Source organism: Fusobacterium ulcerans ATCC 49185, from assembly GCF_900683735.1.
In the GTDB taxonomy this organism is placed as follows: domain Bacteria; phylum Fusobacteriota; class Fusobacteriia; order Fusobacteriales; family Fusobacteriaceae; genus Fusobacterium_A; species Fusobacterium_A ulcerans_A.
Genome location: NZ_LR215979.1, coordinates 3,748,648 through 3,839,419, shown reverse-complemented (window position 1 = coordinate 3,839,419; position 90,772 = coordinate 3,748,648). Strand labels below are relative to the sequence as shown.

Below are 90,772 nucleotides of genomic sequence, written 5' to 3'. Positions count from 1 at the left end.
AATAACTACTACTGCATCAAATAAAGTAGACTCTGATACTGGTTTAGCAGTTTCATCTTCTAATTCTTCAATTGACATTCCTGCTTCTTCTAAGTTAGGTTTTAAATTATATTTTTCTTTAAGTCTTTTAGCAATAGGACCTCCAATTAGACATCCTGCAATTAATCCATAAGTTGCAGCAGCTATTGAAACAGAAAGTCCTCCTGTAGCTCCAAATTCTTCAAGAACTGGTCCAAATGCTCCAGAAGTTCCATGTCCCCCTGTTAATGGTATAGAACCTACAGCAAGTCCAAGTAATGGATTAAGTCCAAATACTTTAGCTAATGATACTCCTACTATATCTTGAATTATTACAAGAACAGTAGCAGTTATCAGGAATATAGCAACTCCAACTCCACCTTTTTTCAATAGTTTTCCACTTGCAGTAAATCCTATTGTAGTGAAGAATATCAACATTAGAAAATCTTTCAAAACACCATCAAAATTAAAGCTGAAAGCACCAGTATTATGTCCAATCAATAGAAGTATAGAAAATATAACTCCACCTACTACTGGAGCAGGGATAAAGAATCTTTCAAGAAAAGCAACTCTTTTCTTAACCTCTCTACCAAGTAAAAGTACAACTATTGCAACTGCCAGTGTTTCTGCCATATTAAAATTTAGTGTCAACATAATTTTCCCTCCATATAATATTTTATTGTTTTTAATAAAAAATATATGGATTTTCTAATTTCGAAGTACCCGTTCTTTATAACGAGATAATATTGTATAAATAGGTCTTAACCTAATCACTTTTTCCATTAATTCAGTTTTCATTTCTGGAAGAGAATATACTTCAATTTTCAGCTTATCTTCCAAATATACAATTTCATCTTTATGAACAATCCCTTTTTCCATATCAATTTTTTTGATTGTAAAGAGCGGATAATTTTTTTCATTATTTTTTTGTATATCTTCAAATATTCTATTAGTTGTAACTTCTCTAAAAATAGGAAGGGAAGTATTTTGAGTTGCACTAGATGTAGTTACAATTGCAAATACACAAGCAATCATAAAATATAAAAATTTTCTTTTCAACTTGCTCCCCTCCTTATTTAAATAATCTTTTATAATTAAAATTTTATAATTATCTTATACCATTTTTAAACATAATTGTCAATAAAAACTCTTTTTAAATGAAAATCAACTCATCATTATTTCAAAAAATAAAAGTTTTTTTTGATTTTCATTCATTTTATATATTATTCAATTTTATTGTTCACTTATTTTAATGAAAGTTATAAAAATTAACTATATTTTCATTGTTTTTATACATGAAGAGCTGCCTCATCAGCTGCTATTTCCTCTTTCGTCTTTAATCTTACTTTTGGTTCCCTAGGAAGAGCAAATTTAGGTATAAATCTGTCCCAACCAGTTAATGTCAAAATAAGCATACTAAAAACAGCTATGTATGCAATAAAATTATATTTTATTATGTCTATAGGTACAAATTCATGCAATGGATAAACTGTAGCTGCTATACCAATATAGAACCCTATGTATACATGCCATGGAATCAATTGAGATCCAAACACTCCCATTGCATCACTGAATGTTGCATTTCTCAATTTTAGTGTATACATATCTTCTTCACTGGCAACTACATTTTTTTCCACAAGATTCTTGATAATTGGACCAATAGTTACTATTTGAGCCATTTCATCTGCAAGTGCCATATTTCCAAATATTGAAAGAACAGCATTCCAGAACATAAGCTGTCTTACATTTCTTGATATTCTTCCAAGAAGATCTGACAATGGCTTAAAGGCATCCATCATTTTCATTATTCCACCAAATGCTGCTACCCACATCATCATTACTACAACCCATGATCCTGCATCTGCAAATCCTGACATAATTAAATCATTGAAGAAAGAATTTGTATCAGTTACAGTTCCTGCAAATTTACCAAGCACATATGCAGAAGCTATTCCTAAAAACAAACATATAAATGTTTGGTATCCCATAAATGCTGTGATAAGAACTAATATTAATGGAATTATCATATAATAAGGAACTCCATCTCTTACCTGATTCAATAATGTAACTGCTGATTCTCTTTCTTCAGCTAGTTTTGCCCATACCTCTGCTGGTATTTGATTGATAGCTTCTGCTCCATTTCCAGCTACTGATGAAGGTACCATTATCATTCCTGCTATACCAAAAGATACTATTCCACATAATAATACTAATCCAGACCATACACCTTGATGTTTTACTCTTCTAACAACTTCTACTCCTTGTATTCCAGAACTTACTATTGTAGTATCTGAAATAAGACCAATATTATCTCCAAAGCATGCTCCTCCTGCTATAGCTCCCACAGTCAGCAGAATATTTCCTCCTACTATGTGATTAAGCCATAAGAAAATAGGTGCACAGGCTGCAAATGTTCCCCAGCTTGTTCCAGTAGCTATTGATAGTACAGATGTTACTATCGCTCCTACAAGTGCAACAGTTTTCCCTGTAATCCCAAGAGTCAATGCCATGTTGATGATTGATGCTCCAACTCCTGTTGACATGAATACTTCAGCCATAGCATATGCAGCCATCAAAATAAACAATGCAATTGTTATCTCTCTTACATTTGTTATTGCTGCATCTAAAACATGAGAAAAGTTTTTCTTCTCAGTCCACATTGCTACTGCTGCTGCAACCATTGTTGCTAGAGGTGCTGCTATTAAAGCATCAAATCCACTCATCATAAGTGCTGCCAAAACCAATACTGGTACTAATTTAATTATTGCTGTTATTCCCATCTTTGCCTCCGGTTAATTTATTTAATTTTAATTATCTGAGAGATGGGTAAAATTAAATCCGGAGCACTCGACTCTTATAGCGATATAAAATTGTATAATATGGTAAAGTCTTATCAGGTATTTCTTTTTCTTTTTTATTTCTATTAATTTCTTTGCTTATTTCTGTATTAAAAACATTTTCATAAAAAACATCAAATTTTCCTTTTATTCTATTAGTAAAATTACTTTCTGGTTCTATTTTATTAACAAGGATTGGAGTATAATTTTTAATTTTATTTTCTTGCATCTCCAATAGGAGTATATTTTCTCCTTTTTCTTTAAATTGAAAATGGACTGTATCTATTTTATTATTTGTTGAAGTAACTACAGCAAATATACACGAAATTATAAAGTAAAATAATTTTGCTTTCATTATTAAGTCCATCCTCCCTCAATTTAATTTTAAAGACGTTCATTAACTATACTACTACCACTTTTTATATTTTTTGTCAATGATTATAAAAATATTTTTCCACACAAATATTTTTTTAAAAAATTTTTATTTTTTAAAAAAATGAGGGACAGTTAAACAATTCTGCCCCCATATTATTTAATTTTTAATTATTATGCACGAATTCCTGCTTCATCAGCTTTTTTCTCTTCAGCAGTTTTTAATCTTACTTGAGGTTCTCTAGGCAGAGCAAATTTAGGTATAAATCTATCAAAACCTGTTAAAGTTAAGAACAACATACTAAATACAGCTATGAATGCTATAAAGTTATATTTTATAATATCTATTGCTATGAACTCATGTAATGGATATACTGTTGAAGCTATCCCTATATAGAATCCAATGTAAACGTGCCATGGAATCAATTGAGATCCAAATACTCCCATTGCATCACTGAATGTTGCATTTCTAAGTTTAAGAGTATATATATCCTCTTCACTTCCAACTACATTCTTTTCAACAAGGTTTCTTATAATAGGTCCAATAGTTACTATTTGAGCCATTTCATCTGCAAGTGCCATATTTCCAAATATTGAAAGAACGGCATTCCAGAACATAAGCTGTCTTACATTTCTAGAAATTTTTCCAACTAAATCTGATACAGGTTTGAAAGCATCCATTACCTTCATTATTCCACCAAATGCTGCTACCCACATCATCATTACTACAACCCATGATCCTGCATCTGCAAATCCTGTCATAACAAGATCATTTAAATAATCTGTAGTACTAGTTACAGTTCCTGCAAATTTACCAAGTACATATGCAGCTGCTATTCCTAAGAATAAACAGATAAATGTCTGATATCCCATAAATGCTGCAACAAGAACTAATATCAAAGGAATTACCATATAATAAGGAACTCCATCTCTTACCTGATTCAATAATGTAACTGCTGATTCTCTTTCTTCAGCTAGTTTTGTCCATACTTCTGCTGGTATTTGATTGATAGCTTCTGCTCCATTTCCAGTTACTGATGGAAGACCCATCATCATTCCTGCTACTCCAAAAGCTATTACTCCAGTTAATAATACAAGACCTGACCAAACACCTTGGTGTCTGATTCTTCTAACAACTTCTACTCCTTGTATTCCAGAACTTACTATTGTAGTATCTGAAATAAGACCAATATTATCTCCAAAACATGCTCCACCAGCTATTGCTGCAGTAGTCAGAAGAATATTTCCTCCTACTATATGGTTAAGCCATAAGAAGATAGGCGCACAAGCTGCAAATGTTCCCCAGCTTGTTCCAGTAGCTATTGATAGTACAGATGTTACTATTGCCCCTGTAAGTGCAACAGTTTTCCCTGTTATCCCCAAGTTCAATGCCATATTGATGATTGATGCTCCAACTCCAGTTGACATAAATGTTTCTGCTAGAGCATAAGCTGCCATCAAGATGAACAATGCAATTGTTATCTCTCTTACATTTGTTATCGCTGCATCTAGTATGTATGCGAAATTTTTCTTTTCTGTCCACATAGCTATCAATGCTGCAACTATTGTTGCTAAAGGTGCTGCGATTAAAGCATCAAATCCACTTATCATAAGTGCTGCTAGCACAAAAACTGGACTTAACTTAAGTACTGCTATCATATTTTTACCTCCAAAATATTATTAAGTTTAAACAAGAATAACTCATAGCAGCAGTATCTATAAGTTTTATTTTATATTCTTTCAAAAAAAATAAAAAAATACATCCCTAACCTATACTTTCTTTTTTCCTCTGTTAGAATAATTTATAAAAATAAACCTTCCTAGGTATACTCATTCTGCTTTTATTCCTGTTTCCTATTACTTTTTTACCATCTTTTCGTTTAGTTGTCAAGCTATATATTTCAAAACTAAACATATTACACTTGTTTTTTAATATTTATATCCCATCTTTTACTAAGAGAAATGTATAAAAATTGCCCTTTTCCTAATTCTTATTTTTTAAATCATTTATCTTAAAAAATTTTTCAATTTTTTTATTCATTTAAAATTTTTTTAATCAAACAAAAAAGGTATCTGTTTTAAAAACAGGTACCTTTTTAAGAAATGTTATAAATTATTTTATTTTACTAATAATGATTTTCCATTCATTTCTTCTGGTTTGTTTATACCCAAAATTTCAAGCATAGTTGGAGCTATATCAGATAATTTTCCATCTTCAAGCTTATAATTCTTATATTTATTTGAAACCATTATAAATGGAACTTTGTTTGTTGTATGAGCAGTAAATGGTATTTTTGTAACAGGATCTTCCATAAGCTCAACATTTCCATGATCTGCTGTCACTAAAAGTGTTCCACCAAGTTCAAGTACTTTCTGAGAAACCTTTCCTAAACAGAAATCTATTTTCTTCACAGCAGCTACAGCAGCTTCAAATACCCCTGTGTGACCTACCATATCAGGGTTAGCATAGTTAACTATAATAACATCAAATTTACCTGAATCCAGAGCTTCTATAAGTCCTTCTGTAACTCCGCAGGCTGACATCTCAGGCTGAAGATCATATGTAGCTACTTTAGGAGATGCTACAAGTTTTCTCTCTTCTCCTTCATACTGCGCTTCCTTTCCTCCATTAAAGAAGAAAGTTACATGAGCATATTTTTCTGTTTCAGCTGTTCTTAATTGTTTTAATCCTGCTTTTGATATAACTTCTCCAAGAGTATTAGTTATATCTTTTTCTCCATAAATTACTGGTGCATCTATAGTAGAATCATATTGACGCATACAATAATATTTAAGTCCTAAATATTCTCTTTCAAATCCAGAAAATTCTTTATCATTTAAAGCTCTTGTTATTTCTCTTGCTCTGTCAGGCCTGAAATTGAAGTTTATGAATACATCACCTTTTTTGATAGTTCCTTCTGGACATACTACAGTAGGAATTACAAACTCATCACTTACTTTTTCAGCATAAGATTTTTCTATGGCTTCAATAGCTGAAGAAGCATGATTTCCTACTCCATATACCATTGCATCATAAGCTTTTTTTACTCTGTCCCAGTTTTTATCTCTATCCATAGCATAATATCTACCAGATATAGTTGCTATTTTACCTTCACCTATTTCTTTTATCTTAACTTCAAGATCTTTCAAAAATCCCTCTCCAGATTCAGGAGCTGTATCTCTTCCATCAAGAAAAGCATGGATATAAGCTTTCACACCATATTTTTTAGCCATCATTAAAAGTCCATAAAGATGGTCAGTATGTGAATGCACTCCTCCTGGAGATACTAAACCTCCAAAATGTACAGGTTTTCCTTCTTTTACTGCATATTCAAAAGCTTCTTTTAAAACTTCATTATTAAAAAAAGTTCCTTCTCTAATATCTTTAGATATCTCTACCAATGGCTGATAAACTACTCTTCCTGATCCTATATTTAAATGTCCTACTTCTGAATTTCCCATTTGTCCATCTGGAAGTCCGACAGCTTCACCAGAAGCTTCCAGTTCAGAATGAGGATACTCTTTTTCAAGTCTATAAAAATTTTCAGGATTTGCAGCTACTATTGCATTTTTTTGTTCTGGATGTTTATTAATACCCCATCCATCTAATATCATAAGCATTAATGGTTTTTTGTTCATTCGATTTTCCACCTCTTTTATTTTCCTGCTACAACTATTTTAGCAAATGAAGAAGCTTTTAAAGATGCTCCTCCTATAAGTCCACCATCAATATCCTTTTGTGCTAATAATTCAACAGCATTATCAGGTTTCATTGATCCTCCATATTGGATTATCATCTCTTCAGCAGTTTCATTTCCAAACATAGACACAAGTACATCTCTTACTTGTCTGTGTGTTTCTTGTGCCATTTCAGGTGTAGCAGTTTTTCCTGTTCCTATTGCCCATACTGGTTCATAGGCAACTATTACTTTTTTAGCTTCTTCAGCAGTAAGATCTTTCAATCCACCTCTGATTTGAGTTTCAGTAACTTCACCAGTTTTTCCTGATTCTCTTTCTTCTAATTTTTCCCCAATACATAGTATTGGCAACATTCCAGCAGCTAGTACAGCTTTTACTTTTTCATTTATAAATTCATCACATTCTTTAAAATATTCTCTTCTTTCTGAATGCCCTAAAATAACATATTCTACTCCTATAGCTTTAAGCATAGATGGAGAAACTTCCCCTGTATATGCTCCTGAATCTTTTGGATAAACATTTTCTGCTGCTATTGCTATATTGCTTCCTTTTACAGCCTTTACAGCATCTGACAGAGCTGTAAAGGGAGCTCCTATTATTATTCCAACATTATCTATTCCTTTTACAAGCTCCTTTAATTCAGTAAGCATTTCCACCGCTTCTGCATTAGTTTTATTCATTTTCCAGTTCCCAGCTATAACTTTTTTTCTCATCCTAAATAACCTCCATTTTTATATTTACTTTTCAATAAATATTATCACAGTAATCATTATTTTTCAAATGTATCATTGGTCATATAATAACTATTAATTGAGCAATCTTTTACGATTTTCTTCTTCAGCAATATCATTGTAATAATCTTCTACATTATCATAAAATTCTACCAGAAGATCTCCTATCGAGAACTCAAGTATATCTATAAATCCAATGAGATCTCTTGCTTCATATGCCTTCTCTGCAACTTCCAGTTCTTTCCTGAAATCTTCTATATATTCATCAAAGTCTTCATATATAAAATCAAGTATATGATTTTCCTTTATTAAAAGAAGAAGATTATAAAACCATCTCAAAAAAATCACCATTTCTATGAGCTGTATTTCATCTTCATCATTAAGGCTTTCCTGTCCGCTTTCTTCCATATCATCAAATATATCAAAATATCTGTCTATAGATTCTTTAGCAGTAAGAATTGATTCTAATATCATAGCTCCATGAGTTTTTGTTATTACTTCAATAACTTTAAGATCCTTTCCTCCTATAATACTGTTATCTCTTAAAGTACTCCCATTCACATATATTTCATGGGGTATTTTATTTTCTTTCATAAGTTTTTTATTGATTGCAGAAATTGCATTTCCCAAACTTTTAAAATTTTTCTGTTTCATCTCCATTTTTACATTATCTACATATACTTCCATCATAACCTCTGTTTTTATTTATTTTTTAAAGAATTTTGACATCGCTACAGAAAAAATATATATCTCTTTTGGAGAACTTTTTTCACTTATCTCTTTCACTACTTCTCTTATTGTACTTCCTGTAGTTACTATATCATCTATTATGAGTATATTTTTTCCATCTGCATTTACCTCATTATTTTTAAAGGCTTTTTTAATGTTTTCTTCTCTTCTTTTCTCTTCTAATATAGAATACATATGTTCTGTATCTTTTATTCTATCTATTGTTTTATAACCTATATCCAATTCTTTCAATATTTCTTCAACCTGATTAAAACCTCTTTCTCTCATTCTGTTTCTACTTATTGGAACTGGTATCACTATATTTATTCTTTTTTCACTTATCAGTTCCTTTAAAGGTTTTTTTATTAAAATAGAAATTTCTTTCGAAAGTCCCTTTCTATTCTTAAGTTTGTAATCTGTTATAACTTTTTTTATATCTTCTTCATAATAGTATAAGAAGTAATAATTATCTATATTTTTTATTTCACCTTTTCTTCTCAATATTTTGAAACACTCATGACATATGTAATGATTTTCAGAATCCACAATTTTTCCACATATTGAACATTTTACTGAAAAGAAAAGTTTTCTAAAATTCTGGCTTAAGCTCTTCATCTTTTTCCATATCCACTATTTTTGCAGAATATATTTCTGTATATCCACAGTTTAAGCATGTCTTTATATAATAAGTACTCAATTCCAGCCTCAATCCTGGACTTTTTTCTGGTAAAATCGAAGTTTTTACCTGATATTTATCACATCCGCATTTTACACACTTAAAATCCAATTTCATCACCCCATAAAATATTTTTAAGCCATTCTTGATTTTCTCCTAAATAGCTTATACAGTCAAATCTAATATTATGATCTTCCATATGATTTTTTATAAGATACTCCTCTGCAGTCTTATATATTCTCACAGCTTTTCTTTTATCTACAGCTTCTACACCATAACCATACTTAGATGTTTCTCTATATTTTACCTCGATAAATATGATTTGTCCATCCTTTAATGCTATTAAATCTATCTCTCCATGTTTACCATGGTAATTTTTTTCTAAAATTTCATATGAATTTTTTTCTAAAAACTCTGCTGCTCTCTCTTCATAAATGCTTCCTTTTTTTCTTTTATTCATAAGAAACTCCAGTCTTTTATTTTAATATTTTAGTAAGAAAACTTTTTCTGTGTATATCTAATACTCCATGCTCTTCTATTGCATCTCTATGTTGTTTCGTTCCATAACCTTTATGCTTTTCAAAACCATATAGAGGATATTTAAGAGCTTCTTCTCTCATCATTCTATCTCTTGTTACTTTTGCTATTATTGAAGCTGCTGCTATGGAAAGGCTTTTTCCATCACCTTTAATTACAGGTTCCTGTCTTCCTTTGTACTCTCTTATCTTAAAATTTCCATCTACTAATACAAGATATTCTCCATCACACTCTTTCTTCAAATTCTCTAAAGCTCTTCTCATCGCTAAAAATGTAGCATTGAGTATATTTATTTCATCTATCTCTTTAGAATCTGCTACTCCAACACCTACATAAAAATGTTCCTTTATAACATCATAAAGCTTTTCTCTCTTTTTTTCTGATAATTGCTTTGAGTCATTTATTTCATCTAACTTACTGTTGTAGTCTTTTATTTTTACAGCAGCAGCTACTACAGCTCCTGCCAGAGGTCCTCTCCCTGCTTCATCTACTCCTATGATTTCTTCTCCTATGTTAATATCGAAATCACGAAGTGATATATCTTCCTCTTCTTGATTTAAAATTTCTTTTTTCTTTCTTCCTCTTGTTACTTTTTTCTCTTCTACAGAAAAAAGTCCTAGTTGATTTTCTGGTCTTTCATCATTCTTTTTATTTTTCATGATCAGTCCTTTTTTAGAAATTTATTTTATCTATATCTACTCCAGCAAATTTTGCTGCTCTCTTAAAATCTTCTGGTATATCTGCTGTAACTACCATTTCTTTTTTAGTTATAGGATGGATAAATTTTAACTTGTATGCATGAAGCATTTGCCTCTTTACTCCCTCGCTACTGTTCCCATATACTGAATCCCCCAATATTGGATGATTAAGATACTTCATATGAACTCTTATCTGATGAGTTCTTCCTGTTTCTATTCTCACTTTTACAAGGGAGAAATTTTTCCCTTCATCTAATACTTCATAATTAGAAATAGCATTTTTTCCATTTATATCTACTACAGTCATCTTTTTTCTGTCTTTTGAATCTCTTCCTATAAGAGTTTCTACTCTTCCAGATTTATCCTTAAATATCCCTTTAGCTATGCAGACATATATTTTTTCCAAAGTCTTTTCCTTAAACATATCTGAAAGAGTTGAATGAGCTTCATCATTTTTAGCCACTACTATAACACCACTTGTGTCCTTATCCAGCCTGTGAACAATCCCAGGTCTTATTACTCCATTGATAGTAGAAAGATCCTTTATATGATAAAGCAGAGCATTTACAAGAGTTCCACTATAGTTTCCATGAGCCGGATGAACTACCATATCAGGTGCTTTATTTAGGACAACTATATCCTTATCTTCATATATTATATTAAGAGGAATATTTTCTGGTATCACATCAAGAATTTCATCTTCTGGAATATTTACTACTATTGTTTCTGTTCCTTTAAGTTTGTTCCCACTTTTGGTAACTTTTTTCCCAGTTATTTCCACATATCCATTATCAATTATTTTTTGGATGTATGATCTTGTTGCATCATCTATTACTTCATTCAAAAAACTATCTATTCTTTTTCCCTTATCATTTTCATTAGCAGATACAGTTATTGTTTCTTTAATATTTTCCATAATTTCTCCACATTTTTTATTTTTTTTAATTATAGCATTTATTGGAAAAAAAAGAAATGAGTCCATTTTTTTAAATGATGAACTCATTTCCCCAAATACTTTATTTTCTTATATTAGATGTGAAGTATATGCCCCATTTTTTCTTTTTTAGTTTTCATATATCTTTCATTAGATGGATTAAATCCTGTTTCAATAGCTTCTCTTCCAGTTACTTTTATTCCATACTCTTCAAGCCCTTTAATTTTTTCTGGGTTGTTAGTCATTACCCTTACTGATTTTATTCCAAGAGCTTTTATCATTTGAGCTGCTATAGAATAATCTCTCATATCTGGATCAAATCCAAGTTTTACATTTGCTTCTACAGTATCTGCCCCATTATCCTGAAGAGTATAAGCTCTAAGTTTATTAAGAAGTCCAATTCCTCTTCCTTCCTGTCTTAAATAAAGAACTGCTCCCTCTCCCTCTTCATCTACTCTCTTCATAGCTCTTTTTAATTGAGAACCACAATCACATCTTAATGATCCTAAAATATCTCCAGTGAAACATTCTGAATGGATTCTTATAAGAACATCTTCTTTTCCTTCCAAATCTCCTTTTATAAGGGCAATATGCTCTTTGTCATCAAGTTTATTATCAAAACCAACAATTTCAAATTCTCCTTGAGCAGTTGGCATTTTTGCTTTTACAGATATTTCCATAAGTTTTTCATTTTTTCTTCTGTATTTTTGAAGATCTTCTATAGATATCATTTTAAGATTAAATTTTTTAGCAAATTCCTGAAGGTCATCCATTCTTGCCATCATTCCATCTTCTTTCATTATTTCGCAACATAATCCTACTGGTTTAAGCCCTGCAAGTACCATAAGATCTACAGTTGCTTCTGTATGCCCATTTCTTACAAGAACTCCTCCTTCTTTTGCTCTAAGAGGGAACATGTGTCCTGGTCTTCTAAAATCTTTTGGTTTTGCACCTTCCTCTACTACTTTCATAGCTGTAATTCCACGCTCGTATGCTGAAATTCCAGTTGTTGTATCCACATGATCAATAGACACTGTAAAAGCTGTACAATGATTATCAGTATTATCACTACACATTTGAGGTAGATCTAATTTTTCTATATATTCTTGTGACATAGGCATACAGATAAGTCCTCTTGCATGGGCAGCCATAAGATTTACATTTTCTAATGTTGCAAACTCTGCTGCACAGATTATATCTCCTTCATTCTCACGATTTTCATCATCTACTACAATTATTGATTTTCCAGCTCTTAAATCTTCCAGAGCGTCTTCTATTCTATCTAACATTATTAATTCACTCTCCTTTAAAATCCATTTTCCAAGAGAAACTCTCTTGTAAGTAATCCTTCTTTTTTATCTTCACCAGAAAAACTAAGCAGTCTTTCTACATATTTTCCTATGAGATCAGTTTCTACATTTATATGATCTCCTATATTTTTACTTCCTAATGTTACCATTTCCTGAGTATGTGGTATAAGAGATACACTTAAACTATTATCTGTCATTCTCATAACTGTCAAACTTGCTCCATCTAAAGTTACTCTTCCTTTTTCCACTACATATTTCATATATTGTCTGTCTATCTCTATCTCATATATCTTAGCTATTCCTTCAGAAGTTATTGAAGCAATAGTTCCTTCACAGTCCACATCTCCTGTTACAAGATGTCCTCCAAGAGGAGTTGCCAATGTGATAGATTTTTCAAGATTTACCTTATCTCCTGCTTTAAGTCTTTTTAGATTAGTTCTTTTTACTGTTTCATACATGCAGTCAGCAGTGAAATAGTTCTCCCCTATCTCAACAGCAGTAAGACAAGTTCCATTTGTTGCTATACTATCTCCAATCTTACTTTTATCTAAGACTTTTTTACATTTTATTTTTATCTTAAGAGATTTCTCACCATTTTCAATAGCAAGGACTTCTCCCATCTCTTCTACAAGTCCTGTAAAAATAGAACTCACTCTCCTCTCTATCTGTAAAATTCCATCGATACATTATTCCCATAATTATTTATTTTAACATTTTCCAGCTGAAATCCATCAGAAATATTTTCACAATTAAATCCCTTTATAAAAGGCATTGCCTCCCCATCTCCCAATATTTTTGGAGCAATAAATATCTCTCCGCCATCTATAGCATTTTCAGCAAAAGCCCTTGATATAAGGAAGCTTCCTCCTTCTAAAAGGACTCCATCTATTCCTATTTCTCCAACTTTTTTCAATATATCACATATTTTAAAATCTGTTCCCTCTAAAAAAATCACATTTATATTTCTATTTTTTAAAAAAGAGATTTTTTCTTTTTCTCCATTATCATATGAAGTAACCAGAATACTTTTTCCATCTTCAAAATTTACAAATTTTGAATCTATAGGAATATCTAAAAATGGATCTATCACTATTCTATATGGATTTCTTCCATTTTTTATTCTAGCTGTAAGACTTGGGTCATCTGCAAGAACTGTATTTATTCCTACCATTATTCCCATATATTTATTTCTCAGTTTTTGTACTTTTTCTCTTGCCAATTCATTAGTTATCCATTTTGAATTACCTGTTCTGCTGGCTATCTTCCCATCTAATGTTATTCCACATTTCAAAAAAAGATATGGTGTCTTTGTTGATATATATTTCATAAAAACTCTGTTGAGTTCTAAAGCTTCTTTTTCCATGATGCCAGTAATTACTTCAATACCAGCGTCTGTCATCATTTTTATACCTCTTCCAGATACTAGTGGATTAGGGTCTAAAGATGCGATAACGCATCTTTTTATCCCCATATCTATTATTTTTTTAGCACATGGAGGAGTTTTTCCATAATGAGAACAAGGTTCTAAAGTAACATAGATAGTTGCTCCTTTTGCTTTTTCTCCAGCTTCTTCCAGAGCAAAAACTTCTGCATGAGGTCCACCATATTTTTTATGATATCCTTCCCCTAGAATTTTTCCATCTTTTACTACTACTGCCCCTACCATAGGATTTGGATTTACACTTCCTTCTCCCAAAGCAGCAAGTTTCAATGCTCTCTCCATGTACTTCTTATCCATGATTACATCCCCTTTAGCAAGTTTACCATTTCAATAGCTGTAACTCCAGCATCAAATCCTTTATTTCCTGCTTTTGTTCCAGCTCTTTGGATAGCTTCTTCTATAGTATTTGTAGTAAGTACACCAAATATTACAGGTATATTACTTTGAAGACTTACAGTAGCCACTCCTTTAGAAACTTCTGCACAAACGTAATCAAAATGCGGTGTCGATCCTTTAATTACTGCTCCTAGAGTAATTACAGCATCATATCTCCCTGATTCTGCCATTTTCTTTGCTGCTAAAGGAATTTCAAATGCTCCAGGTACCCAAGCTAATTCAATATCATCTTTTGCAACTTCATGTCTAACAAGTGCATCCTCTGCTCCACCTATTAACTTAGATGTGATGAACTCATTAAATCTTGCTGCTACAATTCCAACTCTTAACCCTCTACCTGCATAATTTCCTTCTAATACTTTCATTTTTCCTCCTTGTGATTCAGGACAAATAAAAAAACCCAGATAAACTCCGGGCTATAAAGCATAAAAAAGACAATCAAAAAAGATTTCTTTTCTCTTCTTCCATCCAGACTATACTGTCGGTTTTGGAATTACACCAAATCAAGACCAAAGGTCTTCGCGGACTTTTACCGCCGGTCGGGAATTACAAAATGCTCACCCTGCCCTGAAGATAATTTTTTATTTAATTTCTCTACATAAATAGTATAAAGCTGCTTTCTATTTTTGTCAACTACATATTTTTCTATATTTTTAAAATTTCCTCTTAAATCCTATTGAATTTTTTCATTTATAGTGTATGATATATATTGTTTATATAAATTTTATTAATATTAAAAAGGGGGAAAAATGAAACAAAATTTGAATTTAGAGACAGGAAAAATATCAAAGCTTTTTTTTAGTTTTGCTGTTCCTTCAACTATCAGTATGATAGTAACATCTCTTTATACTATTGCTGATGGTGTCTTTATTACAAGAGGAGTAGGAAGTGATGGAATTGCTGCTGTAAATATTGGATATCCCATCATTAATTTTACTGTTGCTCTTAGTTTAATGTTTGGAATAGGAGGGGCTACCCTTATTGCATTCAAAAAAGATGACATTAAATATCAAAATAAATGTTTCTCCCATATAATTCTTCTCAATATTTTTGTATATATAATAGTAGCAAGTATGATATTTTTATTTACCAAACCTTTAATGATGGCTATGGGAGCAAACGAAAAACTGTTACCAATGATAAAAGGTTATATGTATCCATGTACAGTATCTACTTTTTTTCTTATGATATCTATGTCATTAAATGCAGTAGTAAGAAATGATAATGCCCCAAGAAGAGCAATGGTATCTACTCTTTTAGGAGCTGGATTGAATATCATATTAGATTACTTATTCATCTTTAAATTTAATTTAGGAATAGAAGGTGGTGCTTATGCTACTGCCATCAGCCAAATAATATCTGCTGTATATTTATGCAGACATTTTATTGGCTCTACCTTTAAGCTTGATCTTTCTTTAAAAAAAATAGATTTCTTTCTTTTAAAGAAACTTTTATCTATTGGATTTCCTTCATTTGTACTGGAATTTGCAGTAGCTGTTATTACAGTTCTTCTTAATATCGCATTTATGAATGCTGTCGGAGTTTTTGGAGCTTCTGCCTATGGAATAATATCTTATAGTTTTATGTTCTTTAGAATGCTTTTCACTGGACTTTCACAAGGAATTCAGCCAATAGTAAGTTTTAATTATGGTAGAAAAAATTTAGATAGAGTTAAAAAAATGCTTATTTTTGCTCATAAAGTAACTTTTGGAACTTCCATAATTTCTCTTATAATAATATTTTTTCTTGCTACCCCAGTAGTAAGAATCTTTACTCATGATGCACCACTTGTTGTGGAATCTGCTAAAGGATTTATTCTTTATTCCATAGCTCTTTCATTTCTTGGATTCAATTTTGTAAATATTGCTTATCTTCAAGCAGTTGACAGACCTATGTTTTCTAATGTAATATGTATGTCTAGGAGTTTTCTTTTTGTATTTATAGGACTGGTTATTCTTCCAAAATTAATAGGAGTAAATGGTATCTGGCTTGCTCTGCCTTTTGCAGACTTTGTGACAGCTATCCTCACTATTCCATTTATGAAGAAAATCACTGTTAATTATATAAAAGCCTCTGCTTAAAAATAACTAATAAGGAGAAATAAATGAAAAAATTAATATTACTGATATTTTTTACTTTAACTATTTCAATTTTTGCATTAGAAGATATAAAATTTTCAGGTAATGAAGTTAAACAAGGTGGATTTTTCTATATTGAATATCCTGCTGATAAAGACTATAAAATTACTTTTAAAAACTCTTATATAAAAATAAGAAGTTTTAATGAAAATAATAGAAAAATTGCCCTTATTCCTGTACATTATTCTACTCCTGAAGGTGTATATACTGTAAAAATATCTGAAGGTGACAATGAAGTTCTTTCTAGAACTGTAAAAATCCTTGATGGAAATTTTAAAAAGAGCTATATAACAGTTTCTAAAACTATGTCAGAAAAACGTTCTGAAAAAAATATGAAGGCTATGACTAATTTTGTAGCTGAAGCTAAAAAAAGTCCAGCTGAAAAAAAGCTTTGGGACAGTAACTTTATACTTCCTGTACAGAGTAAAATCAGCAGCCCTTTTGGAGCCATGAGATTTGTAAATAATAAGGTGGTAGGATACCATTCAGGTATTGATTTCCCTGTTCCTGTTGGAACTACTTTAAAAGCATCAAATTCTGGAAAAGTAGTTCTTGCCAGAGAGTTGACTACTACAGGAAATACTATTGTTATTGATCATGGAATGAATGTATTCTCAAGCTATGCTCACATGAGTTCTTTAAATGTAAAAGAAGGGGATATAATAAAAAAAGGGGATACAATTGGAAAAAGTGGAAATACAGGTTTTACCACTGGACCTCATCTCCATTTCACAATCAGTATTGGAACTACTTTTGTAAATCCGCATATTTTTCTTGATTCTCCAGTATTGGAAAAGTAAAAAATAAACTTCCTTTATAATAAACAGATTTCTCATTTTTTCTGCCTATTATAAAGGAAGTTTTTACATATTCTCCCAAGGAACTATTCTTATCTCTGCTCCCTTTGAATTTTCTATTATTTTATTTATAACTGATCCTTTAAAAAAAGTAGTTAATCTGCCTCTCTTACTGTGTCCTAGAACAATCTGAGTTATTCTTTTCTCTGAAGAAAATTTTAATATCTCTTTGACAATATCCTTTCCTTTTAGTCTTATAACTTCTGCTCCTAAAGTTTTAGCCAGATTTTCATGATCCTCTATCACTTTCCATTCTTCTTCTGTAAATCCTTTTTTTAAAATTCCAGTAGTTTCTATTGATATGACATAAAATTCACATTTATATCTTTGAGCTATTCTTGCACCATATCTAATTATTCTTCCAGCTTTAGGACTAGAGGATATTGAAACTAAAACTCTTTCTGTTGTATACCAATTAGTATTTATTTTTTTATTTTCCATATACTCAACAAGATTATTATCAACTTCCTGAGCTATTTGTCTTAGAGCTATTTCCCTTAATGCATTAAGATTTCCTTGTCTAAAAAAATTTTTAAGGGCATTTGGAACAGTTTGAAGATTATATATTTCTCCTCGTTTAAGTCTTTCCTCAAGTCCAGTAGCTGATATATCAATAACTTCCACTTCATCAGCTATATTTATTATTTTGTCAGGAATGGTTTCTCTCACTATTATTCCTGTTATTATACGAATTGTGTCATTTAAACTTTCAAGATGCTGAATATTCATAGTTGTATGGACATTTATCCCTGCTTCTAATATTTCCAAGATATCTTCATATCTTTTTTTATTTTTACTCCCTTTTATATTAGTATGAGCAAGTTCATCTATAAGAACTGTTTCTGGTTTTCTTCTTTTAATTCCTTCTATATCCACTTCTTTATATTTTTTGCCACAATATTCTATCTCTAAAGGTAAAATTTCTTCTAATATTCCTATTTGCTCTGTTGTAGCTTTCCTATCATGAGGCTCAATATATCCAATACATATATCTTCACCTCTTTTTAATCTTATGTTAGCCTCTCTCAACATTGTATAAGTTTTTCCTACTCCTGGTGAATACCCAAGGTATATTTTTAATTTTCCCTTTTTTTCTTTATTATATATTTTTAATGCCTCTTCTGGAGTCAATCTTTTTTCTTCTTCCATAATTTAAGATTCCTTTTTAATTTTTTTCATTTATAAATTTAAAATCTTTTATTATTTTCAAAATAGAATAAAAAATAACAATAAATTCTAATCTTCCTAAAAACATAGCTATTATTTCAGTTACTAATACCATATTAGGAGCCTCTGGAGAAGTTATCCCCATAGATAAACCTACTGTACTTAGACAAGATGCAATTTCAAACATGCTTTCTTTCAATCCATAGCCATGAGCCATTAAAATAATTACAAATATTAAAAAACTAATAATATATACAGTTGTTACTGAACATATTTCTATAATATGTTTATCACTTACATAAAATCTTCCATCAGGCCTTTTAACAGAATATTCCTTAACAATATTTCTTGGAAGAATATAACTTTTAATATTCCACCATAATGATTTTAAAAGAACATATACTCTATATTGTTTTATTCCTCCAGCAGTGGATCCTGTTCCTCCACCTACAATCATCATTAAAATAAGTATGAATATTCCAAAATCATTCCAATTATTATATGAAACAGTAGAGAAGCCAGTAGTTGAAATTCCTGATACTATTTCAAAAAATGCTACTCTTACACTTTTAGATAAATCAGAAAACATATTAAATGTTGTAAAGTACAAAATTAAAGGGATAAAAAATGAAAGCATAAATATCATCATCTTAAATTCCCCAATACTAAAAAATTCTTTTATTTTTCCTTTCCATAAAATAGCATGTGCTGCAAAATTTATTGTTCCTGCAATCATTAAAATAATTGTAATCAATTCTATTGCAGGGCTATTATAGTAACCAATACTTTCTGCCTTAGTTGAAAATCCTCCAGTAGATACTGCTGCAATGGAATGGTTTATAGCATCAAAAATTCCCATTCCAGCTATTATATACAAAAGAATTCCAGCAAATATATAGCTTAAATATATTATTATTATCATAACTGCAGTTTTTTTTATATTTGGAACAATTTTATCTGATCTTGCCTCAGCATTATATAACCCAACTCCATGTGGACCAATAATAGCAGAAAGCATTATAACAATTAGCCCAACTCCTCCTAAAAGTTGCATTATGCTTCTCCACAACAAAAACATTGGTGAAATTACAGAAACATTTACAACAGATAGTCCAGTTGTTGTATAACCACTGACCACTTCAAAAACTGATTGAATAAAGTTTAATTCCCCAGCAATTAAAAATGGAAGTGCTGAGATAAAAATAGTTCCTATCCATGAAAATAAAACTATTATTCCACCCTCTTGAATTGAAATAGTTATATTCTCTTGTTTACTTGTGAATCTTCTTAATTTTAATCCTATTAAAATTGTTATAGTAGCTGTTATCAAAAAAGAAAAAACCTCTCTAAAGGAATACTGGAAAAAAAATATAGTTATTAATGGTGTCAATAAAGCAAATCCTATTCCCATAATAATAGTTCCTGTGTAACCTAAAATAACTTTATATCTTTTTATTAATATATCCACTCCAGTCAATGTCATCATTCTCCTAATAGTATATTAAATAGTTGAGATTGTTCATGTGGCAAAGACAAAACAATTAGTTTATCTTCATAATAAATAACAGTATCTCCCCTGGGAATAACTACTTCTTCCTTTCTTAAAATACATCCAATAACTGCACTATTTGGAACTTTTATTTCACATAATTTTTTTCCTATTATTGGACTGTTTACAGGTATTTTTATTTCAAAAATAGATAGTTTACCTTCATCTAATGAAATTAGATTAGTTATATCTTCAATAGAAATTTTTTGTTCTATCAAAGAAGAAATCATATTAGCAGTACTTATAATATTTTTTACTCCTAATTTTTTAAAGATTTGAATATTTTTAGGATCATTTACAACTGTAAAAGTTTTAGAAATTCCATATAATTTTTGAGCTATTTGACAAATGATTAAATTATCTGGATCATGGGGAGTGAGAACAATTAAAATATCTGAAAATATAGCTCTTGCATCTTCTAAAATTGCTGGTTTTGTTGCATCACCATATATAACATCTATCTTCTCATATTCTCTTGAAAATTTTCTGCATATTTCTTTATTATTTATTACTAAAGTAATACTATGCCCTTTAGAAATAAATGATTTTATAAGAAAATCAATTTCTTTTCCTTCTCCTACAATAGTAATATTCATTTATTCATTCTCCTCTATAATTAAATTTTTAAATTCTTTCATTGATAATAGAGTAGGACTTATAGTCTTTATTTCAAATTTTTCATAAATTTCATGTTTACTTGGATCAAATATTCTAACAATAACATTTGGAACATTATAAATTTTCTTAGCTATTTGTGCTATCATAATATTAGTATTATCATCATTAGTTGTAGCTAGTAAAACACCTGCTTTTTCAATATTTGCTGCAATAAGTATATCTTCATCAGTTCCATCAGCTTCTATTGTGAACCCACTAAAATTTTCTGATAAAGAACTAAATTTATCTTCATTTTTATCAATTATAACAATACTTTTTCTTTTTTTTGAGAGATATTCTGCTACACTTGAACCAAATCTCCCACATCCCACAATTATTACATAATCTTTTTCTATCTTATTCATATCTTCTATCCTAATTTTATGTCTTCACTGGAATAATCCATTTCAGTTATTCTTTCTAAATTCCTTGCAGCAGGCTCATAAGAGGAATCCAAAGCTAGAGCAGCACGATATTGCTTTTGGGCCTCTCCTATTTTTCCTTTACATTCAGCAATCACTCCCAGTAAATTATGAGCTTCTGGAGAGTTAATGCTTTTTCCAATTGCTATTTTTAAAAGATTTTCTCCTTTTTCAAAATTTTTTCCAATTATATTCAGTTTTGCATATTCTATATAGTCTTCATATGTTTCAAGCTTTTCTTCTTTTAATTCTTCTCTTGAAAATACTTTTTTTACTAATACTCTTATTTGTTCTGGAGTAAACGGTTTACTTATGAAATCAATAGCATTTAACTTCATTGCTTCTACAGCTTCTTTTATAGTTCCATATGCAGTCATCATAATAATATTAGTTTTATTATCTGATGATCTTAACTTCCTCAAAACTTCCATTCCATCCATATCTGGCATTTTAATATCCAACAATATCAAGTCATAATTCTTTTTTTGCTCTAAAATCATATTTAATGCTTCCGTTCCATTAACTGCAGTTTCTATTTCGAAACCTTCAGCAGCTAAACAACAATTTAAAGTAGTTCTAATATTTTTTTCATCATCTGTAATTAATATCTTTTTTTTCATTTTTCCCCCTTGTTTATATTTCTCTCAATAACCTCTAATATTTCTTTTTTACTAAAAGGTTTTAATATATAGTCATCACCACCTGCATCAAAAGCTTCTTCTATATCATTTTCTCCATGTTTTGAACTCATAAATATTATTGGAATTTCTTTAAGATCAACATCACATCTTAGAGATCTGCATACAGAATATCCATCTGCCTTTGGTAAACATATATCCAATAATATTAAATCTGGCCTCAGCTCTCCTGCTTTTCTTACACCTTCTAAACTGTCAAAAGCAACAAAAACGTCATATCCCTCATTTTTTAATATCAAATTTAAAGTTAGTAGAATATTTTTTTCATCATCTATAATAAGAATTTTTTTTGACATTTTTCTCCTGTTCCCAATTTTAATCTATACTTTTTAATGAAAAATAAAAAGTACTTCCTTTTCCCAAAACACTATTAACCCATATTTCTCCACCATGAGCTTTTATAATTTCTTTACATATAGAAAGACCTAACCCAGTTCCTTCTATTTTTCCATCATTAGAAACTTTAACTTGTATAAATTTATTGAATATTTTTTCTAAATATTCTTCTGGTATTCCTTTCCCATTATCTTCTACAGAAACAACTATATTTTTTTCTCTTTTAAAAGCTTCTATTATTATATGTCCTTCTCTTTCTTCACTTCGATACTTTATTGCATTTGTTATGAGATTGGTTAATACTAATATAATTTTATTTATATCAGCTAAAACAAAAAGTGAATCTTTCATATTTTTAATTTCAATTTTTACATTCTTATTTCCAGAAAGATTTTTCAAAGAATTTACTGCTGTTTCTATAATTACTTTAATATTATTTTTTTCAAATTTCATATGAGTTTTCCCAGATTCCAATCTTGAAAGATCTAAAAGATCCTTAATAAGAAAATTTAATCTTTCACTATCTTCCTTTATTACTTTCAAAAGTTCTTTCTGCATTTCATTTATATCTCCCATGGAACCATCTGCTAAAAGCTCTACAGCCATCCCCATAGATGTGAGAGGAGTTCTAAATTCATGAGAAACTGTTGATACAAAATCTGATTTCATCTGATCTATTTCTTTCATCTTTGTTATATCCTGCAATAAAGTTACTATTCCTAAATTTTCTTTATTTTTTCCAATTATAGAATTTATAAAAACTCTACAATAAGTATTTTTTTCCAAATCAGAGTTTAAAGATAATTCCAATTGTTTAAAAGTAGATTTTATTTCCCTGTTAGTTAGAACTTCATTAATACTTTCATATATTTTTTTATTTGGAATTGCTGTAAAAAATGGTTTATCTAATAATTCTGATTCTTTTACATTCAAAAGTTTTTCAGCAGCATTATTAACAAGAAGTATCTTGTTTTCTCTATCAGTTACAATTATTCCATCATTTATACTTTCAACAATAGCTTCTGCTTTACTTTTTTCTGTCATTATTTTTTTTATATTTATGTTTTTATAATTATTCAATTTTTCTGCCATTTGATTAAATGCAATTCCTAATTCATTAAATTCCTTATCTAAATCTGCTGGTATTCTTTGTGAATAGTTTTCTTTAGATACTCCTTCTATCTTTTCAATAAAAATTTGAAATTGACTCAAAATCTTTTTAATAAGATAAGTAATTATCAGCATTCCTAAAAATATTGTAACTGCTGCTACCATTATTGTGAAAAATGTAGCTTTCTCTGCTATTTTTCCAGCTTCATATCTTTTTGCCACCATAGAATCCTGATTGATTTCTAATAATTTCTTGGAAATATTCTTTATCTTTTCAAATTTAGGAAAGACCTCTTTAAAATAAAAATTTCTTTGTTCTCCTATATCTTCAATTTTCATAAAATTATAAAATGATTTTATGTATTCTTCATAGGAATCACCAAGATTGATTACTATTTCCCTTTCACCAGTTTCTGTTATATTGTCCTGAGCATTTTTTAAAAAATCATAAAATTGTGATTCATTTTTCATGAAATCTATTATATATTTTTCATCTCTTGTAAAAATATAAGATAACTGTAGGCTATCTTGTCTTTCTACTGCTGTTGTCATACTTTGGGCTGCAACTATACTTTTATAATTAGAATCCAGTATTCTTTCAATTGAGTTATTTAAAATATTAAAATTGAAAACAGCCCATAAACTGTTTAAAGTTAAAATTACCAAGACTGTTATAAAAATTAAAAAAACTCTCATTTTAACACTTTTAATACTTATTTTCATTTTCTTTCACCATTTGCCTCTTTGTTATTTAAAATTAAAAAACACCACAACAAAAAAAGTCATGGTGTTCTAATAAACAAACCCAGGCTCTTTTCAACGCTGACGAGGTTAGCTGACGGGCTCGGATTGAAAAGTATCCTATTCCTAAATGGAAATACGCCCCAAAATAATGGTTCCCCCGCTTTATTCAATAAAATAAACTAAGCGATTTGGTATTATTCAATTTTTTTTTAATAATACTCCTAAAAAAAGTAAAAGTCAAGTTTTTTTACATAAAAAAAATTTTATATCTCTTTTTATAGTATAGCAAAAAATAATTAATTAAATTTTAAAAAATATATATTGACTTTTATGAGAGGTTAGTGATAATATTCATAGCTATGAAACCTCTTTGTTAATAGAAATAATTTTTTCACCATTATTATTTTTATTTTAATTTTTTAATTGGAGGCGTTTAATAACATGAGAAAATTATTTTCTTTACTACCAGCTGCTCTTTTTGTCTTAATATTTTTTTATATTTTGAGATTTTTAGTTTTTTAAATCTCAAATATTTTTAAGCATTAACAGCAGTTTTTGTTTTGTCTATTTTTGTCAAAAAAATAGTATTTTCATATATAAAAATACTATTTTTAAAATATTTTTATATATTTATAAATATTAAGGAGGAATGGAAAATGATAATTTTAGGTGTCATTATATTTTTTTTGTTTTGTTATTTATTTTATGCTTTATTTAAACCAGAAAAATTTTAGGGAGGGATTTTAGATGTCTTTATTAAATGTATTTATTTTTCTTATTGTTTTTATTTTATTGATAATTCCTATTGGAAAACATATATCAAAATTGATTCTGCACGAGAAAACAATTTATGATTCTTTATTTTCTAAAATGGAAAAAGTTATATTTAAAGTTACAGGAAATGAAAATATGAGTCTTAGAACTTATATTGCAGCCTTTTTAGGAACTAACTTAATTATGCTTATTTTAACATATATTATTCTAGCTTTGGATGGTTCTTCTCCTTCATTGGCTTTTAATACAGCAGTAAGTTTTGTTACTAATACAAATTTGCAGCATTATTCTGGTGAATGGTTAAATGGAACAATGTCAAGATTAGCTTTAATAAACTTAATGTTCACATCTGCAGCAAGTGGTCTTGCTATATCTATGGCAATTATTAGAGGAATATTGAAAATCAGATTAGGTAATTTCTTTGAAGATTTAACAAAGTCAATAACTAGACTTTTACTTCCCTTATCAATAATTGTTGGAATTTCCTTAGTTATTTTAGGCACTCCTCAAACTTTTGATACTCAAACAATAGTAAAAACACTAGAAGGACAGTATCAAGTAGTTACTTTAGGACCTTCGGCTGCTTGGGAAGCTATAAAACATTTGGGTACAAATGGTGGTGGAATTTTTTCAGCTAATTCATCACATCCTTTTGAAAATATTTCACTATATACAAATTATATTGAGATGATGTGTATGATGATTATTCCAGGGGCTATTATTATAGGATTTGGAATGGCTGCTAAAAATAAAAAACAAGGTTGGTTTATATTTTTACCAATATTTGCTTTATTTCTTTTTTCTTTTTTCATGTTATATCACTTTGAAAAACAAGGAGTTCCATTGTTTTCACAATATGGTATAAATGGTATCAATATGGAAGGTAAAGAAATGAGATTTGGGCTTATTGCTTCAATTTTATTTACAGATATAACAACATCCTTTACTACAGGAAGTGTTAATAATATGCATGACTCTTTAACTCCAATAGGAGGAATGATGCCTCTATGGAATATGATGCTAAATTGTATATTTGGAGGAAAAGGTGTTGGATTCATGAATATCATCATGTATATGATGTTTGGAGTTTTCTTATGCGGACTTATGGTTGGAAGAACTCCTGAATTCTTTGGAAAAAAACTTGAAGCTAAAGAAATGCAGATAATAACATTTTTAATATTAATTCATCCAATTATAATATTAGTTCCAAGTGCTTTATCCCTTATTAATGATTTAGGTACTTCTGGAATCACAAATTCTGGATTCCATGGAATATCTCAAGTACTGTATGAATATACTTCAAGTGCTGCTAATAATGGTTCTGGATTTGAAGGTCTTGGAGATGGAACTACATTTTGGAATATAATGACAGGAATAGTAATGCTTTTAGGAAGATATATAAGTATGATATTAATGGTAATAGTCGGATATTCACTTTATAAAAAACAACCTGTCCCTGTTAATGCATCAACATTTAAAACAGATAATCTGACTTTTTCTTTTATTTTATTTTTTATAATTTTGATAATTGGTGCTCTTACATTTTTACCTGCTTTGGCTTTGGGACCTATTGCAGAGCATTTGAGCATCTGGGGGTAATTAACTATGAGTAAAAAACAAATTAAATCTTTTTCTAAAGATATAATAAATAAAGCTTTAATTGATTCTTTTAAAAAATTTAATCCTAGAATTTTAATTAAAAATCCTGTTATATTTGTTGTTGAAATAGGTTTTTTTCTAACATTAATTTTAACTGTTAGTCCTACATTATTTACAGAAAATGAAGCTGATTTGAGAGTATTCAATGGAATTATTTCATTTATTCTTTTTATCACTGTAATATTTGCGAATTTTGCTGAATCTATTGCTGAAGGAAGAGGAAAAGCACAAGCTGACAGTTTGAAAAAAACCAGAAAAGAAACATCTGCCAATCTTTTAAAGGATGATAATAGTATAGAAAAGGTTGATGCTGGCTCTCTGAAAAAAGGAGATATTGTTATTGTAAATACTGGAGAACTTATTCCAAATGATGGAGTTGTTATTGAAGGAATAGCATCTGTAGATGAATCAGCCATAACAGGGGAATCTGCCCCTGTTATCAAAGAAGCTGGCGGAGATTTTTCATCAGTTACTGGGGGAACTCGTGTAGTTAGTGATAAAATCAAGGTTCAAATATCTGTTTCTAGTGGAGAATCTTTTCTTGATAAAATGATTAGCCTTGTTGAAGGCGCTGAGAGAAAGAAAACTCCTAATGAAATTGCTCTAAATACTGTATTGGTAGGTTTGACTCTTATATTTTTAGTAGTTATTGTAACTTTATTTCCAATGGGATTATATGCTGGAGTTCATCTTCCTTTATCTACACTTATTGCTTTACTTGTCTGTTTAATTCCAACTACAATTGGAGGGCTGCTTTCAGCCATAGGTATAGCTGGTATGGATAGAGTAAATAAATTTAATGTCATTGCTATGTCTGGTAAAGCCGTTGAAACTTGTGGTGATATTAATACAATTATTTTAGATAAAACTGGAACTATTACATTTGGTAATAGACTTGCTGATGAATTTTTCCCTGTGAAAGGAATTCTTAAAGACGAAATGATAAAATATTCTGCTATTTCTTCATTAAAAGACTTAACTCCAGAAGGAAGGTCTATTGTAGAATTAAGTAAAAAATTTGGTGTCATCTTAACTGAAAAAGATTTTGATAAAGCTGAATTTATTGATTTTAGTGCTCAAACAAAAACCAGTGGAATAAATCTGGAAAATGGCCAAAAAATTAGAAAAGGTTCAGGATCTTCAATTAAAAAATTCGTTCAGGAACAAAATGGAACCATTCCTAAAGATCTTGATAGTATAATTGATAAAATTTCAAGACTTGGCGGAACTCCTTTGGTACTTGCTGTTGACAGTAAAATTTATGGTGTTATTTATTTAAAGGATACAGTTAAGCCAGGACTTAAAGAAAGATTTAATAATATAAGAAAAATGGGAATCAAAACTATCATGTGTACTGGGGACAATCCTTTAACTGCTGAAACAATAGCTAAAGAAGCTGGAATAGATGAATTTGTGGCTGAATGTACACCAGAAGAAAAAATTGAAGTTATAAAAAGAGAACAATCTCAAGGTAAATTAGTAGCTATGACAGGAGATGGAACTAATGATGCCCCTGCACTTGCACAAGCTGATGTAGGTATTGCAATGAACAGTGGTACTATTGCTGCCAAAGAAGCTGCTAATATGGTAGATTTAGATTCTAATCCTACAAAAATTCTTGAAGTTGTAGAAATAGGTAAGCAATTATTAATAACTCGTGGAGCACTTACTACATTCAGTATAGCCAATGATGTAGCTAAATATTTTGCTATTATCCCTGCTATGTTTATAACTGCTATTCCACAGATGGAAAAACTTAATGTTATGCACCTTTCCTCTCCTATAAGTGCAATAATTTCAGCATTAATATTTAATGCAATTATTATTCCACTCCTAGTTCCAATTGCATTAAAAGGAGTTAAATATAAACCTATGAATGTACAAATAATGCTGCTTAAAAACTTAGGTATATATGGACTTGGTGGAATTATAGTTCCATTTATTGGAATAAAATTAATTGATTTAATAGTTACTCCATTCCTTTCAATTTTAGGAATGTAATTATAGGAGGAAATAAAATGAACTTAATAAAAAAAGGTATTCATGTTACTATTGTTCTATTTATAATTGCTGCTGTTTATACTGTTATAATAAATGTCTTTGCTCAAACATTCTTTAAAGATAGTGCAAATGGAAGTATTATTTATAAAAATGGACAAGCCATAGGAAGTAAATATATAGGTCAGCTTTTTACAAGTGAAAAATATTTTCATGGAAGACCATCAGCTTACAACTATAATACATATAACTCTAAAGAAGAAGCTGAAACACTACCTGCTTCTGGAGGTTCAAACTTAGCAGTAAGTAATCCTGCATATTCTGAAAATTTAAAAAATAGAATTGAAAAACTTTTAAATGATAATCCAGAATTAAAAACGAAAGAAATTCCTGTTGATATGGTAACAGCTTCTGGTTCAGGAGTAGATCCTAACATATCAATTCAAGGTGCAATGATACAAACTAAAAGAATTGCTAAAGCTAATAATATTTCTGAGGAAAAAATCATAGAATTAATAAAAAATAATATAAATAATAATATGGTTAATGTTTTAGAATTAAACTTAGCTTTAAATGAATTAACAAAATAGTCTAAACCTTATTAATCTATGATAATAATTTTTAAAGTTATTATCATAGATTATACTTTAACATTTTTTATTAAGGAAGGTATTAATGATAGAATTTAAAAATGTATATAAGTCTTATAAAAATAAACCTGTACTTATAGATATAAATTTAAAAATTAAATCTGGTGAGTTTTTCATATTAATTGGATCAAGTGGTTGTGGAAAAACAACTCTTTTAAAAACTATCAACAAATTACAAACAATAAATGATGGTTTTATTTTAATAGATGGTATTTCTATATCTAATATAAAAAATACTGCTCTAAGAAAAAAAATAGGATATGTTGTCCAAGAAGGAGGTCTCTTTCCTCATTTGACTGTTGCAGAAAATATTTCAATTATATTGGATAATAAAAACTTAGAAAAAGAAAAATTAAATAGGCATATTGATAACTTATTAAGAATGGTCAATCTTGATCCTATTACTTTTAGAGACTCCTATCCTATCCAACTTAGTGGTGGACAAAAACAAAGGGTCGGAGTTGCAAGAGCCTTTGCCAACGATCCTGATATTATTCTTATGGATGAACCTTTTTCAGCTCTTGACCCAGTTACCAGAGCTGAACTTCAGGATGAAATATATAAATTACAAAAAAATGAAAAAAAAACAATAATTTTTGTAACCCATGATATGGATGAAGCCATAAAACTAGCTGACAGAATCTGTATAATTCAAAATGGAAAAATAGTACAATGTGATACTCCTGAATATATTTTAAAAAATCCTGTCAATTCCTATGTAGAAGATTTTATTGGAAAAAATAAACTATGGAGTAATCCAGAATTTATTAAAGCAATAGATATTATGAAAAAAAATCCATTTAAAATTTCTAAAGAACGAACTACTTTCCAGGCTGTACAAATAATGAAGCATAATACTGTTGATAGCATTTTAGTTACAGATGAAAATAAACTTATAGGAATAATCTATCTTAAAGATATTTTAAATTTCAATGACTATAGTATTCCATTAGAACAGTATATTTCTCAAGATTATGTATCTGTTTATGAGAATACAAGCCTTCATAAAATATTGAATACTATTGACTATGATATCTCTGGAGTTATTCCTGTTATTAATCATGAAAATGTTCTAACTGGTTTTCTTACTAAAAGCATTCTTTTAGCTACTTTAAGTAAACAATATACAAAGATTAATGAAAAAAATGATATAGTAGAGAGAGGCGAAACAATATGAATGATTTCTTTAACTTGTTTATGATTAGGAGAGCAGATGTTATTGAAAGACTTTTAGAACATATATCTATGACAACAATGTCTGTATTGATTTCTTTACTTATAGGTATACCACTTGGTATAATTATAACTAAAAATAAACTTTTAGCTAGCATAATCATTGGAATAGCCAATTTATTACAATCTATTCCTTGTATTGCTCTCTTAGCTTTTTCTGTTCCGTTTGTTGGTATTGGAGAAAAACCAGCTATTTTAATGGTTATCATTTATGCTTTACTTCCAATCATAAAAAATACATATACAGGTTTAAAAAGCATTGATTCAAAAACATTAGAATCTGCTTATGGAATTGGTCTATCTTCATTAGAGATATTATTTAAGATAGAACTCCCAATAGCAGCCTCATTTATCATGGCTGGAATAAGGATATCTGCTGTTGCAGCTGTTGGAACTATGACTATAGCAGCATTTGCTGGAGCTGGGGGCTTGGGATGGTTTATCAATATGGGACTAATAGGCTTAAATATAAATATGGTTCTTTTAGGTGCTATTCCAGCTTCTATCTTAGCTCTTTTAATAGATTATATATTAGCTAATCTTGAAGCGATAATAACTCCAGAAGGTCTAAAACCAGTCGAAGAAATAAACAAACTTACTAAACATCAATTGTTCATAAAAAAAATTATTATTTGTTCTATCTCTTTTATTATATTTTTTATTCCTCTAAGTATAAATTTAAATAAATATTTTGAAAAAGATGAAAGAATAATAACAATAGGAACAACTAATTTTACTGAAGTATTTACTTTAGGATATATTTATAGTGAATTGATAGAAAAAAATACTGATATAAAAGTCATCAAAAGATTTAATCTAAATGGAGCCGATTTTGCTTTTGCTGCACTTAAAAATGATGAAATTGATATTTTTGTAGAATATACTGGAACTATTTTAGCTAACTTTCTTAAAAAACCTATTGTTTCTGATCCAGAAACAGTATACCAAACAGCATATGATGGTCTTTTGAAAAATTTTAATGTTCTTATTTCAAAACCTATTGGATTTAATAATACTTATGTGATGAGTACAACTGAAAACACTGCTAGAAAATATAAATTAAAAAATCTTTCTGATCTTGTAAATATTTCAAATATATTGACTTTAGGTTGCACTTCTGAATTTATTCAACGAGAAGATGGGTTGTTAGGCATGGAAAAAAAATTAGGAATAAATTTTAAAGAAGTGAAAAATCTTGGTGCAACAGTTAGATATCAGGCAATTGCTAATGATGAAGTAGATGTTATTGATGCTTTTTCTACTGATGCTCTTTTGAAAAAATTATCATTAGTTCCTTTAAAGGATGATCTCGGATTTTTTCCTCCTTTCTATGCTGTAAATTTAATGAAAATTGATCTTTTTAAAAAATATCCTGAATTAAAACTTTTGTTTTCAAAATTAGATGGTTTAATTAGTGATGAGGATATGCGAGCTATGAATTATATGGTAGATGTTGAAGGAAAAGATCCTAAAGATGTAGCTCATGAATTTTTATTAAAAAATAATCTTATTCCTTAAAATAAAAATCTCTTCTGATTTTATAAAAGATATTATCAGAAGAGATTTTCTCTTTATTTTTATACTTTTTTTCCTGTAATCTTCTTTGCTCCTTCACAATTTATGAGAACATTTTCCATTATTTTTATCCCTGTTTCAATCTCTTCCATAGTTGTAGATAAAAAACTTATTCTTATCTTACAGGAATTTCTTTTATTATAATAAAATATACTTCCTGGTAATATAGAAAGTCCTCTCAATTTACATTTATAATAAAATTTTTCTCCATCAATATAGTCCGCCAGCTCTACCCAAATAAAAAAACCACCTCTTGGTATATTCAATATTTTTATATGTGGTATTTTTAAAAGTAAAGAAAGCATTTTTTGAAATTTAGCTGCCAGTATTTTTTTAGATTCTTCTAAATGCCTGTCAAGATGACCTTCTGTTATAAAATATTCTAATATTTTCTGATTTAATCCTGGTGTATTGGGATCAAGTCCATATTTTATCAACACAAACTTCTCCATAAATTTTCTTGGAGGAATCATAAAAGCTAAAGCTATTCCAGGCATAAACATCTTTGAATATGTTCTTATGTATATAACTCTTTCCTCTCCACTTTTATCCATACTTTTTATTGAATATACTTTATTATCATCATAATAAAATTCGCAAAAACAATCATCCTCTATTATATAAAAATCATATTCTTCTGCTAGTTGAATAAGTCTTTTTTTCTTCTCATCTGACCATACTATTCCTGTTGGATTTTGAAAATTGGATATTACATAAACCATATGTATCTTTTCTTTTTTTATCATCTCTTCAAATTTTTCCATATCCCATCCATCATTTTCAATATCCATTGTCTTGATGTTACATACATCACCTAAAAAATTTATTGCATTTGGATAGGTAGGATTGGATATAACTATTGTTTTTACAGGATGACATCCAAAAGCTTTAACCACTATATCTAAAGACTGTTGTGTTCCAGATGTTATAATTATATCTTCTCTCTCTACAAAAATATCATCTTTTTCAAGATAATCAGCCAAAGCATCCCTTAAACTAGTTAATCCCTGTACATTTTGATACCCAAACAGCTCCTTTCCACAATCTCTTATTGCTTTTTCAGAAAGTTTCTGATACACTTCTACTGGAAAGAAATCTTTTGATGGAGTTCCATTGGAAAAAATTATTTCAGGAAGTTCATTCTGTTGTCCATATCTGAAGCTTTCCATAATAGGAATGACTTTATCACTAATAGTAAAATCTGAATGCTCTTTTACAAAGCATCCCTTTCCTTTTATTGAGTATATATATCCATTTTCTTCAAGCATTCTGTAAACCCTTAAAACTGTATTGATATTCACATCAAACTTGATAACTGTCTGTCTTACAGAATAAAATTTTGAATCAGGTTTCATTTTTTTTGTAATTATTTCAGCTTTTAATAATTCATACAGTTGAGTATAAAAATTAGTTCCTATATTCCTAATTATTTTCTCATTCATAATAATATTTTCCTCCCATTTTGAGGTATTCTAAAAGTATTTTATTCAAAGTGTCATAAGACACTTTTGAAGTCAAATGTTTGATTTTTCTTATATTATATAATAAAATCGTATTATAACAAAGCGTTTTATTCTTATATTATATATTTAAAACATATACTTAACGTTTTTAAGGAGGAATTATTATGGAAAACAAAAAAGCTGGATTTGGAACTGTAAGTATTCATGGAGGTAGCTGTAAAAATCCTTATGGTACATTAGCTGTACCTATATTTCAAACTTCTACTTTCGTATTTGACTCAGCAGAACAAGGTGGGAAAAGATTTGCATTAGAAGAACCAGGATACATCTATTCAAGACTTGGAAACCCTACTACTACTGTATTAGAAGATAAAATAGCACAATTAGAGCATGGAGAAGCAGCTGTTGCTACATCTTCTGGTATGGGAGCTATTTCTTCTGTTATGTGGACTATATTAAAAGCTGGAGATCATATTATCTCTGACAAAACACTTTATGGATGTACTTTTGCATTCTTTAATCATGGATTATCAAGATTTGGAATTGAAGTAAGTTTTGTTGATACTGCAGATGCTGAAGCTGTTAAAAAAGCTATGAAGCCTAACACTAGAGCTGTTTATTTAGAAACTCCAGCAAATCCTAACTTGAAAATAGTTGATATAAAAGCAATAGCTGAGGTAGCTCATACTAATCCAAATACACTAGTTATTGTTGATAATACATTCTCTACTCCTTACTGCCAAAGACCTATTGAATTAGGAGCTGATATAGTTGTTCACTCAGCTACAAAATATTTAAATGGACATGGAGATGTTATTGCAGGTATTGTTATTTCTAGAAAAGATTTAATTGATCAAATAAGATTAGTTGGGATAAAAGATATGACAGGATCAGTTTTAGGACCTATGGAAGCATATTTAATAATCAGAGGAATGAAAACTCTTGAAGTAAGAATGAAAAAACATTGTGAAAATGCTATGAAAGTTGCTGAATTCCTAGCAGCTCATAATAAAGTTGCTGAAGTTTACTTCCCTGGACTAAAATCTCATCCAGGTCATGAAATTGCAGCAAAACAAATGGACGCTTTTGGTGGAATCATGTCTTTTGAACTAAAAGGTGGATTTGAAGCTGGAAAGATTCTTCTAAATAATTTAAAACTATGTTCTTTGGCTGTATCTCTTGGAGACACTGAAACTCTAATTCAACATCCTGCTTCTATGACTCACTCTCCTTATACTAAAGAAGAAAGAATGGAAGCTGGAATAACTGATGGATTAGTAAGATTATCTGTTGGTCTTGAAAATATTGAAGACATTATTGCAGATTTGGAATACGGTCTCAGCAAAATATAGAGATATAATGGGAGGTCTATATGGAGAACAAATCTAAACCAAGTTTTATAGGATTAATTCCCCTTCTAATATTTGTTGTCATCTATCTTGGAACAGGTATTGTGCTTCAAATGAAGGGTGTAGCAATGGCATTCTATCAATTACCTTCACCAGTTGCTGTTTTTGTAGGTATTATCTTTGCCTTCATATTATTTAAAGGAACTATCACAGAAAAATTTGATACTTTTCTTGAAGGATGTGGACATCAAGATATAATTACAATGTGTATAATTTATTTACTTGCAGGAGCATTTGCAGGTGTATCTAAAGCCATGGGTGGAGTAGATGCTACTGTAAATATGGGACTTACATATATCCCTGCTCATTATATTGCAGCAGGATTATTCATAATAGCTTCTTTTATATCTACTGCTACTGGTACTTCTGTAGGAGCTATAGTTTCTATCACTCCTATTGCAGTCGGACTAGCTGAAAAAAGTGGAGTTCCACTTCCTTTGATTTTAGCTGCTGTTATGGGTGGAGCTATGTTTGGAGATAATCTTTCTGTTATATCAGATACAACTATTGCAGCTACAAAAACTCAAGGTGTAGAAATGAGAGATAAATTTAGAGTTAACTTATATATAGCTGCTCCAGCTGCTATTATTACAATTATTCTTCTCTTAATATTTGGAAAGCCAGATCATATTCCTCACATAGAAGTTCTTACATATAATTTCTTGAAAGTACTTCCATATCTTGTAGTCCTTATTTTAGCTATTACAGGACTAAATGTTTTTGTTGTTCTTACTAGTGGTATATTCCTTTCAGGAATAATTGGATTGGCTCATGGAGATTTTACTTTACTTTCTTTAACAAATGAAATATACAGTGGTTTTCTAGGTATGAATGAAATATTCCTTCTTTCATTGCTAACTGGAGGTCTGGCTGCTATGTCTACAAAGGCTGGCGGTATCCAATGGCTGATTGAACAGATACAAAAAATAATAGTTGGCAAGAAAAGTGCTAAAATTGGTGTTGGCCTATTAGTTGCAGTAACAGATATGGCAGTTGCTAATAATACTGTTGCTATAATTATAAATGGTTCTATTGCTAAAAGAATATGTCAAAAATATAATGTTGATCTTAGAGAAAGTGCTGCTATATTGGATATCTTCTCTTGTATATTCCAGGGACTTATCCCTTATGGAGCTCAAATGCTTATTCTTCTAGGATTTACAGCTGGTAAAGTTTCTCCACTAGATGTGATTCCTTTATTATGGTATCAACTTCTGTTATTTATATTCACAGCTATATTTATATTCTTCTCTATCAATGAAAAAATTATTGCTAGATTAGATAAAAATAAAGTAAAAGCTAATTAAATATCAATATGTATAAATGGGGTGAAATTAATTTCACCCCATTGTATCATATGTATATCAATGAAGGTTTAATGTCATACTGTTTTTAATACTGTGGTTCAGTTGGCACCCCAAATGCTTCTATTTATTTTCTAATTTTTACTGATAACCAACAAATATATTATGGTATTTTATATTTTTTATTCTTCTACAGTTAAATTAATATCTTTTCCATCTAGTGACAAAATACCTTCTTTTCCTTTAAAATGTACTTCTATCTCGTTATTTTTTGAAACAAGTCTAACTCCTGAACCACTTACAGCTTCTACCATTTCTATTTTCTTATTTCCAATTGTCAATATTCCTGTTTCAAAATAGTTTGAAGATTCTAAAGTTACTATTTCTTTATTATCTTCTCTTTTAAAAGTTACTAATTCTTTTTCATTTGCTGGAATATTCTGTTCGATTTTAATTTTTTCTTCTTTTTTTTCAACCTCTTTTCCACATCCTACAATAACTAATATCATTCCTAAAATTATAAAACTTTTTTTCATACTATCCTCCTAAAATCAGTTATATAAGTATTTATTATATAACATATTTACATAAAATTTTCAATATATAAAATTAAAATAATTTTTATAATATTTTATATACTTTTTTTATTATTACGAATATATTTTTATGAAATTATCATCTATATTTAAATAATGATTATACAGATACAAAGTTGAAATTCTATTTATATGAATAATTTTTATTTAATAAATCTAATATTTTATTAATAATTTAGAATTTTTAATGAATATTATTTATTTAAATTTGATTGCTATATTTATCTTTTATTTTAATATAAAATTAAATAAAGTTAACAAAAATACTTTAAAAGGAGATTTTTTATGAGAGTAGTATTAAAGTATGGTGGTTCAAGTGTAGCAACAATAGAAAAGATAAAAGCGATTTCTGGGTATATCAGTAAGTTGAAGAAGGAAAAGTATGATGAAATCGTTGTTGTTGCTTCAGCAATGGGAAAGACAACAGATGCTTTAATAAAGATGGCTAATGAAATTTCTTCAAATCCTGATCAGAGAGAGCTTGATTCTCTCTTGTCAACTGGGGAACAACAAACAGTGACGCTTCTAGCTATAGCATTGAATGCTGAAGGAGAAAAGGCAGTATCACTTACAGGTTCTCAAGCAAATGTAAAAACTATGGGGATACATACAAAGAGTAAGATAAAAAGTATAGATGTAGAGAGAATAGAGAGTCACCTGAAAGATGGGAAAGTAGTCATAGTAACTGGATTTCAGGGAGTTAATGAAGATGGAGATATAACAACTCTGGGAAGAGGGGGATCAGACACAAGTGCAGTGGCTCTGGCAGCTGCTTTAGGATGTGAATGCAAAATATATACAGATGTGGAAGGGATATACAGTGTAGACCCTAGAAGATATAAAGATGCAAAATTACTGGATAAGATTTCATATGAGGAGATGATGGAGATGGCGCACCTTGGTGCAGGAGTAATGGAAACAAGAGCAGTGGAATTAGGAAAAAAGTTTAATATACCAATTTTTGTGGGAAGAAGTTTAAGCGAAACAGGAGGAACATATATCATGGAAAAAGATAGTGCTTTAGAAGAAAAATTAGTAACTGGACTTAGTATAGCAAATGAAATAATTGTAACAACAATCTCAAATATAGATTATTCAGCAGAGAAGATAGCAGAGATATTTTCAACAATAAATAATTGCGGACTGAATATAAATATGATTACTCAAAATATAAGCAGAGACAGAAAGACAGATATATCATTCAGCTGTACTTTAGGAGAAAAATATCTGCTGGATCAGGTAGTGAAACAGATAAGAAGCAGATATCCAGAAATTGAGATAGAATATCAGGATAATCTAGGAATGATATCAGTGGTAGGAATTGGAATGATAAATAATTCTGAAATTGCAGGAAGATTTTTTTCAGCATTGAGCAGTGCTGGAGTAGAGTTCTATCAAGTAACTACTTCTGAAATAAGTATATCATGCAGTATAGACAGAAATTTAATAAACAGAGCTGTAGAATCAGCTGCTATAGAATTTGGACTTTAGGAGGAAACAAATGGAATTGTTCACAGGATCGGGAGTTGCCCTCATAACTCCCTTTGATGAAAATGGTGAGGTAAATTACTCAAGACTTAGAGAAATACTTGAATTTCATGTTATAAATCATACAGATGCAATAATAGTAACTGGGACTACTGGGGAAGGAAGTACTCTCAATGACGAAGAAAAAATTTCAGTAATAGAATTTACAGTCAATATAATAAATAATAGAATACCTGTAATAGCAGGAACAGGGTCAAATGATACCAGACATGCTGCAGAATTTAGCAAAAGAGTAGAAAGATTAGGAGTAGATGGACTTTTAGTAGTTACTCCTTACTATAACAAAGGAAATGAAAACGGAATATATGAACACTACAAAGCAATAGCAGAAGGAGTTAAAATTCCTATAATAATGTATAATGTTCCTTCAAGAACAGGGGTAAATTTATCTATACAGCTTTTGAAAAGACTGGCACAGATAGAAAATATTACAGCTCTGAAAGAAGCCAGTGGAAATATATCATATGTTGCAGAGGTAGCAAGAGAAGTTCCAGAGCTTGATATCTATTCTGGAAATGATGACATGGTAGTACCAGTTCTTTCCTTAGGAGGAAAGGGAGTCATTTCTGTATCAGCTAATATAATTCCTGATATAAGTCATGATATGACAGTTTCATTTCTAAAGGGAGATGTAAAAAAAGCTAGAGAATTACAACTGAAATATAATGATCTTGTAAATGCTCTCTTTCTTGAAACAAATCCAGCTCCAATAAAAGAAGCTATGAACTTTCTTGGATATGAAGTGGGGAACTGCAGACTTCCTCTAGGAGTAATGGAGGAGGCAAATAGAAGAAAACTTACAGATATTTTAATAGCTCATGAGGTGACAGGATGGAAATAATAATACATGGAACTGGAGCAATGGGAAGACTCCTTAAAGAAATAGCAGAAGGTTATGAAGATATAAAGATAACTGGTTTTGCAGATGAATTAACTGATGAAACAGGAGATATAATAATAGACTTTTCTCATTATTCAAGGTTGGATGCTCTTTTAGATTATTCAAAGAATAAAAGAATTCCTCTGATTGTAGCTACTACTGGATATTCAAATGAAACAATGAGGAAAATAGAAGAAACTGTAAAGGAAATACCTGTACTTCTATCTTCAAATATGTCTTTAGGAGTAAATCTTTTAAACGATATTCTTGAAAGAATAGTTCCAGTACTCTATGAAAATTATGATATAGAAGTAATAGAAAAACATCATAATAAAAAAGTAGATTCTCCAAGTGGCACAGCTAAAACTTTAGTTGAAACCATAGAAAGGAGCTGTACTGAAGAGATGAGAGAACAGTATGGTAGAGAAGGAAACAGTAAAAGAGAGAGAAATGAGATAGGAATTCATTCTTTGAGAGGGGGAACTATTGTTGGAGAACATTCAGTTCTTTTCTGTGGAGAAGATGAAATTATAGAGATAAAACATACAGCAATGTCTAAAAAGATATTTGCCATGGGAGCTTTAAAAGCAGCTAGGTTTCTTGTTGGAAAAGAAGCTGGGCTATATACTATGAAAGATATTTTTAAAAATCAGGAGGAAAGATGACAAATTTAAATACAGCAGAAGAGATAATAGCCTTTATAAGAAATTCACAGAAAAGGACCCCAGTAAAAGCATATATAAATGGAAATATAGAGAATTTAGAAACTACAGCGCAAGTCTTTAGAGGAAATGGTTCATATATTTTGATTGGAGAATCAGATGAAATAAATAGAGTCTTAGAAGTATATACAGCTGATATAACAGATTATTATATTGAAAATGACAGAAGAAATTCAGGAGTGCCAACTTTAGACTATAGAAATATAAATGCAAGAATAGAGCCAGGAGCAGTAATAAGAGATAAAGTAGCTATAGGAAATAATGCAGTTATCATGATGGGAGCAGTAATAAATATAGGAGCTATTATTGGAGATGGAACTATGATAGATATGGGAGCAGTTCTTGGTGGAAGAGCAACAGTTGGAAAAAACTGCCATATAGGAGCAGGAGCAGTTCTTGCAGGAGTAGTAGAACCTCCTTCAGCTAAACCTGTAGTGATAGAAGATGGTGTTCTTGTAGGAGCTAATGCTGTAATCATAGAAGGAGTAAGAATAGGAACAGGAGCAGTTGTTGGAGCAGGGGCAGTAGTCCTTGAAGATGTACCAGCTGGAGCAGTAGTTACAGGGAACCCAGCCAGAATAATAAAAAATGTAGATGAAAAAACATTAAGAAAGACACAGTTAGTAGATGATTTGAGAAAATAGGAGGAAAGGATAGAGAAGAATTTATAGAGAACTCCAAATTATGTATGAAGATCATTTTTGGGAATAAATGAGATTAAGAATATGAAAAGAACACTCTCTTTGAGAGTGTCCTTGACAAAGAAAAAAATCTGTTTTATACTATTTCAATTACAAAATATTAATACTTTAAAATTTTCCATCATATAAAGTTATGATTTATAGTTTTTTCACACTCTCCTTGTTTTCTTCAATCATAGTATTGTTTTTTATTTTATTGCCTCAAATATACTAATTATTTCTTCCTGTTTTTTCATATCTGCTTCTAGTTCTTTTTTAGCCTGTCCATATTTTTTTGCTAATTCTTGATATTGTGCTTTATAAAATCTATTCTCTTTTACACTTTGAATTATTTTTTCCTTTTCTACTATTTCTGAATATACTTTTCTTTGTGAAGCTAGTGTTCTCTCTGCTTCTTCTGCTTCAGCTTTTCTTTGATTGTACATTGCTTTTTCTTCTGCCTCTAATTTTTGAAGATTGAGTTCAAGCTGTTCCAGTGTTGACATTACATCTGTTGCTGAATATGATATTGCTGATACTGCTAATATACATCCTATTAACATCTTTTTCATTTTCTTTCCCCCTTATTTGTTCTCTTCTTTTTTCTTTGGATCTTCTACCTTTATATATTCTTTTAAAGTATCATTTATTTTATATTTTTCTACTAATTCATTTATTACTTTTACCTTTTCTTCACCTAGTTTTTGATTAAATAATGCCTGTTGAAGTTGTGGATATACTTCTACTGTATTCTTATCTTTTAATATTTCTGTATTATTTTTATATACTTCTAATAACTCGTAATCATATATTTTTACTGTTTTCTGCGCTATTGAATTAAGATAGAATTCTATCTCCATATTAAGTTTCATTTCCTCAAGATACTTTTTTTCCTCTTCTGTATATTCTTTCTTTTCCATTTCTGCAAGGATGGCCTTTCTTACTAAAAGCTGTGCAATAGCATCCTTATTTTCTCCTAAAGTTTCCAATTCTTTTTTTGTTAATTTAATCATTGTTATCTCCTCCAATATGTTATATTTTTATTTTCTTATTTTTTAATTTATTTTTCTTCTGTTATTTCATCATTCTCTACCAATGTATATGGAATATTTTCTAGTACTTCTTTTAATTGTTCATTATTTAACTTTAGTCTTTTTAAAATAACTTTTGAATTTTTCATATAAATGCTTATAAGTCCAGTACTGTTTTCTAAAACTTTTTCCAGTAGAATTACTACATTTGCTTCTTCTTTACTTTCAACTGAATTTAAATATTTTAATTCTAAATATCTTTTATTTAATATTTCTCCTCTTAACCAGTAAATATTTCCTAAAAATTTATAATAAAATTTTATTCCTTTCTGTTTTTTTAATTTCCTTACTGAGATATAGTTTCTTATAAAATTTAAAAGGCAAATAAGGAAAATGAGGAAAAATAAAACTACTGCTATCAAGTAAGTTCTGTTGCATGTCATTAAAAATTCTATAATCTTCTCTTTATCCATAGTATTTATTTCCCCTTTTTGTTATTTTTAAGTATGAGACCATTTTTCAATGATCTCATACTATTTTAATTACTAGAATTTGTAATTGAATCTTACTCCATATTTTACTGATGAATCTTCTCTGTTTCCTTCATCTGCTGCCTCTACTTCAAATGTTACTCCCATATAGTTGGCTTTCTCCACTGTTAGTCCTACTTTTCCTATCAGTTTTCCTTCTCTTTCATCTGGAGTAATCAAGCTGTAGTATCCTTCTCCTCCATTTTTTAGTCTTGCTTTGTTTCCATCATAGTTATCTCCAAGTTCATATGCATACTTTACATCTGCTGTTACTTTTACTGATACATCATTTCCTGCATAGATTCTTTGGGATGCTTTCACTCCTGCTCCCAGTTGTGCGCTTAAGTAGTCATTATCTTTAATCTGTACTTCAAGTCCGCCATTGCTTCCTGCGCTTTCTGTAAAACCATCTACTTTTCCATACTCTAAATCTAAATCTGCATATATATCCAATTCCCTTGATAAATCTGTATAGATAACTTTTGTTATTCTGTTATCAAGTGCTACAGAGTAAGTATTGTACTCTCCCTTATTCTCAAATGTTTCATGAAGGTTAAGCTTTCTCTCAGCTATATGTCTGTTATATCCTAGTTCTATTCTTGACAGCCATGATACTTTATGTTCTTCACTTAGATTTTTAACTCTATGTACTCCTGCTCTCAATGAATACACATCCTCTTTTGAATCATTTTCAAATTCAAATTTCGATCCTGTAAATCCTAGTGTATATCCGTATTTGCTTCCATACTCTGTTCCTTCTTTTTCTTTCATGTAAAGAAGACCCATTATCTTGTAATCATAATCTTCTATTCCTAAAGTTGGATCTTTGTAGTCTCCATCAGTATAGATTACACTATACTTACTGCTGTCTTTAGTTAGATTGTATGATGATTCAAGCTCATAGAAAGAGTTATCAAATGCTCTGTTGATATCCTGCATTCTTCCTTGAATAGTTGAATAGATGTCTCCTCTTGTTTCTGCAAGTTTTCTAGATGTTTCTCCTTCAAATTGATCTGCAGAAAGTCCTTCCAAGTATGCATTCAATCCTTTTAATATCTCTGCATCTTTTCCTATTCCTCCACTGTTAGCAAGAATATTATCAAGTCCTTTATCCAGTGCATCAAACTGCTCTCCTATTGTCAAATCAGCATATGGTCTTTTTGCAATAACAAGATCTCCTTTATCTGTAACTTTTGCAATAAATAGAGGTGATGTTACTGGTGTAAGTTTTGTTCCTGTTATTGTTCCCATTGCTGTATTTACAAAACCTTCAATTTTATATGTAATTCCATTTCCTGTCAGCGCAAAGTTTGGAAGGATATTTACTTCTCCACTTACACTTTGAGCATTAAATAAAGGTACTCCTGTTGTTACATCTACATATGCTCCATTTACTTCTATAGCACCTGCTGTTGTAAGTGTTCCTCCAATACCTACATATTTATCATTAATAATTACATCTCCATTTGATTCTATTTTGATACTTCCTACTTCTGCACTTCCTACACCTGTGTTTCCAACATCTGTTCCTGTTCCTGTAACCTTGATAGTTCCTTGATTTATAATATGTCCTGCACCCTCTATTCCTATTCCATTTGTTACATTTATAACTCCATTATTTGTAAGAGTTGCACCTACTCCTACTACCATTCCTGAACCTATCCCTACATTAATGATTCCTGTGCTGCCATTAATTATTGATGCTCCTGAGTATGCTGCCATTCCTACTGTTGTTGCTCCATAAATACCAGCTGTACTTCCTAAATTTATAGTACCTTCATTCTCAGCTACAGCTTCATTTTGTACAAGAATTCCTACTCCACCTTTATCAACAGAGATAGTTGCTCCAAGCACATTTGTAATCTTTGTTCCAATTCCGCTTCCATAAATACCTACTGAAAAATCATGCTCTACATTTATATCTCCAGTATTATTTACTGTAGTTCCATTTGTTACATATATCCCTACTGAATTTAGATGGTTTTTAGTATTATTTGGATCTCCTTTTGTATCTGTTTCTCCTACAGTTATTGTTCCATCATTATTTACTGTATTTGCTCCACTTGAATAGATTCCTACTGCTGACATTCCTAATGTCATATCTGCTTTATTGTTAATTGTTACTGACTGTACTACTTTCTGTTCTGTATTTTGCTTTACAAAGATTCCATATCCATTATTTCCTACAGTCCAGTTATTTCCTATTGTAGTTGTTATAGTTCCTGTTCCATTCAGTTTATAGATTCCTACTGAACCTGTGTCTTTTTCTCCAGTTCCTTTCCCTGTTATAGTCATAGCTCCATCATATGTTACATTTCCATTTCCTTCGCTTACAATACCTATACTTGTATTTGCGCCAACACTCATGTTTCCTGTTACATCTGTATTCATTCCTTTGGCATATACTCCTATAGAATTATTATTTCCAAGACCTATTGTTGTCATTGATAAAATGATATTCCCAGTTCCAGAACCATAGATACCTACTCCATTATCTCCTACAGTCATAGCTGTTCCACTTTGACTAATATTTCCAGTCATATTTGTTCCATAGATTCCTATACTGTTATTTCCTACTGCAAGATCCCCAGTAATTCCTGTATATGAACCTCCTTTTAAAGAAACTCCTATTGATGAATCTGTAAGTGAACTAGCTGTACCAACTGATATATCTCCAGCTACATTAATTGTACTATTTTCTCCATATATACCAATATTGCTGTCTCCATCTGCTGCTGTAATTCCTCCTGATGTTACAGAACCTCCTTTTACCATCACTCCTACTTGATTACTTCCAGAAGTTCCAATATTAATTCCAGCAGTTGTAGTTCCTGTTGTTCTGTCTAATACTGTTCCTATTGAATAACTTCCTGCTTGTGTTACTGTTGGCAATGATGCTATTGCTCCTGCATCCTCATAATAGACTCCCACAGAATATTTTGCTGGATCAGTACCTGTTTCTGCAATTCCACTTTGAACTATAATATTTGTTCCTGTAAATTGTGAACCTGTTCCTTTTACATATGCTCCTATTCCACCATTCTTAGCTGTTATTGTTGAACCTGTACCACTTACACTTCCTCCTACTACTATTCCTATTTGATTATCTGCTGTGATATTTCCTGTGAAACTTATTGAAGTACCTACAGAAGAATACATATATATTCCATCTGTTCCTACTATGATTTTAGAGGCATCTACATTCGATACTTGACTTGTTCCCTCTGCATATATTCCAATTCCACCTTTTCCAGCTGTAATTTTTGTTATTCCTGTTAAATTTAAGTTAGAATTTTTGGCTACTATTCCTATTGCACTCTTACCTGTACTTGAATCTCCCACTGTAATACTTCCAGATATTGTAGAAGCTGTTCCTGTTGCCATTACTCCTATGCTTTCATCTCCTAGAGTAATAGTTCCTGCATTTATATTTGAAGCAACTCCCTCAAGAACTAATCCTGTATTTCCTTTTCCTCCTGTTGAAGTTATGTTATTTGCAGTAAGTCCACCTGTTGCTCCTTTGATATATACTCCTATTCCATTATCTCCTGTCATAGTCATATTATCATTCTTCACTGCTTTTCCACTGTCAGCAGCATATATTCCTATTCCATCTGTTCCTACTTCAACAGTTCCTGTACTATTTATCTCTGCTATATTTGTATATATTCCTATAGAAGAGTCCCCTCCACTTGATTTTCCACTAACTGTAATAGTTCCAGCATTATTTATTGTTATGACTCCTGATGGAGTACTACTTCCTTTTATAGCTGCAATTCCTTTTCCTCCTGATTCAGCTTTAATGTTTCCTATGTTAGTTATACTTTTATTTGTTGTAGTTGTATTATCATATGAACCAAGAAGTGCTGTTCCTCCTTCACCTATAGTTAAATTTCCAGATGAAGTTAAATCTCCATTTACAGTTGCTGCCAGTGATCCTGAACCTGTTACAGTTATGTTATTTCCTAATGTAAGGGTTCCTCCATCGTTATATACTCCTGTTCCTCCACCAGTTCCAAAATTAAATGTAAGATTCCCTGTTGTTCCAAGGTTAGCTGTTCCTCCACTTGTTACATACACTCCTACTGCTCCGTTGCTTATATTAAATGATGAATTATTACTATCTAAAGTAGTTCCAGTTGTTACATATATTCCTACTGCTCCTGTTCCTGCAGTTGTTATAGTTCCACCAAAGTTAAGAGTTGTTCCTGATGTTCCTTGTAGATATATACCTACTCCATCTTTTGCATTTACAGTTACATTATTTACATTATATGTACCTTGTTTTGAACTATCAAATAGTATTCCTACTGATGTTCCTCCATTTTTATTGCCAGTTGTTATGTCAGCACCTGCAAAAGTTACATCATTATCCAGTATGTATACTCCAACTGAATCCTGTCCTGTTTTGATATTTCCTGAAATTACTGAAGTACCTTCAGCTACAACTCCTATTGCCCCTTCAGAAGTTGATGTATCTACTTCAAAATCTATTTGAGCATTTTCTCCAAATACTCCTACTCCTCCTGAAGCTATCTCTAAAGTTCCTGTATTAGTTACAGTTCCAGCTGTTGTATCTTTCAGATATATTCCAACTTTATCTGATTTGATAGTTCCTCCAGTTCCATCAAAACTATTTCCTGAATCTTCTATATATACTCCTGTTCCTGTTGTTGCAGTAATTTTTCCTTTATTTATTCCCTTACTTGTTCCTGTACCTGCTATATACATTCCAAGATTAGCTCCAACTTTTATTTCTTTTCCTGTTGCATTTTCTATTGTTGCTGTTTCTCCTGTAACAGCTTGAGCTACCATTCCTACTGATGTTCCTGATGCTCCAGTTAAATCTATAGTTCCAGCATTTGTTCCTGTTCCTTTTCCAGCATATATTCCTATATTATTAACACCACTCATTGTAATAGTTCCATTTGAAGTTAGAGTTGATTCTCCTCCTACATATGAGGCTATATTATCAGAAGTTGCTGATGTTATATTTTTACTATTTTCAAGAATTATTCCATCTGCTGCATATATTCCTACACCATTTTTTCCTGTAAGCTCAATCTCAGATCCATTTGTTACAGGTCCAGAGGCAATTCCGTTACTGTAATACACTCCTATATTATTATCATCTGAAGAATTATTTACAGTAATTAATCCTCCAGTTGCATATGCACCATCTGTAAGGTACATTCCTGTTCCTTTTTTTCTTGTATTAGCATCACCCATATTTAGAGTAAGTCCTGTATCATTATCTATAAATACAGCCCCTCCACTTCCATATACTCCTATTGCTCCTGATGTTGTACTTCCTGTCGCTGTAACAGTTCCTTTTATTGTAGAACCTCCATCAATAAATACCCCTGTAGTTTTATCTCCTTCTGCTTTTACTTTTACAGTTAAATCATTATTTCCTTTAGAATAAATTCCTATTGCTCCATTTAAAACTGCAAGATTTCCTACTCCATTAAATGTACTTCCTGCTCCAGCATTTTCTAGATATATTCCTACTGTTTTATTTCCAAGTGTTGTTGGAGTTCCCATTCCATTTACTGTTACTGTTTTACCATCAGTAATTTCTACAGCAGAATCTTTTCCATATACATAGATATTTTTATTTTCATTATTATTTTCAAAATTTACATCACTCTTAAAGTTTACTTTTGCACCTTCTGCATAAACTCCTATACTTGAGTTATGAGTAGAGAAATTTATATTATCTCCAGTTATTTCAGCTGTTGCTTCAGATTTAACATAGATTCCTGTAGCTCCATTTACATCCAGATTAATTGTTCCTGTATTCGATACTTTACCTTTAGCTCCATCTGCATACATTCCTATTTGAGAAGAATGGTTAATATTAATTATTCCATTACCTGTTTCATTGGCAATAGATGTATCTTTACCATACATTCCTATTGCATTTTCTTTTGCTCCAAGTTCAATTGTTCCTTTGTTTGTTCCTGTTCTGCTTTCTGCTGCTCCTTCATCTGTCTTTGCAACAAAAATACCTATTCCTTCTGTTCCAACTGTTAAAGTTCCAGAAGAAGTAACATCCATATCTTGTACATATATAGCTGTTCCTTTTACAAAATTTGAGGCATTTATATCTAAGTCTATATCTTGGCTGTCACTTCCAGTTGATGAACCTTTATAGAAAATACCTGTTTTCCCATTAATATCCACTGTATTTTCTTTGCTTTCTAAAGTAACAGTAGAAGCTGCAATAGTTGATGTTCCATCAACCATTACTCCTATTCCATCTGAACCAAGATTTAATGTCCCAAGTTTTGTAACATTACTTCCTTCTGTTGCATAGATAGCTACTCCGCCACTTCCTACTGTTATATTTCCTTTATTTGCAATTGTAGCTTTCTTTCCATAGATTCCTATAGCTGCAGTAAAATTATCTGAATCTCCTACTGTTATTGTTCCTAAAGTATCATTAGTTACTACATTATCTGCAGCTGCTCTGCCAGTGTTGTTATTGTTAGCATAGATTCCTATTGTTCCTATTCCATCAAGAGCAATATTTCCTGTATTTGTAATAGTTACTTTTCCTTGTCCTATTGCATCATCACCATACTCAGCTCCTACTACTGTTGTTCCTGTTTCACTAGAAGTTTCTCTATATGCCATTCCTAGAATACCTATAGACTGACTTCCTCCTACTTCAATAGTTCCTCTATTTGTTACTTCACTTCCATTTACTGCATAGACTCCTACTGCTCCAGCATTTTCTGCATTACTAGTTTCTTTTTCAACTTTTATTGAACTACTTCCATCTACTTCTACAATTCCATAGTTTATATAGGCACCTATTGCTCCTGAGCCTTCTCCAATTCTATCAGCAGTAATAGTTGAACTAACTAATTTTATTGCTGCTTCTGTATTAGTAACTGCATTGCTGCTTGAATTCATTTCCAATCCAACTACTTGGTCATTATATTTTCCTGCCTGTTCATTATTAAGAACTGCAGAAATTCTACTTCCTGTTGCAGTTGCTACAAGTCTTTGTCCTAAGAATCTATTATAGTAGAAGTTTCCATCTTTTTTATCTTGAGATTCTCCTTCTGCTCCTGTTCCTGTTTTATCCAAATCTCCAATGGCAATCGTTCCTCCATCTACTGCTGCTGTCTTATATTTATCAAATGGTTTATTATTTTCATCTCTTTCAACAACTATAAGATCATCAAGATTTACTCCTCCTAAAGCTCCTCCAAGAGATGTAGTTATACTAGCTTCCAAATTATTTGTATTTAATCCTGTTGCATTTTTTAAATTAAATACAACAACATCATTAGATTCTACACATATTCTTGAATTCTGATCTAATTTGATTGGAGAGGTTGCTCCCAGATTAAGATCAAATGCTGTGGAACTTCCACCAAGTATTACTGTTGCACCTCTTAAATCTATTTTTCCATTCCCATCTGAATAAACTGCATATCCTGAGCCATTAAATTCTACTTTTCCACCTGATAAATCTATATTAGAGTTTAGTCCTATAGAGGCTACTGCTGTTGAACCATCAGTTACTTTTATATAGTTATTTTCAGCATTAATAACTCCACCATCTGCTGCCATTAATCCAAATCCAACATATCTCACTGCATCATCTAATTTTGATCCTGTTATATTTATATTGGCTTCACCAGGTAATGAACCTCTATCTATTGTAATAGTCGTTCCAGCTCCTTTTGCAAAGGCAGCTCCTGTATCTTTTCCATTTAAAGTTGTTGGATTTGCTCCTACTTTTGAAATAACATTTAATTCATTTGCTATAATCTTAGCTCCGCTTTCTCCATAAATAACTACTGAATCTATTGTATTTGCTGTTATATTATCTACATTTATTGTATGAGAATTCTTTCCATAAACCGCTTTATTTTTTTCTCCTTCAACTCGTATTTCTCCAGTTATACTAGTAGAGCTAGCAGTATCCCCATAAACCCCTATATTATTTGTTCCTTCTTTTGATAATACTATATTTCCTGTATGAGTAACTGCCCCTGTTGATTGATTTGCTATTCCAATGTTATCATTTCCACCAGATATATTAATTGCTCCATTAGAGGCTAAAGTTTCTACTTTATTTACAAGACCAAAATTTGTAATTCCAGCAGATATATTCAGTTCTAATCCATTTAAAATAAGAGCATTATTGCTAATTACTCCTATATTATTTGTCCCACCTGTTATATTATAAATATTTGTATTTATGGTTTGAGAAGAATAATTCCCTACATACCCTACATTTTTACTTCCAGATGATATATCAACTTTAATTACTGAATTTACATTTAAATTATTATTAGCTCCATTATTTTGATAAACTCCTATATTTTCTGTTCCATTAGATGATATTATTATAGGATTTTGTAAATCTAAATACCCATTATTTATCCCTTGTTTTCCAAAGAAACCTATATTATTATTACCTGATTTTATCTCTATTTTTCCACTATTTTCAAAGTTATGTACATGTGCATAGGAATTAGATGCACTAGTATTTTTAACATTTTTTTCAGCTAACATTACAAAGTTATTATTACCATTTATTTCTATTTTCCCAGTTCCATAATTTGTAGCAATATATAATCTATTCATGGCATCTCCATCATTTGGATAAGCAAATACAGCATTTTTATTTCCATTTATAACTGTTGTTCCTGTATGTAAAATCATTGGATTTCTTCCATTAATTGAGTGACCTTGCAGCCCTACACCAACCATTGTATTTCCATTTATAGTTAATTCACCGTTCAAAGCTAACATCTGATATCCTTTATCCTCAAACCATGGATGTGCCCCTTTATATTTATTCACTAATTTTTGAGCTTGATCTTTTTCTGCTTGTGAAGCCTCTGTTATCGCACTAATAGATGCAGCTGCATTATCTCCATGAGGATCAAAATGAATAAATTGTCTCAAAGCATTTCCGCTATCTGGACGAGCTGTAGCATTAATTGTTATCTTGGTCTCCTTTCCAAAACTTGAATATCTGCTACCTACAATTCTATACATTCCAGCTTTACCACTTCCAACATTTGTGGTTCCATATGTGACATCATCTACACTTACAGTATAACCACTTGCAGCAGTTGCTGTATATCCAGTAACTGATGCTGTAAAAGAGTCTGTTGAACTTGAACCTCCAGTTGTAAATATAAAATTTCCCTTTGTAGTTATCATTTGAGATATAAGTCCATTACTTCCATTAGTATTCCAAGCCCATGAACCATCACCATTTCCACTAGATGGAGAGGTTAAATTGGGGATAATTATAGTAGGCACAGTAATCCCTGCTACTGTTGGCGCTTCTGGTGCTATAGGTGCTGTTATTGCTGTTGGAATGAAACCTCCAGGTGTTGCTGGTGCACTTACTGTTATATTTTTCTCTGTTGGTTCTACTGGTGTTTCTGCTTTTGGTGGTGTTACTTCTATCTTACCAACTGCTCCAGGTGTAGCCACTGATACTGTCACTCCTGGTGGTGCTGTTATTGTCACTCCTGGTGGTGCTGTTATTGATCCTCCTCCACTTACTGTTGGACCAACTGTTGATGGTAATCCTCCTAGTGTTATTGTTGGTGCTGATACATTTACTGATACATTTGGATTAATTTCTGGAAGTACTGGTTCCACTGGTTTAATATTTGCTCCTACTTCTATTGTTTCTCTAAATACCTCAGTATCTACAGCCACTCCATTTCCTGCCATCAATTTATCTTTTCCTATGTTTCCTGTAGATTTTAATATACTTCTTCCACTTCTTGTTCCATAATGCTTGTTTATTGCATCTATTGTTTCTGAAAACTCTTTTTCTGTTACATCTTTCATTTTTCCACTATCTAAATGCTGATAGCTGAAAAAAACTTGCGTACTGTTGAATAAAGGCTTAGAGTAAAAATCTCCCTTTCTCACTAATTCCACAAAGTTTGAATTATATTCTTTTATTAATCTCTCATTTTCTGCTATTTTTCTCTTTATTTCTTCCCGCTCTGTTTGTATTCTGCTTAAAAGATCTCCCTTACTTTCCTGTATCTCCTCTGCTGTTATTTCTGCTCCTAATGATATTCCTCCTGTTATCATGAAAGCTATCAAAAGAGCAAGAGAATAACTCACTTTTCTTTTTAGAAATCTTTTTAGAGATTTTTCAATATCGCCTTTTCTCATATATCTTTCCCCCTTAGTTTCCTATTCTTATTTTTTGTTCCATCTTATCTAGTCTGCTCAAGTATTCATTAAGCTTCTCATTTTCATGTAATAGAAGTTCAATCTCACTGTTATTAGAATCAAATTCATCATATACTTCATCATATTTCTGACTTAAGAATACTCTTTTTTCATTTGGATTTATTCCTATTGCTTCTTCTAATTTCATGATTTCTTCTTCCTCTTCCCTTAAGAATGCCATTCTGTCTTTACCTATTTTTAGCGCTTCTTTTGCTGATGCCATTCTTGCTTCAGGTGTATTCTCACTTCTAAATACTTTTTCCTCAAGTGATTCATTCTGATTTCTTCTTATATCTTCAATTATTTTTTTCCCTTTTCTCTCTTCTTCCTTTGCAGCAGCAATTCTTGCTTTCTCAGCTTCTTCCTCTGCCTTCTTTGCATCTTCAATAGCTTTCTGTTTTGCCCTTTCCTCTGCCTTTATCTCTCTTCTTATCTCTTCCAAAACTTTCATTCCTTCTTTTGCGCTTATTTCCTGCGCATAAAGACTTGTTCCTAATATAGACAAAAGAAAAATGCCTGCAATTATTTTTTTCATAAATCCTCCCTCTGTTTCTTTATTATTGATTAGTTTTTTATAAAGCTTTTATAAAAAATAAAGGCATTGTGAAATAAGAGCACAATACCTTTTCAATACTTAATGTTTATCTTAAACTTTTTAATTGGTTAAATTCGAATACTTTTCTCTCTTCTATTTTTACCTGTTTATCTATATCGCTTACAAATACTTGGTATTGTTTTAATATTTTTTTTACTTCTTCATTGTAAATACTTTTTCCTTCCATATTCATAAGCATTTGAGTTCTTTCATTACTCTTCCCTTTTAATGTCGTTAATAAATTCAAATTCTCCTGTGCTGTTTTTGCTATCATTTCTTCCTGCTTGAATCTCTCATTTTCCTTCTGCTCCAACATCTTCAGTTCTGCCTCAAGTTGTGAGAATTTACTGTCTAATGTCATATCTGCTGCTGCTAGATTTGCTGATATTAATATTGCGCCTAATCCCAATAATATACTTTTTTTAATTTGCATAATTCTTTCTCCTTTGATTTAAAATATTTTTTTATTTACTTTTATTTGTTTTTAATGCTTCTAATTGTCTAAATCTATTAATTATATTTTCTTGCTCTTTCATTTGTGCTTCTAAATCTTTTAAAGCTGCTTGATATTTTGATACAAGCTCTCCATATTGCTCTTTATAGAATTTCACATCTTTCATTTGATTTAATTTTGCTACTTTTTCTGATAATTGATTGTATATTTCTCTTTGTTTAGCCAAAGTTGATTGTGCTGCTTCTGCTATCTTTTTCTCTGTATTAAATTTTTCCTGCTCTTTTTGTATCAATAGATTGTATTCCTGTTCCAAACCTTTGAAACGCTTCAAGATTATCCACTTCTGCTCCCATCATTGATGCTGATAATACAATTGTTCCTAGTACTAATAGTTTTTCATAAATCCCTCAAAGTTTATTTTTATTAAGTTCTTCTAGTAAATTTAATTTCTCTATTATTTCTTTTCTTCTCTCTTCCCCTATATTCTTATTTCCAAGTTCTTTATTCATTTTATTCAACTCTTCAAACAATTCTTCTTTTGTCATTTTTTTAAGTCTTGCTTCCTCTTTCAGCTTCGCTTCTTCTCTCAATCTTTTTTCTTCTTTTATTCTTTCTTGTTCCCTTAATTTCTCCTGCTCTTTTAGCTTCTCTTGTGCTCTTATTTTTTCTTGTTCCTTTAACTTTTCTTCTTCCCTTGCTTTTTCTTGGGCTTTTAGTCTTTCCTGCTCTTTTATTTTTTCTTGTTCTCTTAACTTCTCTTGTTCTTTTAATTTATTCTTTTCCATTGCCAGGTTTAGTAATCTCTGCCTATTTTGATCCATATTTTCTGCACTTGCCCTGCTGTTTTGATTTGAACATCCTATCAATATTAAAGAAAGTAATAAAGAAGCTAACACTGCTTTTTTCATAGACATTTCCTCCATTTGCTAATTACTTTTATTTTCTTCTTCTACTTTTTCACTTTTTATTTTTTCTTCTTTTACTTCTTCTTTCATTATTTTTTCATCTTTTATGATTCCTTCTGCTTTTAAAATATCATTGAGTTTATATTTTTCAATCACAGAATTATAGTAATCTACTTGAGCTTTTGTAAATTTTTCATTTGCTAAATTCTGATACAAAAGTGGAAGTGTCTCTTCTAATGTCTTGCTGTTATATCTTTCTTTATTTTTCTCATAATAATCTTGTACTTCTTTATCTGTTACAGCAGTTTTTGATTTCAGTTCTCTCTCTACAAAGTAATTAACCTTTAGATTTTCCTGAGCCTTTTTATACTCTCTCTCTCTTCTGGTGTATATTGCGCATTATCAGCCTCTATCACTAATGCTTTATACACTAGTATTTTCATATTTCATCTTTATCCAGTTGTTTTTCTTTATCTGTTAAAGTTATTTTTCTTTTTTTTCACTGAAGTATCCTTAGTTGAATCACATCCCACCATTATCACTCCAAGTATAAAAACGCAAATAATTCTCTTAAATATTTTCATTGACATTTTCTATTTTTCTCCTTTTATGTGTACTTATTAATCTATCTTTCCTCTTATTTCATTCATTAGTTGTTCATTTTTTTTTGATATGTCATAGTTTTTGCCTCTTTCTCTTTAGATGTTTCCATATAGGCTTTTCTTCTCTGCTCTAGTATATATCTGGGATCATCTTTATTTATATTTTGACTTGAGCAACTTACAAAAAAATACAGCATGGTATAACTGACAAAATAAATTTCTTCATATTTCTTTCTCCTTTAATTAAAATTATTTAGACATTTCATTTATTTTCTTTATTATATTTTTAGCTATAACAAATTTTACTGTTTTAGGTGGAGTTATTGTCATTCTTTCTCTAGTTGCTGGATTACTTATTACTCTCTCCTTTTTTTTTGCAGTATTTTAAATTTTCCCTTTTTGTAATTTTACTTCTCCATCTTTTAATAGACCAATTTTAAAGTTTCAAAAAAACTTCTAAATCCATTCTAGCTTCTTTTAAATTTTTATTTCTCCATTGTGAGAAGTTTTTTTATATTCATTAACAAAACTTTTTTTTATTCATTAGCTTTCACATTCCTTTTCATTAAGCAGCTTTTTAAATCATCTCCAGCAGCAAATTTTATTATTTTTTTTTTTTTGTATCATTTTCTTTTCAAGCATATAACTGCTTTCCCCTTTCTTTTTAAATGGAAGAACAACTCTTCTTGGGTTAGTTTCTCTTAATTCAAACTTTCCAATTCCCTTAAAAATTACTTTTTTCTCTTTTAAAAGCGATTCTATAAGGGTTTCCCATATAGAATCTATTCTTCCTTTTGCTGCTTTCATTGATGAAATTTTTTCACCTTTTTCTCTATATAAATCTACATAGAGTCTTAAAAAATCTTTCTCCCTCATTTTTCACCCTCTCCATTATTATCTTTATTCCATGTTTTTAAAAGTGTTCTTCTTTATGTATAAATGCGAACCTTTTTAAGAAAAATTTCAAATTTTTAAATTAAAAGAACATTTATTTTCCTAATAAAAAATTTATTTTAATGAGTTATTTTTTTCTTAAAAATCTTAATGTTCATTATTTTTTGAAAAAAATACTGGTATAAAGAAAATTTTTTTAAAATAAACGTTATAGTTAATTTTGTATTTGAAAAATATTTTTGTAAGTGTTCGCATTTATACATAAAGAAGAACTATAAGAAAATCCCTCTTTATTTTTGTCATTCTTTATTTTATTTACCAAGTAAAATTTTTTGTAATATAAAAAAATACAGAGATTTTACTCTCTGCATTTTATTTTTTCTTTCAGCTTCTATTCTGTTTTATCAACTGCTCCTCTATCCTTGTCATTCTCTCTTCTATCCTGTTTATTCCATCTGCAAGGGTTTTTATATTTTCCTTTCTGAATTTCTCAGCAAAGATTCTTTCTTTCTCGCAGTCTGTTTTATCCACTTTCTTTTCAAAGAGTGAAAGGATATATTTGTGATAGGCCAGAAGAAATGTTATGATGGTTGTTACTATCTTGAAATATATTTCTCCATTCTCATTCACTTTTCTCCCCTTCCAGTTTTCCAAATACAGCTTCGTATATCTTGTCATCTATCTTGCTTTCAGTTCTTTCCACAAGTTCTCCCATAGCAGTTATCAAGATATTTTCCACTGTTTTAGTCCCCAGCCATTTGCAGATAAAGTATTTTAAGAATTTAAGTACTAGTGTTTTTATACTTGCTCCTCCTTTCCTGATTCCTAGCTTCTACTATGCTTCTGGTGTATTATTTTTTACATAGAAGCTGTATGCTGCAAGTAAACTTCTGTACTTCTCTATTGTTCCCAGTGAAGTTTTGTAAGACTTGATTTCTTTCTCTGCGCTTTCCTGCCAGTCAGTATATGATTCATATGCTGAATTTTCTGGGAATGCTGTTCCCGCCTCCACTAATTCTCCTATATGCTCAAGTGTTGCTGTAATGTCGTCTATATTTTTCAATATAGCTTTTTCTCTCTTGATTGCATTTTCTACCTTTACAATTTCCTTTTGTACCACTGTTAAAATTACTTGATTTTCTTCTGATGCCATTTTGTTACCTCCTATGTTTTTTGTTGTTTCCATAGGTATATGATACTCTGGATGACAGCAATTAACCAGTGACGAATTGTTACAATTTGTTACAAATTGTGAAGCTCTCAAAATTATTCCATCAAAAAGATCAAGCTCCTTGTATAAATTAAAATTTTATTTCCAATTCTTCTATTGAGAACTTCTCCTCCTTCCACTTTGTCATAAATAGTATTTTTATGTCTTTTAAAATACTTGGCTGCTTCCTCTATTGTTGCCCATTCTCCAAGTTGCTCCACCATTTTCTCTACCAGCAGTTTATCAAAATTTGAAAGACTTCCTAATTTTTGACACATATAATCTTCTCTAGTCATTTTGCACTTCTCCTTTTAGGTTTATATCCCTTTGTTTTTCTTTTGTATACTCTCTTCCCATTTTTCCTCTTGAATTTTTTAAGATATAAATTCTGCAAATCTCTTCTGGGTCATTCCCCTTCTGCTCTTCCCTGTTACTTCTACTGGAAAACACATATCTATTATTCTGTCCCTTATCCTGTTCTGCCCTTGTGTAGAGAATTTCTCGCTTAACTCACATTTTCTCTCATCTGCGCTGAAATTCAAATTTGTTGAAATTATAAGAGGCTTCTCGCTTCTGTATCTCCCATCAATGAGATTGTATATCTTTTCAGCCCTCCATCCTGTTTGATTTCTATCTAGTCCTTTTTCACTGCCGAAATCATCAATAATCATCAAGTCACATTTCTCTGTCTGTTCCAGAACTACTTTCTCAGCTTCTCCCCACTCCATAGTCAGTTTGTTAAAATACAGTCCTAGATTAATTACCAATACAGTCTTCCCTCTTTCCATGAGGTAATTAGCTATACAGGCGCTTGCAAATGTCTTTCCTGTTCCTACTCCTCCATACAGGAGCATTCCCTCTTTTTTGTCCTTGCTCATAAAGCTCTCTGCATATCTTTTTGACAGCTGCATATAATCACTTTTCATATCAGCCCTTTCAAATCTGCTTCTTGCGAATTTTTCATCCATCACAGAAATATCCTTACACTTTTTCATCCTGTTTTTCATACATTCCTGCACTCTCTTCTTTTCCAGTTCTTCCAGCTCCCTTATCTTGTTTTCTTCCAGACAATTACAGGCTGGTATATATTCCAGATTCTTTTTAAAAATCTCTGGAAGGGAATCCATATACTTATATGGATTTTTCATATACTCTTTCCCACAAAATTGACATTTTATCATCTTATTTTCCTCCATTTGCTCCATTGAGCAAGTCTTTTATAAAGTCCCCTGTAGTATTCTCATATGCTGGTCTTTCAAACTCTTTCTTGTTCTCATAGGTATTCTTTGTTCTATTTGCTTTATCTTTAAAATTTCCATTGAGGGCTTTTTTAAGATTTTCAATTTTAAATATTGCATTTATACTCATATTGTTTTTTACAAATTCAGATTGAGCCATCAATGTCAGTGCTTCATACAGTTTGGCAATTCCTAGCTCTCTATACACCCTCAAGATAATATGGTTCTCTGGAGGATATTTAAAATCTGGCAGTCCTAAATCTCTGTATTTTTTTAATATGTCCTGTATCTCCATAGGAGTATCACTTAATTTATCTTTTTCAAGTTCTTCTTCCTGTTTTAGTTTATCATGAACTTTTTTATCTTCCCCTGTGTGTGTATTATTTATATCTTCTATTCTTTTATTATCTTCTAAATAAAGACTATCTTCTGATGGCTCTAAAAATTCAGGAACGGTTTTATCAGTAATGGTATTCTCGTCACTGATTTTTTGTTCATTGGTAAATTTTTCCATTTCTTCTATATTTTCAGGAGTGAATATTAATCTTTTTCCTTTAAATTTCCCCTTGTTTCTCTCTTCCACAAGCTGTATCACTTTTAGGTTTTCAAATATTTTTAGTCCTTTGGGTATCCACTCTTTGCTTAAACTGCTGTATTTAATTATTGTCTGAGTGTAGTATTTGATATCTTTCCCATTAAAATCACTGTAGATTTCTGTAAGAGTTAAATACAAATTTCTAAGTTTGTCATGTTCCTTTCCCTCATACCGACACCTTAACAACCGCAGTATTTTTTTCTCCTGCCAGCAGAATGGCTGGTTCTTTGTGCTTCTTTTGTTATCCATCTTTCACTCCTTCAAGTTTATATTAATATCTACTAATTTTTTTATAACTAATACTTTTTTATAATCTTTTTACATTTTTTAAACTTTTTGCAAATGTTACGATTCATATATTAGCATAACATTCTATTCTTGTATATAGCAGAATCAAGTCTTAAAATAAAGAACATAATAAAATATATTATATTTATTTATGATATTTCTCTTAATCAATTTTATCTTATTGATATTTTTAAAGCATTTTTTAATGATTTTTTTTTTTTTTTATTTTAAAAATTCGCTATTTTCGTCACAATTTCAAAAATCCTATGATTTATTTTAATATTAAAGTTATCTTTTTATTAAAAATCATCTGCCATAACAAAAAAATCACCCACAAGGTGAATTTCCCTCATGGGTGACGATTTTTTTACTAAAATATTTTTTTATTTATGTGGATTTAATTCATAATTATTCTAAATTAAAAAAGGGCTAGGTCGTAACTCCTAACCCATTTTATTTTACTTGCAGATAATTATTGTTCTAATAATTTTAATTCTACAATTACAGGAATATGGTCACTTACTTTATTCCATTGAATTCCATCTTTTTCATTTTCTTTGTTAGGTACATATGTTTGTGCTTCCCATACTTGCGCTTTATTTAAATATATTTGGTCGATTGCAACTTCTGGATTTACTGCTGGCCATGTTCTATGATCTATCTTATCATCAAACACTGATACCCAATATCTTTCCATTTCTTTTCCTACTACTGAATTAACAGTATCATTAAAATCTCCTGCTAATATTTTTATTCCTCTCATATCAAGAGTTATTTCATTTATAGTTCTTACTTGCTGTAAACGAACTGTTGGATCTTCATGCCAGTCTAAGTGAGTATTAATAAATGTTATTGGCACTTCAAATCCTGGAACTTCTATTTGAGTAACTAAAGCTATTCTTTGTTCATACCCAGGACTTGTTGTATCTCCATTTGGGAAAGAAGGCAAAACAAGACTTTGTTGACTTAAAATAGGATATTTAGATAAAATTGCTATTCCATAATCCCCACCATCATGATCTATAGTCTTTCCAAATACCATATTATATCCAGTAAGATCTGCAAGAATTTGAGCTTGATCTATCTTTCCACTACGATTAGTATTCCTATCCACCTCTTGTACAGCTATAATATCTGGATTTACCTTTTTTATTGTTTCTGCTGTTACCTTTAAATCTACTTTGAAATTATTCGCCCCTGCTGCAATGTTGTAAGTCATGATTTTCATCTTTGGATTGTTTTTGGCTATTTTTTTATTGTATAAAACTTTTGTTTCTGCAAAAGATACAACAGAAAAAATTACAAATAACAATGCTAATATTTTTTTCATTTCGAACCCCCTTATTATTAAATTTTTAATAAGATATTTTGTATTCAATATCCAACTTCATAGTAACACTTAGGAATTAAAATTTCAACTGTTTTCTTATTTTTATTATTAAAAAATCAGAAAATATTATTTTATTTTAATATAATTCATTCTATTTTAATGTTAAGAATAACAAAAATGAGAATAGCTAGAAATAGATTAAATTTTAGAAACTTAGAAGTTGAAAAAGACTTCTCTATTCTCTTATTCTAAAATTATTTTTATCTCTATAAGCCATTCTCATTTTTTATAAGTAATTATTTTTTATAATTTTTCAATTTCTTTAACAATATTTACAGCAATAGGTGTGAATAATTCTCCTATTCCCTCTTCTTTTCCCTTTGTTAATCCAGCTATTCCTCTAGTCATAGGAAGCTCTCCCAGTAGAGTAAGCCCCATTTCATTTAAGAAATCATTAGTTCCATTTTCCTCATTAAAGCTTATTTTAGTTTCACATCCTGGGCAAATTATATAACTCATATTTTCTACTACACCTAATACAGGTATATTCATTTTCTTAGTCATATTTACAGCTTTTGCAACTATCATAGATACCATATCCTGAGGAACAGATACCATTACTACTCCATTAACTGGTGTAGACTGCATAACTGTCAAAGCTACATCTCCTGTTCCTGGAGGCATATCTATTAGTAAGAAGTCAAGATCTCCCCAGATTACATCTTCCCAGAACTGTTTTACAGCTCCACCTACTACAGGTCCTCTCCAGATTACTGGTTCATTTTCATCATCTATCAACAAATTAAGAGAAATAACTTTTATTCCTTCTTTAGACACTACAGGATATATATTTTCTCCATCTCCCATAGCTTTTTCATCTTTCATTCCCATTAATCTTGGAATGCTTGGTCCAGTTATATCTGCATCCATTATTCCAACTTTGTATCCCAATTTACTCAGTTCTTTTGCAAATAAAGTTGTTACTGTTGATTTTCCAACTCCACCTTTTCCACTCATTACTCCAATTACTTTTTTTATGTTATTATGTGGATTATTTACTATTCCACAGCTCTCTTTATCTTTTGTACAACTACTTCCTGATGGACAAGTATTACAATCTGACATTTGATTCCCTCCCTAAATTTTTCTATCAAACTACCTATTATAATACTACTTCCATTGTTTTTTGTCAATCAGTATCAAACACTTGTCAAGATATAAAAATATTTTTCCAAATAAAAAAGTCTTAGAATTTTTTCATTAGGATCCTCCTAACTTAAAAACTCTAAAACTTAATTTTATTTTATCCTGCTGCCCTCATTTGTTCTTTTTCTATCTTAGAATTGTATATTTTAGCAAGTTCTGATTCAGTTATCTTCTTACTCTCTACATCAAGGATAACTCTTCCTTTATCCAACATAATTATTCTGTCAGCATACTGCACTGCATTTCTTAAATTATGAGATATCATCATAGCTGTAATATGCTGCTTATCAATAAGCTGTTTTGTCTTTTCCATTATTACCTTTGATGTCTTAGGATCAAGAGCTGCTGTATGCTCATCTAAAAGGAGAAGTTTTGGCTTCTTAAGAGTTGCCATAATAAGAGATAGAGCCTGTCTTTGTCCTCCTGAAAGAAATTTTACCTGAGTATCCAGTTTATTTTCAAGTCCTAAATCCACTTCTTTTAAAATCTCTACAAATCTTTTTATTTTATCTTTTTTTATAAGATTTCTCAAAGAGAACTTTTCACATTTTTTATCTGCCAGAGAAAGATTTTCTAATATAGTAAGAGAAGGAGATACTCCCTTAGATGGATCTTGATGAACTTTTCCTATCCCCCATGCTCTCTCTTCCTCTTTTAAATTATTTATTGATGTTTCATCAAGAGTTATACTTCCAGCATCCTCCCTCAATGAACCGCTTATAAGGTTAAAAAGAGTACTCTTTCCACATCCATTTGATCCTAATATTGCTACAAACTCACTTTCTTCTATATTAAGATTAAAATTTTCAAATATATTTAATTCATTTTCAGTTCCACCATTAAAGCTCTTTGACAAGTTCTTTATTTTTAGCATTTTCTTCTCCTCCCTTCTTTTTTAAACTAAAGAATGATGCATTATTATATCCTATAAATATTATCACTATTATTGCACTGATAGCTTTCAAATCTGTTGGAGCAAGACCTAAATCTATTGCTATTCCCCCTATTATTTTATAGCTTATAGAACCTAGTATTGCTCTTGTTGTTCCTTTTAACTTTGTTGATTTTTTAAGAATTGTATCTCCTATTATTATAGAAGCAAGTGCAGAAACTATTATAGAAGTTCCCATATTTATATCTGCGAATCCCTGCCTTTGTCCCATAAGAGCTCCACTTACAGCTACCAGTCCATTTGAAAGCATAAGACCTAAAAGTTTAAATTTATCACAACTCACACCTAAAGATTTTACAAGAGTTTCATTATCTCCAGTTGCTATAAGAAGATATCCTATTTCTGTTTTAAGGAACATATCCATCAATATTTTTATAATCATGACTATTATCACAAGAACTACTATCTTATTTCCTAATGAGAAAACAGATGGACTGTTATATAGAGGAATATTAGCTTTTCCATTTATTCTCAAATTTACAGAATAAAGAATAGTCATTGTAAGGATTCCAGCTAATATAGGAGCTATTTTCATTTTTATATGCAGAAAATATGTTATCACCCCAGCTAATGATCCAAATACAAATGCTAAAATTGTACTTGTTATTGGATCAAGACCTAAAGTTGCAAATCTTGCGAAGATAAATGCTCCAAATGGAAATGTTCCTTCAACTGACAAATCAGGAAAATCCAAAATCTTATATGTTATAAATACTCCCATTGCTAATACTGCAAATATGAGTCCCTGTTCTATTGATATAGTCATTAACGAATTCATTTTTTACCCCTTTTTCCTATTGTTCTATAAATTCTGCTCCTTCAAAAACTGGAAGCTCTTTATTTAATTTAAGATTTTTCATTGTTTTTTCATTTACTACTTTAGTAGTGTTAGCTAATGTTTCCACTGGCATATCTTCTGGTTTCTTTCCATCAACAAGTATTTCTTTAGCCATACGACCAGTTTGTCTTCCTAATTCATAGTAACTAAGTCCATCTGTTAAAAGTATTCCACCATTTACATGAGCTTCCTCTGCTCCAACTGTTACCATTCCTCTTTCATTAGCTGCCATAGAAATAAGATTTATAGCAGAAGCAACTATATTATCTGTGATAGTATAGAATCCATCTACTTTAGATATCATAGAATTTACAGCCTGAGGTATATCATTAATATTATTTACTCCAACAGCTCTTATTTCAAGCCCTAACTTTGCTCCTATTTCTTTTGCATTGGCTACTTGTATTTCTGAGTTTGACTCACTTGTATTATATATTATTCCAACTTTTTTAATTTTAGGATTAATTTTTTGAAATAGCCCTAATTGTTTTTCCATAGGAGTTGCATCAGTTGTTCCTGTTACATTTCCTCCTACTTTATCCATTGTTTTTACTAATTGAGAATTTACTGGATCTGTCACTGCGCTGAAAAGAACTGGTATATTATCAGTTGACTGTTTAGCAGCCTGGGCTGATACAGTTGCTATTCCAAATATAAGGTCTGATTTATCTGATACAAATTTCTGTGCTATTACTCCTGCTACTCCAGTATCTCCCTGTGAATTTTTATATGTTATGTCTGCATTTACCCCTAAAGATTTTAACTCATCTTCAAAACCTTTTCTAACATCATCTAATGCTGGATGCTCTGCAAACTGTGAAATACCTATTTTAAATTTTTTTCCTTCTTGTGCATTAGTTTTTACTCCTGCTACAACTAAAAACATCAATACCATCATTATTAATCTCTGTCCTACTTTTATTTTCATTCTCTCCTCCTGATTACCATTGATGAGGAAATAAAAAAACCTTTTTACATAAAATTGTAAAAAGGTAATATAAACATAATACAACAAATCCCCCTTAAAAATAAGGTGATTCTGCTACAAAGTATTAAATTCTCCTACTATTCTACAATTCTACTCTACTGTTTTTCATTTCTTCTTCAATTTCTACTATTCTACATACTTCATTAATGATGATTATATAAAAAATCTCTGATTTTGTCAACTGTTATTTTATTCTTGATCTATTGGCACTGCCCTATGTCCCAGACCTATTACCACTTCATCCAATCTGAACATCCCTATTGTAAGGAAAATACATACTGAAAGATGTTCATGACATCTTGCAATCCCTATTTTTCCTCCCACATTAAATCCCACTGCTTTATCCATTATCTGTGCTATAGCTTCTCTAGTTGCTCCTGTTAAAGCTCCTTCATATATATGTGATTCTGATATTATTCCATTTCTTTTTGATGCTACTAAAGCTCTTTCTAATATTTTAGAGATAGAATCTACTACATTTCCACCTATATCCACAGCAGCTGTTTTTATTCCTGAATTAAGATATTTTATTTTAAGTTCTGCTTCTTCCTCTCTAGAACTCATTGCCATTATAACTGAAGCTTTAGCTATATCTTTACTTTTATACTGCATTTTTACACCTCTCAATTTTCATATATACAAATATAGCATACCATAAAAAAAGAAGGAAGTACAAAAGAATTTGTACTTCCTTTCAATATTTTACCATTCACCTTTAAAGTTATCTACATTTTCTTTATTTACTTCTACTTGAATCATAGGAGTTACTGGTTCAAGTTTTTCTTCTCTTAACAATTTTCCAGCTGCTTCTATAGTTTTTGCTCCTTCTTCTACAGCTGACATATATGTAGTTCCATCAATAAGTCCATCTTTTATAGCTGCAAGTCCCTCTTTACTTCCTCCAAGTCCAATTACATATATTTTATCTTTTAACCCTGCTTCTTGTAATGCCATTCCTGCACCCATAGCTGAGTTATCATCTTGAGTTATTATTATATCCATCTTTTGATTTTTTTGAATAAGGTCCTCAACTATTTTCATAGCTCTTTCCTTTTCCCATCTACTTGTTTGGTTATATACAATTTCCATTTTTGTTCCAGATATTTCTTCAGTAAGACCTTTTTTTCTGTTTCTTTGAGGAGGTGTTCCTGGAACTCCTTCTATAAGAACTATTTTTGCATCATCTTTTTTCAATAAATTCTTAGCTATTTTACCTGTTAAAGCTCCTGTTTTCACTTCGTTTTGTCCAACATAAGTAACTACACCCTCATATTTGCCATCTTCATCACTACCAATTGCATTTGTAAATGCTATAACTGGTATTTTTGCCTCATTAGCTATTGCTATTGCTCCTTTAATAGCTTCTGAATCTGCTGCTGCTACTGCTATTACATCTACTTTTTTAGCTACTAGATCTTCTATCTGTGATAATTGTTTAATTGGATCCCAGTTAGCATCAGTATATTCCAACTTTAACCCCTCTTTTTTAGCCTGTGTATCCATCCCATCTCTTACAGCTATAAAATATCCCACTGGTCCTGGTAAAGATACTCCAACAACTTTTTCTGCTGCAAAAGCAGTCGCTCCAAGTACTAGACATAAAGCTCCTAATAATAACTTTTTCATCTTATTCCTCCCTTTTATTATATTGAAATCTATTTTTTCTTAAAACTTCCAAATCCTACTGCTGCTAGTATTATTATTCCTTTAAATACATATTGGAAATATATACTCACACCTATAAGATTGAAACTATTGCTTATAACACTCATGAGAAGAACCCCTATTATTGTTCTCATAACATTTCCTTCTCCACCATTTACACTTGTTCCCCCAATAACTACTGAAGCTATTGCATCCATATCATACCCTTCTCCTGCTGTAGGAGTAGCTGTACTCAATCTCGAAACAAGAATAAGTCCCCCTATTATAGAGGCCATACCATTTATCATGAATACCATTATTTTGTATTTCATGGTATCTATACCTGACAGTCTGCTGGAATCTTCATTCCCACCTACTGCATATATTCTTCTTCCCATTACTGTCTTTCTTAAAACTACATTAGCCAGTATCACCCCAAGGAAAAAGATTATAACAGGTACAGGTATTCCTAAGATATAGCCTCTTCCAATAAGAGAAAGAACTGGATTAGTTCCTGAAATTGGATAGCCCCCTGTATATATAAAAATGAGCCCCTGTAAAATTACGACCATTCCCATAGTTGCTATAAGAGATGGTATTTTAATGACTGCGACTGCAAATCCATTAATTAATCCAATAACTGCTCCTGCCAAAAGTGCAGCTAGAAGGGCGACAATAAAACTATGACCATTTGAAATCATGCTCATTATTATAGTTCCTCCTAAAGCAGCTATTTTTCCTACTGATATATCAAAATTTCCAGATATTATTACAAAAGTCATTCCTGTTGCAATAACACCAATTATAGATGATTGTCTCAATAGATTAAGTATATTGTTTCTAGTAAGAAAATTAGGTGTTGCAAAACTTATTATTGTACATAGTACTAAAAACCCAATTATTATCCCATAATTTTTTAGAAGATTCTCTCTTCTAAAAGAATTTTTTAACTGTTCTAACATATATCCTCCATCCTAGCCATTCAATGCCAAATAGTTTATTTTTTCTATATTTATATCATTTCCTCTAAGTTCACTAATAAAATTTCCTCTTTTCAAAACAAGAACTCTATCAGCTACTCTTTCTACTTCTTCAAGATCAGAAGATATAAAAATTATTCCCACTCCTTTAGCTGCATAGTCTTCTATTACTTTAAAAATATCTTCTTTGGCATTTACATCTATTCCCTTTGTAGGTTCATCAAATATCAATATCTTCAGATCCATATCTTTCCATTTAGATATAACTATTTTCTGCTGATTTCCACCACTAAGGCTTGAAACTTTTAAATTGTAATCTGAAACTTTTATTGAAAGTTCTTTTATAGCTTCCTCAATATGTTCATTCTCTTTTTTATTACTTAAAAGAAATCCTGATAACATTTTCTTTATCTGTATCAACGTTGAGTTATCCTTTATTGTATGTTTCAATATAAGTCCAAAATTCTTTCTGTCTTCTGGTATCAGCCCTACTCCATTTTTGATAGCATCTTTAGGATGTGAAAATTTCTTCTTTTGTCCTTCTAAATAAATATCTCCTTTATTTATCTCTCTTGCTCCAAATATGCATTCTGCCAGTTCACTTCTTCCAGAACCAACCAATCCTGCTATTCCCACTACTTCTCCTCTTTTCACCTGAAAAGATACATCTTTTAATATATTTTTATATTCCAGCCCTTTCACCTCAAGAACTGTTTCATTTTTATTATCTCTCTTTTCTCTTATACTTCCTCTTTTAACTGCTTTTCCTGTCATCAATTCCACTACTTTATCTTTTGTAAGTTCCAAAACATTCTTAGTAGCTATAAATTCCCCATCTCTCAATATACTTATCCTGTCACACACTGAAAACACTTCTTCCAACATATGAGAAATATATATAACTGTTTTTCCAGCTTCTTTCAATTTTCTTATTATATCAAATAAAGACTTCTTTTCTTTTTCAGATAATGAAGTTGTTGGTTCATCCATTATTATAATATCGGAATCATTTGCTACTACTTTAAGTATCTCTATCATCTGCTGTTTTGATATACTCATATTTCTTGTCATTTCCATAGGATCTATATCAAAATTCAACCTCTTGCATAATTCCCTAAATCTTCTGATCATTTCTGTATCATCAGTAAATATTCCATATTTTTTTATTTCATTTCCTACAAAAAGATTTTCATAGTTTTTAAGTGTAGATACAAGACTCAATTCCTGATATATTATACTTATTCCTTTCTCCTGTGCTTCAAGAGGAGTTTTGAATTTCTCTATTTTTCCTTTATATATCAGTTCCCCACTATTAGCTTCATGCACTCCACAAATTATTTTCATCAAAGTAGATTTTCCAGCACCATTTGCACCTATTATGGCATGGACTTCTCCCTTTTTTATTTCAATATTTATATTTTTTAAAACTTCTACTTTGGAAAAAGATTTGCTTATATTTTTACAATTTAAAATTACATCTCCTATTCGCATTTCTCCTCCTTTTCCAAAAATATTCTCAGATGTTCTTCAGGTATACTCATTAAATCCCAGGAAAGAACTATCCCCTCTGAATTTCCATCTTCTAAAATATCAAATACCTCTTTTATATATTCTACATCACTTAATGCTATATTTTCCTTTTTATTAAAGTCTATCCCTAGGTATATACCCTTTACATTTTCAGTTAAATATTTTATTTCCCTTGTCATCTGTTTTTTTCCTATATTATCTTTTAAATCCTCTTCTCCTATTGTATTTAAAAGAAATTCTCCAGCTTTTTTATTATACAGCTCCCCATAAGTTTGTATCTCAAAAGGGATTCCTGCTGGAGCATAAGTTTTTCTGTAATACATAGGTTTAATAAAATCTGCTTTCTCACTGAGTCTGATTATATCTTGTCCAAATAAATAAGAAATATCAGGAGCATATGTATCCAGTCCAACTTCCAATCCCTTAACTTTAAAAAAATCTATAAGTTCGCTTACTTTTTCAGTTATTGAATCATTTTTAAATTGAAAATACTGATTCATTTCTTTGTTTTTAAATTCATACCTAAAATCTTTATATCTTTGTATTTCAAGAGGATTATTCCCTTGATTTTCAAAAGTTTTATCAATATATTTTTTCAATTTTTCTACATCTATATCACTTTTTTTCATCTTTTCTATACATGCAGGACAGAAACAGCTGAAAACTGCTCTCCCTCCATTTGAAAATGCTGGATATCTTATTTTATCCAAAAAAACACCATCTATTTCATAATCTGAAAATTTTTCATCAAATATCTTTTTTACATTTTGTATATTTTTTATAGTATTAGGACAATAAAATTCAAAATTTTCTCCCTCTTGAAATGAAAAGTTTTCTATCTCTCTCCCATTATAATCTAATACCTTATTAAATTTTTCATAGTAAGACAGTTCAGAAAACACAGGAAGCCAAAAATAAAGTTTTGTTCCATAAGGTTTTAGAAAATTTTTTAGCTCTTTATACAATTCTCTATTTTCATTCCACCCAATGATAATCCCATCTATTTTCTTTATAGCCATTATCTTTAAAAGTTTTTCTTTTAGTTTGTCTATATCTACTTCTAAATTTGAGAATCCTCCAGAAAATACCTGTAAATACTTTTTCATTTCCACCACCATTTATTTATTCTTTTGAAGATAATTAAGCCCTATATTTATTCCACCATCCACTGGTTCATACCTATTAGGCATCACTTTTATTTTCTTTTCTAAATTACACTCTACTATTTTTTTCTGTATTTTATCTGTAATCACATCATTTAAAGCTACTCCTCCAGATAACACCAATGTATAGCTGTCTTTTTTTATATTTTTAGATATCTGTTTTACCATCATCATAAGTTTTTCAACTGCTTTATCTAATATTTTACTGCATAGAGAACTTTCTTTCTCATCTATAACAAATCTTGCCAAGCTTGCTATTTTCTCTGTTGTATCATATTTTTCAATAATTTTTTCTACCTGCTCTTTTTTGCTGCTTCCCAACATCCCAATTTTGTCAAAAGAATCATCTTTTTCTTCCATCTCTTCTAAATAGAGAATATATTTTTCCAGAAATTTTCTTCCTATCCAGTATCCTGAACCAAGATCACTAAGTTCCTTTCCCCAGCCTCCAACTCTTGTTACTTTATCTTTATCAAAGGCAAAGCCAATAGACCCTGTTCCTGATACAATAACTCCTCCATCTTCAAATGGACATATAGCTCTAAAAGCTAGCTCTGCATCATTCATTATTACAAATTTTTCTTTTATTCCTATACTCTCAAGCAATTCTTTAAAAAGCTTATGATCTTCAGCTGTATCACAGCTTGACAGACCAAATACAAAATATTTTATATCTTGAAAAATAATATTTTTTTCTTTCATTATCTTATTTATATTTTCTTCAAGATTTTTTTTTACTGCTTCTATTCCTATATTTTTGTAATTTGTGCTTTTTCCCTTAATATATTCCTTACAATGACTTTCTATTTCATAAAGACAATATGAAGTCTTACTTCCTCCCCCATCTACTGATAATATATACCCCATTCTTTACCTCTATTTTCCTATTATTTTCAAATCCTTGTCACTTTCCTGAAGAGCCAATTTCAAAGCTCCCTTCATTCCATTCTCAATATCATTACTATCAAGAATAATCTCTGGTATATTTTCTTCCCCAAGTCTTTCAGATATTTTCTTGATTATACGTCTTAACAAACTTTTTTCTATTTTTAATATATCACTGTTTAGTACTATTATTTCAGGATTCAATATAGAAATATTTATCATAAGTATAAAAATTATCATTTTTTCAAACTTTTCTATATCTTTTCTTTTTATTATTTCCTTATAGTCATCTTCCAGAGTTTTATCTGCTGATACTGGAAGCTCCCCTATTTCTCCTGAAAAATTAGATTTTCCCTTGTGAAGTTTTCCATTTATCACAGTTCCAGTTCCTATTCCAGTACCTAAATAAATATATACAAGATCTTTTGTATTAAACTCCACTTTATCTACAAGACCAAAAGTTACTAAATTGGCATCATTTTCTATTATTACTGGAATATTATATCTTTCTTCCAATACCTTTTTTAAAAACACCCCATTATACTTTTTCAAAGTATATATATTATTTACACTTCCATTTTCCTCTACTATCCCTGCTATCCCAATAGAAACAGCTTCTATGTTCTCTTTATTTTTCGATTCTTTTATCATTTTATCTAAAATAGAAAGCAATACTTTTTCATCGCTATCCTCTTTTAATTTTTTTACTTTTTCATTTTTTATTTTACCAAGAAGATCATATTCTCTTATTGTAAGAACAGTCCCTTTGAAGTATGCAGCTATATATGATACATGATTGCTGTTTATTTCATAGAATACAGGTTTTTTCCCACTTCCTTTTACTTCTATCTCCCCTTCAAATACTTTCACTATTTCTTTTTCAAGAAGTTCATCTACACATTTATTTATAGTAGGAAGACTAAGTCCTAATAATTTTGACAACTCTGGCTTTGTTATAGGCGAATTTCTTATGATATTTTTTCTAACTAAAGCCATGTTTATTTCTTTTATTATTTTAGGTTTTCCATTAATTGTTGTCATAATATTCCCCTCTCTTTTCTAATAAAGAAACTTTATTAATTAATCTTAGTATACTCTAACATTTTTCTTATGTCAACTTTTTTATGACTTATTTCAAAACATTTTTTCTCATATTGAATCATTTTTCAATATTATACATTGTAAAAAGAATTAATTTTTCATAACAAAAATTAAAAAATAAAAAAAGGAGGATCTACAACTTGATCTTCCTTTTTTTAGTTATTATCTATTTATTTTTATTCATCCCAGCATTCAGCATTTTTTAATCCTGGAACAGCTGAAGTTTTAAACTGAGGATTTAAACCTTTTTTCTTTTGAGCTATATAATCATGAAGAGCTGCAATTGCCACTTTATAAAGTACTGCTATTACTGCCAGATTCATTATTGCCATGAATCCCATAAATAAATCTGCCATATCCCAAACTATCTGAACTTTAGCAAGGCATCCAAACATTACCATAAATACAACAAAACATCTATAAAGATTTAACCATATTTTATTTCCATTTAAGAATTCAATATTTGTTTCCCCATAGTAATAGTTTCCTATGATAGATGAGAAAGCAAAAAGGAATATACAAATAGCAATAAATATACTTCCCCAAGGTCCAACCTGTGAAACGAGAGCTTCCTGAGTCAGCTGTATTCCATTGGATTCTCCTTGCAAATCTACTCCAGACATCAATATGATGAAAGCAGTTGCAGAACATATTAATATAGTATCTGTAAATACTCCTAAAGTTTGAATCAATCCCTGTTTTACCGGATGGGTAACATTTGCTGTCGCTGCAGCATTTGGAGCACTTCCCATTCCAGCCTCATTTGAAAATAATCCTCTCTTTATTCCCTGCATTATTACAACTCCAAGACCTCCACCTACTGCCTGTTTAAATCCTAGAGCATTAGAAACAATAGATTCAATAACAGATGGTATCATTGTAAAGTTTTTCACCAAAACAAACAGTGCCACTGCTACATATGCTACAGCCATTACAGGAACTATATATTCCACTGCACGAGCTATTCTTTTTACTCCACCAAAAATTATGATTGCAGTTGCAGCAGATATTGCTATTCCTAAATACATTCTATTAATATTAAATGCTTTTTCAAATGCAAATGATACTGTATTAGCCTGTACTGAATTGAAGATAAGTCCAAAAGTAATAGAAATAAGAATAGAGAACACAACTCCCATCCATCTTTTTCCTAAAGCTTTTTCCATATAATAAGCTGGTCCACCTCTAAAGTGATCCCCCTCTTTTACTTTATATACTTGTGCAAGTGTACTTTCCACAAAACTTGAACTTGAACCTATAAGAGCCATTACCCACATCCAGAATACAGCTCCCGGACCTCCTATAACAATAGCTATGGCAACTCCAGCCATATTTCCTGTTCCAACTCTTGAAGCTGTTGAAATACAGAATGCTTGAAATGAAGAAATTCCACTTGACCCATGTTTTTCGTTGGAACTTTCATTCTTCATAGCTCCTTCTCCAAGAAGTTTAAACATTTCTCCTAACAGTCTAAATTGAACAAACCCTGTCTTAAAACTAAAATATACCCCTAATCCTACAAGAAGTATAATCAATATATACGACCAGATAAAATTGTTCAGCCAGTTAAACGCATCATACAAAAAAATCATTCTTTCCTCCTATACTAGTGTTTTATTACATAGTTCTGTTTATTCTATCACATTTTATTCATCTGAACAAAAATTTTTCTGGTTAAAATATTGTCAAGTTTAGCTCACTTGAAAGATCCTCAAGTAAAAGCACTCCTGCAATTGAATTTCCTTTTTTATCAAGAGATGGTCCATATACTCCTATTCCCATTTTTCCTGGTACTACAGATAGAATTCCTCCTCCTACACCACTTTTAGATGGAATCCCTGCTCTTACAGCAAATTCTCCAGAACTGTCATACATTCCACAAGTTACCATTAAAGTTTTTACAATAGTTGCTATTCTAGGAGTAATTACAGTTTCTCCATTACTTAGTTTACCATTATTTGCTAAAAATAATGCTATCTTTGCAAGTGTTTTTGCTGTCACTTCTATTGAACATTGTTTAAAATATATGTCTAGTGCATCCTCTACATTCCCTTCTATTATTCCATCGCCTTTAAGAAAATATCCCATTGCTCTGTTTCTATTTCCTGTTTCAGATTCTCCACAATAAATTTTATAATTTACATCTAAAGTTTCATCTTCTGATATTTTTCTAAAAAACTCCAATAATCTTTGAAATCTATCTCTTACATCCTTTCCTTTTATCATGGAAGCTATTGCTATTGCTCCTGCGTTTATAAGAGGATTATAAGGTTTTCTTCTGCTGGAAGTTTCAAGTTTCTTGATGGAATTAAATGGATCTCCTGTTGGTTCCATTCCTACCTTAGAGAATACATACTCTTCTCCATTATCTAATATTGCCAGCATTAAAGTTACTATTTTAGATATACTCTGTATTGTAAATTTTGTGTCCCAGTCTCCAGAACAATATTCATTTCCATTTACATCTATAATATATAATCCTAATGCATCTTTTTTAGCTTTATCAAGTTCTGGAATATAGCTTGCTACTGTTCCCATTTTTGTTTCTGCTATATTCTTTTTAACCAGTTTATCCAATAAATCTTTCATTAATTCCTCCTGATATCATAAAGGTTTTTTTAATTTTACAAAAAATAAAAAACTTCCATTTATAATATAAACTTAGTGTAACATTTTGTCAATAAATTTTCACTATTAATACAATTTGTAGAATATAAATAATATATCCAAGTAAATTTATGATTTATATTTTTTCTTTGCTCTTTTTTATGTTATTTTTTTCTGTATTTTTATATATTTCAAATATATTCTAAAAATATATTTCACAAATATTGATTTTAAAAATATTTTTTCTTTCTGGATAAATTTTTATATTTATCAAATCAATTTATTTTTTATATAAAATATATATTTATCTTAACCTTCTTGGTTTCTATTTTTATTCTCCCATAAGTTTTTCTACAATAACAATATCTGTTGGAACCCATATTAAAGAATTTAAGCTTTCTCTTTTTAACCACACATATCCTGAATGTTCTATTAATTTAAAATTATTTTCATCCAAAATTTTACATTTAAAACAAGTTAAATTAATAATAAAACTTTCATATTCTTTAGAAACTTTCTCATAGAACCCTTTCACTTCTATTTCAAGGTTTAATTCTTCTTTTATTTCACGCTTAAGTGCTGTTTCATCACTCTCTCCTTCTTCAAGTTTACCTCCAGGAAATTCCCACATATTTCCAAAACTCTTGTTCTTAGGTCTAAGTGTACATAATATTTCATGCTTTGAATTCTCTATAATTGCTCCTACTACATTAACATTTTTCTTCATCATTTAATCCCTTCTTTACTTCTACTATTAAATAATCAAAAAGATCCTTTTGAATCTCACTCTTTAATTTCAATTCATACTCTACTAAAGGATTTCCTTTTTCATTAAAACATTCTTTTGCACTTAAAACTTTTTCAATTTGTCCTAAATAATAAAAGTTTTCTCCTATTCTTTTCTTAACAAATACTTCCATTATATAATAATTTTCTGCTATCTTTCCCTCAGCTGTTAATTTATTATTTCTGCTCAGGCATCTGTTATTTTTAGAAAACCATGTGAATCTTTGTTGATCCAAAAATTTATTATCATAACTTGTAAAAGAACTAGAATCATCTAATGTTACAAATAATATAACTTTTTTAGCTTCTTCAAATACTTGATATCCACTTACCTGATATCCATTATTAAAATCCATATTCAGCTGCCAGAAACCTTCCAGTTTTGTGTATTGCTTATATTTTTGAATAGATTCTTTTTCAAATTGTTTATAGTTCTTCTCTGTATAAGCAAGATTGTATTTAATCAAGTCATCAATTAAATCTCTGAAATATTTATTATTCTCATATCCTTTTTTAAAATTTTTATCAATTTGATATTCTCCATCAATTTTTTCTAAAATAGGTTCAAATCCTTTCATAGTAGAAAGGCTTGTAAATATTTCTTTAGAAAGATGTTTTATCCCATTTTTAATATTTTCTTTTTGATGTTTTATCTTATATTCTTTCTCTAAAATATCTTCTATTTTTTTCAATGAAACTTTTGATTCCTTAATACTTTCCTGAAGTATTACCATCTCATGAACTCTTTTAGCTGGAGTAAAGAAACTTGATAGGAAAGTTAAAAAATTCTTTTCCAATTCTGATAAATCTCCAAATTCTGTATTAGGTCTTAAAGCCTTTAAGACACTGTCATAATCTTTTCTAAACTTCAATATTACACTAGGCTCTATCATATTTCTTATAAAGAAATCATACAGCATAGGGATTCTTCCTAATTGTTTTTCCAGAAGTTCAAAATCATGTTCTATATTTTTCTTAGTTGAAAAATTTGTTTTATTTATATTTTCGAATATTCTCTCTTTAACTATTTCTTCAAAAGATATTGAACTTTCTCCTGGAATCATATTTGTTCCATTTAAAATAAATCTCTTCATAAAATCTTTATCAAAACTATTATTTTGTGAAATAGCTGTTGGGATTAAGAAGTTCTTTTCATAGTTTCCTATAAAGTCTAAAACTACAACAAACTCCTTATTCTCATTTTTTCTCAATCCTCTTCCAAGCTGCTGAATATACACAATAGAAGATTCTGTTGGTCTTAAAAGAATAACTTGATTTACACATGGTATATCAACTCCTTCGTTAAATATATCAACAGTTATCAAATATTCTATTTCCCCTTTCTCCAACTTTTCAATAGTGTTTTCTCTCGCATTATCTCCATGTTCCCCTGTGAGAGCAATAGATTTTATTCCTTTTTCATTAAGCTTTTCAGATAATATATTTGCCTCTTCCACTCTTGATACAAACATCAGTCCATGAAGTTTTTCTCCACTGTATCCATAATATCTACTCTTTTCAATTATGTGATCTACCCTCTGGTCTAAAGTAAGATTTTTTATAGAAGTTTTTCCATCAATACACTCACCATCTACAGTTATATCTGAAATCCCAAAGTAATGAAATGGACACAGAAGATTTTCTCTTAGAGCATCATAAAGTCTTATTTCATAAGCTATATTGTGATTAAAAAGTCCATAGATATCAAAATCATCACTTCTTTCTGGAGTTGCTGTCATTCCCAAGAGAAAATCTGGCTTAAAATAATTTATTATACTTTGATAAGTTTTAGCTCCACTGTGATGAACTTCATCAATTATTATATAATTGAAATAATCCTTAGGAAATCTTTCCAAATGCTCTTTTTTATTTAAAGTCTGAACCATAGCAAATATATAATCTGCATTTGAAATATCCTCATCTCCATAGATTGCCATTTTTTTATTGCTTATAATACTTTCAAAAGTATATTTAGCTTTTTTTATAATAGTTTTTCTATGGGCTATAAAAAGCATTTTTTCAGGTTTTACTTTTTTTACATCAAAGGCACTTAAATATGTTTTTCCTGTTCCAGTTGCACTAATCAACAGCCCTTCTTTTTCATTTTCTCTCAGTTCAATCAAATTACTCAATGCTTCTTTCTGCATAGAATTTGGTATTATTTCTTTTTTAAATAAAGGACTCTGCAATTTTTCCTGAGCTTTAGAATAACTCTTTGAAAGTTTATATACTTTTTCATAATTTTCTATCATTTCTAAATCCAACTTTGGAAGTCTCTCAAAAATATCATTAAAGCTGCTCAAAATATCCCTTGCAATCTTTCCATTTTCCAAAGAATTTACTTTTAAATTCCACTCAAAATTTATTGTCAAAGCCGTCTGAGTTAAATTACTACTTCCTACAACTAAAGTCCATAAGTTATCTTTTCTAAAAAAATATCCCTTAGCATGAAATTTTTCTTTAGACAATATTTTCAATTCAATATTTTTATAATTCAATAATCTTTTTAAAGCTTTTGGTTCAGTAAAATTCAAATAATCTCCTGTTAGAATTTTTCCTTTTATATTCCTATTTTCAAGTTCTTTCAATTCTTCTAAAATCAGAGCCAGACCACCTTCTGTTATAAAAGCTACTGAAATTATGAATTCGTCACAGTTCTCTAGCTCTTTTCTCAAAGTTGTTATAATTTTTTCATCTTTATTACAAAGCAGCCTGTGCTGAAAATTTTTACTTGATTCTATATTTAAATTTATCGAGCTTGTTTTAAAGCTCTCAATTAAATTTGTTTCCATATTTTCCTCCTACTTAATCTCAATACTATCCAGATAATATTTTATCATTTTACAGTTAAATTTAATAGAAAGTTTAAATTTTTTATAAAAAATATAATAAAAAAAAGAATGTACATAATAATTTTTCCATAAAAAAATACCCCCTCACAGCAGAGAAATTTTTTATTTCATCTTTCTACTATGAAGGAGCATATCAACTTTCAGCCACACCTTTAATTCTTTTAAATTTTTTTATTGCTGTAATTTTATTTTATTCTCAGATATTTTATTTGATTTTGATTAAAACTATTTCTGACTGACTTCCTATACGAATAGGAGGCCCCCAAGTTCCATATCCAGAAGAAACTATTATATTAGTATCTTCTATCTTTTCATGTCCATAGTCAACTTTAAATATTTTCTTAGTAAATAATCTTCCAGGGAACATCTGTCCTTTATGAGTATGTCCTGAAACCTGTAGAAAAGTTTTATTCTCCACGGCTTCATCTATTGTATCAGGAGTATGCTGTATAAGAATAACAGGTTTATCATCTTTTCCATCTAATATTTCTCTGATAAGCTTTTTAGAAAAATTATCTCTTCCTGCTATATATATTTCATTATTAACAAGTATTTTTTCATCTCTCAATACAATAGTTTCTGCATTATTTCTAAGTATTTCTGTAAGCATAGCAGCTTTACTACCATATATATCATGATTTCCAAGAGTAAAATAAGTTCCATAGGTACTTTTTATATTTTTTAATTCCTCTAACATATTTTTTTCTAAGACAGGTTCTAGATACATATCTATAAGATCTCCAGCTATAAGAACAATATCTGGTTTCAGAGAATTTACTTTGTCTATCATCTTTATCAATGAAGCATTTCCATTTATATGTCCTAAATGAACATCTGAAACCAAAACTATGTTCATGGGAGCAGATATTTTCCCTTCACTGTCTATTTCATATTCAGTCAATAAAGTACTATGCTTATAAAAAGTTCCTATTGCTAGTATCAGAAAAATGATTATAAAGCCAGGCTTATACAAATTCAAGTTTAATTTATATTTAAATATCATCTCTACAACTGAAACTATAAAATAAACCATTGCTCCATAAATAACAAAGGCTAAATAATAATAGACTATATATGAAAGAATTCTATTGCTTCCATATGAAAAATTAGATATAAAATATGAGTTGAAAAACTGATATCCATATAAAAGTATAGTCAATATTAAAAATAATATTATAAAAAGTATCTTCTTATCTGAAGGAAATACATATTTAACTGTTTTCCATGCAACAAAAAAATTAAGAATAAGCAGTGTTGTGGATAATGCTAGAAAAAAATAATTCATTTGTACAACTCCATTCTAAAATTTGTATATAATTTTTACTTCTTTTTCTCAATAATTAATTTTTATTCCAGCTGTCTTTTATTGAGTCCAGCCATTTAGTAACCTCTCCTTGAGTTCTTCCAGCACCAGCATTTCTTGTTACATATCCATCACTTATCACTGTAGAGTCTGGGGCAAGGTCTGTTAAATCTGTAAAGCTTGTTCCTGCTCCGCCGCCACCATGTGTACAGAAAGGAATAATAGTTTTGCCAGAGAAATCATTTTCTGATAAAAAAGTTCTCATTGGTGTAGGAAGAGTTCCCCACCATATAGGATACCCTATAAATATTGTATCATAAGAATCTAAGTTTTCAATTTTAGATTTTAAAGGGGGAAGATATCCTGATTCCAGTTCTTTTTTCGCTTGCTCTGTAGTTGCTCTGTATGCCTCAGGATAAGGATTAAGAACCTCCACTTTGAATGTATCCCCTTTTGTATATTCCTGTATCATCTCAGCTATTTTTTCAGTATTATTAGTATGTGTAAAATAAGCTACCAAAACTTTATTTTCAGCTCCATATCCAGTTAATGAAAAAATACATAGTAAAGATAAAATAAGCAAAAGTTTTTTCATAATTTTTCCTCCTTCAAATATTTAAGATTCATTTACAAACAAATCTATCATCAGTTAAGTTTCATAAAATATGCCCAATTGCATAATAATAATCAGTTTATTTAAGTTAGTGTATCATCTAGAGTCAACTCTAGGTCAAGTATATTTTTTTTAAAACTTTATTATATATTTTCAGAAAATTTAGAACTAAAGCAATTCCAGAAAAAAAGAATTCTTTGCTATTGCCTAATCTTATTCATTTCTCTTCATCTATGTAATAATTTATTTTTCTCAAAATTATTTTTGAAAAAATACTTGCATTTTATTTTTATATGTTGTATCATTAATCAATTAATTTAAAAAAATAATTAAAAAGGAGAAGACACAGTATGTTTATTTCTAATATGACAAACCTCATACTCAGTTTATTGGTTATAACTCTTATAAGCAATATATTTTTGAGTACAAAAAATCATATTAGGAACTTCCTCTAAATTTTATTATATAAAATATTAAGTTTTAAATTTGAAACTTGGAGACCCTAATTTTGATGGGGTCTTTTTTTATTATAAAATTTTGGAGGTTAGTATGAAAACAATAACAATATTTGAAAAAAACTTTAAAGAAAAAAATATAAATAAAATAATAATAAAATATATCAATTTCAAATCAATACTACTCTGTTTTTAAATAGGGCTGCTGGTTGTGAATGTTCATCATTATTCAGAAAATATAAAACAGAGGAGAGAAATCATGATAAAAGAAAATAATAGTTATGCTAAGATAGGATTTGGAGCAATATTTGCAGTTGCAAGTGTTTTATTCAGTTCACATGCTGGAGGAGGTTTTGCCAGTGGTAATCAGGCTACACAATACTTTGTTGTAGCTGGTCCTTGGGGAATAATTGCTGCTATAGTAGCAATGGCTCTTTTGGCTCTTACTATGAGAGAATGTATTATTATGAGAAATTCAAGAAATTTAAAAAACTACAAAGAACTTTTTGAAACTTTGTACCACCCTTTTGATAAGTTGGAATGGATATTTGAAGTCTATTTCAATATAATGGTAATCTGTGCTGTTGGGGCAGTTATTGCTGGAGCTGCTTCATTGATATCAGCTAATGGAATTATGGGATACAAAATGGCTGTAATGAGTGTTGGAGCCATTTTACTTGTTATGACTATATTTGGTTCTAGTTTGGTGTCTAAAGTTTCCACTGTAATGTCTATATGTATTTTAATATCTACTTTCATAATATTTTTCATGGGAATAAAAGCTAAGGCTCCTGAAATATCTCTAATCTTTTCTCAGGGATTTTTTACAGATGGAGCTGTAGTAAAAAAATCTATTTTAAATGCTTTTATATATGCTGGATTCCAGTCAGTTGTTATTCCTACAATGATAGCCTGTGGAAAACAATTAGGAGAAAAGGAAAATGTATCAAAATCAATGATAATAGCTTTTGTAATGAATTCTATTGCTTTGGGAATGTCAGTAGTTATGTTGTTAGGGTGGTATGGCGACTTTACTCAAGCTGGAGCTACTACATTACCTTCTTTATATATCTGTCAACAGTTAGATACTAATATTTTGTACTGGTTCTATAATATTGCCTTGCTATTATGCTTCATCTCAACTGGTGTAACTACTATATATGGATTTGTTTCAAGGTTCTCTTCTATAAAAGTTATGGAAAAAATTAAAAAACCAATCATAAGAAGGATTATAACTTCAAGTTTCTGTATGATTATATCTATGAGTGTATCAATGATAGGACTTAGCAAAATCATAAAATATGGATATGGATACTGTGGGTATTTAGGAATTGCAATTATTATCATTCCATTTTTAACAGTTGGAGTCTATAAGAATAGAAAATATGCAGCTGAAAATAATTTTACAGTAGTTGTAAAAGGGAACCAAGCTTTTGCTAAATAGAAATTATCATACAAAACTAAAATATAAAGGAGAAATTTAAATGGAAACAAGAAATATATTTTTACCAAATTACAGCATTGGAGAAAATCCTTACACAGAGGTTCCTTCTATTTGTGAAGCTTATGGAAAAAAAGTAGTCTTTATAGGAGGGAAAACAGCTTTAGCTAAAGCAAGTGATATAGTGAAGGATATAATTAAAAACAGTACTCTTGAAATTATTGATACTCTTTGGTTTGGTGGAGAAGCCTGCTATGAGAATGTTGAAAAATTGAAACAGGAAAAATCAGTTATAGAAGCTGACATGGTTTTTGTCTTTGGTGGTGGAAAAGCTATAGATACCTGTAAGTGTCTTACTGGACAATTGAAAAAACCTCTTTTTACTTTTCCAACTATATCTTCAACTTGTGCTTCTGTTACTTCAGTTTGTGCAATGTATAATGAAAATGGATCTTTTAAAAATCTATACTGGAGATTTGCTCCAGCAGAACACACTTTCATCAGTACGAAAATAATTGCGGAAGCTCCAGACAAATATCTGTGGGCAGGGATTGGAGATACTATGGCAAAAGGATATGAACCAGAATTTTCTTCAAGAGGTAAATCTTTGAATCATTCAAATGCTCTTGGAGTAACTCTATCAAGACTATGTCAGGAGCCTCTTGTTAAATATGGTAAAAAAGCTCTTGATGACTGCAAAGATAATAAAATTTCTAATGAATTAGAGGAAACAGTTTTAGCTATAATTGTTACAACTGGAATTGTTTCAAACTATGTAATAAATGATTATAACAGCTCTATTGCTCATGCATTGTGCTATGGATTCTCCACTATACATCATGTTGAAGTCAGCCATTTACATGGAGAGATAGTTTCTTATGGAGTTCTTGTACTCCTTATGGTAGATGAAAGAACTGATGAAATCAATAGAATAATGCCATTTTATAAGAGTATCAGCCTTCCTGTATCATATAAAAATCTTGATACCAGTGAAGAGGAAATGGAGGGAGTAATTCAAAAAGCTGTAGATGTTCCTGATTTAAACGTATCTGCTTTCCCTGTTACTAAGGAAATGCTTTGGGAAGCTGTAAGAAAATTAGAAGCCTACGAAAAATAATTAAAATATAGAAAAAAGCTGACTTATAAGTAGAAATCATTCTAACTTTATAGTCAGCTTATTTATATGTTACTTTATTTTATAATTTATTGAGAACCTGCATGAATTTTAGAACTATATTCTGTCAAATGCCCAACTGTTTTCAAACAGTTAAATGCCAGAAAATTAAAATACAGTTTATCATCTAATTTTTTAGGAAATTTTAATTCTTTATCTAATTTTGGAAAACTAGAAAACTCATTTTTTTCATAATTTTTATGAATTTCATTTACAGCTTCTTCAAAGTTATTGAAAAGTTCCTGAATAATCATATTATTTTCTAAATCTATATGAAGTTTATTTTTGTAAATATATCCATTGAGCTGTTCCATCTCCATGATAAGCTTATGATTTATTGAAAGAAGATGCAGATAAAATTCCTTTTCTCCCTCCAATAAATTCTCAATTACATATGTTTTTATCTCTTTGGAAACCATATTTGAATGAACAATTAAATCACGAACTACATTAAAATCTATATTTCCTTTTAAAGTTTTAGTTATTTCTCTGATTATTTTAGTATCTATATCAAAAAGCTGATTTAGATTATGCTGAAATTCTCTTTTTACTGTATTTGGAAACACAAAATAATTCATGAAAAATGCTGTAACAACAGCCATTCCCACATACATTGTCCTTAAAATAACTGCCTGTTCCACTTGCAGAATCATTGTTGTAAGAACCATTCCAAAGCAAGTACTATACATAGTCATTATCCATGAAGTAGGAGTGGAATAATACATCAGCGAAGTAAGAAGAACTATCAGAATTGCTCTTTCCACTGTTCCCTGAAAAAATACTCCCATAAAGAATACAATAAAAAGCCCTATTACTGTTCCCAATATACGATTATTAATTTTTAAAATACTTTCCTCAGAATAAGGCATAAGCATAAAGAATACACTCATTGGGTACCAGTAAGAGTGATCAAGTTTAGTGTACTGCACAAAAGAAAAAGCTATACACAAAGTTATTGAAAGACGAATTGCAAATCTTACCTGAAACAAATCTAATTTTAATATTTCTCTTATACTTTCAGGTTTATGAACTGGATTTGGAACCTGCCATTTCTTTTCTGCTTTGTACTTAGAAGTTTTTTCTATCTCAGAAAGAATAAATTTTAAAACATCTAATATTGCAGTTATTGCTTCCCTCTCTTTAATTAAACTAAAATCATATTCATTTAAAAATTCTTCTATTTTCTCTTTCAGAAAACTGTTATCTTTCTCATTTAGATTTTCTCCCACAAGGGTAAAAATCTCACTTAAATGTAGAAGATATTCCTTATCTTCTGCATTAAGTTCTTGCTTTTCTTCAGATAGATACTTCATAAAATAGTGGAATCTTTGAAAAATAATCATAAAATAATAATTAATTTTTCCATATCCAGTTGCTAGATACTTGTAATTTCGTGTAGAATAAATAACCTGATTCAGATGAACCATCATTTCCATAAGTTCTTCTGCTTCAGTTGAAAAATCTTCGCTCTTTATTAGTTTTTCAATTTGACATGTAAGATTTTTCATTCCTTTTCTCACTGTACCATAATTTCTCTTTCTCTTGATTATTTTAGAATGAACATACAGCGCTATAGTAATAACTGAAACACCATAGAGCAGAGCTCCCAACTGCAATATAAAACCTTCTAATTGTAAAGGTATGAACTGTAAAAAGATAAATTCCATTCCATAAATATAATAAGCTTTTGGGTTAAATTTATTTGTAAATAGATACACCAGCATAAAAGGAACTAAAAAATTCAGAGATGCACAAAATATAAGATTTCTTCTGCTCAAAAATGCCATAAGTGCCACAACAAATATAATTCCATACATTCTCAAAAGTTTCTTTATATTAAAATCTTCCTGATATCGAAATAAAAATAACAAAGTTAGAAAAGGAGGCAATATAGTATTACCTATTCCAAAAAAGTGCCACAGTGTAAAAAAGAGGAAAAGTGAAACAAATATAACTGGAAAAACTTTTTTAAACCGTTCTTTTATTTTTAATAAATTTATTTTAGCCTGCTTCATTGTCCTCACCCTTATAAGACTTTATTCTTTATATGTATATTATAATACATATGTCCTCTTTTTTATATAATTCTTTGTAATAATCATTTAAAACTTATAAGATACAATGTTACTATATATTTTTTTTATTTTTACAGAATTTTTCATTTAAAAATAGTTTATATATCCAGTATCTATTTTGTGATATAATTTTATAAAGAGCTCTTTGATACTTAACTTTTCCCTATAAACTCAACTGCCCATTCATACCTTAAAATAAGAGGAGATGAATTAAATGAAAAAAAGTCATGGACAAATGTCAGAATCTTTTCTGCTTGGTGCTCTACTTGCTTTTTCTGGTGGTTTTTTAGATGTGTATACCTATGTTTGCCGTGGGGAAGTATTTGCTTATGCTCAAACAGGCAACATGATATTTTTGGCTCTCTATCTGGCTCAAAGAGAATGGAAACATGCAATACAATATATCTTTCCAATTATTGCCTTTGCACTTGCTGTAATTTTAGTGGAAAAAGTTAGATCTCACTATCAAGAAAAAGAAAATCAAGATATCAATATACACTGGCGGCAAGTTATTATACTTATTGAGCTGTTTCTGCTTATAGCAGATGCCTTTACCCCACAAAAATATAATATTTTAGTAAATATCAGTGTTTCTTTTGTATGCGCTATGCAGTTCGAGGCATTTCGGAAAATTCAAGGTTGTTCTCTTACTACAACCATGTGTACTGGTAATTTGCGTTCAGGCACTGAATATCTTTTTATCTGGCATAAAAAAAGAGATAAAAGTGCAAAAGGTAAGGGATTCCTTTGCTTTATAATTATTCTATTTTTTCTCCTTGGTGCTGTTGCAAGTTACTTTCTCACTAATCAATTTCTAGAAAAAGCTGTTCTTATTCCATGTGTAATACTTCTTTTAGTTTTTTTAATGATGTTTATCAAGGAGGAAGAGAAACAGAAGGAGCTTGATGAGTTTATGAAATGATTTAATATTCTTAATTCTTTTATTATTAAATCTTAATATAATATTAAAAAGCCCATGAATTTTAGAATTTTTTCCTAAAACATGGGCTTAAAAATTTTTCTAATTTTTAAAATCCTCCATATTATTATTGCTCATATACATATATTTTTGATGAGCTTTTTCTGCTGTTTCATTCTTTCAACTATTATAAAAAAATTTCTATTGATTTCTTTTAAATTCTCCATTCCAGATTCTATTCTCTCAAGGAGCATAGTATGTAAAATCTCCTGTTGATGGAGTGCAGTTATTCTGAAATATTGCAACTATAATCTACATAAAAAAATTGATTAATCCACATATTTTCCTAATATTTCTTTTATCTTCTTTTCTCTCTCATTTATATCCTCAGCAGAAAGCATATTATATTCTCTAATTAAATTTTGGGCTCTGCTGCTCATTGTTCTAAGTTCTTTGTCCTTAGTATCATATTCTTGCCCATTAATCATTTTTTTAAATATTTATCTTTACTTCTATTTTTTTATTTCTCAAGATTTAAAAACATATTATTCCATTTTGCTCCTCCATGAGAAGATGCAGATACTCCCTGATTTTCAAAGCCGAATTTTTCATAGTACCCAATCAAATAATCTTTACAAGTTAAAATAATACCTTTTTTATTTCTTGATTTACTCAAAGATATCATCTGTTTCAGCAACTCTCCAGCTACTCCTTTTTTTCTGTATTCTGGAAGCACATCAAGTCCAAATACTGTCTGATAACCTCCTGCTGCATTATGCAATAATGGATTATGGTATAATTCATCTGGAAGTTCTGGTTTATCTGTTGTACATCCATTTACAAAACCAATAATTTTTCCATTTTCAACTGCCACTATAAAATTTTCTCCAAAAACTTCAAATCTTTTATAAATATCTTCTTCTTTTGCTGCTTCAGCAGCTGGAAAACACTCCTGCTCTATTTTTACTATCTTTTCTACATCATTTTTTTCAGCCATTCTTATCTCTAACATTTTCATCACATATGACAGATAATAGATTATCCATCATACTCCCTCCTTTTTCACGAATTTTATTATATATTTTTATCTTTATTATAAAATATTAATTTCATGCTCCAGATATGGAATTAATTTTTCCTTAAAATCTTTCATTTTAATCTTCACTGTAGATAAATTTTCATTTGGATGAAAGCGCATATATTCTCCTTCCAAAAGCTTTTCATCAATAAATAATTTTATTTTATTGTCTTTATCATACATCAATTCTGTTATACTAACTGCTCCAGAATGAGTATTTAAAATATTTTCCAAATCACTGTCTTTAGCCATTTCTATTTTAGGAATACCATGTTTTCCCCTAAATTCTTTTATATCTAATTTTTCATTTCTTGCTAGAACCAGTAAAAAAAACTGACTGCCATTTTTAGTTTTAAACATCAAATTTTTTATCCCAGGCATTTTTAATTTTTCATCTGATTTAGATAAATCTTCCAATGTTTCAGGAAAGATATTAAATTCTACTCTTTCATAATAAATCCCTAATTTTTCCAGCATATCATAACAATCTTTTTCTTTGTCTGAAATCTCTCTATCTGGTCTTCCTGTCAATATATCTGATACCTCAAATTTTTCTTCCATAATTTTATCCTTCCTTAAATTTCTTTTTCTTTTAAAATAAATCTATAATATATATATGCACAAATTGGAATCAGATATATGTAAGCTGCATAGGGTATGAATTTAATACTTCCAATCCCCAGCATTGTACATGGGAGATAGCATGCTATATTCCAAGGAATAAGTGCAGGAATAACTATTGCTGAATTTTCTATATCTTTTGCTAGTTCTATCCTTTTTATTTTCTTTTCATCATAAATTTTTTCTATAATATTTTCAGTCATTATAACTGCAATAGTCTGATTTGCTCCTACCATTCCAGTGATGAAACTAACAATTACAGTGTTTCTAAATAAATCTGCCCTTGTTTTTACATTCATTATTTTATTTTTTATATAATAAAGTATATTTAACTGTTCAAAAAGACCAACAAGAGAGCAGGAAATAATTATAAGAATAAAGGCATTGAGCATTGATACAACTCCTCCTCCTTTTATAATTTTCTCCAAAGAAGTTCCATCAAATTTATAAAATCCTAAAGTTAGATATTTTATTACATCTGTAATCTTTTCTTTTTGAACAACTACAGCTACAGCTGAAGCTAAAATTATACTTACAACCATAGAAATTCTTACATTTATTCTTAAAATAGAAAAGATTACAATTGCTACAACAGGTATAAAGATAAATCTTACATCCAAATTATATGTATTTAAAATGAGTCCTGAAATAGTATTTTCATTTGTACTAAGTATATAACTTCTAGATAGGAATATATAAAACAGACTTGTTAAAAGATATGGTATTATCATTGATTTTATCATATTTTTCAAATTTGAGTATATATCTATTCCTGTAAGACTGGCAACTAAATTAGCACTAGATGAAAGAGGTGACCATCTGTCTCCAAAATAAATTCCTGAAATTATTGCTGCTCCTACAATATTGACATCTATATTACCACTTCTAGCTATTGCCATAAGAGCAATACCTATTGTGCTTGCTGTTCCAAAAGAACTTCCTAGAAAAAAAGCTATTATACTTGTTATAAAAAATGTAAAAAATATAAAAAGATTAGGATTTATAAATTTTATTCCAAAATATACAATACCAGGAATTGTTCCTGAAGCCAGCCAGCTTGCTGTCAAAGCTCCTACAAAGATAAATATTGTTAAAACAACCTTTGATTTTTTACTATACTCAAAAGAGATATCAATAACAGAATCCAGTGTATTATCTTTTTTTAATGCCATTAAAGCAAATCCCATATATACTATAAAAACTATTATTCCAAGAGTAAACTTATTTACTACAACATATGAAAATAAAAAAAAGAACATAAACAAAAACAGAGTTTTTTTCATACCTCTTTCCTCCCTTGAGTAAAATACACATATTTATGAAGTATTATAATTTATTCTATCACTAAATTCCATTATATTTAAGCTATAAAAAAATAAATTCTTTTTTCTGCCAAAATAATTAGGAATAACAGAACTGTATAGAAAATAATATAAATAAAGAAGAGGATATAAACAACCAAAAGCCTAATTATATTTCTGCTCTTAAATTATTCATATCCTCTATATTTTATCAAGATCTATAATTTTTATTTATTCAATCCCAATCTTTCCCATTGCTCTTCAGGAGCATCATTTTCTTTCAATGCTTTTGAAAGTTTTTTCTCCATAAGTTCAATAATTTCTGTATCCTTTATATCATTTTTTTGTTCATAATCTTTCTTTATATCAAAGAGATGATCTTTCATGATATAGGAAAAATCACTTACAAGAGCATTTTTTTCAGCTGGTATTTTATAAACCGGAAAATCTACATTTTTTAAGAAATGTCCACATTCTATCTTTTCTGGAATATCTTTTCCCAGCCAGTTTCTTATTGTTGTAAGAGACGTAGTATACTCATAGCACTTTGAACTATCCCTTGCTCCCCTCATATAAGTATATTGACCATCATAAATATTTACAGCTAATCCAAAAATTCCATAAAGCAAAGATTCCCTGTTCTGTTCATTTTTTTCTACAATGTTTCTAAGAGATTTTCCAGTTACTCTATCTGGAATCTCCACTGACTGATAGTCTAAAATTGTAGCCATTAAATCTATATTCTGTGTTAGTTCTGATTTTCTTTCTCCAGCATAACAATTATCAGGAAAATGTACTATCAATGGAATATTAGAAAGCTCATTATATGCTGGCATATAGCTTTTTCCAAGATATTCTCTCTCTCCTAGACAATACCCATGATCTGTAGTAAATATAATTAGAGTATCTTCATACATATTATTTTCTTTCAGTTTCTCAATAAATCTTCCAAAATGTACATCTGACATTGTAACCAATGCTTTATATCTTTTCTTTAAATGTTCTATAGCTTCTTTTGTTTCCACATCTATTTTTTTATATTTTGGCAAGTCAAAATGTGGTCCTTTATAATCATCATCATATAATTCAAGATATTTTTCAGGTATATCAAATGGCTCATGTGGGTCAAAAGTTTCTACCATAAGAAAAAAATCTTTTGCATTTTTATTTTCATCTATCCATTCCATTGCTGCATCAAAACATTTCACACTTGGAAAATCCTTTTCCTCTTTAAATTTTGTTCTATTGCATTGATATTGTCTTTTTACATCTCCAAAATATTTTTCTGGCATATACGGGTCATCTATTAACGATATCCATGGATCACTCTCCTGTCCTCTAAAGAATTCATATGTTGAAAACTGTTGACAATAATTTTCTCCACCAATTCTAAAATAATGAGCATGATCTGTTATTATGTGTGATTTAATTTTTTTACTTTCCAAAACCTTTGGAATTGTTTTATCAAATATTTCTATTGGCCCCCATGATCTTTCTAAAAAATTTAATCTTCCAGTAAAGATATCTCTTCTTGCTGGCATACAAGGCATACTTCCTGTAAAATGATTTTCAAATACACAGCTTTCCTCACTAAATTTTTTTATATTTTCTGTGATACAATCTGTATTTTCATTATAGCAAGAAAGATGATCTCTCCTTAATGTATCCATCAACACTACAATTGTTCTCATAACTCCTCCAGCAAAATTTTATTATTCATCATCATTGTCTTCTGCAGTTGTCCATTCATTTACATATACAATAGATTCTCTGGATTCTTCAATCATTCTATAAATATCCTCTTT

84 protein-coding genes, 1 pseudogene and 2 riboswitches (1 of these 87 cut by a window edge) are annotated in these 90,772 nt (G+C 30.0%); of the genes and pseudogenes, 17 read left to right on the top strand and 68 right to left on the bottom strand.

Going from position 1 to position 90,772, the window contains the following annotated elements; all coding sequences use genetic code 11:
* The 17 genes from E0E45_RS17500 to ribE form a co-directional block, all read right to left on the bottom strand.
* On the bottom strand, nucleotides 1-672 hold a 672-nt coding region (locus tag E0E45_RS17500; protein ID WP_331865015.1), incomplete at its 3' end, for a sodium/glutamate symporter.
* A 54-nt stretch (nucleotides 673-726) separates the two neighbouring features.
* Nucleotides 727-1,077, bottom strand: coding sequence for a hypothetical protein (locus E0E45_RS17495; protein ID WP_130892313.1), 351 nt, complete (start codon nucleotides 1,075-1,077; stop codon nucleotides 727-729).
* Nucleotides 1,078-1,307: 230 nt separating this feature from the next.
* Nucleotides 1,308-2,798: a Na+/H+ antiporter NhaC family protein gene (locus E0E45_RS17490; RefSeq protein ID WP_130892312.1), complete on the bottom strand. Its 1,491-nt coding sequence runs from the start codon at nucleotides 2,796-2,798 to the stop codon at nucleotides 1,308-1,310.
* A 52-nt stretch (nucleotides 2,799-2,850) separates the two neighbouring features.
* Nucleotides 2,851-3,210: a hypothetical protein gene (locus E0E45_RS17485; protein ID WP_130892311.1), complete on the bottom strand. Its 360-nt coding sequence runs from the start codon at nucleotides 3,208-3,210 to the stop codon at nucleotides 2,851-2,853.
* A 191-nt stretch (nucleotides 3,211-3,401) separates the two neighbouring features.
* On the bottom strand, nucleotides 3,402-4,886 hold the full coding sequence (locus E0E45_RS17480; RefSeq protein WP_130892310.1) for a Na+/H+ antiporter NhaC family protein: 1,485 nt from the start codon (nucleotides 4,884-4,886) through the stop codon (nucleotides 3,402-3,404).
* Between the two features lie 459 nt (nucleotides 4,887-5,345).
* Nucleotides 5,346-6,866 carry a 2,3-bisphosphoglycerate-independent phosphoglycerate mutase gene (gene gpmI, locus E0E45_RS17475; protein ID WP_130892309.1) on the bottom strand — a complete coding sequence of 507 codons (1,521 nt, stop codon included), beginning with the start codon at nucleotides 6,864-6,866 and terminating at the stop codon, nucleotides 5,346-5,348.
* A gap of 17 nt (nucleotides 6,867-6,883) precedes the next feature.
* Nucleotides 6,884-7,639, bottom strand: coding sequence for a triose-phosphate isomerase (tpiA, locus tag E0E45_RS17470; protein WP_130892308.1), 756 nt, complete (start codon nucleotides 7,637-7,639; stop codon nucleotides 6,884-6,886).
* A gap of 93 nt (nucleotides 7,640-7,732) precedes the next feature.
* On the bottom strand, nucleotides 7,733-8,344 hold the full coding sequence (locus E0E45_RS17465; protein ID WP_130892307.1) for a chemotaxis protein: 612 nt from the start codon (nucleotides 8,342-8,344) through the stop codon (nucleotides 7,733-7,735).
* An 18-nt stretch (nucleotides 8,345-8,362) separates the two neighbouring features.
* On the bottom strand, nucleotides 8,363-9,001 hold the full coding sequence (locus E0E45_RS17460) for a ComF family protein (protein ID WP_130892306.1): 639 nt from the start codon (nucleotides 8,999-9,001) through the stop codon (nucleotides 8,363-8,365).
* Nucleotides 8,976-9,179: a zinc finger protein gene (locus tag E0E45_RS17455; protein ID WP_005949092.1), complete on the bottom strand. Its 204-nt coding sequence runs from the start codon at nucleotides 9,177-9,179 to the stop codon at nucleotides 8,976-8,978. Before E0E45_RS17455 ends, E0E45_RS17460 begins: the two co-directional genes overlap by 26 nt.
* Nucleotides 9,163-9,522, bottom strand: a complete 360-nt coding sequence (locus tag E0E45_RS17450) for a YraN family protein (RefSeq protein ID WP_130892305.1) — start codon at nucleotides 9,520-9,522, stop codon at nucleotides 9,163-9,165. Before E0E45_RS17450 ends, E0E45_RS17455 begins: the two co-directional genes overlap by 17 nt.
* Before the next feature lie 16 nt (nucleotides 9,523-9,538).
* Nucleotides 9,539-10,258 carry a ribonuclease HII gene (locus E0E45_RS17445; protein WP_130892304.1) on the bottom strand — a complete coding sequence of 240 codons (720 nt, stop codon included), beginning with the start codon at nucleotides 10,256-10,258 and terminating at the stop codon, nucleotides 9,539-9,541.
* Between the two features lie 13 nt (nucleotides 10,259-10,271).
* Nucleotides 10,272-11,213, bottom strand: coding sequence for an RluA family pseudouridine synthase (locus E0E45_RS17440; RefSeq protein ID WP_130892303.1), 942 nt, complete (start codon nucleotides 11,211-11,213; stop codon nucleotides 10,272-10,274).
* A 113-nt stretch (nucleotides 11,214-11,326) separates the two neighbouring features.
* Nucleotides 11,327-12,520 (bottom strand): bifunctional 3,4-dihydroxy-2-butanone-4-phosphate synthase/GTP cyclohydrolase II, encoded by a 1,194-nt coding sequence (locus E0E45_RS17435; protein ID WP_130892302.1) that lies wholly within the window; start codon nucleotides 12,518-12,520, stop codon nucleotides 11,327-11,329.
* A gap of 17 nt (nucleotides 12,521-12,537) precedes the next feature.
* The gene (locus tag E0E45_RS17430) at nucleotides 12,538-13,185 is read right to left on the bottom strand and encodes a riboflavin synthase (RefSeq protein WP_172604242.1); all 648 of its coding nucleotides are present in this window, start codon (nucleotides 13,183-13,185) and stop codon (nucleotides 12,538-12,540) included.
* A gap of 17 nt (nucleotides 13,186-13,202) precedes the next feature.
* A complete protein-coding gene (ribD, locus tag E0E45_RS17425; RefSeq protein ID WP_130892375.1) occupies nucleotides 13,203-14,264 on the bottom strand; it encodes a bifunctional diaminohydroxyphosphoribosylaminopyrimidine deaminase/5-amino-6-(5-phosphoribosylamino)uracil reductase RibD in 1,062 nt (353 codons plus the stop codon).
* Nucleotides 14,265-14,281: 17 nt separating this feature from the next.
* The gene (gene ribE, locus E0E45_RS17420) at nucleotides 14,282-14,743 is read right to left on the bottom strand and encodes a 6,7-dimethyl-8-ribityllumazine synthase (RefSeq protein ID WP_005979071.1); all 462 of its coding nucleotides are present in this window, start codon (nucleotides 14,741-14,743) and stop codon (nucleotides 14,282-14,284) included.
* A gap of 87 nt (nucleotides 14,744-14,830) precedes the next feature.
* Nucleotides 14,831-14,957: riboswitch (FMN riboswitch) on the bottom strand.
* A gap of 170 nt (nucleotides 14,958-15,127) precedes the next feature.
* Here ribE and E0E45_RS17415 point away from each other — a divergent pair.
* Entirely contained in the window at nucleotides 15,128-16,459 is a 1,332-nt protein-coding gene (locus E0E45_RS17415; protein ID WP_130892300.1) for an MATE family efflux transporter, read from the top strand.
* A gap of 23 nt (nucleotides 16,460-16,482) precedes the next feature.
* Nucleotides 16,483-17,316, top strand: coding sequence for a peptidoglycan DD-metalloendopeptidase family protein (locus E0E45_RS17410; protein ID WP_130892299.1), 834 nt, complete (start codon nucleotides 16,483-16,485; stop codon nucleotides 17,314-17,316).
* A gap of 63 nt (nucleotides 17,317-17,379) precedes the next feature.
* Here the strand turns inward: E0E45_RS17410 and E0E45_RS17405 are convergent, their stop codons facing one another.
* From E0E45_RS17405 to E0E45_RS17375, 7 genes are read right to left on the bottom strand one after another with little or no spacing between them, the layout of a single operon-like run.
* Nucleotides 17,380-18,522 (bottom strand): universal stress protein, encoded by a 1,143-nt coding sequence (locus tag E0E45_RS17405; RefSeq protein ID WP_130892298.1) that lies wholly within the window; start codon nucleotides 18,520-18,522, stop codon nucleotides 17,380-17,382.
* Between the two features lie 16 nt (nucleotides 18,523-18,538).
* Nucleotides 18,539-20,026, bottom strand: coding sequence for a TrkH family potassium uptake protein (locus E0E45_RS17400; protein ID WP_232044150.1), 1,488 nt, complete (start codon nucleotides 20,024-20,026; stop codon nucleotides 18,539-18,541).
* The gene (locus tag E0E45_RS17395; protein WP_130892297.1) at nucleotides 20,023-20,685 is read right to left on the bottom strand and encodes a potassium channel family protein; all 663 of its coding nucleotides are present in this window, start codon (nucleotides 20,683-20,685) and stop codon (nucleotides 20,023-20,025) included. The genes E0E45_RS17400 and E0E45_RS17395 overlap by 4 nt, the downstream gene beginning before the upstream one ends.
* Nucleotides 20,686-21,111: a potassium channel family protein gene (locus tag E0E45_RS17390; protein ID WP_130892296.1), complete on the bottom strand. Its 426-nt coding sequence runs from the start codon at nucleotides 21,109-21,111 to the stop codon at nucleotides 20,686-20,688.
* A 5-nt stretch (nucleotides 21,112-21,116) separates the two neighbouring features.
* A complete protein-coding gene (locus E0E45_RS17385) occupies nucleotides 21,117-21,788 on the bottom strand; it encodes a response regulator (protein WP_130892295.1) in 672 nt (223 codons plus the stop codon).
* Nucleotides 21,785-22,162, bottom strand: a complete 378-nt coding sequence (locus E0E45_RS17380; protein ID WP_130892294.1) for a response regulator — start codon at nucleotides 22,160-22,162, stop codon at nucleotides 21,785-21,787. The genes E0E45_RS17385 and E0E45_RS17380 overlap by 4 nt, the downstream gene beginning before the upstream one ends.
* 19 nt (nucleotides 22,163-22,181) lie before the next feature.
* Nucleotides 22,182-24,035 (bottom strand): ATP-binding protein, encoded by a 1,854-nt coding sequence (locus E0E45_RS17375; RefSeq protein ID WP_130892293.1) that lies wholly within the window; start codon nucleotides 24,033-24,035, stop codon nucleotides 22,182-22,184.
* A gap of 82 nt (nucleotides 24,036-24,117) precedes the next feature.
* A riboswitch (cyclic di-AMP (ydaO/yuaA leader) is annotated at nucleotides 24,118-24,252 on the bottom strand.
* Nucleotides 24,253-24,712: 460 nt separating this feature from the next.
* On the opposite strand from E0E45_RS17375, the gene kdpF reads away from it, so the two are divergent.
* The 6 genes from kdpF (at nucleotide 24,713) to E0E45_RS17345 (ending at nucleotide 31,888) form a co-directional block, all read left to right on the top strand.
* Entirely contained in the window at nucleotides 24,713-24,790 is a 78-nt protein-coding gene (kdpF, locus tag E0E45_RS18125; RefSeq protein WP_081462978.1) for a K(+)-transporting ATPase subunit F, read from the top strand.
* A 13-nt stretch (nucleotides 24,791-24,803) separates the two neighbouring features.
* Nucleotides 24,804-26,429, top strand: a complete 1,626-nt coding sequence (kdpA, locus tag E0E45_RS17365; RefSeq protein ID WP_130892292.1) for a potassium-transporting ATPase subunit KdpA — start codon at nucleotides 24,804-24,806, stop codon at nucleotides 26,427-26,429.
* 6 nt (nucleotides 26,430-26,435) lie between these two features.
* Entirely contained in the window at nucleotides 26,436-28,490 is a 2,055-nt protein-coding gene (gene kdpB, locus E0E45_RS17360) for a potassium-transporting ATPase subunit KdpB (protein WP_130892291.1), read from the top strand.
* Between the two features lie 17 nt (nucleotides 28,491-28,507).
* Nucleotides 28,508-29,077 (top strand): potassium-transporting ATPase subunit KdpC, encoded by a 570-nt coding sequence (gene kdpC / locus E0E45_RS17355; protein WP_130892290.1) that lies wholly within the window; start codon nucleotides 28,508-28,510, stop codon nucleotides 29,075-29,077.
* Between the two features lie 85 nt (nucleotides 29,078-29,162).
* Nucleotides 29,163-30,314: an ABC transporter ATP-binding protein gene (locus E0E45_RS17350; protein WP_130892289.1), complete on the top strand. Its 1,152-nt coding sequence runs from the start codon at nucleotides 29,163-29,165 to the stop codon at nucleotides 30,312-30,314.
* A gap of 20 nt (nucleotides 30,315-30,334) precedes the next feature.
* Nucleotides 30,335-31,888, top strand: a complete 1,554-nt coding sequence (locus E0E45_RS17345; protein WP_197730064.1) for a glycine betaine ABC transporter substrate-binding protein — start codon at nucleotides 30,335-30,337, stop codon at nucleotides 31,886-31,888.
* A gap of 59 nt (nucleotides 31,889-31,947) precedes the next feature.
* Here E0E45_RS17345 and E0E45_RS17340 read toward each other — a convergent pair whose 3' ends face one another.
* Nucleotides 31,948-33,387 (bottom strand): PLP-dependent aminotransferase family protein, encoded by a 1,440-nt coding sequence (locus tag E0E45_RS17340; protein ID WP_130892287.1) that lies wholly within the window; start codon nucleotides 33,385-33,387, stop codon nucleotides 31,948-31,950.
* 185 nt (nucleotides 33,388-33,572) lie between these two features.
* Here E0E45_RS17340 and megL point away from each other — a divergent pair, with 185 nt between their 5' ends.
* Both megL and E0E45_RS17330 read left to right on the top strand, forming a co-directional pair.
* Complete coding sequence (gene megL / locus E0E45_RS17335; protein WP_130892286.1) at nucleotides 33,573-34,760, top strand: methionine gamma-lyase; 1,188 nt, start codon at nucleotides 33,573-33,575, stop codon at nucleotides 34,758-34,760.
* A 20-nt stretch (nucleotides 34,761-34,780) separates the two neighbouring features.
* Complete coding sequence (locus E0E45_RS17330) at nucleotides 34,781-36,124, top strand: Na+/H+ antiporter NhaC family protein (RefSeq protein ID WP_130892285.1); 1,344 nt, start codon at nucleotides 34,781-34,783, stop codon at nucleotides 36,122-36,124.
* A gap of 179 nt (nucleotides 36,125-36,303) precedes the next feature.
* Here E0E45_RS17330 and E0E45_RS17325 read toward each other — a convergent pair whose 3' ends face one another.
* Nucleotides 36,304-36,657, bottom strand: coding sequence for an MliC family protein (locus tag E0E45_RS17325; RefSeq protein ID WP_130892284.1), 354 nt, complete (start codon nucleotides 36,655-36,657; stop codon nucleotides 36,304-36,306).
* A gap of 345 nt (nucleotides 36,658-37,002) precedes the next feature.
* Here E0E45_RS17325 and E0E45_RS17320 point away from each other — a divergent pair, with 345 nt between their 5' ends.
* The 4 genes from E0E45_RS17320 to dapD are packed head-to-tail and all read left to right on the top strand — an operon-like array spanning nucleotide 37,003 to nucleotide 40,511.
* A complete protein-coding gene (locus E0E45_RS17320) occupies nucleotides 37,003-38,208 on the top strand; it encodes an aspartate kinase (RefSeq protein ID WP_130892283.1) in 1,206 nt (401 codons plus the stop codon).
* Between the two features lie 10 nt (nucleotides 38,209-38,218).
* On the top strand, nucleotides 38,219-39,106 hold the full coding sequence (dapA, locus tag E0E45_RS17315; RefSeq protein ID WP_130891437.1) for a 4-hydroxy-tetrahydrodipicolinate synthase: 888 nt from the start codon (nucleotides 38,219-38,221) through the stop codon (nucleotides 39,104-39,106).
* Nucleotides 39,097-39,810 (top strand): 4-hydroxy-tetrahydrodipicolinate reductase, encoded by a 714-nt coding sequence (gene dapB / locus E0E45_RS17310; protein ID WP_130892282.1) that lies wholly within the window; start codon nucleotides 39,097-39,099, stop codon nucleotides 39,808-39,810. The genes dapA and dapB overlap by 10 nt, the downstream gene beginning before the upstream one ends.
* Nucleotides 39,807-40,511 (top strand): 2,3,4,5-tetrahydropyridine-2,6-dicarboxylate N-acetyltransferase, encoded by a 705-nt coding sequence (dapD, locus tag E0E45_RS17305; protein ID WP_130892281.1) that lies wholly within the window; start codon nucleotides 39,807-39,809, stop codon nucleotides 40,509-40,511. The genes dapB and dapD overlap by 4 nt, the downstream gene beginning before the upstream one ends.
* A gap of 245 nt (nucleotides 40,512-40,756) precedes the next feature.
* Here dapD and E0E45_RS17300 read toward each other — a convergent pair whose 3' ends face one another.
* The 35 genes and pseudogenes from E0E45_RS17300 to E0E45_RS17130 all read right to left on the bottom strand — a co-directional run bounded on the left by E0E45_RS17300 (nucleotide 40,757) and on the right by E0E45_RS17130 (nucleotide 79,885).
* On the bottom strand, nucleotides 40,757-41,119 hold the full coding sequence (locus E0E45_RS17300) for an adhesion protein FadA (RefSeq protein WP_130892280.1): 363 nt from the start codon (nucleotides 41,117-41,119) through the stop codon (nucleotides 40,757-40,759).
* A 12-nt stretch (nucleotides 41,120-41,131) separates the two neighbouring features.
* Nucleotides 41,132-41,560, bottom strand: coding sequence for a hypothetical protein (locus E0E45_RS17295; protein ID WP_130890428.1), 429 nt, complete (start codon nucleotides 41,558-41,560; stop codon nucleotides 41,132-41,134).
* 47 nt (nucleotides 41,561-41,607) lie between these two features.
* Entirely contained in the window at nucleotides 41,608-42,051 is a 444-nt protein-coding gene (locus E0E45_RS17290) for a hypothetical protein (RefSeq protein WP_232044149.1), read from the bottom strand.
* 72 nt (nucleotides 42,052-42,123) lie between these two features.
* Nucleotides 42,124-52,284, bottom strand: a complete 10,161-nt coding sequence (locus E0E45_RS17285) for an autotransporter-associated N-terminal domain-containing protein (protein WP_130892279.1) — start codon at nucleotides 52,282-52,284, stop codon at nucleotides 42,124-42,126.
* Between the two features lie 13 nt (nucleotides 52,285-52,297).
* Nucleotides 52,298-52,879, bottom strand: coding sequence for a hypothetical protein (locus E0E45_RS17280; RefSeq protein ID WP_130892278.1), 582 nt, complete (start codon nucleotides 52,877-52,879; stop codon nucleotides 52,298-52,300).
* Nucleotides 52,880-52,985: 106 nt separating this feature from the next.
* Nucleotides 52,986-53,372, bottom strand: a complete 387-nt coding sequence (locus E0E45_RS17275) for an adhesion protein FadA (RefSeq protein ID WP_130890431.1) — start codon at nucleotides 53,370-53,372, stop codon at nucleotides 52,986-52,988.
* A gap of 31 nt (nucleotides 53,373-53,403) precedes the next feature.
* On the bottom strand, nucleotides 53,404-53,724 hold the full coding sequence (locus E0E45_RS17270) for an adhesion protein FadA (RefSeq protein WP_232044148.1): 321 nt from the start codon (nucleotides 53,722-53,724) through the stop codon (nucleotides 53,404-53,406).
* Nucleotides 53,725-53,800: 76 nt separating this feature from the next.
* Nucleotides 53,801-54,301, bottom strand: coding sequence for a hypothetical protein (locus tag E0E45_RS17265; RefSeq protein WP_130892277.1), 501 nt, complete (start codon nucleotides 54,299-54,301; stop codon nucleotides 53,801-53,803).
* 18 nt (nucleotides 54,302-54,319) lie between these two features.
* On the bottom strand, nucleotides 54,320-54,514 hold the full coding sequence (locus E0E45_RS17980; RefSeq protein WP_232044147.1) for a hypothetical protein: 195 nt from the start codon (nucleotides 54,512-54,514) through the stop codon (nucleotides 54,320-54,322).
* Between the two features lie 433 nt (nucleotides 54,515-54,947).
* Complete coding sequence (locus E0E45_RS17750; RefSeq protein ID WP_172604213.1) at nucleotides 54,948-55,097, bottom strand: hypothetical protein; 150 nt, start codon at nucleotides 55,095-55,097, stop codon at nucleotides 54,948-54,950.
* Between the two features lie 52 nt (nucleotides 55,098-55,149).
* Nucleotides 55,150-55,269 (bottom strand): annotated as a pseudogene (locus E0E45_RS17255) (HU family DNA-binding protein); the annotation flags it as partial.
* A 213-nt stretch (nucleotides 55,270-55,482) separates the two neighbouring features.
* A complete protein-coding gene (locus E0E45_RS17250; protein WP_130892276.1) occupies nucleotides 55,483-55,776 on the bottom strand; it encodes an HU family DNA-binding protein in 294 nt (97 codons plus the stop codon).
* Nucleotides 55,777-56,178: 402 nt separating this feature from the next.
* Nucleotides 56,179-56,424, bottom strand: a complete 246-nt coding sequence (locus E0E45_RS17245; protein WP_130890796.1) for a hypothetical protein — start codon at nucleotides 56,422-56,424, stop codon at nucleotides 56,179-56,181.
* 205 nt (nucleotides 56,425-56,629) lie between these two features.
* A complete protein-coding gene (locus E0E45_RS17235) occupies nucleotides 56,630-56,947 on the bottom strand; it encodes a hypothetical protein (RefSeq protein WP_130892274.1) in 318 nt (105 codons plus the stop codon).
* 113 nt (nucleotides 56,948-57,060) lie between these two features.
* Nucleotides 57,061-57,300, bottom strand: a complete 240-nt coding sequence (locus E0E45_RS17230) for a helix-turn-helix domain-containing protein (protein ID WP_130891016.1) — start codon at nucleotides 57,298-57,300, stop codon at nucleotides 57,061-57,063.
* 78 nt (nucleotides 57,301-57,378) lie between these two features.
* On the bottom strand, nucleotides 57,379-58,185 hold the full coding sequence (locus tag E0E45_RS17225; protein ID WP_130892273.1) for an ATP-binding protein: 807 nt from the start codon (nucleotides 58,183-58,185) through the stop codon (nucleotides 57,379-57,381).
* Between the two features lies 1 nt (nucleotide 58,186).
* On the bottom strand, nucleotides 58,187-59,086 hold the full coding sequence (locus E0E45_RS17220) for a hypothetical protein (protein ID WP_130892272.1): 900 nt from the start codon (nucleotides 59,084-59,086) through the stop codon (nucleotides 58,187-58,189).
* 511 nt (nucleotides 59,087-59,597) lie between these two features.
* On the bottom strand, nucleotides 59,598-60,455 hold the full coding sequence (locus tag E0E45_RS17215; RefSeq protein WP_130892271.1) for an endonuclease/exonuclease/phosphatase family protein: 858 nt from the start codon (nucleotides 60,453-60,455) through the stop codon (nucleotides 59,598-59,600).
* A 303-nt stretch (nucleotides 60,456-60,758) separates the two neighbouring features.
* Nucleotides 60,759-61,580 carry an Mrp/NBP35 family ATP-binding protein gene (locus E0E45_RS17210; protein ID WP_130892270.1) on the bottom strand — a complete coding sequence of 274 codons (822 nt, stop codon included), beginning with the start codon at nucleotides 61,578-61,580 and terminating at the stop codon, nucleotides 60,759-60,761.
* Between the two features lie 178 nt (nucleotides 61,581-61,758).
* Nucleotides 61,759-62,535 carry an ABC transporter ATP-binding protein gene (locus E0E45_RS17205; protein ID WP_130892269.1) on the bottom strand — a complete coding sequence of 259 codons (777 nt, stop codon included), beginning with the start codon at nucleotides 62,533-62,535 and terminating at the stop codon, nucleotides 61,759-61,761.
* Nucleotides 62,501-63,391: an ABC transporter permease gene (locus E0E45_RS17200; protein WP_130892268.1), complete on the bottom strand. Its 891-nt coding sequence runs from the start codon at nucleotides 63,389-63,391 to the stop codon at nucleotides 62,501-62,503. The genes E0E45_RS17205 and E0E45_RS17200 overlap by 35 nt, the downstream gene beginning before the upstream one ends.
* A gap of 16 nt (nucleotides 63,392-63,407) precedes the next feature.
* The gene (locus E0E45_RS17195) at nucleotides 63,408-64,379 is read right to left on the bottom strand and encodes an ABC transporter substrate-binding protein (protein ID WP_130892267.1); all 972 of its coding nucleotides are present in this window, start codon (nucleotides 64,377-64,379) and stop codon (nucleotides 63,408-63,410) included.
* A 249-nt stretch (nucleotides 64,380-64,628) separates the two neighbouring features.
* Nucleotides 64,629-65,051, bottom strand: a complete 423-nt coding sequence (locus E0E45_RS17190) for a HutP family protein (protein ID WP_130892266.1) — start codon at nucleotides 65,049-65,051, stop codon at nucleotides 64,629-64,631.
* A gap of 90 nt (nucleotides 65,052-65,141) precedes the next feature.
* The gene (locus E0E45_RS17185) at nucleotides 65,142-66,065 is read right to left on the bottom strand and encodes a sugar ABC transporter substrate-binding protein (protein WP_130892265.1); all 924 of its coding nucleotides are present in this window, start codon (nucleotides 66,063-66,065) and stop codon (nucleotides 65,142-65,144) included.
* Nucleotides 66,066-66,094: 29 nt separating this feature from the next.
* Nucleotides 66,095-67,045: an ABC transporter permease gene (locus E0E45_RS17180; RefSeq protein WP_130892264.1), complete on the bottom strand. Its 951-nt coding sequence runs from the start codon at nucleotides 67,043-67,045 to the stop codon at nucleotides 66,095-66,097.
* A 12-nt stretch (nucleotides 67,046-67,057) separates the two neighbouring features.
* Complete coding sequence (locus tag E0E45_RS17175) at nucleotides 67,058-68,554, bottom strand: sugar ABC transporter ATP-binding protein (RefSeq protein ID WP_130892263.1); 1,497 nt, start codon at nucleotides 68,552-68,554, stop codon at nucleotides 67,058-67,060.
* Nucleotides 68,545-69,699, bottom strand: a complete 1,155-nt coding sequence (locus E0E45_RS17170; RefSeq protein ID WP_130892262.1) for a hypothetical protein — start codon at nucleotides 69,697-69,699, stop codon at nucleotides 68,545-68,547. Before E0E45_RS17170 ends, E0E45_RS17175 begins: the two co-directional genes overlap by 10 nt.
* Before the next feature lie 12 nt (nucleotides 69,700-69,711).
* Complete coding sequence (locus tag E0E45_RS17165) at nucleotides 69,712-70,623, bottom strand: N-acetylglucosamine kinase (RefSeq protein WP_130892261.1); 912 nt, start codon at nucleotides 70,621-70,623, stop codon at nucleotides 69,712-69,714.
* 9 nt (nucleotides 70,624-70,632) lie between these two features.
* On the bottom strand, nucleotides 70,633-71,682 hold the full coding sequence (locus E0E45_RS17160; RefSeq protein WP_130892260.1) for an ROK family transcriptional regulator: 1,050 nt from the start codon (nucleotides 71,680-71,682) through the stop codon (nucleotides 70,633-70,635).
* Nucleotides 71,683-71,918: 236 nt separating this feature from the next.
* A complete protein-coding gene (locus tag E0E45_RS17155; protein ID WP_130892259.1) occupies nucleotides 71,919-73,334 on the bottom strand; it encodes an alanine/glycine:cation symporter family protein in 1,416 nt (471 codons plus the stop codon).
* A gap of 82 nt (nucleotides 73,335-73,416) precedes the next feature.
* A complete protein-coding gene (gene glsA, locus E0E45_RS17150; RefSeq protein WP_130892258.1) occupies nucleotides 73,417-74,331 on the bottom strand; it encodes a glutaminase A in 915 nt (304 codons plus the stop codon).
* 349 nt (nucleotides 74,332-74,680) lie between these two features.
* Nucleotides 74,681-75,079 carry a (deoxy)nucleoside triphosphate pyrophosphohydrolase gene (locus E0E45_RS17145; protein ID WP_197730063.1) on the bottom strand — a complete coding sequence of 133 codons (399 nt, stop codon included), beginning with the start codon at nucleotides 75,077-75,079 and terminating at the stop codon, nucleotides 74,681-74,683.
* On the bottom strand, nucleotides 75,060-77,927 hold the full coding sequence (locus E0E45_RS17140; protein ID WP_130892257.1) for a DEAD/DEAH box helicase: 2,868 nt from the start codon (nucleotides 77,925-77,927) through the stop codon (nucleotides 75,060-75,062). The genes E0E45_RS17145 and E0E45_RS17140 overlap by 20 nt, the downstream gene beginning before the upstream one ends.
* A 265-nt stretch (nucleotides 77,928-78,192) precedes the next feature.
* Nucleotides 78,193-79,272 (bottom strand): metallophosphoesterase, encoded by a 1,080-nt coding sequence (locus E0E45_RS17135; RefSeq protein ID WP_130892256.1) that lies wholly within the window; start codon nucleotides 79,270-79,272, stop codon nucleotides 78,193-78,195.
* 55 nt (nucleotides 79,273-79,327) lie between these two features.
* Nucleotides 79,328-79,885 (bottom strand): flavodoxin, encoded by a 558-nt coding sequence (locus E0E45_RS17130; protein ID WP_130892255.1) that lies wholly within the window; start codon nucleotides 79,883-79,885, stop codon nucleotides 79,328-79,330.
* 732 nt (nucleotides 79,886-80,617) lie between these two features.
* On the opposite strand from E0E45_RS17130, the gene E0E45_RS17125 reads away from it, so the two are divergent.
* Together E0E45_RS17125 and E0E45_RS17120 are read left to right on the top strand one after the other, a co-directional pair.
* Nucleotides 80,618-81,802: a hypothetical protein gene (locus tag E0E45_RS17125; RefSeq protein ID WP_130892254.1), complete on the top strand. Its 1,185-nt coding sequence runs from the start codon at nucleotides 80,618-80,620 to the stop codon at nucleotides 81,800-81,802.
* 40 nt (nucleotides 81,803-81,842) lie between these two features.
* Entirely contained in the window at nucleotides 81,843-82,916 is a 1,074-nt protein-coding gene (locus E0E45_RS17120) for an iron-containing alcohol dehydrogenase family protein (RefSeq protein WP_130892253.1), read from the top strand.
* Nucleotides 82,917-83,002: 86 nt separating this feature from the next.
* On the opposite strand, the gene E0E45_RS17115 is transcribed toward E0E45_RS17120, so the two are convergent.
* On the bottom strand, nucleotides 83,003-84,790 hold the full coding sequence (locus E0E45_RS17115) for an FUSC family protein (RefSeq protein ID WP_232044146.1): 1,788 nt from the start codon (nucleotides 84,788-84,790) through the stop codon (nucleotides 83,003-83,005).
* Nucleotides 84,791-85,262: 472 nt separating this feature from the next.
* Here E0E45_RS17115 and E0E45_RS17110 point away from each other — a divergent pair, with 472 nt between their 5' ends.
* Nucleotides 85,263-85,970, top strand: a complete 708-nt coding sequence (locus E0E45_RS17110; RefSeq protein ID WP_130892251.1) for a YoaK family protein — start codon at nucleotides 85,263-85,265, stop codon at nucleotides 85,968-85,970.
* A gap of 326 nt (nucleotides 85,971-86,296) precedes the next feature.
* Here the strand turns inward: E0E45_RS17110 and E0E45_RS17105 are convergent, their stop codons facing one another.
* The 6 genes from E0E45_RS17105 to E0E45_RS17080 form a co-directional block, all read right to left on the bottom strand.
* On the bottom strand, nucleotides 86,297-86,455 hold the full coding sequence (locus E0E45_RS17105; RefSeq protein WP_232044145.1) for a maltose acetyltransferase domain-containing protein: 159 nt from the start codon (nucleotides 86,453-86,455) through the stop codon (nucleotides 86,297-86,299).
* A gap of 32 nt (nucleotides 86,456-86,487) precedes the next feature.
* On the bottom strand, nucleotides 86,488-86,985 hold the full coding sequence (locus E0E45_RS17100) for a GNAT family N-acetyltransferase (RefSeq protein WP_232044144.1): 498 nt from the start codon (nucleotides 86,983-86,985) through the stop codon (nucleotides 86,488-86,490).
* A 75-nt stretch (nucleotides 86,986-87,060) separates the two neighbouring features.
* Entirely contained in the window at nucleotides 87,061-87,606 is a 546-nt protein-coding gene (locus E0E45_RS17095; RefSeq protein ID WP_130892249.1) for a YbaK/EbsC family protein, read from the bottom strand.
* 14 nt (nucleotides 87,607-87,620) lie between these two features.
* On the bottom strand, nucleotides 87,621-88,949 hold the full coding sequence (locus E0E45_RS17090; protein ID WP_130892248.1) for a Na+/H+ antiporter NhaC family protein: 1,329 nt from the start codon (nucleotides 88,947-88,949) through the stop codon (nucleotides 87,621-87,623).
* Nucleotides 88,950-89,194: 245 nt separating this feature from the next.
* Nucleotides 89,195-90,658, bottom strand: a complete 1,464-nt coding sequence (locus E0E45_RS17085) for a sulfatase (RefSeq protein WP_130892247.1) — start codon at nucleotides 90,656-90,658, stop codon at nucleotides 89,195-89,197.
* 21 nt (nucleotides 90,659-90,679) lie between these two features.
* A protein-coding gene (locus E0E45_RS17080; protein WP_130892246.1) for a PTS sugar transporter subunit IIA crosses the window boundary here: on the bottom strand, nucleotides 90,680-90,772 show its final stretch. The gene runs 312 nt beyond the window's last position; the window shows 93 of its 405 coding nt (coding positions 313-405); its start codon lies beyond the right edge, outside the window — the gene reads right to left on this strand; its stop codon occupies nucleotides 90,680-90,682.

What these genes read in the sequence shown, in the direction of transcription:
- E0E45_RS17485 (WP_130892311.1), bottom strand. Translation starts at nt 3,210, where the DNA reads ATGAAAGCAAAATTATTTTACTTTATAATTTCGTGTATATTTGCTGTA.
- E0E45_RS17290 (WP_232044149.1), bottom strand. Translation starts at nt 42,051, where the DNA reads ATGGATAAAGAGAAGATTATAGAATTTTTAATGACATGCAACAGAACT.
- E0E45_RS17320 (WP_130892283.1), top strand. Translation starts at nt 37,003, where the DNA reads ATGAGAGTAGTATTAAAGTATGGTGGTTCAAGTGTAGCAACAATAGAA.
- E0E45_RS17220 (WP_130892272.1), bottom strand. Translation starts at nt 59,086, where the DNA reads ATGGATAACAAAAGAAGCACAAAGAACCAGCCATTCTGCTGGCAGGAG.
- E0E45_RS17435 (WP_130892302.1), bottom strand. Translation starts at nt 12,520, where the DNA reads ATGTTAGATAGAATAGAAGACGCTCTGGAAGATTTAAGAGCTGGAAAA.
- E0E45_RS17375 (WP_130892293.1), bottom strand. Translation starts at nt 24,035, where the DNA reads ATGAAAATAAGTATTAAAAGTGTTAAAATGAGAGTTTTTTTAATTTTT.
- E0E45_RS17185 (WP_130892265.1), bottom strand. Translation starts at nt 66,065, where the DNA reads ATGAAAAAGTTATTATTAGGAGCTTTATGTCTAGTACTTGGAGCGACT.
- E0E45_RS17275 (WP_130890431.1), bottom strand. Translation starts at nt 53,372, where the DNA reads ATGCAAATTAAAAAAAGTATATTATTGGGATTAGGCGCAATATTAATA.
- E0E45_RS17160 (WP_130892260.1), bottom strand. Translation starts at nt 71,682, where the DNA reads ATGACAACAATTAATGGAAAACCTAAAATAATAAAAGAAATAAACATG.
- E0E45_RS17205 (WP_130892269.1), bottom strand. Translation starts at nt 62,535, where the DNA reads ATGCTAAAAATAAAGAACTTGTCAAAGAGCTTTAATGGTGGAACTGAA.
- E0E45_RS17085 (WP_130892247.1), bottom strand. Translation starts at nt 90,658, where the DNA reads ATGAGAACAATTGTAGTGTTGATGGATACATTAAGGAGAGATCATCTT.
- E0E45_RS17395 (WP_130892297.1), bottom strand. Translation starts at nt 20,685, where the DNA reads ATGAATATTACTATTGTAGGAGAAGGAAAAGAAATTGATTTTCTTATA.
- E0E45_RS17135 (WP_130892256.1), bottom strand. Translation starts at nt 79,272, where the DNA reads ATGAATTATTTTTTTCTAGCATTATCCACAACACTGCTTATTCTTAAT.
- E0E45_RS17300 (WP_130892280.1), bottom strand. Translation starts at nt 41,119, where the DNA reads ATGAAAAAGATGTTAATAGGATGTATATTAGCAGTATCAGCAATATCA.
- megL (WP_130892286.1), top strand. Translation starts at nt 33,573, where the DNA reads ATGGAAAACAAAAAAGCTGGATTTGGAACTGTAAGTATTCATGGAGGT.
- tpiA (WP_130892308.1), bottom strand. Translation starts at nt 7,639, where the DNA reads ATGAGAAAAAAAGTTATAGCTGGGAACTGGAAAATGAATAAAACTAAT.
- E0E45_RS17350 (WP_130892289.1), top strand. Translation starts at nt 29,163, where the DNA reads ATGATAGAATTTAAAAATGTATATAAGTCTTATAAAAATAAACCTGTA.
- E0E45_RS17460 (WP_130892306.1), bottom strand. Translation starts at nt 9,001, where the DNA reads ATGAAGAGCTTAAGCCAGAATTTTAGAAAACTTTTCTTTTCAGTAAAA.
- E0E45_RS17230 (WP_130891016.1), bottom strand. Translation starts at nt 57,300, where the DNA reads ATGACTAGAGAAGATTATATGTGTCAAAAATTAGGAAGTCTTTCAAAT.
- kdpA (WP_130892292.1), top strand. Translation starts at nt 24,804, where the DNA reads ATGTCTTTATTAAATGTATTTATTTTTCTTATTGTTTTTATTTTATTG.
- E0E45_RS17325 (WP_130892284.1), bottom strand. Translation starts at nt 36,657, where the DNA reads ATGAAAAAAAGTTTTATAATTTTAGGAATGATATTAGTTATTGTAGGA.
- E0E45_RS17280 (WP_130892278.1), bottom strand. Translation starts at nt 52,879, where the DNA reads ATGAAAAAAATAATTGCAGGCATTTTTCTTTTGTCTATATTAGGAACA.
- dapD (WP_130892281.1), top strand. Translation starts at nt 39,807, where the DNA reads ATGACAAATTTAAATACAGCAGAAGAGATAATAGCCTTTATAAGAAAT.
- E0E45_RS17140 (WP_130892257.1), bottom strand. Translation starts at nt 77,927, where the DNA reads ATGGAAACAAATTTAATTGAGAGCTTTAAAACAAGCTCGATAAATTTA.
- E0E45_RS17405 (WP_130892298.1), bottom strand. Translation starts at nt 18,522, where the DNA reads ATGGAAGAAGAAAAAAGATTGACTCCAGAAGAGGCATTAAAAATATAT.
- E0E45_RS17330 (WP_130892285.1), top strand. Translation starts at nt 34,781, where the DNA reads ATGGAGAACAAATCTAAACCAAGTTTTATAGGATTAATTCCCCTTCTA.
- E0E45_RS17750 (WP_172604213.1), bottom strand. Translation starts at nt 55,097, where the DNA reads ATGCTGTATTTTTTTGTAAGTTGCTCAAGTCAAAATATAAATAAAGAT.
- E0E45_RS17450 (WP_130892305.1), bottom strand. Translation starts at nt 9,522, where the DNA reads ATGAATAAAAGAAAAAAAGGAAGCATTTATGAAGAGAGAGCAGCAGAG.
- E0E45_RS17345 (WP_197730064.1), top strand. Translation starts at nt 30,335, where the DNA reads ATGATTAGGAGAGCAGATGTTATTGAAAGACTTTTAGAACATATATCT.
- E0E45_RS17190 (WP_130892266.1), bottom strand. Translation starts at nt 65,051, where the DNA reads ATGCAGTATAAAAGTAAAGATATAGCTAAAGCTTCAGTTATAATGGCA.
- E0E45_RS17210 (WP_130892270.1), bottom strand. Translation starts at nt 61,580, where the DNA reads ATGTCAGATTGTAATACTTGTCCATCAGGAAGTAGTTGTACAAAAGAT.
- E0E45_RS17115 (WP_232044146.1), bottom strand. Translation starts at nt 84,790, where the DNA reads ATGTATGGAATTATATTTGTTGTGGCACTTATGGCATTTTTGAGCAGA.
- E0E45_RS17195 (WP_130892267.1), bottom strand. Translation starts at nt 64,379, where the DNA reads ATGAAAATAAAAGTAGGACAGAGATTAATAATGATGGTATTGATGTTT.
- E0E45_RS17235 (WP_130892274.1), bottom strand. Translation starts at nt 56,947, where the DNA reads ATGGCATCAGAAGAAAATCAAGTAATTTTAACAGTGGTACAAAAGGAA.
- E0E45_RS17225 (WP_130892273.1), bottom strand. Translation starts at nt 58,185, where the DNA reads ATGATAAAATGTCAATTTTGTGGGAAAGAGTATATGAAAAATCCATAT.
- E0E45_RS17480 (WP_130892310.1), bottom strand. Translation starts at nt 4,886, where the DNA reads ATGATAGCAGTACTTAAGTTAAGTCCAGTTTTTGTGCTAGCAGCACTT.
- dapB (WP_130892282.1), top strand. Translation starts at nt 39,097, where the DNA reads ATGGAAATAATAATACATGGAACTGGAGCAATGGGAAGACTCCTTAAA.
- gpmI (WP_130892309.1), bottom strand. Translation starts at nt 6,866, where the DNA reads ATGAACAAAAAACCATTAATGCTTATGATATTAGATGGATGGGGTATT.
- E0E45_RS17100 (WP_232044144.1), bottom strand. Translation starts at nt 86,985, where the DNA reads ATGAAAATGTTAGAGATAAGAATGGCTGAAAAAAATGATGTAGAAAAG.
- E0E45_RS17175 (WP_130892263.1), bottom strand. Translation starts at nt 68,554, where the DNA reads ATGCGAATAGGAGATGTAATTTTAAATTGTAAAAATATAAGCAAATCT.
- E0E45_RS17295 (WP_130890428.1), bottom strand. Translation starts at nt 41,560, where the DNA reads ATGATTAAATTAACAAAAAAAGAATTGGAAACTTTAGGAGAAAATAAG.
- E0E45_RS17465 (WP_130892307.1), bottom strand. Translation starts at nt 8,344, where the DNA reads ATGGAAGTATATGTAGATAATGTAAAAATGGAGATGAAACAGAAAAAT.
- kdpC (WP_130892290.1), top strand. Translation starts at nt 28,508, where the DNA reads ATGAACTTAATAAAAAAAGGTATTCATGTTACTATTGTTCTATTTATA.
- E0E45_RS17170 (WP_130892262.1), bottom strand. Translation starts at nt 69,699, where the DNA reads ATGAAAAAGTATTTACAGGTATTTTCTGGAGGATTCTCAAATTTAGAA.
- E0E45_RS17105 (WP_232044145.1), bottom strand. Translation starts at nt 86,455, where the DNA reads ATGATTAATGGGCAAGAATATGATACTAAGGACAAAGAACTTAGAACA.
- E0E45_RS17455 (WP_005949092.1), bottom strand. Translation starts at nt 9,179, where the DNA reads ATGAAATTGGATTTTAAGTGTGTAAAATGCGGATGTGATAAATATCAG.
- E0E45_RS17120 (WP_130892253.1), top strand. Translation starts at nt 81,843, where the DNA reads ATGGAAACAAGAAATATATTTTTACCAAATTACAGCATTGGAGAAAAT.
- E0E45_RS17180 (WP_130892264.1), bottom strand. Translation starts at nt 67,045, where the DNA reads ATGTTAGAACAGTTAAAAAATTCTTTTAGAAGAGAGAATCTTCTAAAA.
- E0E45_RS17090 (WP_130892248.1), bottom strand. Translation starts at nt 88,949, where the DNA reads ATGAAAAAAACTCTGTTTTTGTTTATGTTCTTTTTTTTATTTTCATAT.
- E0E45_RS17410 (WP_130892299.1), top strand. Translation starts at nt 16,483, where the DNA reads ATGAAAAAATTAATATTACTGATATTTTTTACTTTAACTATTTCAATT.
- E0E45_RS17125 (WP_130892254.1), top strand. Translation starts at nt 80,618, where the DNA reads ATGATAAAAGAAAATAATAGTTATGCTAAGATAGGATTTGGAGCAATA.
- ribD (WP_130892375.1), bottom strand. Translation starts at nt 14,264, where the DNA reads ATGGAGAGAGCATTGAAACTTGCTGCTTTGGGAGAAGGAAGTGTAAAT.
- E0E45_RS17285 (WP_130892279.1), bottom strand. Translation starts at nt 52,284, where the DNA reads ATGAGAAAAGGCGATATTGAAAAATCTCTAAAAAGATTTCTAAAAAGA.
- E0E45_RS17445 (WP_130892304.1), bottom strand. Translation starts at nt 10,258, where the DNA reads ATGAAAAATAAAAAGAATGATGAAAGACCAGAAAATCAACTAGGACTT.
- E0E45_RS17440 (WP_130892303.1), bottom strand. Translation starts at nt 11,213, where the DNA reads ATGGAAAATATTAAAGAAACAATAACTGTATCTGCTAATGAAAATGAT.
- E0E45_RS17385 (WP_130892295.1), bottom strand. Translation starts at nt 21,788, where the DNA reads ATGAAAAAAAAGATATTAATTACAGATGATGAAAAAAATATTAGAACT.
- E0E45_RS17400 (WP_232044150.1), bottom strand. Translation starts at nt 20,026, where the DNA reads ATGATGACATTGACTGGAGTGGATATATTAATAAAAAGATATAAAGTT.
- ribE (WP_005979071.1), bottom strand. Translation starts at nt 14,743, where the DNA reads ATGAAAGTATTAGAAGGAAATTATGCAGGTAGAGGGTTAAGAGTTGGA.
- kdpF (WP_081462978.1), top strand. Translation starts at nt 24,713, where the DNA reads ATGATAATTTTAGGTGTCATTATATTTTTTTTGTTTTGTTATTTATTT.
- dapA (WP_130891437.1), top strand. Translation starts at nt 38,219, where the DNA reads ATGGAATTGTTCACAGGATCGGGAGTTGCCCTCATAACTCCCTTTGAT.
- E0E45_RS17110 (WP_130892251.1), top strand. Translation starts at nt 85,263, where the DNA reads ATGAAAAAAAGTCATGGACAAATGTCAGAATCTTTTCTGCTTGGTGCT.
- E0E45_RS17390 (WP_130892296.1), bottom strand. Translation starts at nt 21,111, where the DNA reads ATGAATAAGATAGAAAAAGATTATGTAATAATTGTGGGATGTGGGAGA.
- E0E45_RS17095 (WP_130892249.1), bottom strand. Translation starts at nt 87,606, where the DNA reads ATGGAAGAAAAATTTGAGGTATCAGATATATTGACAGGAAGACCAGAT.
- E0E45_RS17415 (WP_130892300.1), top strand. Translation starts at nt 15,128, where the DNA reads ATGAAACAAAATTTGAATTTAGAGACAGGAAAAATATCAAAGCTTTTT.
- E0E45_RS17155 (WP_130892259.1), bottom strand. Translation starts at nt 73,334, where the DNA reads ATGATTTTTTTGTATGATGCGTTTAACTGGCTGAACAATTTTATCTGG.
- E0E45_RS17490 (WP_130892312.1), bottom strand. Translation starts at nt 2,798, where the DNA reads ATGGGAATAACAGCAATAATTAAATTAGTACCAGTATTGGTTTTGGCA.
- E0E45_RS17265 (WP_130892277.1), bottom strand. Translation starts at nt 54,301, where the DNA reads ATGAAAAAAGCAGTGTTAGCTTCTTTATTACTTTCTTTAATATTGATA.
- E0E45_RS17130 (WP_130892255.1), bottom strand. Translation starts at nt 79,885, where the DNA reads ATGAAAAAACTTTTGCTTATTTTATCTTTACTATGTATTTTTTCATTA.
- E0E45_RS17215 (WP_130892271.1), bottom strand. Translation starts at nt 60,455, where the DNA reads ATGAAAAAAATATTAGCATTGTTATTTGTAATTTTTTCTGTTGTATCT.
- E0E45_RS17340 (WP_130892287.1), bottom strand. Translation starts at nt 33,387, where the DNA reads ATGAATGAGAAAATAATTAGGAATATAGGAACTAATTTTTATACTCAA.
- E0E45_RS17165 (WP_130892261.1), bottom strand. Translation starts at nt 70,623, where the DNA reads ATGGGGTATATATTATCAGTAGATGGGGGAGGAAGTAAGACTTCATAT.
- E0E45_RS17145 (WP_197730063.1), bottom strand. Translation starts at nt 75,079, where the DNA reads ATGATGAAGAAAAATGTTAATGTAGTAGGAGCAATTATAGAGAATTCA.
- kdpB (WP_130892291.1), top strand. Translation starts at nt 26,436, where the DNA reads ATGAGTAAAAAACAAATTAAATCTTTTTCTAAAGATATAATAAATAAA.
- E0E45_RS17200 (WP_130892268.1), bottom strand. Translation starts at nt 63,391, where the DNA reads ATGAATTCGTTAATGACTATATCAATAGAACAGGGACTCATATTTGCA.
- glsA (WP_130892258.1), bottom strand. Translation starts at nt 74,331, where the DNA reads ATGAAAGATTTATTGGATAAACTGGTTAAAAAGAATATAGCAGAAACA.
- E0E45_RS17380 (WP_130892294.1), bottom strand. Translation starts at nt 22,162, where the DNA reads ATGTCAAAAAAAATTCTTATTATAGATGATGAAAAAAATATTCTACTA.
- E0E45_RS17250 (WP_130892276.1), bottom strand. Translation starts at nt 55,776, where the DNA reads ATGAGGGAGAAAGATTTTTTAAGACTCTATGTAGATTTATATAGAGAA.